99 protein-coding genes, 2 tRNA genes, 4 pseudogenes and 1 riboswitch are annotated in these 112154 nt (G+C 73.3%); of the genes and pseudogenes, 39 read left to right on the top strand and 66 right to left on the bottom strand.

Translation table 11 applies throughout. The features are described 5' to 3' along the window. Positions 1-13 precede the first annotated feature (13 nt). Positions 14-499, bottom strand: a complete 486-nt coding sequence (locus ACGF5U_RS21760) for a hypothetical protein (RefSeq protein ID WP_392711613.1) — start codon at positions 497-499, stop codon at positions 14-16. 310 nt (positions 500-809) lie between these two features. On the opposite strand from ACGF5U_RS21760, the gene ACGF5U_RS21755 reads away from it, so the two are divergent. Further along, complete coding sequence (locus ACGF5U_RS21755) at positions 810-1469, top strand: class F sortase (RefSeq protein ID WP_392711612.1); 660 nt, start codon at positions 810-812, stop codon at positions 1467-1469. Positions 1470-1485: 16 nt separating this feature from the next. On the opposite strand, the gene ACGF5U_RS21750 is transcribed toward ACGF5U_RS21755, so the two are convergent. From ACGF5U_RS21750 to ACGF5U_RS21740, 3 genes are all read right to left on the bottom strand, one after another. Next, entirely contained in the window at positions 1486-2400 is a 915-nt protein-coding gene (locus ACGF5U_RS21750) for a polysaccharide deacetylase family protein (RefSeq protein ID WP_392711611.1), read from the bottom strand. Between the two features lie 139 nt (positions 2401-2539). Beyond that, positions 2540-5854, bottom strand: a complete 3315-nt coding sequence (lysX, locus tag ACGF5U_RS21745) for a bifunctional lysylphosphatidylglycerol synthetase/lysine--tRNA ligase LysX (RefSeq protein ID WP_392711609.1) — start codon at positions 5852-5854, stop codon at positions 2540-2542. A gap of 232 nt (positions 5855-6086) precedes the next feature. Further along, positions 6087-7319: a CapA family protein gene (locus tag ACGF5U_RS21740; RefSeq protein ID WP_392711607.1), complete on the bottom strand. Its 1233-nt coding sequence runs from the start codon at positions 7317-7319 to the stop codon at positions 6087-6089. 259 nt (positions 7320-7578) lie between these two features. On the opposite strand from ACGF5U_RS21740, the gene ACGF5U_RS21735 reads away from it, so the two are divergent. From ACGF5U_RS21735 to ACGF5U_RS21725, 3 genes are all read left to right on the top strand, one after another. Next, positions 7579-8139, top strand: coding sequence for a sigma-70 family RNA polymerase sigma factor (locus ACGF5U_RS21735; protein ID WP_392711605.1), 561 nt, complete (start codon positions 7579-7581; stop codon positions 8137-8139). A 180-nt stretch (positions 8140-8319) separates the two neighbouring features. Continuing rightward, the gene (locus ACGF5U_RS21730) at positions 8320-8814 is read left to right on the top strand and encodes a hypothetical protein (protein ID WP_392711604.1); all 495 of its coding nucleotides are present in this window, start codon (positions 8320-8322) and stop codon (positions 8812-8814) included. A 123-nt stretch (positions 8815-8937) separates the two neighbouring features. After that, the gene (locus ACGF5U_RS21725; RefSeq protein ID WP_392711602.1) at positions 8938-10032 is read left to right on the top strand and encodes a glutamate--cysteine ligase; all 1095 of its coding nucleotides are present in this window, start codon (positions 8938-8940) and stop codon (positions 10030-10032) included. 10 nt (positions 10033-10042) lie between these two features. On the opposite strand, the gene ACGF5U_RS21720 is transcribed toward ACGF5U_RS21725, so the two are convergent. The 4 genes from ACGF5U_RS21720 to ACGF5U_RS21705 form a co-directional block, all read right to left on the bottom strand. Further along, entirely contained in the window at positions 10043-11248 is a 1206-nt protein-coding gene (locus ACGF5U_RS21720; RefSeq protein WP_392711600.1) for a sensor histidine kinase, read from the bottom strand. Further along, positions 11245-12978 (bottom strand): cation acetate symporter, encoded by a 1734-nt coding sequence (locus tag ACGF5U_RS21715; RefSeq protein ID WP_392711598.1) that lies wholly within the window; start codon positions 12976-12978, stop codon positions 11245-11247. Before ACGF5U_RS21715 ends, ACGF5U_RS21720 begins: the two co-directional genes overlap by 4 nt. 9 nt (positions 12979-12987) lie before the next feature. Continuing rightward, complete coding sequence (locus ACGF5U_RS21710) at positions 12988-13398, bottom strand: hypothetical protein (RefSeq protein WP_392711597.1); 411 nt, start codon at positions 13396-13398, stop codon at positions 12988-12990. Positions 13399-13543: 145 nt separating this feature from the next. Continuing rightward, positions 13544-14290, bottom strand: a complete 747-nt coding sequence (locus ACGF5U_RS21705; protein WP_392711595.1) for a LytR/AlgR family response regulator transcription factor — start codon at positions 14288-14290, stop codon at positions 13544-13546. Positions 14291-14333: 43 nt separating this feature from the next. Between ACGF5U_RS21705 and ACGF5U_RS21700 the strand changes: the two genes are divergently transcribed. Further along, positions 14334-15017: a zf-HC2 domain-containing protein gene (locus tag ACGF5U_RS21700; RefSeq protein WP_392711594.1), complete on the top strand. Its 684-nt coding sequence runs from the start codon at positions 14334-14336 to the stop codon at positions 15015-15017. 76 nt (positions 15018-15093) lie between these two features. On the opposite strand, the gene ACGF5U_RS21695 is transcribed toward ACGF5U_RS21700, so the two are convergent. The 4 genes from ACGF5U_RS21695 to ACGF5U_RS21680 all read right to left on the bottom strand — a co-directional run bounded on the left by ACGF5U_RS21695 (position 15094) and on the right by ACGF5U_RS21680 (position 21021). Next, positions 15094-15954: an Fpg/Nei family DNA glycosylase gene (locus ACGF5U_RS21695; RefSeq protein WP_392711592.1), complete on the bottom strand. Its 861-nt coding sequence runs from the start codon at positions 15952-15954 to the stop codon at positions 15094-15096. Between the two features lie 34 nt (positions 15955-15988). Next, complete coding sequence (locus ACGF5U_RS21690; RefSeq protein ID WP_392711590.1) at positions 15989-17425, bottom strand: wax ester/triacylglycerol synthase family O-acyltransferase; 1437 nt, start codon at positions 17423-17425, stop codon at positions 15989-15991. Between the two features lie 115 nt (positions 17426-17540). Next, positions 17541-19622, bottom strand: a complete 2082-nt coding sequence (locus ACGF5U_RS21685; RefSeq protein ID WP_392711589.1) for a SpoIIE family protein phosphatase — start codon at positions 19620-19622, stop codon at positions 17541-17543. A gap of 79 nt (positions 19623-19701) precedes the next feature. Next, a complete protein-coding gene (locus tag ACGF5U_RS21680; protein ID WP_392711587.1) occupies positions 19702-21021 on the bottom strand; it encodes a DUF6777 domain-containing protein in 1320 nt (439 codons plus the stop codon). 214 nt (positions 21022-21235) lie between these two features. Between ACGF5U_RS21680 and ACGF5U_RS21675 the strand changes: the two genes are divergently transcribed. The 3 genes from ACGF5U_RS21675 to ACGF5U_RS21665 are packed head-to-tail and all read left to right on the top strand — an operon-like array spanning position 21236 to position 24116. Then, complete coding sequence (locus ACGF5U_RS21675; protein ID WP_392711586.1) at positions 21236-22123, top strand: YndJ family protein; 888 nt, start codon at positions 21236-21238, stop codon at positions 22121-22123. Beyond that, positions 22120-22680 (top strand): DUF1990 family protein, encoded by a 561-nt coding sequence (locus tag ACGF5U_RS21670; RefSeq protein ID WP_392711585.1) that lies wholly within the window; start codon positions 22120-22122, stop codon positions 22678-22680. The genes ACGF5U_RS21675 and ACGF5U_RS21670 overlap by 4 nt, the downstream gene beginning before the upstream one ends. Next, positions 22680-24116 (top strand): lipase maturation factor family protein, encoded by a 1437-nt coding sequence (locus tag ACGF5U_RS21665; RefSeq protein ID WP_392711584.1) that lies wholly within the window; start codon positions 22680-22682, stop codon positions 24114-24116. Before ACGF5U_RS21670 ends, ACGF5U_RS21665 begins: the two co-directional genes overlap by 1 nt. Positions 24117-24371: 255 nt before the next feature. On the opposite strand, the gene ACGF5U_RS21660 is transcribed toward ACGF5U_RS21665, so the two are convergent. From ACGF5U_RS21660 to ACGF5U_RS21650, 3 genes are all read right to left on the bottom strand, one after another. Beyond that, positions 24372-24542, bottom strand: coding sequence for a hypothetical protein (locus tag ACGF5U_RS21660; protein WP_392711583.1), 171 nt, complete (start codon positions 24540-24542; stop codon positions 24372-24374). A gap of 430 nt (positions 24543-24972) precedes the next feature. Next, the gene (locus tag ACGF5U_RS21655) at positions 24973-26439 is read right to left on the bottom strand and encodes an SDR family NAD(P)-dependent oxidoreductase (RefSeq protein ID WP_392711582.1); all 1467 of its coding nucleotides are present in this window, start codon (positions 26437-26439) and stop codon (positions 24973-24975) included. A gap of 51 nt (positions 26440-26490) precedes the next feature. Continuing rightward, positions 26491-27246 (bottom strand): (2Fe-2S)-binding protein, encoded by a 756-nt coding sequence (locus ACGF5U_RS21650; protein ID WP_392711580.1) that lies wholly within the window; start codon positions 27244-27246, stop codon positions 26491-26493. A 163-nt stretch (positions 27247-27409) separates the two neighbouring features. Here ACGF5U_RS21650 and ACGF5U_RS21645 point away from each other — a divergent pair, with 163 nt between their 5' ends. Continuing rightward, complete coding sequence (locus ACGF5U_RS21645; protein ID WP_392711579.1) at positions 27410-28486, top strand: DMT family transporter; 1077 nt, start codon at positions 27410-27412, stop codon at positions 28484-28486. On the opposite strand, the gene ACGF5U_RS21640 is transcribed toward ACGF5U_RS21645, so the two are convergent. From ACGF5U_RS21640 to ACGF5U_RS21625, 4 genes are all read right to left on the bottom strand, one after another. Then, positions 28367-29671 (bottom strand): transglycosylase family protein, encoded by a 1305-nt coding sequence (locus ACGF5U_RS21640; RefSeq protein WP_392711577.1) that lies wholly within the window; start codon positions 29669-29671, stop codon positions 28367-28369. The genes ACGF5U_RS21645 and ACGF5U_RS21640 overlap by 120 nt on opposite strands. Positions 29672-30306: 635 nt before the next feature. Further along, positions 30307-31008 (bottom strand): arylsulfatase, encoded by a 702-nt coding sequence (locus ACGF5U_RS21635; RefSeq protein WP_392711575.1) that lies wholly within the window; start codon positions 31006-31008, stop codon positions 30307-30309. Between the two features lie 204 nt (positions 31009-31212). Then, positions 31213-31641, bottom strand: a complete 429-nt coding sequence (gene panD / locus ACGF5U_RS21630; RefSeq protein WP_392711573.1) for an aspartate 1-decarboxylase — start codon at positions 31639-31641, stop codon at positions 31213-31215. Positions 31642-32101: 460 nt separating this feature from the next. Then, positions 32102-32656, bottom strand: coding sequence for a hypothetical protein (locus tag ACGF5U_RS21625; RefSeq protein ID WP_392711572.1), 555 nt, complete (start codon positions 32654-32656; stop codon positions 32102-32104). Between the two features lie 298 nt (positions 32657-32954). Between ACGF5U_RS21625 and ACGF5U_RS21620 the strand changes: the two genes are divergently transcribed. After that, positions 32955-33584, top strand: coding sequence for a hypothetical protein (locus tag ACGF5U_RS21620; protein WP_392711570.1), 630 nt, complete (start codon positions 32955-32957; stop codon positions 33582-33584). A 253-nt stretch (positions 33585-33837) separates the two neighbouring features. After that, entirely contained in the window at positions 33838-33981 is a 144-nt protein-coding gene (locus tag ACGF5U_RS21615; RefSeq protein ID WP_392711569.1) for a hypothetical protein, read from the top strand. 383 nt (positions 33982-34364) lie between these two features. Here the strand turns inward: ACGF5U_RS21615 and ACGF5U_RS21610 are convergent, their stop codons facing one another. From ACGF5U_RS21610 to ACGF5U_RS21600, 3 genes are all read right to left on the bottom strand, one after another. Further along, entirely contained in the window at positions 34365-35024 is a 660-nt protein-coding gene (locus tag ACGF5U_RS21610) for a nucleotidyl transferase AbiEii/AbiGii toxin family protein (protein ID WP_392711568.1), read from the bottom strand. Then, on the bottom strand, positions 35021-35383 hold the full coding sequence (locus ACGF5U_RS21605; protein WP_392711566.1) for a hypothetical protein: 363 nt from the start codon (positions 35381-35383) through the stop codon (positions 35021-35023). Before ACGF5U_RS21605 ends, ACGF5U_RS21610 begins: the two co-directional genes overlap by 4 nt. Before the next feature lie 417 nt (positions 35384-35800). Continuing rightward, on the bottom strand, positions 35801-36331 hold the full coding sequence (locus tag ACGF5U_RS21600) for a GNAT family N-acetyltransferase (protein WP_392711565.1): 531 nt from the start codon (positions 36329-36331) through the stop codon (positions 35801-35803). 988 nt (positions 36332-37319) lie between these two features. Here ACGF5U_RS21600 and ACGF5U_RS21595 point away from each other — a divergent pair. The 5 genes from ACGF5U_RS21595 (at position 37320) to ACGF5U_RS21575 (ending at position 41578) form a co-directional block, all read left to right on the top strand. Continuing rightward, positions 37320-38699 (top strand): ATP-binding protein, encoded by a 1380-nt coding sequence (locus ACGF5U_RS21595; RefSeq protein ID WP_392711564.1) that lies wholly within the window; start codon positions 37320-37322, stop codon positions 38697-38699. 54 nt (positions 38700-38753) lie between these two features. Continuing rightward, positions 38754-39140, top strand: a complete 387-nt coding sequence (locus ACGF5U_RS21590) for a roadblock/LC7 domain-containing protein (RefSeq protein ID WP_392711915.1) — start codon at positions 38754-38756, stop codon at positions 39138-39140. Beyond that, positions 39137-39508, top strand: coding sequence for a DUF742 domain-containing protein (locus ACGF5U_RS21585; protein WP_392711562.1), 372 nt, complete (start codon positions 39137-39139; stop codon positions 39506-39508). Before ACGF5U_RS21590 ends, ACGF5U_RS21585 begins: the two co-directional genes overlap by 4 nt. Beyond that, positions 39489-40112 carry an ATP/GTP-binding protein gene (locus ACGF5U_RS21580; protein ID WP_392711561.1) on the top strand — a complete coding sequence of 208 codons (624 nt, stop codon included), beginning with the start codon at positions 39489-39491 and terminating at the stop codon, positions 40110-40112. The genes ACGF5U_RS21585 and ACGF5U_RS21580 overlap by 20 nt, the downstream gene beginning before the upstream one ends. 92 nt (positions 40113-40204) lie before the next feature. Then, positions 40205-41578 carry a cytochrome P450 gene (locus tag ACGF5U_RS21575; protein ID WP_392711560.1) on the top strand — a complete coding sequence of 458 codons (1374 nt, stop codon included), beginning with the start codon at positions 40205-40207 and terminating at the stop codon, positions 41576-41578. Positions 41579-41687: 109 nt separating this feature from the next. Here the strand turns inward: ACGF5U_RS21575 and ACGF5U_RS21570 are convergent, their stop codons facing one another. Then, a complete protein-coding gene (locus ACGF5U_RS21570; RefSeq protein WP_392818875.1) occupies positions 41688-42896 on the bottom strand; it encodes a pyridoxal phosphate-dependent aminotransferase in 1209 nt (402 codons plus the stop codon). 5 nt (positions 42897-42901) lie between these two features. Continuing rightward, positions 42902-44008, bottom strand: coding sequence for a tryptophan dimethylallyltransferase family protein (locus ACGF5U_RS21565; protein ID WP_392711558.1), 1107 nt, complete (start codon positions 44006-44008; stop codon positions 42902-42904). Between the two features lie 514 nt (positions 44009-44522). Here ACGF5U_RS21565 and ACGF5U_RS21560 point away from each other — a divergent pair. Beyond that, positions 44523-44702 (top strand): hypothetical protein, encoded by a 180-nt coding sequence (locus ACGF5U_RS21560; protein WP_392818873.1) that lies wholly within the window; start codon positions 44523-44525, stop codon positions 44700-44702. 161 nt (positions 44703-44863) lie between these two features. Beyond that, positions 44864-46156 (top strand): vanadium-dependent haloperoxidase, encoded by a 1293-nt coding sequence (locus tag ACGF5U_RS21555; protein ID WP_392711555.1) that lies wholly within the window; start codon positions 44864-44866, stop codon positions 46154-46156. A 31-nt stretch (positions 46157-46187) separates the two neighbouring features. On the opposite strand, the gene ACGF5U_RS21550 is transcribed toward ACGF5U_RS21555, so the two are convergent. The 5 genes and pseudogenes from ACGF5U_RS21550 to ACGF5U_RS21530 form a co-directional block, all read right to left on the bottom strand. After that, positions 46188-46469 (bottom strand): LuxR C-terminal-related transcriptional regulator, encoded by a 282-nt coding sequence (locus ACGF5U_RS21550; RefSeq protein ID WP_392818884.1) that lies wholly within the window; start codon positions 46467-46469, stop codon positions 46188-46190. A 2131-nt stretch (positions 46470-48600) separates the two neighbouring features. Further along, positions 48601-49116 (bottom strand): annotated as a pseudogene (locus tag ACGF5U_RS21545) (AAA family ATPase); the annotation flags it as partial. A 191-nt stretch (positions 49117-49307) separates the two neighbouring features. Beyond that, positions 49308-50660, bottom strand: a complete 1353-nt coding sequence (locus ACGF5U_RS21540) for a cytochrome P450 (protein WP_392711553.1) — start codon at positions 50658-50660, stop codon at positions 49308-49310. A 14-nt stretch (positions 50661-50674) separates the two neighbouring features. Then, complete coding sequence (locus ACGF5U_RS21535; protein WP_392711552.1) at positions 50675-51661, bottom strand: lyase; 987 nt, start codon at positions 51659-51661, stop codon at positions 50675-50677. 384 nt (positions 51662-52045) lie between these two features. Further along, entirely contained in the window at positions 52046-52594 is a 549-nt protein-coding gene (locus ACGF5U_RS21530) for a DoxX family protein (RefSeq protein WP_392711551.1), read from the bottom strand. Between the two features lie 356 nt (positions 52595-52950). Between ACGF5U_RS21530 and ACGF5U_RS21525 the strand changes: the two genes are divergently transcribed. Next, positions 52951-53373, top strand: coding sequence for a DUF350 domain-containing protein (locus tag ACGF5U_RS21525; protein ID WP_392711550.1), 423 nt, complete (start codon positions 52951-52953; stop codon positions 53371-53373). 122 nt (positions 53374-53495) lie between these two features. On the opposite strand, the gene ACGF5U_RS21520 is transcribed toward ACGF5U_RS21525, so the two are convergent. Continuing rightward, on the bottom strand, positions 53496-53927 hold the full coding sequence (locus tag ACGF5U_RS21520) for a hypothetical protein (RefSeq protein WP_392711913.1): 432 nt from the start codon (positions 53925-53927) through the stop codon (positions 53496-53498). 107 nt (positions 53928-54034) lie between these two features. Continuing rightward, positions 54035-55507, bottom strand: coding sequence for a WGR domain-containing protein (locus ACGF5U_RS21515; protein WP_392711549.1), 1473 nt, complete (start codon positions 55505-55507; stop codon positions 54035-54037). A gap of 345 nt (positions 55508-55852) precedes the next feature. On the opposite strand from ACGF5U_RS21515, the gene ACGF5U_RS21510 reads away from it, so the two are divergent. Beyond that, entirely contained in the window at positions 55853-56695 is an 843-nt protein-coding gene (locus tag ACGF5U_RS21510; protein WP_392818871.1) for a peptidoglycan recognition protein, read from the top strand. Here the strand turns inward: ACGF5U_RS21510 and ACGF5U_RS21505 are convergent. Next, positions 56661-57332 (bottom strand): SGNH/GDSL hydrolase family protein, encoded by a 672-nt coding sequence (locus ACGF5U_RS21505; RefSeq protein ID WP_392711545.1) that lies wholly within the window; start codon positions 57330-57332, stop codon positions 56661-56663. The two genes, ACGF5U_RS21510 and ACGF5U_RS21505, sit on opposite strands and share 35 nt — an antisense overlap. 584 nt (positions 57333-57916) lie before the next feature. Here ACGF5U_RS21505 and ACGF5U_RS21500 point away from each other — a divergent pair. After that, entirely contained in the window at positions 57917-59524 is a 1608-nt protein-coding gene (locus tag ACGF5U_RS21500) for a sigma-70 family RNA polymerase sigma factor (protein ID WP_392711544.1), read from the top strand. 147 nt (positions 59525-59671) lie between these two features. On the opposite strand, the gene ACGF5U_RS21495 is transcribed toward ACGF5U_RS21500, so the two are convergent. Both ACGF5U_RS21495 and ACGF5U_RS21490 read right to left on the bottom strand, forming a co-directional pair. Further along, positions 59672-60478, bottom strand: coding sequence for a CAP domain-containing protein (locus tag ACGF5U_RS21495; protein WP_392711542.1), 807 nt, complete (start codon positions 60476-60478; stop codon positions 59672-59674). A gap of 8 nt (positions 60479-60486) precedes the next feature. Continuing rightward, positions 60487-60618, bottom strand: coding sequence for a hypothetical protein (locus tag ACGF5U_RS21490; RefSeq protein WP_392711541.1), 132 nt, complete (start codon positions 60616-60618; stop codon positions 60487-60489). A gap of 348 nt (positions 60619-60966) precedes the next feature. Between ACGF5U_RS21490 and ACGF5U_RS21485 the strand changes: the two genes are divergently transcribed. The 6 genes from ACGF5U_RS21485 to ACGF5U_RS21460 all read left to right on the top strand — a co-directional run bounded on the left by ACGF5U_RS21485 (position 60967) and on the right by ACGF5U_RS21460 (position 65928). Next, positions 60967-61533 carry a hypothetical protein gene (locus ACGF5U_RS21485; protein WP_392711540.1) on the top strand — a complete coding sequence of 189 codons (567 nt, stop codon included), beginning with the start codon at positions 60967-60969 and terminating at the stop codon, positions 61531-61533. A gap of 152 nt (positions 61534-61685) precedes the next feature. Next, positions 61686-62522: a DUF4097 domain-containing protein gene (locus ACGF5U_RS21480; RefSeq protein ID WP_392711539.1), complete on the top strand. Its 837-nt coding sequence runs from the start codon at positions 61686-61688 to the stop codon at positions 62520-62522. Positions 62523-62550: 28 nt separating this feature from the next. After that, positions 62551-63576, top strand: coding sequence for an ATP-binding cassette domain-containing protein (locus ACGF5U_RS21475; protein WP_392711538.1), 1026 nt, complete (start codon positions 62551-62553; stop codon positions 63574-63576). Continuing rightward, positions 63573-64364, top strand: coding sequence for an ABC transporter permease (locus tag ACGF5U_RS21470; protein ID WP_392711537.1), 792 nt, complete (start codon positions 63573-63575; stop codon positions 64362-64364). Before ACGF5U_RS21475 ends, ACGF5U_RS21470 begins: the two co-directional genes overlap by 4 nt. A 102-nt stretch (positions 64365-64466) precedes the next feature. Further along, on the top strand, positions 64467-65702 hold the full coding sequence (locus ACGF5U_RS21465) for a cytochrome P450 (protein ID WP_392711536.1): 1236 nt from the start codon (positions 64467-64469) through the stop codon (positions 65700-65702). Between the two features lie 4 nt (positions 65703-65706). Next, positions 65707-65928 (top strand): ferredoxin, encoded by a 222-nt coding sequence (locus tag ACGF5U_RS21460; RefSeq protein ID WP_392711535.1) that lies wholly within the window; start codon positions 65707-65709, stop codon positions 65926-65928. Here the strand turns inward: ACGF5U_RS21460 and ACGF5U_RS21455 are convergent. The 4 genes from ACGF5U_RS21455 to ACGF5U_RS21440 all read right to left on the bottom strand — a co-directional run bounded on the left by ACGF5U_RS21455 (position 65898) and on the right by ACGF5U_RS21440 (position 70648). Further along, positions 65898-66572, bottom strand: coding sequence for an SDR family NAD(P)-dependent oxidoreductase (locus ACGF5U_RS21455; protein ID WP_392711534.1), 675 nt, complete (start codon positions 66570-66572; stop codon positions 65898-65900). The genes ACGF5U_RS21460 and ACGF5U_RS21455 overlap by 31 nt on opposite strands. Positions 66573-67045: 473 nt before the next feature. Then, complete coding sequence (locus tag ACGF5U_RS21450) at positions 67046-68599, bottom strand: FAD-dependent oxidoreductase (protein ID WP_392711911.1); 1554 nt, start codon at positions 68597-68599, stop codon at positions 67046-67048. Then, the gene (locus ACGF5U_RS21445) at positions 68599-69318 is read right to left on the bottom strand and encodes a methyltransferase domain-containing protein (RefSeq protein WP_392711533.1); all 720 of its coding nucleotides are present in this window, start codon (positions 69316-69318) and stop codon (positions 68599-68601) included. Before ACGF5U_RS21445 ends, ACGF5U_RS21450 begins: the two co-directional genes overlap by 1 nt. Before the next feature lie 142 nt (positions 69319-69460). Then, positions 69461-70648 carry a lycopene cyclase family protein gene (locus ACGF5U_RS21440; protein WP_392711531.1) on the bottom strand — a complete coding sequence of 396 codons (1188 nt, stop codon included), beginning with the start codon at positions 70646-70648 and terminating at the stop codon, positions 69461-69463. Positions 70649-70964: 316 nt separating this feature from the next. Between ACGF5U_RS21440 and ACGF5U_RS21435 the strand changes: the two genes are divergently transcribed. From ACGF5U_RS21435 to ACGF5U_RS21420, 4 genes are read left to right on the top strand one after another with little or no spacing between them, the layout of a single operon-like run. Further along, positions 70965-72716: a polyprenyl synthetase family protein gene (locus tag ACGF5U_RS21435; protein ID WP_392818870.1), complete on the top strand. Its 1752-nt coding sequence runs from the start codon at positions 70965-70967 to the stop codon at positions 72714-72716. Beyond that, positions 72713-74248: a phytoene desaturase gene (locus ACGF5U_RS21430; protein WP_392711529.1), complete on the top strand. Its 1536-nt coding sequence runs from the start codon at positions 72713-72715 to the stop codon at positions 74246-74248. The genes ACGF5U_RS21435 and ACGF5U_RS21430 overlap by 4 nt, the downstream gene beginning before the upstream one ends. Beyond that, positions 74245-75261: a phytoene/squalene synthase family protein gene (locus ACGF5U_RS21425; protein ID WP_392711527.1), complete on the top strand. Its 1017-nt coding sequence runs from the start codon at positions 74245-74247 to the stop codon at positions 75259-75261. Before ACGF5U_RS21430 ends, ACGF5U_RS21425 begins: the two co-directional genes overlap by 4 nt. After that, the gene (locus tag ACGF5U_RS21420; protein ID WP_392711526.1) at positions 75258-76253 is read left to right on the top strand and encodes a DUF5914 domain-containing protein; all 996 of its coding nucleotides are present in this window, start codon (positions 75258-75260) and stop codon (positions 76251-76253) included. The genes ACGF5U_RS21425 and ACGF5U_RS21420 overlap by 4 nt, the downstream gene beginning before the upstream one ends. Positions 76254-76338: 85 nt before the next feature. Here ACGF5U_RS21420 and ACGF5U_RS21415 read toward each other — a convergent pair whose 3' ends face one another. The 3 genes and pseudogenes from ACGF5U_RS21415 to ACGF5U_RS21405 form a co-directional block, all read right to left on the bottom strand. Then, the gene (locus ACGF5U_RS21415) at positions 76339-77523 is read right to left on the bottom strand and encodes a spore photoproduct lyase family protein (RefSeq protein ID WP_392711525.1); all 1185 of its coding nucleotides are present in this window, start codon (positions 77521-77523) and stop codon (positions 76339-76341) included. A 699-nt stretch (positions 77524-78222) separates the two neighbouring features. After that, positions 78223-78471: pseudogene (locus ACGF5U_RS21410) on the bottom strand (transposase family protein); the annotation flags it as partial. 276 nt (positions 78472-78747) lie between these two features. After that, positions 78748-78972: a hypothetical protein gene (locus ACGF5U_RS21405; RefSeq protein ID WP_392711524.1), complete on the bottom strand. Its 225-nt coding sequence runs from the start codon at positions 78970-78972 to the stop codon at positions 78748-78750. On the opposite strand from ACGF5U_RS21405, the pseudogene ACGF5U_RS21400 reads away from it, so the two are divergent. Then, positions 78906-79187 (top strand): annotated as a pseudogene (locus tag ACGF5U_RS21400) (IS5/IS1182 family transposase); the annotation flags it as partial. The gene ACGF5U_RS21405 and the pseudogene ACGF5U_RS21400 sit on opposite strands and share 67 nt — an antisense overlap. A gap of 344 nt (positions 79188-79531) precedes the next feature. On the opposite strand, the gene ACGF5U_RS21395 reads toward ACGF5U_RS21400, so the two are convergent. After that, positions 79532-79605 (bottom strand) — tRNA-Pro (locus tag ACGF5U_RS21395). 50 nt (positions 79606-79655) lie between these two features. Further along, positions 79656-82328 (bottom strand): ATP-binding protein, encoded by a 2673-nt coding sequence (locus ACGF5U_RS21390; RefSeq protein WP_392711521.1) that lies wholly within the window; start codon positions 82326-82328, stop codon positions 79656-79658. 182 nt (positions 82329-82510) lie between these two features. Between ACGF5U_RS21390 and ACGF5U_RS21385 the strand changes: the two are divergent. After that, positions 82511-82990, top strand: a pseudogene (locus tag ACGF5U_RS21385) (DUF309 domain-containing protein); the annotation flags it as partial. 195 nt (positions 82991-83185) lie between these two features. Here ACGF5U_RS21385 and ACGF5U_RS21380 read toward each other — a convergent pair. Beyond that, a complete protein-coding gene (locus ACGF5U_RS21380) occupies positions 83186-83815 on the bottom strand; it encodes a TetR/AcrR family transcriptional regulator (protein ID WP_392711520.1) in 630 nt (209 codons plus the stop codon). A 206-nt stretch (positions 83816-84021) separates the two neighbouring features. Between ACGF5U_RS21380 and ACGF5U_RS21375 the strand changes: the two genes are divergently transcribed. Beyond that, on the top strand, positions 84022-84939 hold the full coding sequence (locus ACGF5U_RS21375; RefSeq protein ID WP_392711519.1) for a phosphatase PAP2 family protein: 918 nt from the start codon (positions 84022-84024) through the stop codon (positions 84937-84939). Next, positions 84936-85889 (top strand): DMT family transporter, encoded by a 954-nt coding sequence (locus ACGF5U_RS21370; RefSeq protein ID WP_392711518.1) that lies wholly within the window; start codon positions 84936-84938, stop codon positions 85887-85889. The genes ACGF5U_RS21375 and ACGF5U_RS21370 overlap by 4 nt, the downstream gene beginning before the upstream one ends. Here ACGF5U_RS21370 and ACGF5U_RS21365 read toward each other — a convergent pair. The 4 genes from ACGF5U_RS21365 to ACGF5U_RS21350 form a co-directional block, all read right to left on the bottom strand. Then, the gene (locus ACGF5U_RS21365) at positions 85879-86283 is read right to left on the bottom strand and encodes a DUF488 domain-containing protein (protein WP_392711517.1); all 405 of its coding nucleotides are present in this window, start codon (positions 86281-86283) and stop codon (positions 85879-85881) included. The genes ACGF5U_RS21370 and ACGF5U_RS21365 overlap by 11 nt on opposite strands. Before the next feature lie 364 nt (positions 86284-86647). Next, complete coding sequence (locus tag ACGF5U_RS21360; protein WP_392711516.1) at positions 86648-88015, bottom strand: alpha-lytic protease prodomain-containing protein; 1368 nt, start codon at positions 88013-88015, stop codon at positions 86648-86650. 59 nt (positions 88016-88074) lie between these two features. Then, positions 88075-89049, bottom strand: coding sequence for a LysR substrate-binding domain-containing protein (locus ACGF5U_RS21355; protein WP_392711514.1), 975 nt, complete (start codon positions 89047-89049; stop codon positions 88075-88077). Between the two features lie 380 nt (positions 89050-89429). Continuing rightward, complete coding sequence (locus ACGF5U_RS21350) at positions 89430-90017, bottom strand: L,D-transpeptidase family protein (protein WP_392711513.1); 588 nt, start codon at positions 90015-90017, stop codon at positions 89430-89432. 291 nt (positions 90018-90308) lie between these two features. On the opposite strand from ACGF5U_RS21350, the gene ACGF5U_RS21345 reads away from it, so the two are divergent. Continuing rightward, the gene (locus ACGF5U_RS21345; RefSeq protein ID WP_392711511.1) at positions 90309-91505 is read left to right on the top strand and encodes a sensor histidine kinase; all 1197 of its coding nucleotides are present in this window, start codon (positions 90309-90311) and stop codon (positions 91503-91505) included. Further along, positions 91498-92817, top strand: a complete 1320-nt coding sequence (locus tag ACGF5U_RS21340; RefSeq protein WP_392711510.1) for a hypothetical protein — start codon at positions 91498-91500, stop codon at positions 92815-92817. Before ACGF5U_RS21345 ends, ACGF5U_RS21340 begins: the two co-directional genes overlap by 8 nt. Here the strand turns inward: ACGF5U_RS21340 and ACGF5U_RS21335 are convergent. Then, on the bottom strand, positions 92784-93440 hold the full coding sequence (locus ACGF5U_RS21335) for a response regulator (RefSeq protein ID WP_392711508.1): 657 nt from the start codon (positions 93438-93440) through the stop codon (positions 92784-92786). The two genes, ACGF5U_RS21340 and ACGF5U_RS21335, sit on opposite strands and share 34 nt — an antisense overlap. A 129-nt stretch (positions 93441-93569) precedes the next feature. On the opposite strand from ACGF5U_RS21335, the gene ACGF5U_RS21330 reads away from it, so the two are divergent. Continuing rightward, the gene (locus tag ACGF5U_RS21330) at positions 93570-94172 is read left to right on the top strand and encodes a helix-turn-helix domain-containing protein (RefSeq protein WP_392711507.1); all 603 of its coding nucleotides are present in this window, start codon (positions 93570-93572) and stop codon (positions 94170-94172) included. Positions 94173-94214: 42 nt separating this feature from the next. Here the strand turns inward: ACGF5U_RS21330 and ACGF5U_RS21325 are convergent, their stop codons facing one another. The 11 genes from ACGF5U_RS21325 to ACGF5U_RS21275 form a co-directional block, all read right to left on the bottom strand. Further along, entirely contained in the window at positions 94215-95021 is an 807-nt protein-coding gene (locus ACGF5U_RS21325) for an SDR family oxidoreductase (RefSeq protein ID WP_392711505.1), read from the bottom strand. Between the two features lie 246 nt (positions 95022-95267). Next, a tRNA-Pro gene (locus ACGF5U_RS21320) sits at positions 95268-95341 on the bottom strand. Positions 95342-95421: 80 nt separating this feature from the next. Then, positions 95422-95808, bottom strand: a complete 387-nt coding sequence (locus ACGF5U_RS21315; protein ID WP_392711503.1) for an MmcQ/YjbR family DNA-binding protein — start codon at positions 95806-95808, stop codon at positions 95422-95424. A gap of 68 nt (positions 95809-95876) precedes the next feature. Further along, positions 95877-96449, bottom strand: coding sequence for a GAF domain-containing protein (locus ACGF5U_RS21310; RefSeq protein WP_392711502.1), 573 nt, complete (start codon positions 96447-96449; stop codon positions 95877-95879). Then, on the bottom strand, positions 96446-97072 hold the full coding sequence (locus ACGF5U_RS21305; RefSeq protein ID WP_392711500.1) for an ATP/GTP-binding protein: 627 nt from the start codon (positions 97070-97072) through the stop codon (positions 96446-96448). The genes ACGF5U_RS21310 and ACGF5U_RS21305 overlap by 4 nt, the downstream gene beginning before the upstream one ends. Then, the gene (locus ACGF5U_RS21300; RefSeq protein ID WP_392711499.1) at positions 97050-97421 is read right to left on the bottom strand and encodes a DUF742 domain-containing protein; all 372 of its coding nucleotides are present in this window, start codon (positions 97419-97421) and stop codon (positions 97050-97052) included. Before ACGF5U_RS21300 ends, ACGF5U_RS21305 begins: the two co-directional genes overlap by 23 nt. Before the next feature lie 2 nt (positions 97422-97423). Continuing rightward, entirely contained in the window at positions 97424-97861 is a 438-nt protein-coding gene (locus tag ACGF5U_RS21295; protein ID WP_392711498.1) for a roadblock/LC7 domain-containing protein, read from the bottom strand. Positions 97862-97867: 6 nt separating this feature from the next. Continuing rightward, positions 97868-99685, bottom strand: a complete 1818-nt coding sequence (locus tag ACGF5U_RS21290) for a sensor histidine kinase (RefSeq protein ID WP_392711497.1) — start codon at positions 99683-99685, stop codon at positions 97868-97870. An 883-nt stretch (positions 99686-100568) separates the two neighbouring features. Continuing rightward, a complete protein-coding gene (locus ACGF5U_RS21285) occupies positions 100569-101822 on the bottom strand; it encodes an MBL fold metallo-hydrolase (RefSeq protein ID WP_392711496.1) in 1254 nt (417 codons plus the stop codon). A 292-nt stretch (positions 101823-102114) separates the two neighbouring features. Further along, the gene (locus ACGF5U_RS21280; RefSeq protein WP_392711495.1) at positions 102115-102909 is read right to left on the bottom strand and encodes an SGNH/GDSL hydrolase family protein; all 795 of its coding nucleotides are present in this window, start codon (positions 102907-102909) and stop codon (positions 102115-102117) included. A 194-nt stretch (positions 102910-103103) separates the two neighbouring features. Beyond that, the gene (locus ACGF5U_RS21275; protein ID WP_392711494.1) at positions 103104-104084 is read right to left on the bottom strand and encodes a peptidoglycan DD-metalloendopeptidase family protein; all 981 of its coding nucleotides are present in this window, start codon (positions 104082-104084) and stop codon (positions 103104-103106) included. 4 nt (positions 104085-104088) lie between these two features. After that, a riboswitch (cyclic di-AMP (ydaO/yuaA leader) is annotated at positions 104089-104243 on the bottom strand. A gap of 669 nt (positions 104244-104912) precedes the next feature. Between ACGF5U_RS21275 and ACGF5U_RS21270 the strand changes: the two genes are divergently transcribed. Beyond that, positions 104913-105728: a tyrosine-protein phosphatase gene (locus ACGF5U_RS21270; RefSeq protein WP_392711493.1), complete on the top strand. Its 816-nt coding sequence runs from the start codon at positions 104913-104915 to the stop codon at positions 105726-105728. Positions 105729-105804: 76 nt separating this feature from the next. On the opposite strand, the gene ACGF5U_RS21265 is transcribed toward ACGF5U_RS21270, so the two are convergent. From ACGF5U_RS21265 to shc, 6 genes are all read right to left on the bottom strand, one after another. Further along, positions 105805-105957 (bottom strand): DUF6126 family protein, encoded by a 153-nt coding sequence (locus ACGF5U_RS21265; protein ID WP_392711492.1) that lies wholly within the window; start codon positions 105955-105957, stop codon positions 105805-105807. A gap of 60 nt (positions 105958-106017) precedes the next feature. Continuing rightward, a complete protein-coding gene (locus tag ACGF5U_RS21260; RefSeq protein ID WP_392711491.1) occupies positions 106018-106635 on the bottom strand; it encodes a helix-turn-helix domain-containing protein in 618 nt (205 codons plus the stop codon). Between the two features lie 79 nt (positions 106636-106714). Next, on the bottom strand, positions 106715-108097 hold the full coding sequence (locus ACGF5U_RS21255) for an aspartate aminotransferase family protein (RefSeq protein ID WP_392711910.1): 1383 nt from the start codon (positions 108095-108097) through the stop codon (positions 106715-106717). 196 nt (positions 108098-108293) lie between these two features. After that, positions 108294-109316 carry an adenosyl-hopene transferase HpnH gene (gene hpnH, locus ACGF5U_RS21250; protein WP_392711490.1) on the bottom strand — a complete coding sequence of 341 codons (1023 nt, stop codon included), beginning with the start codon at positions 109314-109316 and terminating at the stop codon, positions 108294-108296. A 5-nt stretch (positions 109317-109321) separates the two neighbouring features. Further along, positions 109322-109990, bottom strand: a complete 669-nt coding sequence (locus ACGF5U_RS21245) for a 1-hydroxy-2-methyl-2-butenyl 4-diphosphate reductase (protein ID WP_392711489.1) — start codon at positions 109988-109990, stop codon at positions 109322-109324. Continuing rightward, a complete protein-coding gene (gene shc / locus ACGF5U_RS21240) occupies positions 109990-111981 on the bottom strand; it encodes a squalene--hopene cyclase (protein WP_392711488.1) in 1992 nt (663 codons plus the stop codon). Before shc ends, ACGF5U_RS21245 begins: the two co-directional genes overlap by 1 nt. Positions 111982-112154: the final 173 nt, after the last annotated feature.

Raw genomic sequence — 112154 nt, 5'->3', positions numbered from 1 at the left:
GAGGTTCTGCCGGTCAGGCCTTCCCGCCGCTCAGGCGACGGCGGCGGGCCAGGAACAGGCCGCCGCCGACGGCCGCGGTGCCTACCAGCGCCGCGCCGACGGCCATCTCGGTGGAGCTCGGCGCCATGGAACCGCCGAGTCCGCCCTGGGCGCCGCGCCCCTTGATGACGGTGAAGGACCGGGTGACCACTCTCGCGTTGTCGCTGCACTTGACGGCGAGGTTGTACTGCCCCGGGGTGGCGTGGTCGTAGATCCGGGGCGTGGCGGCGGAGTGGCCCGAGGCGTTCACCGTGAGGGCCGTCTTGGGGAAGGCGTTGGACGTGACGGTGCCGCCGTGGCCGCAGCCCATGGCGCTGACCGCGAGCTGGCCGCCCTGGTGTACCTGGGTCGGGGAGACCGTGACGTTGGTCGGGCCGTTGGTGGCGGCGGCGAAGGGGGCTGAGAGCCCCACGGCCGCGCATGCGGCGGCGGCGACCGCGAAAGCGCGTGAAGCACGCATCGTTGAACCTCCAGTGGAAGACGCACCGAAGCGGCGCTCCGGGAACTCGACGAATGCGTCCTCCATGACGAACCCTCACAAACTCATGTGATCGTCGCATTTCGGCACTGGTCCACCCCGGTGAGCCGACACGCCGGGGCGGGCCCTTCCCGCCTGATGGAGTCGCAGGTCACGGACCGTCAGCGTGCCGGTGCCCGCGATGACTCGGATGGGTCATCACCCGTCCGCCCCGCCACCCGTTCGCCCCGCACTGATCGCCGACCGGGTGCGGCGCGCTTACCGTGCCCACAGACGCCGTGAAGGGAGAAGCATGGGCCTGGACCACAGCGACTGGGAGCCGAGGAGACGCTCACCGTGGGGCGCGCTGGCTCTCGTCATGCTCACTGGTCTCGCGATGATGCGGAACGGTGTCGATGTCGAGCTGGGGCCGCCGCAGCCGGCCGCCGCGGCGTCGCCCGACGTCCGGCGGGTCGTCGGCGCCGCCCCGACACCGGCGGCGGGGCTGGAGCCGCTGGCGTACGCACCGGCCTCCCGGATCCGGATCGACTCCCTGAAGGTGGACGCGCCGATCATGGACGTGGGTCTGGACCAGGAGGGCTGGATCAGCGCTCCCCCGCCGCAGGACCGGAACCTGGCCGGCTGGTACCAGAACGGCATCTCGCCGGGCCAGCGCGGTACGTCGATCATCGTGGGCCATGTCGACAACGCGTCGGGGCCCGCGGTGTTCTACAGCCTCGGCGCGGTCCGGCAGGGCCAGCACGTCGAGGTCACCCGGTACGACGGGCGGGTCGCGGTGTTCCAGGTGTACGGGGTCGAGGTGTTCTCCAAGGACGACTTCCCCGGTGTCCGGGTCTACGGCGACACCGGCTACCCCGAGCTGCGGGTGATCACCTGCGGCGGTGGCTACTCCAGGGCGGGCGGCTACGACGGCAACGTCGTCGTCTTCGCCCGGATGGTCGCGACCCGCTGAGCAGCCACCGCGGCCGTCACCGCCGGGGCACCGTCAGGTGGTACCCGGCGTCCAGCAGTCCGGGCAGGTAGACGCGGAGCGCGGCCACGCTCTGCGACCGGTCGCCGCCCGCGTCGTGCGACAGGACCACGACCCCGGGCCCGGCCCCGTCCAGGACGCGGCGCACGATCGTGCGGGTGCCCGGCTCCTTCCAGTCCAGGGTGTCCACGGTCCAGGCGAGCGGTTCCATGCCGAACTCGGCGCCGATCTCGAACGAGTGCCGGTTCCACGCCCCGAACGGGGCCCGGTACCACAGGGGCGCGCTGCCGGTCGTCTGCTCGATCACCTCGCTGGTGCCGCCCAGTTCGGCCCGGATGCGGGACGGGGGCAGCCTGGGGATGAGCGGGTGCGACCAGGAGTGGTTGCCCACGACGTGTCCGTCGTCCGCCATCTCGCGCAGCAGGTCGGGGTGGCGCGCGGCCATCTCCCCGCAGACGAAGAACATGGCGCGGACGCCGTGGTGGCGCAGGGTCGCCAGGATGTGCGGGGTGTACCGGGGGTCGGGGCCGTCGTCGAACGTGAGGACCATCGTGTTGCCGGCGCCCGAGACCCTCAGGAAGGGCCGCTGGCGGACGGGCGGCAGGGCACGCCTGAAGCGGGGCGGGGCGTACGCGGTCATCGGCTGGAGCCGGTACGGGGAGGCCGGCGGACGGCCGCCCGCCGGCGCGCCCCCGGCCGGTGCCGGCACCGGAGGGGCGGCGGACGGCGAGGGAGGGACGGCCGACGGCGTGGGAGGGACAGCGGACGGCGTGGGTACGGGGGCGGTCGCGCCGGCCTCGCCGGGCCCTGCGGACCGGTCCACGGCGAACAGGCCGACGGTGGTGGTGGCGCCGAGCGCGGCGGCGATGCGCAGCACCGCCCGCCGCCCCGAAGCCATCTGATCCTTTTTCATGACCAATGGCTTGCACGGGGGCGGCCCTTCGCCGCAGCCCCACACCGGCCACGCCGCCGAATGCACCCGATGGGACCAGTGGAGCGCGGAGCGCGGCGCCCGGACCGTGGATCCCGGAGCGGACCGCGGCCCCCGGTCGTCAGTGGCGGCGGACGAGCGGGAACGGCAGCGTCTCGCGGATGGTCAGCCCGGTGAGGAACATGACGAGCCGGTCGACGCCGATGCCGAGTCCGCCGGTCGGCGGCATCGCGTACTCCAGGGCGTCGAGGAAGTCCTCGTCCAGCTCCATCGCCTCCGGGTCGCCGCCTGCCGCGAGGAGGGACTGCTCGGTGAGCCGCCGCCGCTGCTCCACCGGGTCGGTGAGTTCGGAGTAGGCGGTGCCCAGCTCCGTACCGAAGGCGACGAGGTCCCAGCGCTCCGCGAGGCGGGGATCGCGCCGGTGCTGGCGGGTGAGCGGGGAGACGTCGGTCGGGAAGTCCTTGTAGAAGGTGGGCAGCCGGGTCGGCTCCTCCACGAGCCGTTCGTACATCTCCAGGACCACGTCACCCCGTGTGCCGTCGGGCGCGTGCGGCACGCCCGCGCGGTCGCAGAGCCGCCGCAGCGCCTCCTCGTCCGTGTCCGCGTCGACCTCTTCGCCGAGCGCGTCGGAGATCGCCCCGTACACCGTCCTGACCGGCCAGGGCCCGGAGATGTCGTGTTCGACGAGGCGGCCGTCCGCGTCCGCCGCGCGGGCGACGGGCGCGCCGAAGGCGGCGGTGGCGGCGCCTTGGACGAGCTCGCGGGTGAGGTCGAGCATCACGTCGTAGTCGGCGAACGCCTGGTAGGCCTCCAGCATCGTGAACTCGGGGTTGTGCTTGTAGGACACGCCCTCGTTGCGGAAGGTGCGGCCCAGCTCGAAGACCTTCTCCAGGCCGCCGACGCACAGCCGCTTGAGGTACAGCTCGGGTGCGATGCGCAAGTACAGGTCGAGGTCGTAGGCGTTGATGTGGGTGGTGAACGGGCGGGCGTTGGCGCCGCCGTGGACCTGCTGGAGCATCGGCGTCTCGACCTCCAGGTAGCCGCGGTCCAGGAGACCCTGCCGCAGCGCCTGGACGGCCGCCGACCGGGCGCGGACGACCTCGCGGGCGGCGGGGCTCGCGACGAGGTGCAGGTAGCGCCGGCGCACCCGGGCCTCGGGGTCGGCGAGCCCGCGCCGCTTGTCGGGCAGGGGGCGCAGGCACTTGCCGGTCAGCTGCCAGTCGGTGACGAAGACGGACAGTTCGCCCTTGTCGCTCGCGCCGATCTCGCCGGTGGCGGTCAGCTGGTCGCCGAGGTCGATGTCGGCGGTGAACCTGTCCAGTACGGCGGCTCCCGAGCCGTCGCGGGTCAGGACGAGCTGGAGGTCGCCGGACCAGTCGCGCAGGACGGCGAAGACAACGCCGCCGAAGTCGCGTACGAGCATCACGCGGCCGGCGACCGTGGCCGGCCGCCCGGTGCGGGTGCCCGGAGCGAGGGAGAGGTGGGCGGCGCGGATCGCGGCCAGGGTGTCGGTGGGGCGGGGGGTGCCGACGGGGTACGGGTCGGTGCCGTCGGCCCGTAGCCGCTCCAGCTTCCGCCGGCGGACGCGGAGCTGTTCGGGCGTGCGCCGCTCGGGCGGCTCGTGGCCCGTGCCGGGCCCGGTGAGGCCGAGGGCGTCGATCGGGGGCAGGCCCTCGGTGGTGACCGGTGCGGTGACGGCGCCGGGACGACGGCCCCGGCCCCACAGCGACCGCAGGCTGGGGACGGAGACGAACCCCTCGGCGATTCCGGAGGCGAGGGCGACGCGGGCGAGGGAACCGGCGTCGGCGTAGCAGAGGAACCGGGGGTACCACTCGGGCTGGTACTTGACGTTGGAGCGGTACAGCGCCTCCAGTTGCCACCACCGCGAGAGGAACAGCAGCAGTCGGCGCCAGACCCGCAGGACGGGTCCGGCGCCGATGCGCGCGCCTTCCTCGAACGCCGCGCGGAACACGGCGAAGTTGAGGGAGATCCGCCGGATGCCGAGCTTGGGGGCGTACGCGCAGAGCTCGGCGACCATGAACTCCATGACGCCGTTGGGCGCGTTGCGGTCGCGGCGCATCAGGTCCAGCGAGATGCCGTCGCGGCCCCAGGGCACGAAGGAGAGCAGCGCGATGAGCTCGCCGTCGCCGTCGAGGGCCTCCACCATCAGGCAGTCGCCGTCGGCCGGGTCCCCGAGCCGGTCGAGCGCCATGGAGAAGCCGCGCTCGGTCTCGGTGTCGCGCCATGCGTCGGCCCGTTCGACGATGCGCCGGGTCTCGTCGTCGCCGAGGGCCGCGTGGCGGCGGATCCTGGTGGTGGCGCCCGTCCGCCGTACCCGGTTCACGGCCTGGCGGGTCACCCGCATGTCACGGCCGTCCAGGTCGAACCGGGCGACCTGCAGGATCGCCTCGTCGCCGAGCTGGATGGCGGCGAGCCCGGAGCGGGCGTAGGCGTGGGCGCCGTCCTCGGACGCGCCCATGACGGCCGGCGCCCACGCGTAGCGGCGGGCCACGTCCAGCCAGGCGTCGACGGCCGCCGTCCAGGCTGCGGGGTCGCCCACGGGGTCGCCGCTGGCGAGGCAGACGCCCGCCTCGACGCGGTAGGTGACGGCGGCGCGGCCGCTCGGCGAGAAGACGACCGCCTTGTCGCGGCGCGTGGCGAAGTACCCGAGCGAGTCGCGTGCGCCGTACGCGCCGAGCAGGGCCCTGATGCGGGGCTCCTCGTCGCCGTGGAGGGCGGCCACCATGCGCTGGGAGCGGAACAGCGTGGCGGCGGCGCCGAGCAGCGCCAGCGCGCCGAACAGGCCGAGCAGGAAGAACAGCGGGCGCGGCGGCGCCCCGTCGAAGCTGTCGCCCGAGACGAGGCCGCCGAGCACGCGGTTGGCGGCCCACAGCAGCCGCTGGCCGCGCGGGACGGTGCCGGGGAACGCCTCGACGAGGCCCCAGCCCGCGAGCACGCCCGCGCCGAGCCCGACGAGCAGCACCCGCAGCGCCCGCCACCAGGCGCCGCGCCGGGTCTGGGCGGAGAACTCGTCGCGGGCCAGGACGAGCAGGGTGAGCGCGGCCAGGCACAGGACGAGGTTCGCGGTCCATGACCAGTCGGCGGCGAACACCAGCAGCAGGACGTCCGCGAGGAGCAGCAGGGTCACATAGGCGACGACGAGCCACCACGCGACCCTCTTGCGGGCGCCGACGGCCGCCGCGAGCAGCAGCAGGAACACCGCGTAGGCGAGGTTCGCGCTGACCGGGACGGTGACGCGGTCGAGGAACCAGGCGAGGGGCCGCAGCAGCCGCCGCAGTGCGGGGAGCAGGGCGAGGACCGCGCAGAACAGGCCGATCGCGCCGAAGAACGCGGCGAACGCGTCCGGCACGCGGCCGAGCCCGCGGTGACGGGTGGTGGGACGGGTGGTGGAGGTCCGCTCCGCGCCGGCACTCATGATCCGACTCTAAGGACGGGCCGGACGGGCTGCCTGTCGAACCCCTCCCGCGCGCGGGTGGCCCGGGCGCGGGGCGCTGCGGGAACCGTCGGCGGTACGGAACCTCCCCCGCGCCCGGTCGCCCTAGGGCTTGGCGACCGACGGCGTCGGCCGCGGACGTGCGTGCCACGGCGGGCGGCCGCGGACGTGCGTGCCACGGCGGGCGGCCCGAGTATGATCCGCCGGACCCGGCCTACCCGCCCATCACGAGTCCGTCGGCGGCGGCGCCCCGGCTCAGGGTGACCTGACGGATCCGGTCGCGTACGTCGGTGAGGCCGGTCTCGCCGGCGTCGATGGCGGCGTTCAGGTCGACGACCCGGTTGGTCTGCGTGTTGAACCACTGCGGGAGGAACTCGGCCTTGGCGACCTCCCACCGCCGTCCCGGCTTCTCCGGCGGGACGAAGGTGAACCGGCCGATGGTGCCCTCGTTGCCGCGCGGGTCGAAGGCGCCGGAGTGGTTGACCATCGCTCCGGCGATCTGGTCGCCCATGCCGTAGATGATCCAGGTGCCGTTGACCTTCTCGTACGCCTGGGGGACATGGGCGTGGGTGCCGAGGATGAGGTCGATGTCGGGGCGCCCGTCGGTGGTGGACGCGGTCAGGGCGCGGCCCAGCGTGAGCTGACGGGTGTCGGGGGCGGTCTGCCACTCGCTGCCCCAGTGCAGGCTGACCACGACGACGTCGGCCCCGGCCGCGCGGGCGGCGCGGGCGTCGGTGACGATCCTGCCCTCGTCGATGAGGTTGACGATCCAGGGCTTGTCGACGGGGACCGGGATGCCGTTGGTGCCGTAGGTGTACGCGAGGTGGGCGACCTTGGCTCCGGCCGCGTTGAGCATGGTCGGGGTGTTCGCCTCGTCGGCGCTCCGGGCTGACCCGGCGTGTCGGACCCCCGCCTTGTCGAGGTGGTCGAGGGTGCGGCGCACCCCGTCCGCGCCGTCGTCCAGGGTGTGGTTGGAGGCGGTGGAGCAGGAGTCGTAGCCGGTGGCGCGCAGGGCGGTGGCGACCTGGGGCGGCGACTTGAAGGAGGGGTATCCGGTGAAGGGCCCGCCGTCGCGTCCGTACACCGTCTCCATGTGGCAGACGGCCAGGTCGGCGCGTGAGACGACCGGCTTGACGCCGGCGAGCATCGGGCCGAAGTCATAGCCTTCGCCGCCCGCGTCGGCCTGGGCCTGCCGGATGATCGAGGCGTGCGGCAGGACGTCTCCGGTGGCCACGAGGGTGAAGCCGCGCGCGGTGCGGGCGGGGCCGCCGCCCGGCGAGCGGTCGGGCCCGGCGCTCGCCTCGCGCGGTGGGGCGGAGCCGCTGTGCGGTGAGGGCCCGGCGCAGCCCGCGGCGGTGGCGGCGGCGGTGAGGAGGCATACCGCCATGGCGGCGCGCGTGGCGGCTCCGGCGCTTCGGGGGCGGGTGCGGGTGGTGCGGGTGTTCATGGGGAGCTCCCTGAGGGCTGCGGGCATGTGGTGGCTCCCTGAATGCACACCGGACATACAACCCAGTCAATCATCAAAGCATGTAAGTAAGACTATTTAGCTGAAACGGAGCCAACCGTTCTACCCGACCGTTCGCCGCACCACTCGCCGCTCGGTGCGACCGCTCGCCGCACACCGCGGTGCGGCGCCTGTCCCTGGACGCCCGGATGCGTTCGTATACGGGCCGAGGCCCGAAGTACGGCGGGAAAGGGTGTGAACGATGACGACGGCGACGGTGACCACCGACGAGCGAGCCCTGGAGGAGCTCCAGCGGGAACACGGGCCCGCACTGCTCAGCTTTCTCCTCGGCCTCACCTACGGGGACCAGCAGCGGGCCGAGGACCTGCTCCAGGAGACGCTGGTACGGGCCTGGCAGCACCCGGAGGCCTTCGAGGCCCCGTACGAGTCGATGCGGCCCTGGCTGTTCACGGTCGGCCGGCGGCTCGCGATCGACGCCCGCCGCTCCCGGATGGCCAGGCCCACCGAGATCGGCGACAGCGTCCTCGACACCACGCCCGACCCGGCGGACGTCACCGAGTCGGCGGTGGCCGCCCTCGACGTCAGGGCGGCGGTACGGGAGCTGAGCCCCGAACACCGGGCGGTGCTGGTGCGGCTCTACTTCCACGGGCTGACCGTGAACGAGGCGGCGGCGGAGCTCGGTATACCGGCGGGAACGGTCAAGTCCCGTTCGCACTACGCGCTGCGCGCGCTCGGCAGGTGCCTGCCGGGCTACAGCCGACCGCTCCCCGGAGCTCTGGCCACGGATCCCGCACGCCCCTGAAAACCCTCGCGACACGTTCCTTCCCGCAGGTCACGGACCGAAGAGGAACGTATTCGAAACCACAGCCTCAAGTTGAGCAAAGAACGGCCGTCGGCCATGCCTCTCGGTGGAGGCTCGTCGTCAGACATACGCCGCCCGAGAGAGACGCGCGGAAGAACCGTCCGGGAGAAGGTGGGAACGTTGCGGCCCGAGAGCACGAACGGCACCGGCGGGGGCGGCCTCGCCGTCCCGATGGACTGGCTGTGTGCCGAGTATCTGGCCGATGAACTACTACGGGCGGGCGGTCTCGCCGACCCCGGCTCACTGGAGTATCTGGCGGGCCGCCGGACGCTCGCGCTGACGATCTACCTCTGCGAAGGACCGGGGCCGGGCCCCGACGAGCGGCTGGAGGAGTGGCTGGACCGCACCGCCTACGACCACCCCTGGCAGGACTGGGTCCGCGAGCGGCTGGCCGCCCGGCGACAGGCCGGGGGCGGCGCCGGCGAACCCGGGCTGGCGCTGGCGCTGGGCGCCTGGCGGCGACTGGAGGAGACCGAACTGCTCGCCGCCGACCTCGGCGCGCTGCCGCCCGCCCCCGCGGCGGCCGGGATCGTCGTCGACGAATCGGCCCAGGTGTGGCTGCCCTCCTGGCAACTGGGGCTGCCTCTCGGCCACTTGGCCCTGCACCTGTACTGAGCGGCCGACGACGCCCTGTTGCCGCCGCCGGGGCCTGACGGTCATCCTGAGGTGCGCCGCCGCCTGACGCCCGGCGCCGCGCCGAGCGCGTGTCAGGACCGGTGGGTGCGGGGAGTGGTCGCGATGGTCGCAGGGCCCTTACGGCGCGTGGTGACCATGGGCGTGGAGGAAGAGTTCATCCTGCTCGACGCCCACAGCGGGCTACCGGCGGCACGGAGCACCGACGTGCTCGACGCCGACCGCCGGCTGCACCGCCCGGAGCACGGGCCGGGCCCGCAGCGGGAGCTGCTGACCACCATGGTGGAGACGGCCACCGCCGTGTGCACAGGCCTCGCGCAGGTGCGCGGCGAGCTCACCGCCGCGCGCGCCCGGCTGGTCCAGGCGGCCCGCAAGGCCGGGGTGCGGCCGCTCGCCAGCGGCACCGCGCCGATGGCGGCGCCCGCCCGCGAGGTGAGCCCGACACCCCACTACCGCCAGATGGCCCGGCTGTACGGGAGCCTCACGGACGAGACGGAGACCTGCGGCTGCCACGTCCACGTGGGCGTGCCCGACCGGGGCACCGCCGTCGCCGTGCTCAACCATCTGCGGCCCTGGTTACCGGTCCTGCTCGCGCTGTCCGCCAACTCGCCCTACCACCAGGGCGTGGACACCGGGCACGCGAGCTGGCGCACGCTCGTCCTGTCCCGCTGGCCCACCCACCAGATCCCGCCGTACTTCGAGTCGGCCGACGACTACGAGACGACGCTCGGCGCGCTGCGGCGCAGCGGTGTCCTGCCCGCCCGCGCCGCCAACGCCTACTGGCTCGCCCGCCCGTCCAGCCATCTGCCGACCGTGGAGGTGCGGGTCGCCGACGTCACGCCCAGCGTGGACGAGGCGGTCCTGCAGGCCGGACTCACCCGGGCGCTGGTCACCACCGCCCTGGACGCGGTGGCCCTCGGGCGGCGGGCGCCGCGTCTGCCGGACCATGTCGTGCGGGGCGCGCTGTGGACGGCGGCCCGCCACGGGCTGCGGGGCCCCGCCGTCCACCCGGTCACGGGACTGCCGGTGCCGGCCCGTGACGCGGTGCGCGATCTGCTGGCCCTGGTGCGCCCGGCCCTGGAGGCGGCCGGGGACGAGGCGGAGGTCCAGGACCTCGTGGCACGGGTGCTGACCCGGGGCAACGGCGCGGACCGCCGGCGCCGCGGAGGGGATGCGGCGACCCCGTGGACGGCGCTGTAGGCCGACGCGTTCAGGGCGTGGCGCGGTGGACGCCCGCGTGGAACTTGGGGATCCGCACCGTGACCTTCATACCCGCGCCGACGCCGGTCTCCACGACCAGGCCGTGGTCGTCGCCGTACACCTGGCGCAGCCGCTCGTCCACGTTGGACAGGCCGATCCCGGACGTCTGGGGGCGTTCCCCGGCGAGGATGGCGCGCAGCACGCCGGGTTCCATGCCGACCCCGTCGTCCTCGATGGTGACGACGGCCTCGGCGCCCGCGTCCTGGGCGGCGATGGTCACCCGGCAGGTGTGCCGGGAGTCCTCCAGGCCGTGCTTGACGGCGTTCTCGACGAGCGGCTGGAGGCACAGGAACGGCAGCGTCACCGGCAGCACCTCGGGCGCCACCTGGAGGGTCACCTGGAGCCGGTCGCCGAAGCGGGCGCCGGCCAGCGCGAGGTACTGCTCGATCGACCGCAGTTCGTCGGCGAGCTGGGTGAAGTCGCCGTGCCTGCGGAACGAGTAGCGGGTGAAGTCGGCGAACTCCAGGAGGAGTTCCCTGGCCCGTTCGGGGTCGGTGCGGACGAACGAGGCGATGGCGGCGAGCGAGTTGTAGATGAAGTGCGGGGAGATCTGGGCGCGCAGGGCGCGGATCTCGGCCTCGATGAGCCGCGTCCGCGACCGGTCGAGTTCGGCCAGCTCCAGCTGGACGGAGACCCAGCGGGCCACCTCGGTGGCGGCCCTGACGAGGACGGCCGACTCCTGCGAACCGTAGGCGACGAGCGCGCCGAGCACGCCCTCCTCGCCGGTCAGCGGGGCGACGACGGCCCAGCGCAGCGGGCAGTCGAGGTCGTCGCACTCACTGCGGACGCTCTGGCTGCGCCCGGAGTCCAGGAGTTCGGCGACCCGTTCCATGACCTGGTCGCGGTGGTGGTCCGCGCCGGGCCCGTCCCAGGCGAGGACGGCCGTGCGGTCGGTGAGGCAGAGCGCCTCGGTGCCGAGCAGGGGCCGCAGCCGACCGGCGGCCTTGCGGGCGGTGTCCTCGGTGAGCCCGGCGCGCAGGGGCGGGGCGGCGAGCGACGCGGTGTGCAGGGTGTGGAAGGTGGCGCGTTCGACGGGGGTCCCCAGGTCGAGGACGTCGCGGTCGGCGCGGTGCGCGGCCAGCCGGCCGAGCGCGAACCCGGCCGCGAGGAGGAGGGCCCCCGCGGCGGCGAGGGCGGCGAGAAGGGTCCCGGTCATCGCTCGGCTCCTTCGGTGGGGGGCCGGCCGACGAGGCCCTCGGGCAGGTGCAGCCGCGCGAGGATCGCGGGCGTGCCGGCGGGAATGTGGCGGGGCGTCGCCAGCGACACGGCCACCATGGTCAGGAAGCCCAGGGGTACGGACCACACGGCGGGCCAGGCCATCAGGGTGTGCGGCCAGCCCTCGGGGGCGAGCCCCGCCCGGGTGGCCATCACGGCCGTGAGCGCGCCGCCGCCGCCGGCGACCAGGCCGGCCATGGCGCCGGGCGGGGTGAGCCGCCGCCACCAGATGCCCAGCACGAGGAGCGGGCAGAACGAGGACGCCGACACCGCGAACGCCAGCCCGACCGCGTCGGCCACCGGCACCTGGGTGGCGACGACGCCGACCGCGAGCGGCAGGGCCATGGCGAGCGGTGTCGCGAGCCGGAAGTGGCGTACGCCGCGCGACGGCAGGACGTCCTGGGTGAGGACACCGGCGACGGACATGGTCAGGCCGGACGCCGTCGACAGGAACGCGGCGAACGCGCCGCCCGCGAGGAGCGCGCCCAGCAGGTCTCCGGCGAGTCCGCCGATGACCCGGTCCGGCAGGACGAGCACGGCGGCGTCGGCGGCGCCGGTGAGGGCGAGCTCGGGCGCGTAGATCCGGCCGAGTGCGCCGTAGACGGGCGGCAGCAGGTAGAACGCGCCGACGAGCCCGAGCACGACGAGGGTGGTGCGACGGGCCGCGCGGCCGTTGGGGCTGGTGTAGAAGCGGACGGCGACGTGCGGCAGGCCCATGGTGCCGAGGAACGTGGCCAGGATCAGCCCGTACGTGGCGTACAGCTGGTGGCCGTCGCGGCCGCCGGCCAGCGGCTGCGACCAGCCGAGGGGGTCGGTGCCGTCGGCGGCGCGTTCGGGGACGGCCGCGCCCGGCGGGAAGGCCAGGACGGTGCCCGCCTCGACACGGTGGGTGCCCTCGGCGAGCGTGACCTGCCGCTCCTCGTACCGGGTCGCGTCGATCCGCCCGGAGACGGTGAGGGTGAGCGGGGCGTCGATGTCGACGCGTACGGTGTCGTCGAACGTCACGGTGGTGTGGTCGCGGAAAACGGCCGGGGCGTCGAACCGGGCGCGGGGCGTGCCGTCGCCGACCCAGGCGGTGACCAGGAACAGCGCGGGCACCAGCAGGGCGGTCAGCTTGAGCCAGTACTGGAACGCCTGGACGAAGGTGATGCTGCGCATGCCCCCGGCGGCGACGGCCCCGGTGACGACGACGGCGACGAGGACCGCGCCGACCCATTGGGGCGCGCCGGTGAGGATCTCCAGGGTGAGTCCGGCGCCCTGGAGCTGGGGCAGCAGATAGAGCCAGCCGATACCCACGACGAAGAGGCTGGCGAGCCGGCGGGCCCGCGGGGATTCGAGCCGGGCCTCGGCGAAGTCGGAGAGCGTGTACGCGCCGGAGCGGCGCAGCGGGGCGGCGACGAGGACCAGCAGGACCAGGTATCCGGCGGTGTAGCCGACCGGGTACCAGAGCATGTCCGGGCCCTGCAGGAGGACGAGCCCGGCGATCCCGAGGAACGACGCGGCGGAGAGGTACTCGCCGCTGATGGCGGCGGCGTTGAGACCGGGTTTGACGGTCCGGGAGGCGACGTAGAAGTCGGAGGTGGTGCGGGAGATGCGCAGGCCGAGGGCGCCGATGAGGACCGTGGCGATGACGACGGCGGTGACGGCCGCCACCGCGTAGGTCTGGTTCACCGAGCCGGTTCACCGGCCTTCGACGAGGCCGGTGAAGTCGCGTTCGTTGCGCTCGGCGCGGCGGACGTACCAGCGGGCGATCAGCCATATGACGGGGTGGACGGCGACGCCGAGCGCGGCCCACACGAACGGCTCGGGCGACAGGTCCGGGCCGTCGGGGCTCATGGCTGCGGGCAGCGCGAACAGCAGGGGCAGGGAGCCGACGAGCACGGCGAGCGTGGCGAGGGCGGACAGCGCCGCGCGCAGCTGGCTGCGCATCAGGGAGCGCACATAGGTGTGGCCGAGGGTGGTCTGCTCGCTGATCTCGGAGCGGGCCGGGGCGTGGCCCGCGGGGCGGCGGGCGGCGCGCGGCACTCCGGTGACGGTCTCCCGCCGGGGGCGCGCGTCGGGGCCGCGCGCGGGCTCGTGCTGTGCAGACATCGGCGTCCGGGGGTCGGGTGGCTCAGCGGTGAGTGGAGTGTACGCAGATGCCCCGACCGGCGGTAGGCCGATTTTCCTACCGGCGGTAGGCCGATTCTCCGACCGGCGGGGGGGGGTGGGGCGGCCGGGCGCGCGCCGTGGGCTGTCAGCCGCGCGGGTGCCGCATCAGCAGGTCGCGGAGCTGGCGGGCGTGCCGGCGGCTGACGGCGAGCTCGGCGCTGCCGATCCGTACGGTCGTGGCTCCCGCGTCCAGCCGCAGTTCGTCGATGCGGCCGATGGCCACCAGGTGGCTGCGGTGGATCCGGACGAATCCGCGCGCCGCCCAGCGCTCCTCCAGCGTGGACAGCGGGATGCGGACGAGGTGGCTGCCCCCGTCGGTGTGCAGGCGCGCGTAGTCGCCCTGCGCCTCGACGTAGGCGATGGCGTCGACCGGCACGAAGCGGGTGACGCCGCCCAGCTCGACCGGGATGTGCTCGGCGGTCGTCGCCCCCGGCAGGGCGGGCTCGCACAGGTCGCTGACCCTGCGCACGGCCTCCGCGAGGCGCTCCCCGCGGACCGGCTTGAGGACGTAGTCCACCGCCTTCAGGTCGAAGGCCTGCACGGCGAAGCCCTCATGGGCGGTGACGAAGACGATGAGCGGCGGCCTGGCGAACCCGGCCAGCAGCCGGGCGACGTCGAGGCCGGTGAGCCCGGCCATGTGGATGTCGAGGAAGACGACGTCGATGGCGTCGTCGCCGTCGGGCCCCGCCTCCAGGGCGCGGCCGATGCGGCGCAGCGCCTCGGTCGCGTCGGTGGCGCCCTCGGCGCTGCGCACCCGCGGGTCGGAGCGCAGCAGGTAGAGCAGTTCCCCCAGGGCGGGCTCTTCGTCGTCGACGGCCAGTACGCGCAGCATGCTGCGGAGTTTAGGCGGGGCCCGATTGAGCGAGAAGCGGCCCGTGCCCGTACTCATCGGAGGCAGGGACGACAGGTACGGCGCGGTCCGGAATCGAGGCACACCCATGGGTCAGCGGGAGCGGCACGACGCGGTCGCCGCCTACGCGCTGGGCGTCCTGGAACCGGCCGACGCGCTGTGCTGCGAGCGGCACCTCACCGCCTGCGGGCCCTGCGCGGCACGGCTGGGCGAGTTCGCCGGTGCGGCGGCGGCGCTCGCCCAGCTGGCCGGCCGCGAGCCGCTGGAGCCCCGGCCTGTGCGGCCCGTGCCGTGGCCCGGGCGCCGGGCGCCGCGCAGGCGCGGGCGGCTGGTCGCGGTGGCAGCGGCGCTGGCGGTGGCGCTGCCGGGCGGTGCGCTGGTCCTGGCCCGGGACGGCGGCGATCCGGCGGTGTGGCGCGTGACGGCCGCCGACCCGGCGACCGGCGCGGACGCGGCGCTGGAGACGCGGGACCGGGAGTGGGGCACGGAGGTGGCGGTGCGGGTGGCGGGAGTGCGCGCGCCCCGGGTGTGCGAGCTGGTCGTGGTGGGCACCGACGGGTCGGCGTGGCGGGTGCTGGGCTGGGCGGTGACGCCCGGCGACGACCCGGTGGTCCGCGGGGCCACGGCGCTGCGGCGCGACGAGATCGCACGGTTCGAGGTGCGCGCGGCCGACGGCAGGCGGCTGGTCTCGCTGGCACCCCGCCCCTGACCGGGCGCGGCGGCCGTACCCCGGGAGGGCCGGACGACGCCGCCTCCGCCCGGGGCGGGCGGCGCGCCGGGCGTGGTCACTTCAGCAGTCGGGACATCCTGCGGTCGGCGAGCGGCTTGCCGCCGGTCTGGCAGTGCGGGCAGTACTGGAGCGAGGAGTCGCTGAACGACACGTCGCGGATGGTGTCGCCGCAGACCGGGCAGGGTTCGCCGGTGCGTCCGTGGACGCGCAGCCCGCTCTTCTTCTCCGCCTTGAGCCGTCCCGCCTCCATCCCGTGCGAGCGGGCGACCGCGCCGCCGAGTGTGGTGCGCAGGGCCTCGTACAGGGTCGTGACGTCGTCGTCGGTGAGGTTCTGCACGGGTTTGAACGGGGACATCCGGGCCGCGTGCAGGATCTCGTCGCTGTAGGCGTTGCCGATTCCGGCGATGAGGCTCTGGTCGCGCAGCGCGCCCTTGATCTGGCGCCGCTCCCCCGCGAGGAGGGCGGCGAAGGCGTCCCGGTCGAAGGTGTCGGCGAGCGGGTCGGGGCCGAGGCGTGCCACGCCGGGCACGTCGGCGGGGTCGCGGACCAGGTGCACGGCGAGCCGTTTGGTGGTGCCCGCCTCGGTGAGGTCGAACCCGTCGCCGCCGGTGAGGGCGACGCGCAGCGCGAGCGGCCCCTTGCCGGGGCGCGGCGGCCCGGACGGCAGGACGTCCCGCCACTGGAGCCAGCCGGCCCGCGCCAGGTGGACGAGGAGATGGAGCCCGCCCGCGGTGATGTCGAGGAACTTGCCGTGCCGGTCGACCGCCGTGACGGCGGCCCCCTGGAGGGCGTCCGGTGGCGGGTCGTACGTCTTGAGGACGCTGATCGTGACGGGCAGGACGCGCGCGATCTCCTTGCCGACGAGATGGACGTCGAGGAACTCTCGCAGCGCTTCGACCTCGGGCAGCTCGGGCATGGTTCCAGCCTGCCGCAGGACGCCCGGGACCGCCTCACACGGCGCGCAGCAGCTCCGCCAGTTCGGCTCGCGCGGCGTCGGCGAGGCCGTCCACGTCCGGCAGCGCCCTGCCGTCGGCGACCAGGCCGATGTGCACCCGGTCCCCGTACGGCGACATGGCCACGGCCAGCGCCTGTCCGCGCGCAAGCGGCGCCATGGGGTACAGCGCGCGCAGCGGGCGGCCGCCGAGCGACAGCGCCGAGCGCGGCAGCGGGACGTTGGTGACCAGGACGTCGAACAGCACGCGGGCCGCTCCCCCGGCGAGCGGGGCCCCGAACCGGTGCGCCAGCGGCGGGAGCTGCCCGGCCAGCAGGGCCACGGCTCCGGCGCCGCGCGCGGGCCCCGCCGCCTTGTTGCGGTCCATGGCGCGGCGCACCGCGGCGAGCCTGCCCAGCGGGTCGTCGTCGCGGAGCGGCAGGTCCAGGAGGTACGCGGAGAACTCGTTGCCGCCGCCGGGCGGGGCGCCGGGCCGGCGGCGCGACACGGGGACGAGGGCGCGGGGGTCGGCGTCCGGCAGGCGGTCGCCGCGCTCCAGCATCCAGCGGCGCAGCGCCCCCGCGACCACCGTGAGCAGGACGTCGTTGGCGGTGCCGCCCGCGGCCCTGCGCACCCGCCGTACCTCGTCGAGGTCCAGGGCGGTGACGGCCAGGCGCCGTGTTCCGCTGGGGTCGGCGGTGAGCGCGGGCGCGCCGGGCGCGTCCAGACGGCCGGCCCGGACGACGGAGGCGCCGATACCGAACGCCCGGCCGATTTCGGCGACCCTCCCGCGCGCGGCGCCCGCGATGTCCCAGGGGCCGGGCAGCCGGGTGCGGGGCGGTGCGGCGCGCGGGCGGCGCCGGCCGGCGGCCCGTGCCGTCCGTGCTCCGGCGATCTCGTCGAAGATCCCGGCACCGATGGCGACGGCCCGCATGCCGTCGGCGAGCGCGTGGTGCAGTTTGACGAGTACGGCGAACGGGCGCGCGACCGGGGCCTCGTCCCCTGGACGTGCGCCGGGACCCGTACGGGTGCCGGGGCCGGGGCCGCCGTCTCCTTCGCCTTCGCTGTCGCCGTCCCTGTCGGCGGCGCCGGTGAGCAGGTACATCTCCCAGGGCGGGAGCCCGCGTTCGAGCGGCCGTTCCATCAGTTCGCCGGCGAGGGCGACCGCTCCGGCGGTGAAGTCGCCGCCCGGCACCCGCAGCCGGCGCACATGGCGGCGGACGTCGAAGGAGTCGTGCACGCGCCAGGCGGCGCCGCCGACCGGCAGCAGCACGTCCCGGACCCGTACCCGGAGGCGCGGAATGGCGGCCGCCCGTTCGGCGAGCAGCTCGAGGACGCCGTCGCAGCCGTCGGGCCCGCCGTCGAAGAAGGCGAGGGCACCCAGGTGCATGGGGTGATCGGTGGTCTCGAGATGCCAGAAGGCCAGGTCGAGGGGGGCCAACAGCTCGCTGCTCACGGAATCCTCGTGTCCTCGGTGCTGGAGGTGCGGACCGGGCGGAGGGGGTGGTGTGCAGTCAACCGCCTCCGGTCGCTCACGGTCAAGCACCGACCGTTCACGGACAGTGAACAACTCATGTCGATGAGATGTCGGGGCGCTCCGGAATGGCGAACTCGCACCAGACGCACTTCCCGCTGCCGCGCGACTCGACGCCCCACACCTCCGCGAGCCGGTCCACCAGCACCAGTCCCCGGCCGGAGACCCCGTCCGTCCCGGCGTCCCTGCGGCGCGGGAGCACGCTGGAGCGGTCCTCGACCTCCACCCGGAGGCGCCGCTCGTGACCGGTGAGCATCCGCAGGGTGACGATCGCCCCGCCGTCGGTGTGCAGCAGCGCGTTGGTGATCAGTTCGTCGGCCACGAGCTCGATCTCGTCGGCCCGCTCGCGTGCGCCCCAGGCCCGTACCGCCGCCCTGATCATGTGCCGGGCCGCCCGCAGCGCCTCGGGGTCGCTCTGCGCCACGTGCTGCTGGAGTCGCCCGCCGGCCTGCGGCGCGAAGCCGCCCCTGCGGCGCAGCAGCAGGATCGCGACGTCGTCGTCGCCGCCGCGCTCGTCCACCACGTCGCAGAGCTGGTCGGCGAGCAGGTGGAGGTCCCGTGGCCCGTTGCGGACGAGCGCGGTCAGCCACTGCATGCCCTCGTCCAGGTCCGACCCCGGCTGCTCGACCAGTCCGTCGGTGTACAGGAGCAGGGTCTGGCCGGGGTCCAGCTCCAGGACGGTGACGGGGTAGTCGAGGGAGCCGAACTCGGCGGACAGGCCGAGCGGCAGCGCCCCCGGCACGGGGAGCCGGCGGCAGTCCCCGTCGGCGTCCCTGAGCAGCGGGTCGACGTGCCCGGCGCGCACCACCTGGACGACGCCCGTCGCGAGGTCGGCCTCCAGGTAGGTGCAGGTGGCGAAGCGGTCGGTGTCGAGCTCGTGCAGGAAGACCGATGCCCGCGCCATCACGGTCGCCGGGGTGTGGCCCTCGGCCGCGTACGCGCGCAGGACGATGCGCAGCTGGCCCATGACGGCCGCCGCGTGCGTGTCGTGGCCCTGTACGTCGCCGATGACGGCGCCGACCCGGCCGCCGGGCAGCGGGATGATGTCGTACCAGTCGCCGCCGATGTCCCGGCCGAGCCGGGCCGACCGGTAGCGGACGGCGATCTGCGCGCCGGGGACCTCGGGGATCCGGCGGGGCAGCATCGCCTGCTGGAGCCCTTCGGCGAGGTCGTGCTCCTGCTCGAAGAGCATGGCGCGCTGGAGGCTCTGGCCGATGCTGCTGCCGAGCGCGACGAGGACGTTGCGGTCGTCGGGCGTGAAGCCGTTCTTGTCGCTGTAGAGCAGGCCGAGCGCGCCGATCGGCCGGGCCTGGGCGATCAGCGGCAGATACGCCGCCGAGGTGATGCCGAGACCGCTGATATGGGGCCACAGGACGGGGTACGAGCCGGCGAAGTCCTCCGGCGACTCGATGAAGCGCGGTGAGAGGGTGCGCACCACCTCGCTCATCGGGTACTCCTCGTCCACCCGGGTGTAGCGGGTGCCGGGCACGAAGGAGCCCTCGGGTCCGTCGGCGACGAGATGGATGCGGCCGGCCTCCAGCAGTCCCATGACCACGCTGGTGGCACCGAGGTGCTCCAGGCCGTGCGAGTCCTTCAGCACGTCGATGACGTCCTGGACGGTACGGGCGTGGGCCAGGGCGGCGGTGGTGGACTCCACGACGCTGGTCTGGCGGCGGCGCTCCTCGTCCACCTCCATCCGGGCGGTGGACTCGGCCAGCTCCTGGGTGGCGTCGCGGACGATGCCGATGATGCGCCGGGGGCGCCCGGTCTCGTCGCGGCGGATGAAGCCCTGTGTATGGGTCCAGCGCAGCCCGCCTTCGCGGGTGCGGATACGGAAGTACGCCCCGTAGTGCGAGCTGCCGTTCTTCAGGGCCTGGGCCACCATGCCGTCGAGACGCACGGACTCGCTGGGCGGGACGCGCGAGGCAAGGCTCTCCGGCCTCCCGTCGTACTCGGCCGCGTCCACCTGGAACACGTCGAGCGCGACCTCGTCCATGTGCATCAGCCCGGCGTCGAGGTCCCAGTCGAAGCTGCCCATGCGGTTGAGGGACAGCCTCAGATCCGGGTGGGCGGGCCAGTCCTCGGGGAGCGACAGGGCATCCGCTGCCGGATCAACCATGGGGCCACTCTGCCATCATTTGTCTGGTTTATCGACTTTTTGTCATGATTCAAGCCGCCGGTCCGGCCACCGTGAACGGTCATCCGCCGAGGGAGCCGGAGGAGCCGGAACATCCGTCCGCCCCGCCTTCCGTCCCGCCGTCGGGCACCCCCGGGTCGTCCCCGGGCATGGAGCACCCCTGCGTGCCGGACCCGTCCGGCGCATCGGGTACGGCGGGCTCGTCCGGTACGGCCGGCGCATCGGGTACGGAGGGCTCGTCCGGCACGGCGGGCACGTCCGGGGCGACCGGAGCCGGCGGCGCGACCGGGGGCCCGTCGGCCTCCGGAGCAGACGTGTCCGGTACGGACGCGCCGCCCGCGTCCTGCGGCCGCGGCAGGGCGCCGCTCCCCCGGGGTCCGGGCGGGGCCGCCGTCGGGGCGGTGGGCCCCGCGGACCCGGCCGGCCCCGTCGGGACGCCGTCCGGCACCGGGGTGTCGGCGACATCGCGGTCGCCCGGGTCGTACGGCGGGGGCGCGTCGGGCCGCTTGTCCTGCTCCCCGCGCGTCCCGGTCTTCCGCTCGATCCAGGTGTCGTCGGCGACGTTCACGATGATCAGGCTGCCGAGGACCTGCTGCGTGGGGGCCACGGCCACGACTCGGCCGGCCCGGAAGCCGTCCCAGCGGTCGCCCTGGTAGACCGCGGCCCCCTGGATGTCGGCGGGCGAGCGCAGCGGGTTTCCACAGGCGCAGCGCACGCGCGGCGCGCCGTACCGGTCGACGAGGACGGCGCTGCCCGACTGGAGCACCGCCTGGAAGGGCGTGGCCGTGCCGTCCCGGTAGCCGTGACCGGTCACCCGGGTGTCGGCCCGCAGCACCACCGGGGTGAGGTCCCGCAGCCAGCCGCGGATGTCGGCCGGGTTGATCCCGGCCGCCTGGGCGAAGGCGCCCGCCTTGGCCGTGTCGCCGGTGAGGAGGCGCGCCTGCCGTTCCACGTCGCAGTCGGCCATGAGCCGCGTACCGCCGTACAGCCCGGGGGTGGCGCCGTCGACCGTCCGTACCCCGCGCGGGCTCGCGCTGGGCGGAGGCACCGCCGGGGACGATGTCGGCGACACGGGTGAAGTGGGTGACGCGGGTGACGCCGGCCGGGTCGAGGACCGGGGGACGGCGACGACCGTGGACGCGGTGAACGGATCGGGGCCGGGGGCGGCCGCGGGCTGCAGGAGCACCTCTCCGGAGTCCGCCGGCGTGCCCTGCGCGCCGCCCGTACCGTCGCCGCCCGCGCATCCGGCGAGCAGCAGCCCGGCGGCGGCGGTCGCGGTGAGGGCTCCGCGCCTGGCACGGCGCACCGCCGGTGACCGGCCCGCCGATCGTGTGGGTGGACGCACGCCGGGTCCCGCCTCTCTGCCGCGCTGAGCCTTCATGTCCGGGCCTCCTGCCCGCGCCTTCATATCTGCCGGATGCCCCGCTCCCCCGCAACCGGAGAAGCGGACGGCCCCCACCAGGCCGCACCCGGCCGACACCCGGCCCGCTCCCCGCCCCCACCCGGCCCCCACCCCGACTTGAACACGTTCAAGTCCACCCTCTAGGCTCACCGCAAGAGAGTTTGAACGCGTTCAATAAGGGTGGGGGCGGACCATGTCGACGCTGGTCGATCTGATCGTGGTGCTCGGCATGCTGGTGATCGTGCCGTTGGGCCTCGGCCTGCTGGACTCCCCGGAAACGGTGACCGTACGCAGGCTCTGGCCGCTCTTCGCCGTACCGGGCGCCGTGTCCCTGTGGCTGCCGCGCGGCGCGGCCGCCACCGCGCTCGCCGGGTGCTACGCGGCCGGGGCCGTGCTGCTGGCGGCGACCGCCGCCCGCCGGCTCGCCCGTACGCGGTCCCTGGCGCCTGCCGAGATCGCGGCGCTGACCGCGCTGGTGAGCCCGTCGGTCGCGGCCCTCGCCCTGGTGGCCGAGCGGTGGGGGCACCGGCTCTTCGGCTTCGGCCTGGACATCCTGGAGCTGACCGTTCCGCACTTCCACTTCGCCGGGTTCGCCGCCGCCCTCGTGGCGGGACTGGTCTGCCGTACGACACGGCGCCCGGCGGGGACCTTCGCCGCGCTGAGCGTCCCGCTCGGCACGCTGCTGGTGCTCGTCGGCTACTTCGTGGACGACTGGGCGGAACTCGCCGGGGCCGTCGTCCTCACCGCGGGCATGTGGGCCGTGGCCCTCCTCACCTGGCGGGACGCCAGGGCGGCGGCACGCGACCGGCTCACCGGCGGCCTGCTCGCCGTCTCGGCGGCGGTCCTCGTGGCGTCCATGCTGCTGGCGCTCAGCTGGGCGGTCGGCGAGGCGACCGGCCTGCCCCACCCGGACCTGACCTGGATGGCCGCCACGCACGGCCTGGCCAACGCGCTTGGCTTCGCACTCTGCGCGGTGCTCGCGTGGCGCCGTATCGAGCACACCCGCAGCGGCGCCACCCGTACCGAGCCCGTTCGCACCCGACACCTCCACACCGAGCGAACCGAGGGGAACCCGGCATGAGCCGACCGATCCGCGACCTCCGCCCCACCGCCGAGCGGCGTCCGCGCCGGCTGACCTACCCGGAGGTGGGAGCCACCGCGGCGCGCCTGCCGCACGGCTACCACCACCTGCGCCACCGCACCCGGATCGGCCGGGGCCGTGACGCCTTCGTGGCCGCGGGCGCCGCCGTCACCACCTGGCGGATGCACCGCGAGTCCGGCGCCAGGGTCCTCGCGGACGCGGTCCGCGCGGCGCCCGGCACGCGCCTGGAGGTCGGCGTGGGGATAGGCCCCGTGGGCTACGCCGTCCCGTGCGAGGTCATCTGGACCGTGTACGACGAGGACCGTACGGGCTTCGCGTACGGCACCCTCACCGGGCACCCCGAGTGCGGGGAGGAGTCGTTCGTCGTGGAGCTGGACCCGGACGGTGCCGTCTGGTTCACGGTGACGGCGTTCAGCAGGCCCGCGCGCTGGTACTCCCGGGCGGCCGGGCCGCTCGTACCCGTGCTGCAGCGCTGGTACGCGCGCCGCCTCGGGCGGACGCTGCGCGCACTCGCCGACGGCCGATACTGGAGGTGATGGAGTGGTTCGCATGGTTCGCCTCGTCCGACTACTGGCTGGGCCGCCTGGTCTTCCAGCGGACGCTGGCCGGTGTGTACCTGGTCGCGTTCCTGGCGGCCGCCCTCCAGTTCCGCGCGCTGATCGGCGAACGCGGCATGCTGCCGGTCCCCGCGTATCTGCGGCGGGTACCGGCGCGCCAGGCGCCCAGCCTCTTCCACCTGCACTACTCCGACCGGTTCTTCGCGTCCTGTGCGTGGTCCGGTGCGGCGCTGGCCCTCGCCCTGGTCGCGGGCGCCGGGGACGCGGTGCCGCTCGCCGTCTGCATGCTGATGTGGGCCGTGCTGTGGGGCCTGTACCTGTCGATCGTCAACGTCGGGCAGACCTGGTACGGCTTCGGCTGGGAGTCGCTGCTGCTGGAGGCGGGCTTCCTCGCGGTCTTCCTGGGCAATGAGCGCACCGCCCCGCCCGTCCTCGTGCTGTGGCTGCTGCGCTGGCTGCTGTTCCGGGTGGAGTTCGGGGCCGGCCTGATCAAGATGCGCGGCGACCGGTGCTGGCGGGATCTGACCTGCCTGTACTACCACCACGAGACCCAGCCGATGCCCGGCCCGCTGAGCTGGTTCTTCCACCACCTGCCGCGCCCCCTGCACCGGGTCGAGGTGGCGGCCAACCATGTGACGCAGCTCGTGGTCCCGGTACTCCTGTTCACCCCGCAGCCGGTGGCGAGCGTGGCGGCGGCGCTGGTCATCCTCACCCAGCTGTGGCTGATCCTGTCCGGCAACTTCGCCTGGCTGAACTGGCTGACCGTCGTCCTCGCCCTGTCGGCCCTGGACGGCACCCTGGTCGCGGACGCGCCGTCGCTGCCCGAGCCGCCGCTGTGGTTCGGCATCCTGGTGATCGCCCTGACCGTGCTCGTGCTGGCCCTCAGCGTGCGCCCGGCCCGCAATCTGCTCTCCCGCCACCAGGCGATGAACCGGTCGTTCGACCCGCTGCACCTGGTGAACACCTATGGCGCGTTCGGCTCGATCGGCCGGGTCCGGCACGAGATCGTCATCGAGGGCACGAGCGACCCCGTGGTACACGAGGGAACGGTGTGGCGGGAGTATGAGTTCAAGGGCAAACCGGGCGATGTGCGCAGGCTGCCGCGCCAGTTCGCCCCGTACCACCTGCGGCTCGACTGGATGATGTGGTTCGCGGCGCTCTCCCCCGCCTACGCGGGCTCCTGGTTCGGGCCGTTCGTGGAACGGCTCCTGGAGGGCGACCGGGACACGCTGCGGCTGCTGCGCCACAACCCCTTCCCGGACGCGCCGCCGGTAAGGATCCGCGCCCGGCTGTACCGCTACCGGTACACGACCTGGCGGGAGTTGCGGTCCACGGGCGCCTGGTGGCACCGCACCTACGTACGGGAGTTCATGCCGCCGACCCGCCTCGCCGCCACCGACGGGGCGGACCGGTGAAGCCTTGGGGAGAGGTGGTGGCGGCGGTCGCGCCTCCGATACCGTGCGGCGGCGGTGAGGTGGGCCGAGCGGATGCCGATGACGTTCGGCCCTCACCACCGCTCGTTTCCCGGTACTCCGGGCTCCTCCCGTGCCCGGACAACCGTGTGCCCCCACCCGGGCGGGGCGGGGGCACACGGCGAAGGCGGAGCGCACGGACAACGGCCCTGGCCGACCGACCGGACGGCCGTGCCGACGGGCGGAGCGGCGGAACGCTCAGTCCACGCTGGGCAGAATGTGCGGTTCGGCGAGGTCGTCCTCGTAGCCCGCGAGCCGGATGGGGGCCGAGCGCGCCCACACCTCCAGGCTGCCGAGCTCGTCGGACCTGTGGGACCTGTCGCCGGGTTCCGCCGGTCGCTGTTCCTGCTGCGTCGATTCGGGTGTCACCGCGCACTCCTTCGTGTCGCGAACCAATGAGGACATGCTGCCGTTCGGTCGCGGTGGCGCCGGTAATCGGGCGGGACCGCGGCCTTGGTGACAGGCCAGTCCCTGGGCCGGCCCGAGGGAGTTCGTGGGTCCCGTCAGCCGACCGTTCGCCTAAGACTAACCAAATGAGCACGACCCCGCTCGATGGAACGCGTCACACCATCGGGTTCCGGCCAGTCTGATCCGGCCGGAAGCCGGACGGGAGGCCCGGCGGACGGTCCGCACGGGAGGCACGGCGGCTGGAGCGGCGCGCGGTACGGACGGGAGACACGGCGGCTGGAGCGGCGCGTGGTAGGGACGGGAGACACGACGGCTGGAGCGGCGCGCGGTACGGACGGGAGGTACGACGGGCTCGGCCACCGGACCGCTCCGGTAGCCGAGCCCTCGCCAGCTACCACTTGCCGGGCGCGTAGTCCTTCAGGAAGCAGCCGTACAGGTCCTCGCCACTCTCGCCGCGCACGATCGGGTCGTACACCCGGGCAGCGCCGTCGACCAGGTCGAGGGGCGCGTGGAAGCCGGCCTCCGCGAGCCGCATCTTGTCCGGGTGGGGGCGCTCGTCGGTGATCCACCCGGTGTCGACGGCCGTCATCAGGATGCCGTCGCTCTCGAACAGCTCCTGCGCGCTGGTGCGCGTCAGCATGTTCAGCGCGGCCTTGGCCATGTTGGTGTGCGGGTGCCCCGCCCCCTTGTAGCCCCGGCTGAAGACACCCTCCATCGCGGAGACGTTGACCACGTACTTCCGGCGGGCCGCAGCTGCGGCCATCGCCGGGCGCAGCCGGCTGATCAGGATGAACGGCGCGGTCGAGTTGCAGAGCTGGACCTCCAGCAGCTCGACCGGGTCGACCTCGGAAACGGTCTGGATCCAGCTGTTGGTGTCGTGCAGATCGGGTACGAGACCGCCCGCGTCGATCGCGGTGCCCGCCGCGATCCGCTCCAGCGACGCCGAACCGCTGACGAGCGCGAGCTCGGTGACGTCCTGCGCGGTGAGCGCGTCACCGCCACGGGCCGACGGCAGGGCGGCCATCGTCTCCACGGCGCCGCTGTTGAACGCGCCGATGACCTGGGCGGGCGGCAGTTCGCCCTTCGGCAGCGGCGCCGACTCGGCGGCGACCAGTTCCCGGTAGGCCTGCGGGGAGCGGCGCACGGTCTGCGCCGCGTTGTTGATCAGGATGTCCAGCGGGCCTTCGGCGGCGACCGAGTCGGCGAGTGCCACGACCTGGGCCGGGTCACGCAGATCGATACCGACGATCTTCAGCCGGTGGATCCACTCGTCGCTGTCCGGCATCGCCTTGAAACGGCGGATCGCGTCGTTCGGGAACCGGGTCGTGATGGTGGTGTGGGCGCCGTCGCGCAGCAGGCGCAGCGCGATGTACATGCCGATCTTGGCGCGGCCGCCGGTGAGCAGCGCCCGCCGGCCGGTGAGGTCCGTGCGGGCGTCCCGCCGGGACCGGTTCTCGGTGGCGCAGTCCCGGCACAGCTGGTGGTAGAAGGCGTCGACCTCGACGTACCTGCTCTTGCAGATGTAGCAGGACCGGGGGCGCTGGAGTATGCCCGCGATCTCTCCGGCGGCGGAGGAGCTGGGCAGCAGCCCCTGCGTCTCGTCGTCGATCCGCTCGGCCGAGCCGGTCGCGGTCGCCTCCGTGACCGCCCGGTCGTGGGCGGTCTTGGCGGCCCGGCGCTCCTGGCGGCGGCGCTGCTTGACCGTCCGGTAGATCCCCGCGGTGGCGCGCCGCACGGCGATCGCGTCCGGGTGGTCGACGTCCAGCTTGTCGAGCTCCTCGAGGACGCTCAGGCAGACGGCCAGGCGCTCGGGGTCGATTCCCGGCCCGTACGCCTGGTTCTCTTCTGTCACCGTCATGGCCGCTGCCGTTCCTCGATCACTCGTATGCCACGTGTCAAAGGGTGAACTTTACGGAGCGGAGTACTCGGCCGCCAAACCGGACCGGCCGCCGGGCGGGCTCGGCGGCCGGTCGAAGACGCAGTCGCCGCACAGGCCGCCGCCCGGACAGCGGTAGTACAGGCAGCAGGTGCGGCGGCGCAGCGCCCGGCCGTGGACGGTCCCGGCGAGGTCCGGGTGCGCGAACAGGGCGGTGGTGAGCTCGGCCGCCCGCTCGGCCACCTGGGGGCGCCCCTCGCGGCGGGCCCACCGCGTGAGTTCCCGAAGGGCGCCGGCGAGCGCGGAGCCCGCGTTGCCCCACAGCAGCCGGGGCGAGACCGGCCCGGCCGCGCGCAGCGCCTCGGCGAGCGGGACGAGGTGGCCGTACTGCACGGTCTCGCGGATCGCGTCGGCGGTACCGGGCCGGGTCCGGGCGCCCGTCCACCACAGGTCGTCGGGCGAGGTGCGGGCGCCGTCCCAGCGCAGCGTGCCGGGGGTGACGTCCGGGAACTCGCCGTACAGCGCGGCGGGCCCGAGCGCGACCGACCAGAGCCGGGCGGCCAGCCCGAGGTGGGCGATGGACGCGGCCACCCGGAACTCGTCGGTGCGCAGCCGGGCGCCGACCCGGGCGACGCGGTCCGCCAGGGGCGCGTGGTCGCCGGCGTACACCTCGGCGAGCGGCCGGTGGGTCGCGCTCGCGGACGCGGACGTATCTGCGGACGTGTCCGCGGGCGCGGCCGCGCGCAGCGCGAAGAAGCCCCCGATCGACGCGGCCTCGTCCAGATCCACCGGCTGTCCTCCTCGCCTCACGACGGGTTCACGGTACCGGCGGGTCGCCGTCGGCACGGCCACGCACCCCCGTGACGCCGTACTCCCGTACTACGACCGCAGTACCGACGAGTGCCTGCTCAGGGACGATGTCGTGCACGATCCCAGGGGCCATCGTGGAGACATGAGCCCGCTCGCGACGTCCGTGCTGCTGTCCGTGGTCTCCGCGATCGCGTACGCGGCCGGGGCGATCGTGCAGGAACGCGTCGCCGTGTCGGCGTCCGGCACCGCGCGCCCCTACGCGCCGCTGAGCGACCGGGCCTGGTGGGTGGCCGTGCTGCTCAACAGCCTCGGGGCGCTGCTGCACGTGGCCGCGCTGGCGTACGGGCCGCTCAGTCTGGTGCAGCCGCTCGGGGCCCTGACGATCGTGTTCGCCCTGCCGATGGCGGCAATGTTCGTGGGGCGGCGGGCGGGCGCGACCGCGTGGCGGGGCGCGGTCATGGCGACGGCGGGCCTCGCCGGGCTGCTGGCGCTCGTCGGCCCGCCGGGCGCGCGGTCGCTGGGCGGCGGCGTAGGGCCGCTGCTCGCCGCGGTCTCCCTCGGCGCGATGGCGGCGCTCTTCGTGTCGGCGCGGGGCGTACGGCGGAGGGCGGCGGCCGACGGGCGGCGGCGGGTGGCGGGAGGCGCGCGGCGATCGGTGGCGGCCGGTGCGCGGCGTACGGTGACCGGGAGCGTGCTCCTGGCCGCCGCCGGCGGGGTCGCTTTCGGGACCGCGTCGGTGTTCACCAAGGTCGTCGCGGTGGAGTGGGCCCCGGACGCCCCGCTGCGGGCCTGGCCGGCCCTGCCGGCGATCGCCGTCTTCGCCGTCGCCGGGCTGCTGCTGTCGCAGGCGTCCTACCGGGGCGCGGGCCTCGCCGCGCCCCTGGCGACGGTCACCGTCGTGAACCCGGTGGTGGCCGCGGCCGCCGGGCTCGCGCTCTTCGGTGAACAGCTCCGGTACGGCGTGACCGGCACGGTCCTGGCGGTCGGCTGCGGCGTACTGGCGGCGGGCGGACTCATCGTCCTCACGACGGCGTCGTCCGCCCGCCCCGCCGTGCCGGAACCCGCCGTGGCGGAGCCGACCACGGCACGGCCCGCCGTGTCACAGTCGGACGCCACCCGACCGCAGGTAGGCGAGCGGGTCGATGTCGGAGCCGTACCCCGGCCCGGTGCGCACCTCGAAGTGAAGGTGCGGTCCGGTGCTGTTGCCGGTGGACCCTGAACGGGCGATCCGCTGGCCCGCGCCCACCCGCTGGCCCTCGCGCACCGTGAGGGCCGACAGATGCGCGTACTGGCTGTACTTGCCGTCGTCGTGCCGGATGACGACCTGGTAGCCGTAGGCGCCGGCCCAGCCCGCCGAGACGACCCGCCCGGATCCGACGGCCTTCACCGACGTGCCGGTGGGCACCGGGAAGTCGACGCCCGTGTGGTAACCGGCGGACCAGCCCGAGCCGGCCGTGCGGTAGGCGGTGCCGGGGCTCGCGTCGACCGGGGCGCTCAGCTCGGCGCTGCGCCGGGCGGACACCTGCCGGGGCTGCGCGGTGACCGGCTTGACCGCCGGCTTCTGCCCGGGCTTGGGCGTGACGCCGGTCGCGGGCTTCGGCGGGGTGGCCGGCTTCGGCCGGGCGGCGGCCGGGGGCTTGGCCTTGGCGGCCGGCTTCGGCTGCGCCGCGGGCTTGGCGACCGGCTTCTTGCCCGGCTTCACGGCCGGCTTCGTTCCCGGCGTGCCCGGTGACGTACGGAAGGTCAGTTTCTGGCCGGGCAGGATGAGGTCCGGGTCGGTGCCGATCACGCCCCGGTTCTCGGCGTACAGCCGCTGCCAGCCGCCCCGGACGCGTTCGGCCTCGGCGATGCCGGACAGCGAGTCGCCGCGCGCCACCGTGTAGCTCTCACGGCGCTGGTTCGGCACCGTGGTGGGCGTGGTGGGCTTGGAGCTCGTACCGGAAGGCCGCGTCGTGTCCGACGACCCGTCCCGGCCGGACTTCCGGTCCTTGCGGGAGGTCCCGGGCGCGATGTCGGGCGCGTCGCCGCCCCGCGAGAGACCGGCCCTCACCGAACAGGTGGGCCAGGCCCGCGGCCCCTGCCCCTTGAGCACCTTCTCGGCGATGGCTATCTGCTGGTCCCGGGTGGCGAGGTCGGCGCGCGGCGCGTAGCGCGTGCCGCCGTACGCCTGCCATGTCGACTGGCTGAACTGGAGCCCGCCGTAATAGCCGTTGCCGGTGTTGGTCTTCCACTTGTTACTGGACTCGCAGGCGGCCACCTTCTCCCAGACGTCCACCGACGCCGCGTGGGCGCTGCCCGCGCCCATGAGAGGCAGCACCATGCCGGCACCGCTCACGGTGACGGTGAGCGATGCCCGGTTGATACGGCTCGGCTGGTACCGGCGGTGTCGTCCCCGTACGGCCATGGGTGGTCCCCCCTTGCACACGGTCAGCAGCCGCCCAAGCTAGAGGGGTGCGACAGGCCGTGACAAGGGGGCGCGCAAGGCGCAAGGGGCGCGTGCGGCACGGCAGTTGAAGGGGCCGGGGGCGTCCCGCCCGCGTCCGGTCTATCCCATGGACGAGGGCGGGTCACAGGGCGCAGGGAATCGCACGGGCGCACGCGGCGCCGCGCCCGCCCGGACGCCCCCGCGCGGCGCCGCTCAGCCCAGGAACGCGGTCGGGTGGCGGGGGCTGCGGCTCAGGGCGGGGCGGAAGCGTGGACCTACGGCTCAGGGCGGGAGCGGGGGCTACGGCTCAGGGGCGTGGGCCGGCACCGCGGCTCAGGGGCGTGGGCGGAGGCTGCGGCTCGGGCACGGGGTCGGGCCCCGGCGGCTTGGGCACCGGATCCGGCGGCGGAGGCGGGACGGGCGGCGTCGGAGGCGGCGGGGTGGGGGGAGGCGTGGGGGGCGTGGGCGCCGGGGGCGGTGGCGTCGGTACGGGGCCGGGGGCCGGGCCCGGTTCGGGTCCGGGAGCGGGTGACGGCTCCGGGCCGGGCGTCGGCGGGGGCGGTACGGGGTGAGGGTGCGGCTCGGTCATGACGGTCCCCTCGGTGGGGTCGGCCCTAGGGTGCGTCCGGCGGATCCCGCCGGGCTCGGGGTCTCCCGCTGCGCGTTCCCCTGTGCGCCGGGTTCATTCCCGCCGCCCGCGCGGCGGCCGCGAGGCCCGGCCGGGGGCTGGAGAGCACCGGGACGGCGGTCCGTGCGAGACCGGCGGCGTCCGCCATGGACGCCTGCGCCAGCACGATCACGTCGGCGTCGTGGACCCCGTCGACGGCCGCCGCGACCGTCGCGAGGTAGCGCTCCCGCTCCCCCGCCTCGAACAGCGCCCAGGCGTCCTCCACGAGAAGGGCGCGGACCTCGGGTACGCGGGGCGCCGCCTCCTCGCGGATGAGCCGGACCGTGGGGCCCACGGTGCTCTCCACCGAGGCGACGACCACGACACGCTGCCACGTGGCGGCCGCCGAGGCCATCGGGCGGTCCACCCGGAGGACGGGGACGCCCTGGGCGGTGAGCTCGGCGAGGGCGCCGATGGTCGAGCAGGTGCACAGGACGGCGTTCGCGCCGGCGGCGACCTGCGCGGCCACCGCCGCTTCCACGGCCCCCGCGACGGACTCGGGGCCGTGCGCGCGTGCCCGGTCGAGGAGCGACTCGTCCACGGCGTGCCGCAGGACGAGCCCCGGGTGGTCTTCGTCACGCAGCGCGTCGAAGACCGGGACGTGCACGGGCGAGGTGTGCAGGAGGGCCAGGACCGGATCCGGCGCCATCGGGCGGGTCACCACCGCTCGGGTGAGGCAGGGAGCCGCTCCCGGGCGGCGGCGAGGGACCCGGCCGGTGCCGACGGGGAACAGACGGTCACTCCGGCGCACCGGCCGCCCCGGTACGCCTCCGGCCGGTCCGCCGACCGGTCGCCCGGAGAGGCGAGCCCCGTCGCCATACGCCCCTCGTTCCCTGGCCCCTCGCCCGCCCGGTCAGGCTCGCGGCGACGGCACGGCGTGCGGGCCGCGCGCGGTGTCGCTGCCCGGCACCGGCGCGGAGGCGTCCGATCCGAGCTCCACGATCCGGTTCGCGGCGTCGACGTGGACGACCTTCGGGACGAATGCACGCGCCTCGGCGTCATCGACCTGGGCGTAGCTGATCAGGATGACCAGGTCACCGGGGTGCACGAGGTGGGCGGCGGCGCCGTTGATGCCGATGACGCCGGAGCCCCGCTCGCCCTCGATGACATAGGTCTCCAGGCGGGCGCCGTTGTCGATGTCGACGATGTGCACGAGCTCGCCCGGCAGGAGGTCGGCCGCCTCCATGAGGTCGGCGTCGACGGTGACCGAACCCACGTAGTGCAGATCGGCCTGGGTGACCGTAGCCCGGTGGATCTTGGACTTGAACAGAGTACGCAGCACTTTGGACTCCTGTTTGACGGCTCCCTGCCTGCTTTGTGCAGGTCAAGGGCGGTCTCGACTGTACACCGGGACACGCCGGCCGAGGATTGTGAGGAACATCGCTCCGCTCGGGCGAGACGGCTTCACGCCTGGGCTTTCGCACCGCACCGGCGCCTGTTCAGGCAATCCTCCGGGAAGCCCGGCGACTCATGCTGGCCGGATGCCGACTCTCCTGATGAGCCGTGAGATATGCGGGAGATCACTCTGCACACGGACGACGTGCCTCCCCGCACCGACCTGCGGGCAACGACATCGCTCTGGTTCGTGGAACACGGTCCCTTCGGCCATCGGCGGTCGGCGCTCGACCGCCCCGGAAGCCGACTCGCTGCCTGCCGCCCGCCCAAGGCCCCTCGGAGCACGGAACTCGCGAGCGAGGTGCGGCCAAGGCGCCGACACCGGCCCGCCCGGGCCGAAGGCCAGGTCACGCGCCCCTGCGCACTTGCGTGCACCGCTCCTTCCTTTCGTACGGTCCAGCCGATGGCGAACCGCCCTCGCGCACCGTGAAGGAGAGCTGTTGAAGCCGACCGAGGAAGTGCTCCAGGACCTGACCCAGCCCTCGAACGTCTCCGTCCACTCCGACGACGCGCTCGTCGGGAAGGTGAAGGCCGCCATCGCGGCGGACGACGAGAAGCGCAAGGAGAATGAGGACGAGCCGCTCCGTCGGAAGCCCGCCCTCGTCCCGATCCTGCCGACGGAGCTGCCCCGGCAGTTCGAAGTGACCCTCTGGGACGTGCTCCACACCCTCGCCCGGGGCACTGCCCTGTCGTGGCGTGGTGCTGGCCGGGGGCTGGCAGAACACTGGGGCGCACTCAAGTACACCCAAGCCCTGGCCGGCGGTCGTGACTCCTTCCTCGGCCTCACCGACGAAGGCCACCGCATCGCGGACCACTACAAGTCGCTGCAGTCCGGTGAGCTCGGCATCGGCTTCGCGCTCACGCTCACCGAGCACATGCTGCGCAGCCGTTTCCCCGACCATTCGGTGACGATCGTCCCCGCCGACACGGCGTTACGCGCGGGCTGGGCCCTCACCAGCAGGGACAAGGGCGATAAGGTGAAGTATCGCTGTCGTCCCCAGTACTTCGCCGAGGTCTGGCGGCCGGGCGAGCCGTCCCTTGCCATCCCCCTCGCCTGCAAGGGCAACCACAGCGACTCCGCCACCTCCGCCGAGCAACTGGCCTCCGCCTCGGCCCACGCCGAAGCGGTCCACATCGGCGCGTGGAACGAGACCCCCCAGCCTGCTGTTCAGCACCCAGCTCCCGACGGACGGCGGCACGATGACCGTCCACGCCCTCCAGGCACCGGGCAGTGGTGGTCGGCTGTCCCCGGCAGAGGGCCGGGAAGCGAACCGGAACGCCCCGCCGTTCCAGGCGAACGTGATGCCGGACATCCACCCGCCCGCCGAGGGCCTGGTGGCACCGGAGCCCGTACGGGGCTGCCACGTGCAGCCGAAGGACTACGCCTGGTTCCAGGAGTCTCTGGCCCATACCACCGCGGCGGGCCTCATGGCCTTCACCGGCTCCGGCCACGCCACCGCCCGCCACCTGACCGATCGGCAGGGCCGGAAACGCTTCACCGGCCTCGAACACGCGGCCAGCATGAGCATCCAGGACGCTGCCCACACCCTATTCGGCAACGAGTACGTCGGCACCGACCACGTCTTCCGCCTCAACGGCCCCCGCGTCGAGGCGTTCTCCGGCGTAGACAAGGAAGTCTTCCGACATCTCGCCAGAGGCGACGTCGAGGAGTACCGCGTCCTTGTCCACGCGAGCCGCGGCGTCCGTCCCCGCCTCACCTTCGACAACAACTGGGGCGGCCCCGTCTCCGTCCACGCCGACGGCTCCGTCTTCGCCCTGCGACTGCTGCCCGGGCAGAACGAGGAACCCTTCGCATACTCGTCTCGCTGACGCGCCTCTGAGACGACAGGTCCGTCCGGACGGCCTCTGGGCGGACGACCAAACCACCTGACGGCCAGAAGCGTGGGCCTCGACTCTCAGTGACGGTGGAGGCGCGGGCGATGCAGCGCATGGCCTCGCTCACCCTCCCCGAAGGACGGCAGAGTCACCCACGGCAGTGACCGAGCGGCGTACGAGGGGGCAGTGGCCGGCGAGTCCACGGTGTACGCCGTATGGCCCGGGGAGTGAGCCAGCCGCCTTTCTCATGATCGACGATCTGGACGAATACGCCAAGGCTCACGGCATCAAGCACGATGTGCAGCGAACAGGACTGACCGAGCATGTGCACTGGTCGGTGGACCGAGTCGGACGACAAGCGGATCCCTGGCAGCCCGTGCATCGGCAATGAGGCGTGCTGGGCTGCGGGTGCAAGATCGATAGTCTCGGTGCGTTCGCCGAGCAGATGTGACACGTCCATCGGGTGGAGCCGCTAGGGCGGACCCGAGGGCACCACGTACTCCTTCCGGGTCCGCCGCGCGAGCCTGGCCGTCTGGGCGGCCTCGGCTGCGGTACTGCCCGCAAGTCAGCGGCGGAACCCGCGGTGGGGGTCCCGCGCTTGGACGTTCAGGAACGGTTCGAACCACGCTGCGGCACGGAGATCCCCGATACCCATGTGCTGATTCCGCGCAGGGCAGCCACCCACCGTGGACGGCTGCGAGTTGGAACCTGCTGGCTACACCGCGTCCTCTTCGTTGCAACGCCGGTAGAGGGGATGGGCGCGATGAGCGCCTGTCAGGCGTTCTCGTCATGGATTCGCGCACCCAGATCCTCCGCCCACTCCAGCGCCCACGCCTTGAGTTCTTCGATCTGCCGGGCGGTGAACCCGTACGCGGTGTAATCCTCGTCCTCGTACCAGTCCGCGCCGATCAGCCGGTCCCGGAGGTCTTCGAGGCTGAACTCGTCGTGGGCGCGACGGCGGCCCAGGGATTCGAGGTCTGCGGTGGAGCGGTGTCGGGAGGCGGCCTGGACGTCGATGAGGTCGCGGACGGTGCCGCGGTCGGCGAGGGCACGGACCTTGGTGCCGATCACGTCGTCGAGGGAAAGAACGGGGCCGTAGGGGGTCTGGGCGGGCGGAGCCCAGAACGCCTCCTTGAGGACATCGACCTCGCACTCCTCGCCGGTGTCCGGATCGGTGACGAGGAACCGGCCGCTGAGCGGATCGGTCTGCACGTGCGCGGTCCGCCATCCGCGCGCGCTGAGACCTGCTGTGAGTGAGGCGACGATCTCCTGCATCGGAGCGGGATTCTCGGTGGCGACGTCGAGGTCCCGGCTGAAGCGTTCGACCAGGCCGTGGGCCTGCACGGCGTATCCCCCGGTGAGGACCAGAGGATAGGGGGAGCCGAGGTCGAGGATGTCGGCAAGGAGACGCTCGTGGAGCGGAGTGAGCTTCACGCGGCGGTCGTGTCGGCGAGAGCGGTGCGGAGCAGCTCTGGGAAGGCGTCCTCCCAGACCTCGCGGATGTAGGGACTGATCAAGCGCCGCAGCACGGGCCACTGCTCGATGAGCAGCCGGTGGTGCAGGAGGGCCACCAGGTCCTCACCCAGTCCCTCGGCGAGGACGGTCCGGTAGAGCGTCATGCGGGACTTCGGACGGTCCAGGCTGTAGCTCGTCCGCCCGGACCAGACGATGTGGAGCGGCAGGTCCACGTTGCCCTCGACAGGGCCGTCCAGCTCGTGCAAGCGCTCGGGCAGTCGGCTGCGGTAGCGATCCCGCAGCACCTCGGCGCGGGCGGCGCTGATCGTCGTGTCCATGCATCCAGTATCGCTGCTGGGTGGCGGCGGCATGGCGGATACGGGGTCCCCTGTGTACGTACGGGTCGGGCGGCCGCCCGCCCCTTCCCCTGACATCTCACCCAGTGCCTACCCACGCAGGACCCCAGCTGGCACGGCGACCGGCGCCCTGCAGACCCGGTACCAGCCCCGCTCGCGGGCGCACGTGATCACGACGCAGCAGGTCACGCGGAGGGCCACCGCGGTGGAGTCCGGCTGCGCGCGCAGCACCGAGGTACTCCCGGATCTCTGCTCCCTGCCTGCGTTTATGCAGGTCAAGGGCAGTTCCCATACCCAACGAGTCGCACGCCCGGCCGGCCCCTCCTGCTGTCCTCCAGGATGCGTGCCGTCCACTCGCCGACCCCTGTCACGACGACGAGGCGAGCGTACGCAACAAGGTCAGCCGACCCGTCGCTCGAGCACCTGCCCGGGCCAGGAGTCGGACAGGAAGCGGACGGTGGGCGTGAAGCCGTTGCGCTCGTAGTACGCGACGAGTTCGCCACCGCCGCCCGCCCAGCAGTCGACCCGCAAGAGGTTCACGCCGGCCCGCCGGGTCTCGTCGGCGGCGTGGGCCAGCAGCGCCGCCCCGACGCCCTGACCGGCGTACCGCCGGTGGGACACCAGCAGCCGGACGTACCGCTCGGGTTCACCGGCCGGCGGGATCGGCATCCGCGGGCTGGGCCCGGAGTCCAGCACCAGGGCCCCGACGGGTGTTCCGTGCGACTCCGCGATGTACGGGGCGTTCTCGGTCGTGTACTTCTCGACTCGCGCGACCCCGCCGGGCTGCCGCGAGTACGGGGTCGTTCCCCACTGCTCGGTGTTGCCTCGGTCGTTCATCCAGGCCACCGCGGAGTCGAGCATGTCCAGGATCGCCGGTACGTCGGCCGGGCCGCCCGGTCTGATCCGTATGCGCTGTGTCGTGTCGTTCACGGTGGAAGCCTAGGCGCCGCCGACCGGCGCACGGGGGTGCCGCACGCCCCCGGAACGGAGCTGGTGGGGCGGAGCCCGTCACCTGTTCGGCCCAACATCGTTGACGCCATGACGGCTTGTGGCGCCTGGAGGGGGCGGAGCGTGATCCCGGTGGACCGGACGGCGGGCATTCGACCGTCGCTCTTACCGGACCGCCGGGACGAGGGCCGGGCATTCTTCACCATTGATCCGGAGAACGCGGCCGCTTAACCGATTCTGATCAATCTCGCGGGTATTCCGTCATTCAAGGCGGCGACATACCCCGAGGATGATTGCCGCACCTTCCCGTATTCAGGGATTCCGGCGCGGATCCCTGCGGGACGCGCGCGGGCACCGCCCCGTCGACCGGTCACCGCGCCCCACATCGCCACGCGGCCGACACAGACAGTCGACCCCGCACCGGCCTGCGACCGCGCACGTCTCCGCAGGTCAGCCGCGTTTTCCGCCGCCTGCGGAGCGGATCACCGCATGAGCGAATTTGACCGAGTAGACAGATTTAACGTTCCTTCTTTTTCGCACATGAGTACATTCATGTGTTATATGCACTCGGGCCACAGAACGTTTCCGACCCCGCTATGCTCGCTGTCGCACAGCGAGTTGCGACGATTACACCAGGTCGCCGCTGGCTTTCGTGGTGCCGCCCGGCGCACAACGGCTCGGGCGTACTGAAACCCAGCCGCGTGCGTGTGGAACGCCGACTCGGAATGCGCTGCGGCCAGGCGTTGGCGAGCGTGACCCGACGGTCGTCGACCGTGATGACGCTGCCTTTCGCCGGCGCCGTACATGCCGTATATGACGCCCTATTCCTTCCAAGAGTGCTCTGAGGATGCCGATGGTTCGTGCTGGTTCGTCACCCGGAAGGCCGGGGCCCGTCTCCAGCCCCCTGTGGCTGTTGCCACCCCTACTACTGGCCGTCTGCACGGCGGCGGCCCTGTGGTTGACGCCCCCGATGGCCCGTGCCCACGTCGCCTGGATCGGCGTCATCGCGACGGCGGCGGTGGCCGTCGCAGCCCGGGAGGCGGCGCGCCGGGCACACACGATCGAAGAACTGCGCGGGCAGTACACCGAGAGAGAGGCGGCCCTGCACCGGCAGCTGGCCGAGCAGGAGACCGAAACCGTACGCATGGCCAAGGAGCTCCTGCCTACGGCCATGGCCCGGCTGCAGCAGGGCGCCCCGGCGGAGGAGGTGCTGCGCAGCATCGTCCACGTGTCCCGCGTCAGCCCCCGGTTCGAAGCCGCGCACCAGGCGGTGCTGCGCTACGTCCTCCAGGCCGTGGAGGCCGAGGAAGACCTGCGTGACTCCGCCCAGCGGGCCTTCGTCAACATCGCCCGACGGGTCCAGGCCATCGTTCACCAACAGGCCCAGGAAATCCGGGAGATGGAGGACCGCCACGGTCAGGACCCCGAGGTGTTCGGGGATCTGCTGCACCTCGATCACCGCACCGCGCTGATCGGCCGGCTCGCCGACAGCATCGCCGTACTCGGTGGGGCACGGCCCGGCCGTCAGTGGCAGAAGAACATCCCGCTCTTCAACGTGCTGCGCGGCGCCATGTCACGGATCACCGACTACCAGCGCGTCGATCTCCACTCCGTCGCCGAGGTCGGCGTTCTGGGACGCGCGGTCGAACCGCTGATCCACGCCGTGTCGGAGCTGCTGGACAACGCCACCCGCTACTCACCGCCCCAGACGCGGGTCCATCTGACCGCGACCGAGGTCCAGTCCGGTGTGGCCGTCGAGATCGAGGACGCCGGGTTCGGCCTGACCGACGAGGCCCGCATTCGCGCCGAACGGTCCCTGGCGCAGCACGCCTCCAGCGGGCTGGACCTCGACGACCTGGGTGAGTCACCACGACTCGGCCTCGCGGTGGTCGGCCGACTGGCCCACACGCACAACTTCAAGGTCTCGCTGCGTGTCTCCGCCTACGGCGGCGTACGCGTCGTCCTGATCGTCCCGCCGGACCTGCTCACCGCGACCCCGGCTCCCGGTGGCGCCCTGGCCAAGGCCGCCAGCCTCCCGCCGCCCCGGCACGCCATGAGCCCGGGCCCCCGCCCCCCGCTTCCCATCGAGGAGCCGGTGTCCGCCGCCGTTTCGCGCGGCGCCAACGGGCTGCCGCAGCGCAGGCGCCGTACGCGCGCCGTGACTCCGACCATGCGGTCGAAGCCCACTCCCTCCACCGCCGCCGACTCCAGGTCCCGGGCGTCGGCGGACGCACCCCCACAGGCCGGTATGTGGCTTGCCGCCTTCCACGAGGGCATCTCCGGCGAGCCGCGAGCCGAGTCCCCGGCCCATCGTCCCCATGGCCTGACTGATGAAGAGTCCGAGCAGTAACTGAGCCATTAGGTAAGGATGAGTAAGTAAGTGGTAACACAGCAGCGGCTCAATATGGACTGGATGCTCGAGGGCTTGGCATCCAGTGTTCCGCAGACCCGGAATGTCGTGGTGCTGTCCTCAGACGGTTTGTGTATGGCGCAGTACGGTACGGACGAGGACACCGCTGATCGCCTCGCCGCCGCCTGTGCCGGGCTGCAGAGCCTGTCCGGGGCCATCGCCGCCGAGTTCCCGCACGGCGACGGGCGGATGAAGCTCGTGGTCATCGAGATCAACGGCGGCTTCTTCTATCTGATGGCGGCCGGCGCGGGAGCGTATCTGGCGGTGCTGGCCGATGACGACGTGGACGCCGGGCTCATGGGACAGCGCATGCGGGACCTGGTCGCCAGGATCGGTCAGCACCTGACCAGCCCGCCGCGGTCCGACCGGCAGGTTTCATGAGCAACCCCAAACAGGGACAGCACCGGTCCTGGGAAGAGGGCGGTCCCGAACGGCTCTACGTCATCACATCCGGCCGGAGCCACCCCGCCGAGCAAGCCCCCCTGGACATGGTCACGCTCATCGTGACCCGGAGGGAGCCCAGTTCGAACCTGCAGCCCGAACACGCCGCCATCATCCGCATATGCGACTACCCGCTGTCCGTGGCCGAGATCTCCGCATATCTCCACCTGCCGGTCAGTGTGATCACGGTACTGCTCGCCGATCTGCTGGGGAGCGGCCACGTCGAGGCGCGGGCACCGATCCCGACCGCTTCGTTGCCCGATGTCGAACTTTTGGAGGCGGTGATGCATGGACTGCAAAATCTCTGAACCCGTCGTCGGTCCGCGGAGCGAAGACACCCTGCCCACCTCGGTGACCACCGCGGTCAAGGTGGTGATCGTCGGAGGCTTCGGGGTCGGGAAGACGACCCTTGTCGGATCTGTCAGCGAGATCCGGCCGCTGACCACCGAAGAGACCATGACGCAGGCCAGTGCCGGGGTGGACGATGTCGCCGGGGTCGAACGCAAGACCGAGACCACCGTCGCGATGGACTTCGGCCGGATCACCCTCAGTGCCGAACTGGTGCTGTATCTGTTCGGCACCCCGGGACAACAGCGCTTCTGGTTCCTGTGGAACGGCCTCTTCGAAGGCGCGCTCGGCGCGGTGGTCCTGATCGACACCCGGCGGCTGGAGGACAGCTTCGACGTGATGGGCCGGCTCGAGGAACGCGGGGTGCCGTTCGTCGTCGCCATCAACGCCTTCCCGGACGCCCCCGCGTACCCCGTGTCCGACCTCCGAGCGGCCATGGACATCCCCGATGCCGTACCCGTGATCGATTGCGACGCCCGCGACCGCGCCTCCAGTCGCGACACCCTTCTCACGCTCATGCGCTATCTGCACACCCTCACCACGACGACCCCGGAGCACCGGTGACCGCCTCTTCGTCCCACCAGCCCCGCACCACGTCCGCGTCCGAGCCGCCTCCGGAGTGTCCGGCGCACGCCAGATTCGGGAACACCGACGGGTTGGCACGGCTGCTCGGGCCCGAGGCGGCCGCGGACCCCATGGGCCTGTACGAGCGGCTGCGGGCCAAACACGGCCCTGTGGCGCCCGTCCTGCTGGACGGCGACCTTCCGGCCTGGCTCGTCCTCGGCTACCGCGAGATCCTCGAAGTCGCCGGTACGCCCTCCCGGTTCAGCCGCGACTCGCGCACGTGGCGCTGGTTCAGGGAGGGCAAGGTCCCGCTGGACTCCCCCCTGCTCCCGATGATCGCCTGGCAGCCGGTCTGTCTGTTCCTGGACGGCGCGGAACGCGACCGGCTCCGCCTGGCGGTCACCGACAGTCTGGAACGCTTCAACCGGCGTGGCATTCGACGCCACATCACCCGCTTCACCCACCAGCTGATCGACGGCTTCGCCGAACGGGGCCAGACGGACCTGGTCACCGAGTTCTCGGAACATCTGCCCATGCTCGTCATGACCCAGCTGCTGGGCATGCCCGACGAGTACGGTCCGCGCCTGGTCGAAGCCAGCCGGGACATGGTGGCGGGCACCGAGACGTCGGTGGCCAGCAACGAGTTCATCGTGGAGACGCTGCAGCAGCTCGTGCGGCGCAAGCGGGGAAACCCCGGCCACGACATCACGTCCTGGCTGATCGAACACTCCTCCTCGCTGACCGACGAGGAGGTGTGGAACCACCTGCGGGTCATCCTCATCGCCGCCAACGAGACCACGGTCAACCTGCTGAAGAGCACACTGCGGATGGTGCTGACCGATCCCCGCTGCCACGCCTCCCTGGCAGGCGGTCAGATGACCCTGCCCGACGTGGTGGAGCAGGTGCTGTGGAACGAGCCGCCCCTCATGACCATCCCCGGTCGCTGGGCCGCCGTGGACACGGAGGTCGGCGGTCAGAAGGTCGAGGCGGGGGACATGCTGCTGCTCGGTCTGGCGGCGGGGAACCACGACCCGGCCGTACGGCCCGACCCCACGGTCTCCCTGCACGGAAACCGTTCCCATCTCGCCTTCAGCAGCGGCCCGCAGGAGTGCCCCGGTCAGGACATCGGCCGTGCCATCGCCGACACCGCGATCGACACGCTGCTGACGAGGCTGCCTGATCTGAGTCTGGCCGTGCCGGAGGAGGAGCTGCGCTGGAAGTCGGGCTGGATGACGCGCCATCTGGCCAGCCTCCCGGTGACGTTCAGCCCGCGCCGGGCCGAGGCTCCGGCTCCGCCCGCCGATCCGGTGGACATGGACACGGAGGCTGAGCGTCTCCTCCAGGACGTCACGGACAGCGGATCGAGCGCCGGTGCCGAGCCGCCCGCTCCATCGCCGGCGGCCCAGGTTCCCGGGGCGCGCACACCGTGGTGGGACTCGCTGAAGGCATGGATGCGAGGGCGATAATCCGGTCGCACCCGGATCCGGTGGCGCAGGAATCCGGTCGCACCGGAATTCGGCGCACCGGATCGGTCGCAGCGGGCGTCGGCACCTTTCCCGAGGTGTCGGCGCCCGTTCAGCCGTGCAGGGTCGCAAGGGTTTCGACGGCCCTTTCGATGCGATCCAGTGCCTCCTTCATCATCCCCCGGGAAGTGGCGTAGCTGATGCGGATACCGCCTTCGGCCCCCGGGCCGAACCATTCGTTCGTACCCGCCACAACTGCCACGCGGGCTTCCTTCAGAAGGAGGTCGGTCATCGCTTGACTGCCGAGGCCGGTGGCCGTCACGTCGGGGAACAGGACGTAGGTTCCGTCCGGACGGCCGCAGGATATTCCCGGCATCGCGTTCAGCCGTTCCACCGTGTAGTCCCGCATCTCCCGCAGGTGTTCCAGGAAAGCGTCTCGCCAGGGCCAGCCGTCACGCAGCGCGGCCAGAGCACCGATCTGAGCGAAAGGTGTCAGGCTGTATGCCGCACCGAGACGCTCGAACGTGAGCTGGAGATCGATCGCCTCCCGTGTGCTGGGGGCGATCACACAGCCGATTCTCAGACCGGGCAAGGCGAACGTCTTGGAGAGACCGTTCACCGTGTAGATCCTCGCCCTGTTCGCGGTCTCCATGCCCGCCATGGCGACATGTACGGCGGGCGGGTACACGATCTCGTTCCAGACCTCGTCGGAGAGGATCGGTATACCTCGCGCAGCCGCCATCTCCGCCACTGTGCGCAGTGTCTCCTCGGTGAAGACCGTGCCCAGAGGGTTGTGCGGATTGCACAGACAGATCAGGGCTGTGCGGGGCGATATCAGAGAGGCGAGTCGATCCGGGTCGAGCTGTCCCGTGGTCTTGTCCATCGGGCAATACACCCGCCGGGCCCCCGCGGCATCGATGGCTTGACCGAACAACAGATCAACGGGGTCCAGCAGTACGCATTCGTCGCCTTCCCGGCAGAGCATACGCACCACGCCCCAGAGCGCTGCCGAGGTGCCGGAGGTCAACACGACACGATCGGGGCTCGCGTCGATCCCATAACGGTCCTTCGCCACTTCCGAGAACGTTTCCCGGAGTTCGCCGAAGCCCTCGGGCGGCGCATAGGTGAAGTAGCCGTCGGCGAGGAACGCCGTCATGGCGTCCGTGACCGCCTGGGGCCCGGGGAAGTCCGGCTCGGCCGCCGTCAGCGGGATGACGCCGGGCGGGTAGGCACCCCATCGGACGGGTGACCGGCCACGCAGAAGGGCTGGCCGGATCCGCGAGTCGGCGAACAGCGATCCGGTCACGTCAGGGAGCGACATGGTGATCAGCCCCTCTGATAGCGGGCCGGCGGGTATCGGTCGTACAGTTCCGAGGACCAGTACGTGGTCATACGGGGACGGCCGCGCTGCACACGCACGGATGCGTACGTGTGAATCCCCCGCCCGTCCGACAGCGGGCGTCTGGCCGTATGGTTCAGCAGTGACCGATAGCAGTCACTGGGCAGTCCGATATCGGCCATGACCGAACTGATGCGGTCCCGTATTGTTGTGTCGCTCTCCGCATACAGCCACAGCGGAACGTACGCCGTGGCGGATACGGGTGCCTGCCCGCCGGAATCCGTGAACGTCAGATTGCTGACCAACGGCTGGTCGGTTATCTCACCGGCTTTTCCAGTCAGTTGACGGCAGACCCGGCCAAGGAGACCGGGCTCGTGATGGGCGGATATCTCCATACCGGCGTCGAGCTCCTCCGGGGTGATGTCGTAGTGCCGGAAGTAGACCTTCACGCGCGAGTCCGGCCGGTCACTCAAGTCGAGGCCGAAATAGACGATCCTGTCGAGGTCGAATCCCCGGCGGGCGTATGCGGTCACCGCGTCCCACGCGCCACCGAACCCCAGGCGGTCCATCGCCTCGCGCGTCCGCTCGGAGCGGGTCATACCGTCATTGGCGTTCGGGTTCAGATAGACCTTGAATTCAGGCTCGCCGGTCGGGCTGAAGACGACGGCATGCATCATGGCGAACCCGGTCGGGTCTTCGTTCGGCAGGAACAGATCCGATATCGCCGCCAGCCGGCTGCCGACGGCACCGAAATCCTCGATCAGCCCCTGCGTCAGCTCCAGTGCCGCCTTCTGTGCGGCCAATGTGCTCGGCTCGTCCGGAAGGGCCTCCACCAGTACGCGAACATGGACGCTGCCATCCGAGAAGGCCGCGGAGAACTCGATGGGCGAACCGTCGGCGCACACATCCGAGTGCCACTCCGGATGATTCGCGATCTGCCTCTCCCCCCATGGTGAGAGCATCCTCCGCAGAACCGCCACGCCCTGTCGGGCATCGATGCCCGCGTCGTCGAGGAGACGTGTGGCGGTGGCGACTCCATAGTCCAGGAAGGTCGCACCCGCAGAAATCCGTGCATCAGAACGCAGAGACGACATGGACATTCCTCCCCCATCTCTCACCGGGTCTCGCCGTACCGTGCGCTTGCTTCGCCAGCCGATCGGCCATTACCGACAGGTCCGGAGGGTCCTGTCCGCCACTTCCCCGGGGTCGGCCACAGGATCGTTCTCCCGCCGCGCCCCGGCCCTGCGACAGCTGGTGGGTTACCCAACTACTGACCTGTACATTCCTCAACGGGTGCCGCGGCTCCCGGATTCCGGGTCCACTTCACAAGTAACGAAGAATCCTCGGGGTCGACAGCGGCGCGCGGGGGGCTCGGGAACGCATTCCCTCTGACCGAGATGCACCCACGCCTGTTTGCTGTGCAGCCCGTCACCCAGAGAGACAGGAATAGGTGGTCCAGGGGCAGACGGACGCGGCCGGCGAGCCCCTTCACCGGGTCCGGACGGGGCCGGTTCCCCCGGACGGCCGATCAACGGGGGCGGGCCGGCCGTCCGCAGTGATGACGTGGGGGTAACTGCTGTCCACGCCGGGAGAGGTGCGATGTACGAGATGCGGGTAGGCGCGACGGCCACCGGCTCGGACCCGGTCTGGCATGTCGTGGCGCAGGACGACTCCGCCACTCTGTGCGGCCAGCCGCTCGGAGCCGACGATGCCGCGGAGACGGACCGGCACTGTGTGTCCTGCATGGCGGCGTTCCAGGATCGCATGCGGAACGTCACGGACGCGTGAGCGACCGCCCCGCCCCCTCGTGGCGGCGGGCGGCGGGCGGCGTGAGCCGTACGGGTGACTCGGCTCCACGGACAGCGCTGGGTGCGCCGGGGAGCGGTTGCCGGACCCCACCCGGCGGCCGAGGGTGTGGACGCGATGTCGGCGACGAGGAGGAGTGGGCTGTGCGCGACGGATCCGGCTGGTCTACGCCCCGCGCGGTGCTGGTGACCGCGGCGCCCCTGCTGGCGCTCTCCCTCGTGGTCCCCCAGACCGCTACCGGGGCGGCGAGCGGCGCCACGCCGCCGGTCTCGCGCTCCGTCATCGGCGAATGGATGGTCACGGCGGGCAAGGCCATCGAGGCCGAGAAGGGCTCGACCGGTCCGGACGAGTCCATCTGGCTGGCCTTCGTCGCCGCCGGGATGTACAACGCGGTCGTCGGCATCGAGGGACGCTACGAGCCCTACAAGTGGCCGGTACGGGGGCCTCGTACGGCGTCGTCGGAGGCCGCCGCCGCGACCGCCGCCCACCGGCTGCTGCGCTTCTGGTTCCCGAAGTCGGCCGACGCGTCGGACGCCGCGTACGCCGCCTCGCTGGCGAAGGTGCCAGACGGTCCGGCCGAGGACGAGGGCGTCGCGTTCGGCGTGCGCGCCGCCGAGCGGATCATCGCGCTGCGTGCCGGGGACGGGCAGGGCGTGTCGGTTCCCGTCGCGTCGACGCCTCGGCCGGGGACCTGGCGCCCGACCCCGCCCGCGTACGAGCCGTTCGCGAGCGCGTGGCTGGGGCGGCTGCGGCCCCTGCTGCTGGACTCCCCCGGCCAGTTCCGTCCCGGTCCTCCGCCCGCGCTCGCCTCCGCCCGGTACGCGGCGGAGATCCGCGAGGTGCGGGTCTACGGCGCCAAAAAGGGTTCACGCCGCAGTCAGGCACAGACGGACACCGCACTCTTCTTCACCGACCTGGACGTGCAGAAGGCGCTCCAGGACTACGCGGACCGGTACCGGTACGACATCGTGGACACCGCCAGGCTGTACGCGGCCGTGAACACCGTACGCGCGGACACCGTCATCACGGCCTGGGAGGCCAAGGTGCACTACGGCACCTGGCGGCCCATCGACGCCATCCGGGAGGCGGACAGCGACGGCAATCCCGCCACGCTGCCCGACCCCGACTGGGAGCCGCTGCTGCCGACGCCCGCGCACCCGGACCATCTCAGCGGGCACGCCGCGATCGCCGGCGCTCTGACGGGCACCCTGACGGAACTGTTCGGCACCTCCCGCATCGAGCTGACCATCACGTCCACGACGGCGCGCAGGACGCGGCACTACCGGGACGCGCACACGTACGACCGGGACGCCGTCGACGCCCGCGTCTGGGCGGGCGTCCACACCCGGACCGCCGACCAGGCCGGCAACGACACCGGTCGACGTGTCGCCGCGTGGGCGATGCGGCGGTACTTCCGTCCGGTGGCGCCCGAGTAGCGGTTCCACCGGCCGTGCACCGCCCCGGCCTTCACATCCCGAGGGCGCGGCGGAGGCCGAGCCGGTCCGTACCCAGCTTGGTGAAGACGGCGGACAGCAGCTCGGACACGGTCTGCGTGTCGATGCTCATCTCGGCGGCGATCGCCCGGTTGTCGAGGCCGAGCGCGGCGTGCCTGGCCACCGCGCTCTCGGCGACGGTCAGTGTGTCCTGTTCGCTGACGTGGAGCCGACGGGGGCGCCGTCCCGCGGCGGCGAGCTGATGACGCGCCTCGCTCGCGAGGGTGTCCGCTCCACAGGCGACGGCGGTCTCCATGCCCCGGTAGAGCTGCCGGGCCGCGTGCTCCAGGTTGCCGACGGTGTGCAGGGCCGTGCCGTGGTCGACCAGGGCGTGGGCGAGTTCGTACGCGGCCGGCGACTGTTCGAGGTGGTCGACGGCCTCCTGCAGCAGGGCGACCGCCTGGACGGCGTCGGTGGTCGCGGCCTGTACGCGCAGGGCGTGGCCGATGATGCTCGACGTGCCGAACGCACGGGCGCGTTCCACGGCTTCGGCCGCCGTGGCGGCCGCCTGCTCGGGCTGGTGCCTGGCCTGGACGAGAGCGAGGTCGAGCTGCCAGGGACTCCACGAGGGGTTGCGGGTGCCGCGCAGGTCGAGGCGGTCCCCTGCTGCCTTGAGGTGGTGCTCGGCCTCCTCCAGCTTGCCACGGGCCAGGAGGAGTTTGCCCCCACACGGCCTGCGGGTCGGGGTAGACGACGGCCTTGGGGAAGACCGAGCCGAGGCCGTACTCGGCGGCGACCTCCTGCGCCTGGTCGACGTGGCCTCGGGCGAGCAGCGTTTCGATGAGGGTGCCGACCGCGTACCACTGCGCGGGGATGTCGTGTCCGACGCGGTCGGCGATCTGCAGCCCGTTGCGTACGAAGTCCTCGGCTTCCGCGAGGCGCCCGCGCCGGTAGCGGATGTAGCCGAGCAGGGTGTAGGCGAACGACAGATGGGCGCCGCGCCAGCCCCGCTCCTCGAAGGCGGTGATCCCGGCGTTGAACTGTTCCTCGGCGCGGCCGGGCTGGTCGCAGTACATGAGCGTGACCGCGACGACGGCCGGTACCTCGAAGCCGAAGTCCTGGTCGGTCCAGCTCAGGCCGCCGCGCAGGGCTTCCTCGGCGTACTGCAGGGCCTTGGCGGCGGGTTCGCCGCGCGTCGCCGCGTCCCATGCGCGCAGACCGAGGATGTGCCGCTCGGGCAGCCCGAGGGTGTCGCGCTCGGGCAGGTCGCGGCTGGTGAGCCGCTTGGCGAACTGGGAGAGCAGCCGGGAGCGGGCCGGGGAGTCCTCCTCGTCGAGGCGGACCGAGTTCCATTTGAACTGCTCGGCCGTCATCCGCAGCCGGGTGCGGGGGCTGGTGGTGGTGCGGGCCTCCTCGGCGAGGAGTCCGGCCGCCTGCCCCAACTGGCCGGTGTGGGCCAGCGCCTGGGCGAGGCGGTAGGTGATCGCCTCCCGCAGCTCCTGTTCGATCTTGGGCTCCTCCAGGGCGGCCCGGAGGTGGTTGATGGTGGTCGAGGGGTCGTGCAGGAGGTTGGCGGAGCCGAGTTCGAACAGCACTTCCGCCCGGTCCTCCACGTCCGGCGGTTCACGCAGCGCGCGGGCCAGATAGCGGCGTGCGGCGTCGGGTGCGCCGGCGGAGAAGCTGTCGCGGGCGGCCTGGCGCAGCTGCTGTACGACCCACGGGTCGCCCTCGGGGTGCATCTCCAGCATGTGCCGGGCGGCCGCGGCGGCGCCACGGCCGTCGTCCACCAGTGCCTGGGCGGCCATGCCGTGCATGGCGACGCGTACGCCCAGCGGGATCGACCGGTAGACGGCGGTGGCGATGAGCGGGTGGTAGAACTCCACCACCTTCTCGCGCTTCACGTTCGGCAGGACGGTCAGGATGCGTGCGGCGTCGAGCTGCTCGATGGCGTCGGCGGTCTGCTCCTCGCCGAGCGCGGCGACGCTTCCGACGACCTGGGTGGGAATCTGGGTGCCCAGGACCGCCGCGGCCCAGGCGAGCCGGACCGTGGACGTGCCGAGCTGTTCGAGGCGGTCGATGAGGCCGCTGCCCTTGATGGCGGAGGCGAGGTCGCGGAGCCGGGGGATGTTCTCCTCCAGCGGCTTCAGCCCGCGGTCGCGGCCCTTCATGGCCAGCTCGACGACTTCGAAGGGGTTGCCGCCGGTGATGGCCCAGCACTCGCGGCAGAAGACGTCGTCGGCGCTCTCGCCGAGGGCGGTGCGCACGATGCTGGCGACGGCGGTGGTGGTGAGGGGTGCCAGCTCGTGCGGGCGGGTGCCCTGGCGGCCCATCAGCGCACGCAGGGCGGCGGCGTCGGCGGGGAGTTCGTCGGGTCGGCAGGCGACCATGATGAGCATCGACAGCTCTTCGGCCCGTGCGGCGAAGGCGGTCAGCCAGGCCAGGGACTCCGCGTCGGCCCAGTGCGCGTCGTCCAGGACGAGGACGACGGGTGCGTTGCGTACGGTCAGATAGGTGACGACCCAGTCCAGACCGTCGCGTACGCCCTGCGGGTCGGGTACCGAGCCGCCCTCCGGGGCGGCGGCCAGACCGAGGGCGGGTGCCACGATGCCGTACCAACTGCCGAGCACCTTGCGGCGTTCGTCCTCGTCCATGGCGGCGAAGACGGGCTGGATGAGCTGGCGCATCACATGGAACGGCACCTGCTTCTCCTGCTCGCCTCCACGGGCGAACAGGACGGTGCAGCCGCGGTCGGCCGCATGCCGCCGGGCCTTCTTGAGCAGGGTGGTCTTGCCGATTCCCGCCGATCCGGCGAAGGCGAGCACACCGCCTCGGCGAACGCCGGAGCTGTCGTCCGAGGCACCGCAGAGATCGTCCACCGCACGGCGGATGGAGCGCAGTTCGGATTCCCGTTCGAGCAGGAGATGCGAAGCCCATTCTTCTTGCGGTTCCACGACGTGTGACATCCTTGCCCCCTCCAGCGCGTGTCGCCGAGTGTACGGCCCAGCCCACAGGATGTTGCTGGTTATGACCATTCTTTCGGCAACATCGCCACTCATACGAGGGGAACCGTGTATCCTCCGCTGACGCAGCCGCGACCGGGGGCCGTGAGATCGCTGGAAAAGCGCCCTCGACAGCCCCGTTCGGTCACATTCGGTCAGTGTCGTGCCAGCGGAATCATGGGCAGGGCATCCGGCTGCGGAATACCGGCGGGAAGCTCACGCACCGTGGTTCCCGGAACATGGGCCAATCGCCACCGGGAGGCCACACTCGCCACGGCGGTCAGGATTTCCGCCACCGCGAAGTTGTCCCCGATGCATTTGTGCTGACCCGCCCCGAAAGGGATGAAACCGCTGAGACGGGGACGCTCCGCCGAATCGCCGTGCCAGCGCTCCGGATCGAATCGCGTCGGCTCCGGAAACAGCGCGGGATCCCGGTGCAACGCGTACGGGCTGTAGGCCAGTTCCGCTCCGGCCGGGATCGCGACACCGCCGAGAGTGACGGGTGCCAGGGCCTTCCTGGTGAACAGCAGGGGCGAATGCAGCCGCAGCGCCTCCTGGAAGACACTGTTCGTGTAAGGAAGCGCGGCGATGTCGGACGGCCGCACGGGACGGGTACCGACGACCTCGTCCACCTCGGCGTGCAGACGCTTCTCCGCCTCGGGGTGACGGCCGAGCTCGTGGAAGATCCAGGACAGCGTGGTGGCCGAGGTCTCCGTCCCGGCGAACAGGATGGCGATCACCTCGTCCCGCACCTGCTCGGCGCTCATGGTCGCGCCCGTCTCGGCGTCCTCGACGTCCATCAGCAGCGACAGCAGATCGTGGCCGCGCTCCCCGTCCGACTCGTACTGCGCGATCACCTGGTCGATGATCCGGCGCAGCCGCGTCGCGGCCCCGTCGAAGCGCCGGTTGAGCGGGATCGGGAGCCGGTCGAGCGCCTTCGGCATGACGGCTCGGACGAGCATGCCCTCCAGGACGATCGGCAGCGAGCGGTGCACCTCGGCGACGGCGGGCCTGCCGAGTTCACCCGAGAAGATCATTTCGGCGACCGACGACAGCGCGAACCGGCGCATCTCCATGACCACGGAGATCTCCCGGCCCGCCGTCCAGGAGGCCGACATCGCGTCCGCCTGGCGGCACATCCGCTCCGCGTACTCCGTGATGTGGTTCCGGTGGAACGCCGGCTGGATCAGCCGTCGCTGTTTACGGTGGAAGTCGCCGTCCGTCGTCACGATGCCGTTGCCGAACAGCGGGCGCAGCCTCTCGAAGACCCGGCCGCGCCCGAACCGCTGTGCCTCGCCGACCAGTACGGTGTGGACCAGGTCCGTGCTGGTGAGCACGTGGACGGGCCAGGTGCCGATGTCGAGCCGTACGACGTCGCCGTGTTCCCGCAGCGATTCGAGGAACGCGATCGGCCGCCGCCACAGTTGCAGCGCGTGTCCGAGGCCGGGTAACCCGCCGGGGGCCACGGGCGCTTCGGGGGCTGTGCCGGTGTGCTCCGCGTGTGCCATGGGCCGCCCCCTCGTCATGCCGCCGAGAACAGGTCGGGGTTGGTGTACGCCCCCTCCAGCCCGGCCGCGAACCGTTCGTCGCTGTACCGCGTGCACTCGTAACGCTGCCACAGGTCGGCGCCGATCATCCAGTCCTCATAGCTGCGCACGCACCGGGCCACCGCCTCCCGCTCCGAAGGGCCGGTCAGGGCGAGCACGTCCAGGAGTTGGGGCAGGCGCCGGGCCCCGGTGCGGAAGTCCTCGACCCGGGAGCGGATGCGCTCCTCGACGGCCTCCACGGACTTGCGCAGCGTCCACCCGTTCCAGGAGGACAGGAGGGAGACGAGGTTGTTGTTGTCGCCGCAGGAGTACTCCTTGGGCAGCGAGAAGACGTCGTTGCCCCAGGAGATGACGTCCACGGCGCTGTGCACGAGCCGCTGGAACTGGGGGCTGTCATGGACTTCCTGAGGCACCTCGATGCCCAGCCCCGCCTCCACCATGTCCATCATCGGCAGCAGTTGGGAGCTGTGCCGGCGCATCAGGATGTAGTCGTCGATCTCCGGCCGGCCCCCCGCGCGACGGTTGACCGCCTCCTGGTCCAGGGAGCGGAGCATGAGCGGCACATGGGCGCGGTAGCGGGCGCGGATCCCCTCGGGCATCCGGGCCAGGATGCGATCGCACAGGTCGATGAACCCGTCGACCAGCGGATGGGGGCGCGACATGGGCCGGCCGCCGGTACCGTCGGTGGCCAGATGGCCGGTGATGGCGTCCGCTACGGGCCGCCAGGCCCGTAGCCCGCCCGACCTGATGAGATGGTCGTGCTGATCGTCCAGCACGAACGACCAGGCCATCCACTGGGCGAGCAGAACGATGTCCTCGTACGAGGCGTCTCCGCTGACACGTGCCGCCAGGTGCCCGAAGCCGATGCCGGCGAACTCCTCGGCGGCATCGGTGACCAGCCCATGGCTGAGCACCCACTCGGTCGCGTCGGCGTTGGCCTCGGCCGCCCGCGGATGCTTCACATTCCCGAAGGGAAGGTGAAAATCTGGGACAGCGAAAGAGTCGAGATGGGTCATTGGTCCCCCCACAGGAAATCCGGATTCACCAGTCCCCGCTCAATTACCTGTCTTTCGACCAGAATCAGGCCTCTGCCGCAGTGTCGTCACACCGCTGTTTCTGGGGTCACTCCGGTCACAGAGCGACTGGATTTACTCGATCTGCGCGCACATCCGGCCACCCGTGGGAGCCATTAACTCGCAGTGCGCAGCACACTGTCAATATAGGACAGTGTGAAGACGCTGTATGCGGATGGCTGTATGCATGGTGAAATTGCCGTTCGATTATTCGTGGAGAATATGCGCACACCATGTTCCGGCGGCGGCGCGGGGAGGTTCGCCGCGGCCGCCTCAGTCGTCCGACGCGTCGCTCTCGGTGTCGGCGGCGGCGGCCGCCGCCTGGTCCAGGGCCCGCTTTCCGACCACGGCCGCCGCTGCGAGCGCGCTGCCGAGAAACGCCACGGCGAGGGTCCAGGGCTGGTCGAAGCGGTGCCTCGTCGCGTGGTCGAGGGACAGCCGGCCGGCCCCGGCGAGCCCGACGGTCGCGGCGGTGAAGCCGAGGAACGCGGGGTATTCGAAGCCGCCGGACTGGTTGAAGAACCCGGCCGGCGCGTGCACCGCGACCGCCCCGGCCATGGCTCCCGCCGAGATCGCCCCTGCGGCGGGGGTGGCGAGGCCGAGGGCGAGGAGGGTGCCGCCGCAGGTCTCGCCGAGCCCGGCGGCGACGGCGCTCCGCCTGCCCGGCCGGAAGCCCATCGCCTCCATCGCCCGGGACGTCCCTTCCAGGCCGCCGCCGCCGAACCAGCCGAACAGTTTCTGGGTTCCGTGCGCGGCCAGGACCGCTCCCGTGCCGACGCGCAGGATGAACAGGCCGAGGTCCCGTCGGTTCATCGGTGTCATGGTTCCCACTGTGCGCGCCGGACGCTCGGGACGGCCGCGCCGGGTGGGCCATCCGGGTCATGGACGGACCGCATGCCCCGCCGGCCCCGGGGAGGCTGAGGAGGCGTGCGGGGTGGGTGCGGGTCCGATGCGGGCGGTGGGGTGCTGTGTCAGGGCGGCGCGGGAGCGGTGCGCGGGCGGCGCCGGGGCCGGGGTCGGTGCGCGGGCGATACGAGGTCGGTGCAGGAGCGGTGCCGGGTCGGTGCGGGAGCGGTGTGCGGGCGGCGCGGGAGCGGTGCGGGAGCGGTGCGCTAGATTTTCCGTCGCCTTGACCGCGATCATTCATGATCACTTTCGATACGGGGGACCGGTTTCACATGATCGACATCGTCAACGGACTGGGACGCGCGGCCGCTTACGGCGGTCTCGGCCTGGTCCTGCTGATCCTCGGCATAGTCCTGGTCGACGTCCTCACTCCGGGCAACCTCCGCCGGCTGATCTGGGAACAGCGCAACCGCAACGGGGCGATCCTGCTGAGCTCGGCGCTGCTGGGCATCGGCGGCATCGTCTTCACCTCCATCTGGTCGACGTACGACGACTTCGCCAAGGGCCTGGCGTCCACGGCCGCGTTCGGCGTGCTTGGCCTGGTGATGATGGCCGTCGCGTTCCTCGTCGTGGACGTCATCACCCCGGGCAGGCTGGGCGCCCACCTGGTGGAGCCCGAGCCGCACCCCGCCGTCTGGGTCACCGCGTCCTGCAACATCGCGGTCGCGGCCATCGTGTCGGCCGCGATCGCCTGACGGAAGCCGCCGGGGCGCCGCGCGACGGCTCCGGGCGACGGCGGGTGCGACGGATGACCGCCGGGCCGGGGCCGGGCGGCCGCGCCCCGCGGGCGCCGACCTGGTGGCCGGGCCGTGGAGAGTCAGCGCTCGGGGGGTATCGGCTCTACTTCCAGGTGGCGGCGTTTGCGGGGGCCTCGGTAGAGGAGGGCTTCCCAGCCGAGGCCGTCCAGGACACGGACGCATGCGGCCAGGGCCGTGTCCTCCTCCTGTGCGGCGCCTGCGCCGGGCGGGCCCAGCCATTCGACGCGTGCCGTGCCGGACCGCTCCCCCGGCGCCACCCGGTAACCGGTCGCGACGCGGCGGCCTTCGGCGTCCAGGGCGGACGGGGCGATCCCGGCCGCCTCCAGGGCCAGTGCGACCGCTCTGACCGGCTGCGCGCGCTCCCAGGCGGCGGGTACGGCACGGGGGTCGCCGCCACCCGTGTTGGTCAGCCGCCGGATCTGCAGCAGCCCGTCGAAGGCCACCCGGACCTCGGCGGCCCGCCGCTCGGCCGCCGCGCCCGGCGGGGTCACGGCGCCGTCGCCGGTGGCCGCATCGAAGGTGCCGCCGCCCGCTCCCCCCGCACCTCGCGGGCCGGGCGGGCCCGGCGCGTCCGGGGCGCCGGGCGGAGCCGGTGGTGTCACTGGAGCCTCCTGATGTCACCCCGTACCCGGTAGAAGCCGCCCGACGCGGCGTGCAGGGCATCGACGACATAGCGCGCGCCCGGCTGCCGTATCGCACGCGGGAACTGGACGTTCCAGGCCGGGTCGTAGCCGTCCGAGACGACGCGGACCCTCACCCGCCCGCCGTCCTGGAAGCATTCCACGACGACGGCCCCCGCGGGCGCGGCCGTCACCGTCGTCACCGCGGCGACCGCCGTGGCCGGTGCGTACGTGGGGAGCGCCGCGGCCAGCTTGACGTCCCGGGCGACCGGTACCGTGCCCCGCTGCGCCGCCGCGATCGCCGTCTCGCTCGCGTCCACGCAGACCAGCGAGCCGTCCGTGGTCACCAGGTACAGCCGCTCGTCGCGGTACTGCATCGACAGGGCCGAACCGCCGCCCGTGCCGAGCTTCCACAGCCGCGTACCGTCCTGGTCGAAGCAGTACACCGAGGACGACGAGTCTCCCGCGAAGACGTACCGGCCGCCGGACGAGGTGGCGCACGAGTACACCGCGCTGTCGCAGGCGTACGTGGCCTCCAGGGCGCCGTCGGCCTTGGACAGCCGCTGGACCACCCGGTGGGCCGTGCCCGCGTACACCGCCCGGTCCTCCTGCCAGCCGAAGAGCACCCCGCCCTGAGTGGGTGTGTGCCACAACTCGCCGCCCCCGTCCGGCGCGTAGGCCGTCACGCCGCTCTGGTGGCCGTGGTACACGGCCCGGTCGTCGGCGCGCACCATCCAGGCGTGCTCACCGCGGCTGCGACGCGCCCACTGGTGCTCGTCCTCGTGGTCGATGACGGTCAGCCGGCCGGCCCGGTCGGCGACGTTGAGCACGCCCTCGTGGATGTCGAGCCAGAAGATGTCGACGTCCGCGGCGATGTCGTACGCGGCGAACGGCAGCTTGGACGACAGGTCGTACACACTGCCGTCGTCACAGCCCGCGTAGATCCAGAAGTCGTCGGCGACCAGGCACTTGACGCCGTCCGGCAGGCTGTAACGGGCCAGCACATCGCCGGAGTGGTCGAGGGTGTAGACGTCACCCGCCTGGTTGCCCACCCAGCAGCGCTCGTCGTCCACGTGGATGCCGAACGCCGAGGAGCCCGTACGGAACCGCCACAGCACCGGCGCCACGGCACGCGCGGTGGACGGAGCCGACGCCACCTGACGACGGGTCACCGCGCGTGGCGCCCGGGCGCCACGCACCGCCGGGGCGTACCCCTTGCGGACCTTCTCGCCGATCTTCTTGGCGGCCGCGGCGCGGGCCTTCTCCCCCGTCGGGAACGTGGACGTCTGCGTCTGGCCGGCGGCGCCGATCCGCCCGTACCGGACGGAGACGACCTGTCCTTCGACCGTCACCTCGTAGAACTTGTGCGCACCGCCGCCGTCCTGCGACAGCTCCAGATACGTCGTCGACGCGGCCGATACCGCGGCCGATGCGGCAGACGTGGCAGACATGGCAAACCCCTCCCCAGGGCAGACCCGGCGGCCTGATCCGCGAGTCCCACTGCTCCGAACAGTAGGCCGAGGCACTGACAATCGACCGTGGCCGTCCCCCGAACGGAGCAGGCCGACGGGCGGCGCCGGCGGACCGGTGGCGACCATGACGGGACCGGCGACGACGGCGGAGCCGGTCGGTGACGGCAGTGACGGAGACCGAGGCGGAGACAGCGGCAGAACCAGAACCAGAACCAGAACCAGAAGCAGAAGCAGAAGCAGGTGCGGACGCGGACGCAGCAGAGACAGCGGCAGCGACCGGGTCGGGCAGGCGGGACGTACCGCGTCCCGCGTGACGGAGAGGTGATGGCGGCGACCGGAGAGGGTGAGCGTGGCGCGAGGAGGCGCGCGGGCGAGGGGCCGGCGCAGGGCCTGGGGCTGCCGCGCCTGCCGCGCACACGGCGCTCCCGCACGGCCGCCGCTCTGGCCGTGCTCGTCCTGCTCGTCGCCACGTCCGTGTGGCTCTCCCCCGGCGGCTCCGGCCCCCCGCGCGACAGCGCGCGGGGCCGGACGGACACGCTCCCGCGCGACGGTCGCCGACAGGCCGCCCGGCCCGCCATCGTGCCACGTTCCGCCTGGCACGCCGAGGCGGTGTCCAGCGCGCCGGCCGCGCGGTACGCGGCACGCGTGAAGGCCGCGGTGATCCACCACACCAGCACGCCCAACGGCTACGACTGCGCCACCGTGCCCGTCACGCTGCGCGAACTGTACGCCGGGCACGCGCACGGACGGCACTGGGACGACATCGGCTACAACTTCCTCGTGGACGCCTGCGGCACCATCTACGAGGGCCGGGCGGGCGGAGTCGACCGCCCCGTCATCGGCGCGCACGCCAAGGGGTTCAACGAGGGAACGGTCGGTATCGCCGCCATCGGTACGTTCACGGAGGGCACGACCGTCCCGGAGCCGATGCTGGACGCGATCGCCCGGCTGGTCGCCTGGAAGCTGGGCTCCAGGGGACCGGATCCGCGCGGCGAGGTCGCCCTGGTGTCCACGAACGACGAGTCCCGCTACCCGAAGGGCACCAAGGCGCTGCTCCCGGTCGTCGGGGGCCACACGGACGGCTATCCGACCCGCTGCCCGGGGGCCGCCCTGTACGCGAAACTGCCGGACGTCAGCGCGCGGGCCGCCCGTCTGCAACGGCGCTGATCCATGCCTCGGCCATCAGCTGATGACCGGCAGGCGTCGGGTGGACGCCGTCGAAGATCCAGTGGGTGGCCGGGGCGCGGCGCGCGGCCTCGTCGAACACGGGCTGGAACCGTACGAGTTCGGCCCCGTGGACTCCGGCGAGCTCGGTGACGATCTTCTGGCGCAGCTGCACCTGGGCGGCCAGCGCCGCTTCGAAGTCCCGGCCGGGGCCGCAGGGCAGGCAGAACGGTTCGCACAGGATGAGCCGCGTCGCGGGCAGCGCCTCGCGCGTCCGGGTCAGCAGCGCGTCATACGTCTTGCGGAAACGTTCCGCCGCGAGGTCGTCCGACTCTCCGTCGACCACGCGCCAGGCATCGTTGACGCCGACCAGCACCGACAGCACGTCGGGCGCCTGATCGAGCGTGTCGGTGCCCCAGCGGGCGGCCAGGTCGGTGACCTTGTCACCGCTCACGCCCCGGTTGGTGAACCGCCACCGGTGGCCCGGGCAGCGGGCGGCCGCGCGTGCCACGACGAGGTAGGCGTAGCCGTGCCCGAGCAGTCCGTTCGGGTCCCCCTCGGGTTCGCGCGAACGCCCGGCGTCGGTGATCGAGTCACCTTGGAACAGGACGTGGGACCCAGGGGGGAAGTGCAGCGGCATGGCGCCTCCGGAGCCGGGAAGAGCGGGCGGGAACGGGCCGGCGGACGGCAAGGCCGGGCCGTGAACAGCCGGAACGTGAACAGGCCGGGGCCTGAACAGACCGGGGCCTGAACAGACCGGGCCCGGGCCGTCGTCCAGCCGCCGTCCGGGCCGCCGTCCGGGACAGGACCTCTGCAACCTAGGCGCCGCCCGTCGGCGTCGGCAAGGGCCTCAGGGGCCGGTCGGTGCAGCGAAACTTTCGCTCACGCGCGTGCGGCCGAAATGGTCCGGCGTGGGCGCGCCGGGTTCCAGGCCGGGCGGCTGCTCCGGGCGGCTTCTCCGGGGCCTCGTCCGGGGCGACCGGCGGCTGACGGCTGACGGCTGACGGATGTCGACCGGCGACCGGCGACCGGCGACCGGTCACGGTGGCGCGCCCCGCACCGGCGGCGTCCTGCCCGGGACACGGGTATGAGGTGACGCGGACGTGCGGGGACACGGGTGTGATGGGGTGTGGCGGTGAAACGGGGCGCGAGTTTCTGTTGTCGGCGGCCGGCCCAGGGGTCTCCCGACGACAGGACCGTACGGGAATCGGGGCGAGGCAGGGCATGCACAGGGACAGCGAGCGCGTACCGGAGCTGGTGAGCGCGGCACGCGCGGGCGACGGACAGGCCAGGGAACGGCTGGTCGCCGACTATCTGCCGCTGGTCTACAACATCGTCGGGCGGGCGCTGGACGGCCACGCGGACGTGGACGACGTCGTACAGGACACCATGTTCCGCGCGCTGGACAACCTGGGCGGGCTCCGCGAACCGACCCGGTTCCGGTCCTGGCTGATCGCCATCGCGATGAACCAGATACGGCGGCGCTGGTCGGACCGCCGGCAGGCGGCGACGACCTCCCTGGAGCGGGTGGTGGAACGGGAGGACCCGGCGGGCGACTTCGTGGAGCTGACTATCCTGCGGCTCGGGCTGTCCGGGCAGCGCCGGGAGGTCGCCGAGGCGACCAGGTGGCTGGACGAGACCGACCGGGCGCTGCTCGCCCTGTGGTGGCAGGAGGCCGCCGGAGAGCTGTCCCGTGCCGAGCTCGCCGACGCGCTGGACGTCCCGGCGCGGCACGCCGCGGTGCGCGTGCAGCGGATGAAGAGCCAGTTGGAGACGGGGCGGGTGGTGGTACGCGCGCTCGCCGCCGCGCCTCGCTGCGGTGAGCTGGCGGCGCTCACGGGTACGTGGGACGGCCGGCCGTCGCCGGTGTGGCGCAAGCGGATCGCCCGCCACGCCCGGGGCTGCCGCGCCTGCTCGGGCCACTGGTCCGACCTCGTACCGGCCGAGGGCCTCCTCGTCGGCCTCGGCCTGGTCGTCCCGCTGGCGGGCTACCCGGCGCTGTCGGCACCGGCCCCCGACACGGTCCCGGTCGCACTGGCCGCGGAGCCGGTGAGTGCGCCCGGTCCGGTGACGGCGGCGGACGCCACGGGACCGGCCGATCCGGTGACGGCGGCGGGCGCCACGGGACCGGCCGATCCGACCGATCCGGCCGCGCTCGCCGAGCCGGGGGCGGCGGCGCCCATGGCGGGCGGCGCGGGCGGCCCCGCCTGGCGCGTCCCGGCGGCCATCGGCGGCACCCTCGCCACCGGGCTCCTGGTGGCGCTGGTGTGGCCCTGGGCGGACGGCACGCAGGACCGCACACCCGGGGCGGCCCGCCCGGTGGCCGCGCCGCCGACCGCCTCGTCCGCGCCCCTGGTGACCCGGGCGCCCGCGCCGACCGCGAGCCCGACGCCCCGGCCGTCCGCACCGGCGTCCAGCGCCCCGGCAACGGCCGCGCCGACCGCCACGCCCCGTGTCGAGGAGCGGCTGGCCGAGCTGGTCAACGCCCGGCGCGCCGCCGTCGGCTGCGCCCCGCTGCGCGACGACGCCCGGCTCGGCGACGCGGCCCGCGCGCATGCCCGCGACATGGTGGCGCGGGGCTACTTCGACCACGCGAGCCCCGAGGGGCGGCACGCCGACACCCGGATGTCCGAGGCCGGGTACGGCACGGGCGCCTGGGCGGAGAACCTGCACCGGGGGCCGCGCGATCCGGCGGCGGTGGTGGCGGACTGGATGGCGAGCCCAATCCACCGGGACAACCTGCTGGGCTGCCAGTACCGAGACGGCGGCGTGGGCGCGGTCCCGGGGCCGGAGGGCATGGTGTGGGTGCTGAACCTGGCGTCGCCCGCCTGACCGGCGTACCCACCACCCACCACGACCGCCCACCCCCCACCACCCACACCAGCCACCCCGACCACCCACCACGCATCACCCACCACCCACCACGCACCACCCACCACGCACCGCACACCACCCGGATGGCGACGGGGGCTCAGACGGTCACCCGGTGGCACCGAAGTTCTGAACCCACCAGGGGCCGTTGGAGCGGAGGTTCACCCCCACGCCGATGTCCTTGAACGCACAGTTCAGGATGTTCTTGCGGTGCCCCGGGCTGTTCATCCAGTCGCGCATCGCGGTCGCGGGGTCCTTGGGCCCCCGGTGGATGTTCTCGGCCCAGGTACGCCAGTTGTAGCCGGCGGCCTCGATGCGGTCGCCCGCGTCACGGCCCTCCGGGGTGTCGTGCTCGTAGTAGTCGCGGGCGGACATGTCGTCGGCATGGCCCTGGGCGGCTGCCTGGAGACGGCCGTTGACGCGGAGGGAAGGGCAACCCGCCTTCGCGCGCTCGGCGTTGGCGAGGGCGACGACCCGCTCGGCGTACACCGCCGCCGTGCCGCCGCCGCTGCCGCCCTGCGGGGCGGTGCGCGGTGTCGCCTCCGGCGCTCCCTGCTCCGGTACGGCGGGGGCGGGCGCCGCGGTCGTACGGCGCGCGCCGGGGGTCGGCGTCCCGGCGCCCGCGCGCATGGTCGACGCGGTCGACGCGGTCGGGGTGGGCGTCGCCTTCCCCGCAGCGCCCGCAGGCGAACCGGAGGGCCGCGCCGACGGGCCGGACGGCGCGGTCGACGACGTACCGTTCCCTTCGCCGGGGCTGCCGGTCGAGGTCACCGGGCCGCGCTCCTGGCCGCCGCCCGGGCGGTGCTCGGTGGAACCGCCGGGTGCGGCGACGTCCGCCGCACCCGGGTCACCGCCCGTACCGCCGATGACGTAGGTGCCCGCGGCCACGGCGGCGATCGCGACCGTACCGGCCACCAGGGTGCCTATGCCCTGGTAGCTCCACCCGCGTCGGGCGTGCCGCCGCGCGGACCCGCGTCGGGCGGCCCGGCGTCCGGCGCGGTGCCGGTGGCGGCCGTCCCGGGGGACAGGGCTGTCGCGAGAGGCATCGTGGTCACGATGGTCAGGGTGGACGTGGTGGTCGTCGTGGGCGTGGGTCACGGGAACTCCGCTCTCTTCCGAAAGGCTGCCGGACGGTCCGGCACCTGGGAGATCAGGCGAAGCGGCGGCGACAACACTTTTGTGCGAAGGCGGTGAAAGAAGACTTCCGTGGCGGGCCGTTCTGGAAACCGTCCTTGCTCCGAAACGGCCCGGTGCCCGCCGGTTCTCCGTCGGGCGACCTCGACAAGGGCGCGTGCGGGCGGGCAGGCAGCCCGCCCGGAGCGACACCGCTGTGATGCCACGCGGCACATTGTGGCGCCACATCCACTTGCAAGTGATGCCAACATGATGCCACTATGGTTCGTATGGACCTGACCCCCTACGTCGATCACCTCCGCCATGAGCTCGCGGTCGCCGCGAACTCCGGTGGGGACGAAGCACGCGCCCTGGCCGAGCGACTCACGGCACCGTTGGAGTCGGCCGCCCGGCTGACCCTGCTGAACGCGCTCTCCGCCGCCTCCGACGAGATCACCCGCGAGCTGGCCCCCGGCTCGGTGGATGTGCGCCTCCGGGGGCTCGATCCCGAGTTCGTCGTGACGGCCCCGCCCGCCCCCGAGCCCCTCGGCGATGAGGCGTCCACCATGGCACCACCTGTGGCGCCTTCTGTGGCACCTCCCGTGGCACCGCCAGCGGCACCGTTGGCACCATCTCTCGCCGACAGCGAGGAGGGGGCGATGGCCCGGATCAACCTCCGGCTCCCGGCACCGCTGAAGGCCCGGGCCGAGGAGGCGGCCGGCCGGGAGGGCCTCTCCGTCAACGCCTGGCTCGTACGGGCCGTGGCCGGCGCCCTGGAGCCGGGCGGCGCCCCGGTCCGGCCGACCGCCCCGCGCACCCCGGGCCGAGGCCAGAGCTACCGGGGATGGGTCCGCTAGGCGTCCTTTCCCGGGCCCTTCGGGTCCCACGTCCCAACACTCCCGCGCACCCGCGCACCCGCGCACCCGCGGCCACCCACTCCCGCCCGCCCGCGGCCACCCACTCCCCCATCTGCGGAAACACACGTCAGAGTCACGAGGACGGAACAGCCATGCCTTCTTACGAAACCCCCCAACCCATCACGGCCAGCCTTGAGTTCGAGGTCGGCAATGTGCGACTCAGCGCCAGCACGCGCCAGAACACGGTGGTCGAGGTGCTCCCGAGCAACAGTGCCGACGACGCCGACGTACGGGCCGCACAGCAGACCGAGGTCACCTATGCGAACGGCACCCTGGCCCTCAAGGGGCCCAGGAAGCGCGGCCTGTTCGGCAAGATCGGTTCGATCGACGTGGCCGTCGGCCTCCCCGCCGGATCACATGTCCGAGGCGCCTCCCCCATGGGTGACTACATCGGCGAGGGACCTCTCGGCGAGTGCCGCATCAAGACCTCGTTCGGTGACATCCGGCTCGACGAGGCTGCCACGGTGAACCTGCGGACCGGTCATGGCGACATCCGCGTCGACCGGGCGGCGGGCGACGCCGAGATCCACGGTGCGGGCCGGGTCGACGTCGGCGAGATCGTCGGAGCGGCGATCGTCGGCAACGGCAACGGCGAGACCGTGGTCGGTGAGGTCACCGGCGATCTGAAGGCCAAGTCCGCCAACGGCCGCATCGCGGTGGGCATCGCGCACGCCTCGGTCGAGGCCAGGTCCGCCAACGGTGCGATCGGCGTACGGCAGGTGGCGCGCGGCGTGATCGACCTCCGTACCGGCGTCGGCGACGTGGAGGTCGGCATCCCGGAGTCCACCGCGGCCTGGCTCGACGTCCACTCCAAGTACGGCACGGTCCGCAACGCGCTCGGCGCCGCGGAAGGCCCCAGCACCTCCGACGAGACCGTCGAGATCCATGCCCGTACCGGCGTCGGCGACATCGTGATCCGTCGCGCCTGACCTCTCCACGGAAGGAAGAGCGGAACCCATGACCGACACATCCCCCGGCGCGGCCACGTCCACCGCCACGGCCACGACCCCGTCCACCGCACCGTCCACCGCCACGGCCGCCATCTCCGCCCTCGGGCTGCGCAAGTCGTACGGCGACAAGGTCGTCCTGAACGGCGTCGACCTGACCATCCCCGAGGGCACGGTCTTCGCCCTCCTGGGCCCCAACGGAGCCGGCAAGACCACCACCGTCGAGATCCTGTCGACGCTCATCGCACCCGACGCCGGGCGGGCGTGGGTCGCCGGCCACGACCTCGCCGAACGGCCCGACGGCGTCCGTGCCGCCATCGGCGTCACCGGCCAGTTCGCCGCCGTCGACAGTCTCCTCACCGCCGAGGAGAACCTGCTCCTGATGGCGGACCTCCGGCACCTGCCCCGGCGCGAGGGCCGCCGCAGGGCGACAAGGCTGCTGGAGCGCTTCGAACTCTCCGAGGCCGCCCGCAAGCCGGTCTCCACCTTGTCCGGCGGTATGCGCCGCAAGCTCGACCTGGCGATGACCCTGGTCGGCGACCCGAGGATCATCTTCCTCGACGAGCCGACCACGGGCCTCGATCCCCGGAGCCGCCGCACCATGTGGGAGATCATCCGAAGGCTCGTCGCCGACGACGGCGTCACCGTCTTCCTGACCACGCAGTACCTGGAGGAAGCCGACCAGCTCGCCGACCGCATCGCCGTCCTCGACAAGGGCAGGCTGGTCGCCGAGGGCACCGCGGACGAGCTGAAGCGCCTCATCCCCGGCGGCCACATCCGGCTGCGCTTCGCCGAGCCCGCCGAACTCGACGCGGCGGCACGCCACTTCGGCGCCGGCGTCCGCGACCCCGAGGAGCTCACGCTCCGCGTCCCCAGCGACGGCGGCATCCCCGCCCTGCGGGCCGTACTCGACGTCCTGGACGGGGCGGCACTGCGGGCGGAGTCGCTGACCGTGCACACACCCGACCTCGACGACGTCTTCCTGACCCTCACCGGTCACGGCACGACCGACACCACCACGGAGATGGCCCGATGAGCACCCTGACGTACGCCGTCAGCGACTCCATGACGATGCTGCGGCGGAACCTCAAGCACGCGCTGCGCTATCCCGCGATGACGATCTCCGTCGTCGCCATGCCGGTGATGATGCTGCTGCTGTTCAACTACGCCTTCGGCGGCGCTATCGGCGCCGGGATCTCCGGCGCTCCCACCGGTGGCGGCGAGTACATCGACTACGTCGCGCCCGGCATCATCCTGATGGCCGCGACCGCCGGGGCGGTGGCCACGGCCGTCAGCGTCTGCGTCGACATGACCGAGGGCATCGTCAACCGCTTCCGTACGATGTCGATCTCCCGCGCCGCGTTCCTGACCGGGCACGTCGTCGGCAGCGTCATCCAGACCCTGGTCGCCGTCGCCCTGGTGATCGGCGTCGCGCTCGCCATCGGGTTCCGCCCCGACGCCTCCCCCGTCGAGTGGATCGCCGCGATCGGTCTGCTGACACTGCTCATCCTCGCGCTGACCTGGCTGTCCGCAGGCGTCGGCCTGGTGGCCAGGAACCCGGAGTCGGCGAGCAACATGCCCTTGCCGCTGACGTTCCTGCCCTTCCTGGGCAGCGCCATCGTCCCGACCGACTCGATGCCGACAGGGCTGCGCTGGTTCGCCGAGTACCAGCCGTTCACCCCGGTCATCGAGACCCTGCGCGGCCTGCTGACGGGCACCGGGATCGGCACCAGCGGATACGTCGCGCTCGCCTGGTGCACCGGCCTCACTCTCGTCGGCTACCTCTGGGCGCGGTCCGCCTTCGGCCGTACCGCCAAGCGGTGAGCGTCGCCCCGCTCAGCCACCGCGTCACCTTCGCGTGGTCAGCGCGTCGCCACCGCGTCGCCACCGCGCACGACACATCGAACAGTTCACGGAGGACACCCCATGCGGAATGAACCGTCGATCCGGCCCGAGGCCGCCGACACCGCCGAGCCCGTCACCCTGCCCACGCGGCGCGCCGCCGGCTGCCCCTTCGACCCGCCCGCCGGACTCGCCGAGCTGCGCCAGCAGCGGCCGCTGGCCCGGATGGCCTACCCCGACGGGCACGTCGGCTGGCTCGCCACCGGATACGACGTGGTCCGCTCGGTCCTGGGCGACCCCCGGTTCAGTTCCCGGTACGAGCTGGTGCACTACCCCTTTCCCGGCGGCCCCGAGGGCCCGCTGCCGCCCGCGCCCGTCGGGGACATGACGGGCATGGACGCCCCCGAGCACACCCGCTTCCGGCGGCTCCTGATGGGCAGGTTCACCGTCCGCCGGATGCGCCGGCTCACCGAGCGGTTAGAGGAGATCACCGCCGAGCACCTGGACGCGATGGAGCGCCGGGGGCCCGGCGCCGACCTGGTCGAGGTGTTCGCCCGGCCCATCCCCGCGCTGATGATCTGCGAGCTGCTCGGCGTACCGTACGCCGACCGCGACCGCTTCCAGGAGCACGCCCACACGATCATGACCATGGACGTGACGCCCGATGACCGGTCCGCAGCCTTCGCCGGACTCCAGGAGTACATGGCCGGGTTGGTCGCCGCCAAGCGCGCCGCACCCTCCGACGACCTGCTCGGCGACCTGGCCCGCGACTCGGACCTCACCGACGAGGAGCTGGTCGGCGTCGGCGGCTTCCTGCTCGCCGCCGGGCTCGACACGACCGCCAACATGATCGCCCACGGCACGTTCGCGCTGCTCACCCACCCGGCCCAGGCGGAGGCCCTGCGCACCGACCCCGACCTCGCGTCGCCGGCCGTCGAAGAGCTGATGCGCTATCTGACGGTCGCCCACACCAGCGTGAAGTCCGCGCTGGAGGACGTCGAACTGGAGGGCCGGCTCATCGCGGCGGGCGAGAGCGTCACCATCTCGTTCGAGGCCGCCAACCGGGACCCGGGCCGGTTTCCCGACCCCGACGTCCTCGACCTGCGCCGCAAGGCCACGGGCCACCTGGGCTTCGGGCACGGCGTCCACCAGTGCCTGGGCCAGCAACTGGCCCGCGTCGAACTGACGGTGGCCCTGCCCGCGCTGCTCAGGCGGTTCCCCACGCTGCGCCTCGACGTACCGGCCGAAGAGGTGCCGCTGCGCACCGACATGAACATCTACGGCGTGCACCGGCTGCCGGTCACCTGGGACGAGGGCTGACCCCGTGAACGTCCGTGTCGACCGCGCCCGCTGCCTCGGGGCAGGCATGTGCGCCCTGACCGCCCCCTCGGTCTTCGACCAGGACGAGGACGAGGGCCTCGTCGTCCTCCTCGACCCCCGGCCGCCCGGAGACCGGCACGCGGCCGTCCGCACTGCCGCCGGGGTGTGCCCCGGAGCCGTCATCACCTTCACGGATCAGGGATCCCCCGCCGCATCGATGCCGTGAGTGAGGGCGCCGACGATCATGTCCACGGCCTCGTCGACCGTACGCCCCCGGGGCAGGGCGGGTGGGGTGCCGGCCACGGCACGCTCCGCGAAGCCCGACTCCACGTGCGGCAGCCTGATGTCCAGGACGGTTCCGCCGGTGCGCCGCCGCTCCCGGCGCACCCCGGTCAGCCAGGCCGCCAGCGCGGCCTTGGAAGCCGCGTAGTCCGCCATGCCCGCCGGCGCGGCGTCCACCACGACCCCGGTCACGGCGGCAAGGGTGCCGCCCGGCGGTACGGCGGTCAGGGCGGCGCGGAGTACGGCCATGGGGGCCAGCGCGTTGACCGTCAGCAGGTGCTCGGCGACCGTGTCGCCGACCGACTCGGCCGGGCCGAAGCCGGCGACTCCGACGCAGACCACCACCGCGTCCAGACGGCCGAGCTCGTCCACCGCCCAGGGGACCGTGCGGGCACAGCCGTCCAGGTCGTAGGCGTCGAAGCGGCGGGCCGGGGCGCCACCGCAGGCGGCGGCGACCCGGGCGAGCGAGGCCGGGTCGCGGCCCGCCACGGCGACCCGCGCTCCGTGCCCGTGCAGCCGCCGCGCCAGGACGCCGCCGATGGCGCCGGTGGCGCCGGGTACGAGGACACGCGCACCTTTCACGTCCACGGTCCGCCTCCTGTCTCGTGGTGCTGGTCGTCGGGTGCGTGCCGACCGGGTGGGCCGGGCGCGGCACGGGTCGGTCCCGGCCGGGGGCGACCGCCGGGGCGGCGGCGTCCCGCGCCGGGCGGGACAGGGCGTCCGGTCCCTGGGCGAGGGACGCCCTGCGGGCCCGGCGCCGCGCGGCAAAGGCCTCGCGCGCCGCCTCGCGGGGGTGCCGGCGCCGCCAGTGGTGTCCCCTCCGCCGCTCGGAAGCGCCCCCGCGACGAAGCCGGTACTCCGTCCGCTCTCATCCCGTCTTCCCCGCGGACGCGGTGAACGGTTGCGGTGTCGTCCGGGGGCTCCGCAGACGCGTCCGAGGCGTGTCCGGGGGGCGAGGCTCCTCGTGTACGCGGCATCCGGAGCGGACCGGGAGCATCCCGGGGCGGGCCCGCCCCGGAATGCGGGGGGTTGCGGCGGGTTGCGGCGGGTCGTGGCGGGTTTCAGCGCCCCGCCCACGCGGCCAGCTTCGGCAGCACGGTGCCCCGCCCACGGTCCGGTACGGTCCACAGCGTCTGCCCGCGTACGCCCCACCGCTCCAGCAGGGCGTTCGCGGCGAGGAACCCGGTCGTGGCCGCCCGTTCCATCAGCGCCACGGGCAGGTCGGTGCGTACCGCGTCCCCGGCCACGACGAGAGCGGGATCCGGGGTGCGGACGGCCGGCCGGTCGGCGTAGCCGCCCACCGGGAACAGCGGGCAGTCCTCGCGCCACTCGTGCCGGACGTCGACGAGCGCCGCCGTGCGGGTCTCCGGGTACACCTGGTGGAGCCGCGCCACGAGGCGCCGCTGCTCGACGGCGCGGTCCGCGCCCGGGTCCACCGCGTAGGCGTGGAGCTCGACGACGGAACCTCCTGTGCGTGCCGCCCAGCGGGCCGCCTCGTCCTCCCAGCGGTTCAGCACGCTGACGTTGTCGAGGCCGCCGAAGCCGCTGGTGCCCAGGAAGCCCGGCCGGTCGGCGGCGACGGGCCGGTCCAGCCACAGCCGGGTGACCAGGAACGGCGGGGCGGTGCGCAGCCGGGAGACCCGCTCCCGCCACCGGGCGTCGCCCAGCCTCTCCGAGCGGGCGACGAGAGACCGCAGCCCTGCGGGGTCGAGGGCGAGCACCACGCCGTCGTACCGGCGCTCGCCGCCGCCCGCGGCGACGTCGTGGCCGCCGCCACGGACGGGCGCGACGTGTTCGACGGCGGTGCCGGTGTGCAGTTCGGCGTCGTGCCGCTCCAGGTATCCGACGAGGGGGGCCCACAGGGCCTGCGGGAAGGGCGAGCGCGGCACGTCGAACAACAGGCCCTCGGCGGAGCCGAGGAAGTAGATGTGGAACATCAGCGCCATCTCGGCCGCTGACAGCTGCCGAGGGTCGGCGAAGAAACTCCGGGAGAACACCTCGAACGCCAGGTGGCGGGCGCTTTCCGGGAAGCGGACGGCGTCCAGGAAGTCATGGGCGGAGGTGCCGTCGAGGCGGTCGTACACGTCGGGGACGTGGACGTCGAGCAGCGGCAGGGCCGCGACCGGGTCCATGGCTCGCAGGTCCCGCAGCCGGAAGGAGGGGCTGAGCGCGACAAAGCCCAGCGCGCTCCACGGCGGGGTGCGCGGGACGTGCCGGAAGCCGTCCCGCATGCCGTCGGCGCGCAGCAGCGGGTAGTCGGGCAGACCGGTCAGCCGCTCCAGCCCCGGGTCGGTGCGGCGCAGCAGGCCCCGCAGGTTGTAGTACTGCCGGAAGAAGGCGTGGAAGCCCCGGCTCATGGTGGCGGTGGTGCCGTCGCGCAGGCGGGTCGGCCAACCGCCGACCCGCCCGCCGACGTGGGACTCCCGCTCGTACAGCGTCACCGCGACGCCCCGTTCGGCCAGTGCGGTGGCCGCGGCCAGTCCGGCGATCCCGGCGCCGACCACGGCGACCGACGGCCGGCCCCGTACGCGCTCGGCGCCATGGGGGGCGGGCAGGACACGGGCCCGCCGGTCACGGCCCCGGCGTGCCGCTCCCGCGCGGGGCGCGGGGCGGATCACCGGCGGTCCTCCCGTCGGCAGGCCACGAAGGTGTGCGTGATGCCGGTCTGCCAGCCCGGCAGGGGCAGCGCGCGGACCTGGTCGAAGCCGGCGTCCCGGACGCGGTCGGCGAACCGCCCGGCGGTGTCGAAGCCGACGACGCTGCGCCACAGGTGCCGGTACAGCGGCCCGTCCCCCAGGAGGGTGGCCGCGGGCTGGACGACGCCGCGGCACACCAGGGTCCACACCGCCCGGTCGGCACGGCGGCCGCTGAGGGTGTACTCATGGACGCCGAGCCGTCCGCCGGGCCGCAGGAGATCCCGGACCGCGGTGAGGACGGCGTCGGGATCGGAGACGTTCCGGAAGAGGTAGGCGGCGAACACCGCGTCGAAGGGCCCCCGCACCCCGGCGGCGGCCAGGCGCTCGACCGGCGCGTGCACGAACCGCACCCCGCCCGCCCAGGGCTTGGCGGCGGCCCGCGCCAGCATGCCGGCGGAGGCGTCGACGGCCGTGAGGTCGGCGGCCGGGAGGGCGGAGCGGAGCGCGGCCGTCGAGGCCCCGGTGCCGCAGCCGAGGTCCAGGACGCGCAGCCCCCGCCCGGGTCCGGGCAGGCCGAGGCGGCGCACCGAGCGCCGCAGGTGCGCGTGGTAACCGGGGTTGGCGGCCACCAGCCTGTCGTAACTGCGGGACGCGTGGTCGAACGCGGCGGCGAGGTCTTCGTCGCGCAGCAGGGTCATACGGTCTCCAGGGACGGGAAGGGAAGGGAAGGAACGGGAAGGGAAGGGAAAGGAAGGGAAGGGAAGGAAAGGCAAGGGAAGGGCCGGCAAGAAGCTGCGGGGTGGGGCAGGACGTGGCGTGGCCGGGGCGTGGCCGGACGGGTCAGTCAGAAGGGCGGCGCGGCAGGCGGGGCAGTTCGACGGCGGTGCGGAGCATCGGGCCGATCGGGGTGCGGAACCCCACGGCGATGTCCTCGAAAAGGCCGGTGCGGCCGTCGAGGAAGCGCAGCAGCCGCCCCATGGGCACGTGGGTGAACAGCCGGGCGAACAGCGCGGGGCCGTCGACCCGGCCGCTGTCCAGGGCCCTCAGGAGGACGGCGTCCATGGCGCGGGCACGGGCGGAGTGGGCGGCAGGCGGCACCGGCCGGCGCCCCTCCCGCAGGGCGGCGGCGACCGCCCGCGTCTGGCGCTGGAGGCCCGCGAAGGTGTAGCCGGTGGACGGGCGGGTCGCGCCTCCGACGGCACCGATCCGGAACACCGACGCGCCGACGCGACGCGGCATGGGGGCGTCCGTCATGGGGATCACGCCGGTCTCGGTGGCGACGACCTCCGTGTCGCCGAGGCGCAACACGTCCTCGACGTAGTGCCGTACGGCCGACGCGTAGCCGCTCGCCGTCAGGACGCGCGGGGAGAACTCCGTGTACTCCACGAGGGCTTCGCACGGTCCGGTGGGCAGGACGTAGCCGAAGGACAGCCCGTCGCGGGGCTGCGGCGTACGGAAGTCCATGAGCTCGGCGGTCGCCCGGTCGAAGGCGGGCCGCGCGGTGCGGACGAACCAGCCGTGGAAGTGCTGCAGCAGGAGGGTGCGGGCGGCCGGGAGGCTGCCCAGGGGCCGGGAGTCGAACACCCAGCGGGCGTCCACGAGGCCCTCGCCGCCGTCCGGGCCGGTCGTCCTCACGCGGGCCCCGCCCGGATACTCGTCCACGGTGTCGACGGTCGCCTCCACCCGCCGGACGTTGGGGCTGCCCGCCAGGTCCCGGCCGACGAGGGCCTCGAAGTCGTCTGAGCGGATCATCTTGTAGCGCAGCGGCGCGATGTCGCCATCGATCGGCCGCCCGGTGGGCGGCCGTACCCGCAGGTGCCGCCACTGCGCCCGTACGGCCGCGTCGAAGCGCCCACGGCCGGACTCCCAGAAGCACCAGGTTCGCGGTGGGGGCCGCAGCGGCCCCGGAGGCGCGTCGACCAGCACCACCGACGGCGTCCGGGCCCCCGGCACATGTCCGCTCAGGCGGTGGGCGAGGGACAGCCCGGCGGCTCCCGCTCCCACGACGGCCACATCCACCTCCGGCACCGCGACTCCCTCCGTCCCACGTCCGCGCCCGCTCGCCCGGCGCCGTTCCCGTCCCCCGGTCCGCGCTCGCCCGGCGCCCGTTGTCGTCCCCCGTCCGCGCCCGCTCGCCCGACGCCCGTCGCCGTCCCACGTCCGCGCGCGCTCACCTGAGCCCATTCCCGTCCCACGCCCGCATCGGATGCCGTCACCCGGGCGGACGCGTCCACACGGCGGCTTTCCGCGAGTTCCGGCTACCCGGCACGATCCGCATCCGTATCACGGGGGATGGCCGAAGGACGATGAAGAAGCCATCGACACCACGACGAGAGGAACCGGGATGCGGCCCAGTCAGGCGAAGGACCATCCCGCGGCCGCGCCGCCGCCCGTTCCCCGCCTGGTGGCTCCGGACGAGCACCTCCGGCACGAGCGGCCCGGCCGGGCGGCCACCGGCCCGGCGCACGGCCACGGGGACCCTGGGGCCGCCCCGCCCTCGCGTACCGCGCCGCACCACGCCGCGCCCGCGCGCACCGCGCCTCCGCACACCGGGGAGCAGGGCACAGCGGACCCGGACGCCGTCGACGCGGACGCCATCGCCCCAGACACCGGCGGCCCGGACGCCGTCGACGCGGACGCCGACAGCCCGGACGCCATCGCCCCAGACACCGACAGCCCGGACGCCATCGCCCCAGACACCGACGGCCCGGACGCCGTCGACGCGGACGCCGACAGCCCGGACGCCATCGCCCCAGACACCGACAGCCCGGACGCCATCGCCCCAGACACCGACAGCCCGGACGCCATCGCCCCAGACACCGACAGCCCGGACGCCGACGGCCCGGACGCCGTCGACGCGGACGCCGTCGACGCGGACGCCGTCGACGCGGACGCCGTCGACGCGGACGTACCCGCCGCGGTCGGCCGCGTGCTGGAACTGGTACTCGCCGACCGGCTCGCGCGGGCCCACGCCCTGGACGGCCGGTTCGCGAGCGAACTGGCCGAGCGGGTCGCCCGCTTCACGCTGGACGGCGGCAAGCGCACCCGGTCGCAGCTGGTCTGGTGGTCGATGCGCGCCTGCGGCGGGGCTGACGAGGCATCCGTGGCGGCGGCCCTGCGGATCGGCGCGGCGCTCGAACTGCTGCAGACCTGCGCCCTGGTCCAGGACGACGTGATGGACGGCTCGACGCTGCGGCGCGGCCGTCCGGCGCTGCACGCCGACGTACGCGACCGGTCCGCCGGCGCCGCGTCACCGGCCCGCGTCGCGCGCTTCGGGGAGGCCGCCGCGATCCTGGCCGGGGACCTGGCGCTCGCGTGGGCTGACGACATGGTGGCCGAACTCGCGCTGGATCCGTCGGCGGCGACCGTGGTGCACCGTCTGTGGAGCGACATGCGGACGGAGATGGTGGCCGGTCAGTTCCTCGATCTGCGGGGCCAGCTCACCGGGTCGCGCTCCCGGCCGGGCGCGCTGCGCGCCGCCTGTCTCAAGAGCGCGCTGTACTCGGTGGAGCGGCCCCTCGCCCTGGGCGCCGCCGTGGCCGGCGCGGAGGCCGGCACCATCCAGGCGCTGTCGTCGGCCGGGCGCTGTGTGGGCATGGCCTTCCAGCTCCGCGACGACCTGGACGACGTCTTCGGGGACCCTGGCAGCACCGGCAAGCCGTGCGGCGGGGACATCCGCGAGGGTAAGCCGACGTACCTGGTCGCCGTGGCGACGGCGCGCGCCACGGCGGCCGGCGACCGGCACGCCCTGGGCGTACTGGAACGGGCGCTCGGCGACGCGGGGATGACGTCTGCGGGGCTGGACGAGGTACGGGAGGTGCTGGTGCGCACCGGCGCGCGGGCCGCGGTCGAGGCCAGGATCGACCATGCGGCGGCGCAGGGGCTCCACCACGTCGACGGCGCCCCGCTCGCCCCGGCCGCGGCGGGCCGCCTGCGGGAGCTGCTGATCGCGGCGACGGCGTCCCGCGCCCCCGACGAGCCACCCGCCCGCCCGCATCCCGGCCCCTCCCCCACCCCCGGTCCCAACCTCGCCACCGGCCCCTCCCTCGCCCCCGTCGGCTCCGTCGGCTCCGGCACGCCGGAGGTACGGCGATGACCCGTACGGTGACCGGCCGTACGGACCACGTGGTGGTCGTCGGCGCGGGGCTCGCCGGCCTCTCGGCCGCCCTCCACCTCCTGGGCTCCGGACGCCGGGTCACCGTCGTGGAGCGGGACCCGCTGCCCGGCGGACGGGCCGGCCGCCTGGATCTCGGCGGCTACCGGATCGACACCGGGCCGACCGTGCTGACCATGCCCGAGCTCGCCGATGAGGCCTTCGCTGCGGTCGGCGACAGCCTGTTCCGGCGGGTGGAGCTCATCCCGCTGCACCCGGCCTACCGGGCGTCCTTCGCGGACGGCAGCACGCTGGACGTGCACACCGAAGGCGACGCGATGGCCGAGGAGGTCGAGCGGTTCGCCGGGGCCGAGGACGCGGCGGGCTACCGGCGGCTGCGCACCTGGCTGGAGCGGCTCTACCGGGCGCAGATGCGCAGCTTCATCGACGCGAACTTCGACTCGCCCCTCGACCTGCTGACCGGCGATCTCGCCCGCCTCGCGGCGCTCGGCGGCTTCGGCCGGCTCGACCGGCGCATCGGCCGTTTCCTCGAGGACGAACGGCTGCGGCGGGTGTTCTCCTTCCAGGCGCTGTACGCGGGCGTCCCCCCGGCCAGGGCCCTGGCCGCCTACGCCGTCATCGCCTACATGGACACGGTCGCCGGCGTGTACTTCCCGCGCGGCGGCATGCACGCCCTGCCGCAGGCGATGGCCGACGCCGCCGCCGACGCGGGCGCCGAACTGCGGTTCGGTCAGGAGGCGGCCCGGCTGGAGCGGTCGGGCGGGCGGATCACCGCCGTCGTCACCGGTGAGGACCGCGTCCCCTGCGACGCGGTCGTGCTCACACCCGACCTGCCCGTCGCGTACCGGCTCCTCGGCCGCGGCCCCCGCAGGCCCGTGCGGCTGCGCCACTCGCCCTCCGCTGTCGTGCTGCACGCGGGCACGGACCGCACCTGGCCGCAGCTCGCCCACCACACCATCTCGTTCGGCGCGGCGTGGCGGACCACGTTCGACGAACTCACCCGCGAGGGGCGGCTGATGAGCGATCCGTCCCTGCTGATCACCCGGCCCACGGCCACCGATCCCGGGCTGGCCCCGCCGGGCCGCCATCTGCACTACATCCTCGCGCCCTGCCCCAACACCGCTCTCGGGCCGGGGCCCGCCGCGTGGGGCGAACTCGGCCCGCGCTACCGGGACGCCCTCCTGCGGGAGCTGGAGCGGCGCGGTTTCGACGGCATCGGGGCGGCCATCGACGAGGAGTGCCTCGTCACCCCGGCCGACTGGCTGGGGCAGGGGCACGCTGCGGGCACCCCGTTCTCGGTGGCCCACACCTTCCTGCAGACGGGTCCCTTCCGGCCCCGCAACCGGGTACGCGGCACGGAGAACGCCGTGCTCGCCGGGTGCGGCACCACCCCGGGCGTCGGGGTGCCGACCGCGCTGGTGTCGGGGAAGCTGGCGGCGGCCCGCATCACCGGCGGCGGCGTGCGCTCCGCCGTCCGTCCGGCAGCCGCCCGAGCCGAGGAGACCCCCGCATGACCGGCCGTGAACTCGACGCCGCGGGCATCACCGACCCGGTGCTGCGGGCCGCCTACCGCCGGTGCCGCGGGCTCAACGCGGCGCACGGCAGGACGTACTTCCTCGCGACCCGGCTGCTGCCGGTGGAGCGCAGACCCGCCGTGCACGCGCTGTACGGGTTCGCCCGGTGGGCCGACGACATCGTCGACTCGTTCGGCTCCGGGGCGGACGACACGGTGCGGGAGGCGCGGTTGGCGGTGCTCCAGCGGCGGCTGGACAGCGGGCTCCGGCAGGGCGGAGGCGACGAGCCGGTGGTGCTGGCCGTCGCCGACACCGCGCGCCGCTATGCCATCGAGCACAGCCACTTCCGGGACTTCATGGCGGCGATGCGGTCCGATCTGGTGGTGACGGACTACCCCACCTACGCCGACCTGCGCGGCTACATGCACGGCTCGGCCGCCGTCATCGGGCTGCAGATGCTGCCGGTGCTGGGCACGGTGGCGCCGCGCGATGAGGCCGCGCCGCACGCGGCGGCCCTCGGTGTGGCCTTCCAGCTGACCAACTTCCTGCGGGACGTGGGCGAGGACCTCGACCGGGGCCGGGTGTACGTGCCGGCCGACCTGCTCGCCGCACACGGAGCCGACCGGGAGCTGCTGCGCCGGTGCCGGGACACGGGACGTGACGACCGCCGCGTCATCGCCGCGCTGCGGGAGTTCGATGCGCTCACCCGCCGTGTCTACCGGGAGGCGGAACCGGGTCTGCGCATGCTCGATCCGGTGGCACGGCCCTGCGTCCGCACCGCGTTCGTCCTCTACGGCGGCATCCTCGACGCCGTCGCCCGGGACGGTTACGCGGTGCTGCACCGCCGCGCGGCGGTGCGGCGGCGGACGCGAGCGGCGGTCGCGGCCGACGGGCTGGCCCGGGTGGTCGCCGCGCGGCTGCGGCACCGCCGCCTGTCCCGCACCGCGTCCGCCGCCCAGCCTGCCGCCCCGCCTGCCGCCCCGGCCCGACCGGTCTCCGAGGAGGTCGCGTGAACCGCCGGCCCCGCGCACGTCTGCCCCTGTCGCTGCGCCGCCGCCCCGTTCCGTGGGACCGGCAGCGGCCCACCTGGCGCGACGCCAGGCCGGGCGTCATCGCGGACGCGTTGAAACGCGCCCAAGCCCGGCCGTCGGGCAACTGGTTCGTCGTCGGCGCCGCCGACGCGCTGCGCCCCGAACGCCCGCTGGCCGGCACGGTGGCGGGCCGCGAGGTGGTCGTCTGGCGTGGTGCCGGCGGGCGGCTCCACGCCGGTCCGGGCGTCTGCCCCCACTTGGGGGCACCCCTGGCGGACAGTCCCGTCCGGTGCGGCACGCTGGTGTGCCACTGGCACGGACTCGCCCTGGACGGCTCCTCGTTCGCGGGCTGGGACCCGCTGCCCGTCTTCGACGACGGCGTCCTCGTCTGGGTGCGGCTGGATCAGGTCGGCGGGGAGGCGCCGCTGGACGAGCCCGTCGTGCCGGTCCGCCCCGCTCTCCGGCGCGGACTGGCGGCCGTGTACACGGACACCGGGGTGTGCGAACCCGAGGACATCGTGGCCAACCGCCTGGATCCCTGGCACGGGGCGTGGTACCACCCGTACTCGTTCGTCGACCTGACGGTGGTCGGCACGCCCGGTGAGGACGACGGCGGTTTCACCGTCGACGTCTCCTTCAAGGTGGCGGGGCGGCTGGTGGTGCCGGTCAGGGCGGTGTTCACCGCTCCCGAACCGCGGACCGTCGTCATGCGCGTCACCGCCGGGGAGGGCGCGGGCTCCGTGGTGGAGACCCATGCCACTCCGCTGGGGCCGGACGACCGGGGGCGCCCGCGTACGGCGGTGACCGAGGCCGTGGTGGCGGCCTCGGACCGGCCGGGGTTCGCCTTCGTACGCCGGGCCGCCCCGCTGCTGCGGCCGGTGGTGCGCGCGGCGGCGGGGCGGCTCTGGCGGGACGACCTGGCGTATGCCGAGCGCCGCTGGGAGCTGCGGTCGTCCGGCAGGTTCCCGGGCTGACACCGGGCTCGCTCGCGGCCGGGCGCGCCGGCGCCGCCAAGGGGACCCGCCCCCGGCGGGCGGGCCGCACGCGGGGGCCCCGCGGTCAGAAGGCGTACCGGACGTCGAGCCAGGGGGCGTGCAGGCGGATCAGTTCGCGGAGCGCGGCCACCGCCTCCGCCTTGACCCCGTTGCGGTAGCGGACGTTGAGGGCTCCGTTCTGGGAGCGCTTGGCCTGCTGGAGTTCCGGGCGCCACAGCACGTCCTCCGCTCGGGGGTGCCAGCCGAGGTTGACCTCGTGGAGTTCCCGGTTGTGCGTCAGCATGATCACCTCGGCTGCGGCCTGCCGCTTCACCCGCTGCGGGAAGACGTCGTCGAGGTGCCGGAGGAGCTCCGCCCAGGCGTCCTGCCAGCCGGGGCGTACGACCACGGGCGAGAGGTTGAGGTGCACCTCGTAACCGGCGTCCAGGAAGTCCGCGGCGGCGGCGATACGCTCGGATACGGGTGACGTCCGCACGTCGAGCAGCCGTGCGTCGTCCGGCGGCATGAGGGAGAAGCGGATCCGCGTCCGGCCGCGCGGGTCGAGCGCGAGCAGGTCGGGGTTGACGAACTTGGTGGCGAAGGACGCCTTGGCGGTCGGCCACTGCCGGAAGGCGCGCACGAGGTCCGCTGTGTTGTCGCAGACCAGGGCGTCCACCGAGCAGTCGCCGTTCTCGCCGATGTCGTACACCCAGGACCGGGCGTCGCACTGGTTCGGCTCCGGCTTGGGTCCCTGCCGTGCGACGTGGCGGGCGAGGTGGGCGATGATCCGGTCGATGTTGGTGAAGACGGTGATCGGGTTGGCGTACCCCTTGCGCCGGGGCACGTAGCAGTAGGCGCAGGCCATCGCGCAGCCGTTGGAGGCGCCGGGTGCGATCCAGTCGGCGGACCGGCCGTTGGGGCGGGTGGTGAGGGTCTTCTTCTCCCCGAGGACGAGGGTCTCGCCCTTGATCCGGACCCAGCGGTCGACGTTGCCCTCGTTGCCGTGCAGTCCGGGGATGCGCCAGTGGGAGTCCACGGTGACCAGCCGCGCATCGGGGAAGCGGCTCACGATCTGCCTGCCTCGCGGGGACGCCGCCGCGGCGGGTTCCGCGTGGATCTCCCGCACGGGCAGCAGCCGGCGAGCCGCCGCCGAGTCCCGGAAGAGCGGCCGCCCGTCCTGCGGCGCGGCCGGTCGCACCTCCGCGTCGAGGGCGTCCAGCCCGAACAGCGCGCCGGAGTCGTCGTCCGGTCCGGTGGGCGGGTGGTGCATACGCGCTCCGGTACGGGGTGGTGCGGGGTGGTACGGGGAGCCGGAAGGCATCCGGTCCTCCCACCTTACGGGGCTCCCCGCGACCGCGGGCCCTCCTCGCCACGGCCCGCCCACCGGGGCGCGGGCTCGTCCCCGTGCCGGGGCCCGCACCTCTCGCGCCTCGGCGTGCCGTGCGCCCGGTCCCCGTCGAGCCGGGTCACCATCGCGCATACCGTGTGGTCCCCAAACCAGCCGCCACCCTGAGTGGCCACTCGAGGTTCGCGCACATCGAGCGCGCCTCGAACGTCCCAGCCCCAATTCGAGCCGGAGGAACATCACACCCCCATAGTGACGAGCCTCACCCCGAGGAGCGAACTGGCACCACGACGACAGGCGGCGCGCGCGGGCCGACCATTGGCATGCACCGCCGCGTCACTCGATCGGCGAAAGCCACTCCGTATCCCGCGGGCGTGCGGCAGGCTGATGCGGCACAGCTTCGCGATCCCGAGGGAGGAGCTCACGTGCGTGTCCGCGAGCGTTACAGCACATGACGAGGCCCCCTTCCCACAGCACGCGACGTTCCTCTCGGTCCTCTGGCGGGCATGGACGTACCGCTGTGGCAGGGAAGAAGCGGCTCAGTGCTCCACCTGTCCGCGGCGTGTGGGGCGTTTCGGATTCCTCCGCAGCGGGCCGGCCTCAGCCTGCGGGTACCCGAGCGCGACCCGGTGCTCGTTCGGCGAGCAGGTCGATGACCGCGCGGGTGTAGGCGTGGGCGGCGGACGCGCTGATCCCGAAACCGGCGGCGATCTTCGCCAGCGTGGTGTGTTCGCGTAGGTACACCAGTGCCACCATCGCCCGCTGGGACGGACGGAGCTTGCGGCGCCGGTCGCCCTCACGGGTGACGATCAGCATGGTGACCCACTCCACGAGTGCATGCGGCAGGTCGAGTGCGACAGGATGGATGACCAACGAGGCCCCCGAGCAACGTGATGGAGACGTCAGACATCTCGATCAACAACTCGGGGCCTCGTTCGTTGCGCTTCACGGCCCATCACCCGATCGGTGGCCAACTCGAAGAAGCTCAATGACGAATAGCCAGCGCTCATTCTGAAATGATCAGTTATACGCCCGCAGGGCTTCGGCCTAGCTTCCTCGGTCCGGCGCATCATGCGCAGAGCACGCTGCTCGACTCACCACATCAGCCGCATCGGCCGAGCCATGCAAACCCTGCTGACCTGCGACCATTCAGGGCGAAAGAGGTTCGTTGGACCGCTCGTGGCGGCGGCCAACGACACCGGCGAGCACGAGGGCGGCAAAGAGGGTGCCCGCAGCCACGTAGCCCGCGAGGGTGTCGGTGGTGACCAGCACGAACAGGACCGGGATCAGCGTCATGCTCCCGGTCCGGGACGTGGCGAAGGCGTCCACGCGGAGGACGAGGCGCAGGAATCGTGAAGGTGCGGCGTCGGTCATGGGTTCTCCCTATCACACCGAAGATCGCCCGCCGAGACGTTCCACATGGCTCCGGTGTGGGCAAGACGCGAGGGGGTGTCGAGCAGACCTTCACCTGCCTCCATCAGTTCAAACGGCTGCGGATCCGCTACGAGATACATGCCGATCTTCACCTCGGCCTGCTCCAACTCGCTTGCGTCATCATCTGCTTGAGACCACTCCGAACTTCATTCTGAAACGATCAGTAAGTCTCCGAACACCTCCGTACCGCGGATGGGTGGCACATCACGCTCACTGCCGGCACCGGGTCAATGTCCCAAGCGTCCGTCGGCCGAAGCCGCCTTGGATCGCTCATCACCACGCAGCGGTACCTGCACCCCGACGTCCGCCAGATCACCGCCGCAGGCGCCGCCCTCACCGCCCACCTCAGCGTGCTCCGCGCTCCCCGGACCCTGCCGAGCCCGATCGTGGTCGCGCGCTGACACGGTCAAGCTGCGTTGGTCCCAAGTGGTCCCCAAAAACGATCAAGGGGCCGTTTCAGATTGCTCTGAAACGGCCCCTGACCTGCGACTTCGCAAAGTCGGGACGACAGGATTTGAACCTGCGACCCCTTGACCCCCAGTCAAGTGCGCTACCAAGCTGCGCCACGTCCCGTCGCGCTTCGCCCGGCTTCCGCCGTGGTGAGCGCGCAAGAGAACATTACCTCACTCGCGGGCCAGGTCCGATGCCAGGGCCTGTCGGGCGCGGGTGGCGAGGGTGACGGCGCCGCAGGCGGTGGCCAGGTCGGCCGCCCGGGACAGTTCCCGGGGCGAGCCCAGGGCCATGCCGTAGTCGTACCTGGCGAGCGCGTGTTCGTACGCGGACGGGGATGCCGCCAGGTGGTGCACGGCCTGGGCGAGGAGCGGGACGGCGTCGTCGGGGCGGGCGAACAGGGCCGCGCAGCGCAGGGCTTCCCCGATCGCGGTGGGGGTGCCGAAGCGCTCCGCCCGCGTTCGTGCCCGGGCGGCGAGGCGGGAGGCCCGGTCGGGGTCGTCGGCGGCGAGGGCGCGGGCGAGGTCGACCGCCCAGGGCGCCCAGATCCCGTTGTGCCGGCCCCTGCGCTCCAAGGCGCTGCCCGCCTCGGTCAGTTCGGTGACGGCTTCCGCCGTGCGGCCTTCCGCGAGGAGGAGGCGGCCGAGTACGCAGGGCCCGTCCGGGAGGACCATCGCGCTCGGCCAGGGCGGCCCGAAGGCGTACCGGTCGGCCACCGACCTGGCCTCTTCCGTCCGGCCCCGGGCGAGGAGGGTGTCGATGAGGAGGCAGGCGGCGTCCCAGTGGACGGCGAGGCCCTGCCCGACCCGGTCCGCGAGGCGCAGCCCTTCGCGGAGGAATCCCTCGGCCCGGACCAGGTCGCCGCGGCGGCGGTGGACCATGCCGAGCAGGGTGTGGGAGAAGGCGAGGTGGGCGCCGCTCCAGCCGGAGATCTCATAGGCGCGGACGGACTCCTCGAAGAGCTCGCGGGCGCGGTCGGGCCGGTCGGTGAAGGCGTACGCGATGCCGATCATGGCAGGTGTCTCGAAGCCCCATTCGGTGTCCGTCCAGCCCTGGCCGCGGGCGGGGGCGCCGTCGACGAGCGCCCGGTCGCACAGGTCGTGGACGAGGTGGGCGTCCTCGCCGCGCAGCATCGCGTCGAACGCGCGCAGGGACAGCAGGGCCCGTTCGGCGTTGTCGGCGCCCGCGAGGTGGTCGGTGAGGCCCGCGAGGCGGCGGGAGCGGCCGGCCGGGTCGTCCTCGGTGGCCTGGAACGCCTCGTACATGAACCGGGCCGCCTCCAGACGGCTTCTGTCGTCGCCCTGCGGGGCCCTGGCGGCCTCGGCCGCGACGGTCGCGGCGGCCTCGCGGAGCTGGTTGTTGTGGGCGAGCGCCTGGGCGAGGCGGCAGGTGGCGTCGGTGCGCAGTGTGTCGGCGAGGCCCGGCAGGTCGAGGGCGGAGCGCAGGTAGCGCACGGTGGCGGGCGGTGACGTGAGGAGGGTGGCGCAGCCCAGCTCGTACAGGACCTCCGCGTACGCGCGGGGCGGCGGCGGTTCCTGGAGGGCCCGCTCAAGGCAGCGGCGGGCCGCCTCGGGGGCGCCGACGGCGAGGTGTTCGCGGGCGGCGAGGCGCAGTTGGCCGACGACCTCCTCGTCGTCGTCCGGGTGGACTTCGAGCAGATGGCGGGAGGCGGCCGCCGGGCCGAGGCCCGCCTGGCCGATCGCCCAGGCGGCCCGGCCGTGCATGGCGGTACGGGTCGCGGGCGGGATGGAGCGGTATATGGCTGTGGCGATGAGCGGGTGGACGAACTCCAGCGGGTCCGAGCCGGTCACGACGCGGGCCTCCCGCAGCCGCTTCGCGCACTCCTCGGCCTCCTCCGCGCCCATTCCGGCGAGGGTGGCGGCCAGGCCCCGCGAGATGTCGGTGCCGAGGACGGCGGCCGCCCACGCGAACCGGGTCGGTCCCGTGCCGAGCCGCTCCAGCCGGGCTACGAGGCCGCTGCCGCGCGTGGAGGCGCCGAGGTCCCGCAGGAGGCCCGCCGGGGCGGCGGCCGGGTCGATCATCCGGTCCCGGACGCCGGCCAGGAGCTCCACCGTCTCGTACGGGTTGCCGCCGGTCACGGCCCAGACCTCGGCGCAGAACGCGGCGTCCGCGCGGTCGCCGAGCGCGGTGCGGGCGAGGTCGGCGGTGGCCTCGGGGGTGAGGGCGCTCAGGGTCACCCTGAGCCTGGCCTCCTCCCCCAGCCGGTCCAGCAGCGAGGCGGCGGGTTGTGTCCGTACGCCGGGGCGGTGGGCGACGACGAGGAGCAGCGGCGGCCGGGGCGGCTCGGTGGCGAGGGAGGCGAGGGAGGCGAGGGAGGCGAGCCAGGTCAGCGACTCGGTGTCGGCCCAGTGGGCGTCGTCCACGAGCAGGACGAGGGGCCGGTCGCGGCAGCGTGTGGCGAGCCGGGTCACCACCCGGTCGAGTGCGTCGCGGACGCCCTGCGGGTCGGCGAGCGGCCCGTTCGGCGCGGCGAGGCCGAGCGCCGGCGCGGCGATGTCGTACCGGTCGCCGAACAGGCCGCGCAGGGTGGCGCCGGGCAGCGGCTGGAGCGCGGGCAGCAGCAGTTGCCGTACGACGTGGAACGGCACCGACGTGAGGGTCTGGCCGCCGCGCGCCGCGGCGACGGTGCAGCGGTCGGCGGCGAGCGCGCGCACCCCGGCGAGCAGCGCGGTCTTCCCGATGCCGGCCTCGCCCCGGTAGACCAGCAGGCCGCCGCTTCTCCCCGGGCCGTGCAGCGCCTCGATGGCGCGAGCGGCGGCGGCGAGCTCCGGTTCCCGCTCCAACAGCGGTGACGGGAGCTGGTGTTCCGGCCGGGACGGCGGCATCGTCTGCCCTTTCGCGTGTGCCTGTCGGGTCCCCACAGGACGCCGGGTACGAGGCCGTGGCGAGCGGTGTGCGAGTGGGTGCGGCGCTCGGCGGGGCGGTCCTGAATGATCGAGCCTAGTGCGGTGACCAGGGCGGGGGACACGGTTCCGGCCGCCGACGCCGGACGGGTGACAATCGAGGCGTGGACAGGACACGGAGGGACCGGGACATGGAGGGGCGTGCCCGCAGCGCGCGCCCCCGGGACGGTCTGGGGCGCCCCCTGCCGTACGGCGCGCCGGGCGTGGCACGGGCGCCGGAGGGTGTGGTGCGGACGCCGGACGAGACGCTGCGGGAAGCGCAGTTCCTGCTGGACGGGGGGCTGCCGTTCCATGCGCACGAGGTGCTGGAGGATGCCTGGAAGTCGTGCCCGCGCGAGGCGGAGCGCGAGCTGTGGCGTGGCCTGGCGCAGCTGGCGGTCGGCCTGACGCACGCGGCGCGTGGCAACGCGGTCGGCGGGGCGCGACTGCTGCTGCGGGGCGCGGACCGGATCGCGTCGTACGCCGGTCAGGAGCCGCACGGTATCGACGTGCGCGGGCTGGTGGCGTGGGCGACCCGGCTCGCCGACCGGATCACGGCGGGACCGGAGGCCGACGGGGCGGCGGACACGGCGGATGCGGCGGGCACGGCGGATACGGCGGGCACGGCGGACACGGCAGATGCGGCGGGCACGGCAGATGCGGCGGATACGGCGGACGCGAGGAGAGCAGGGCGGGCGGCGGACGTACGGCGCGGGCGGGAGGGAGACCCGGATCGGAGCGTCGACGCGGCGGCCGATGCACCGCGGCTGAGGCACGAGGGCTGAAACGGCCCGGCGATGTCAGGGGGCGGCGGGTCCGGCCTGGGCGGGCGGCGCCAGTCCGAGGGCGGGCAGGATCACCGCTTCCACGAAGGCGGGCAGGGCGTCGCCGTCCGCGAACCTGTCGTCGAAGAGCCGCTCGACGCGCAGGACGCCGAAGAGACAGGGGGCGACGAATCCGAGCGCGGGATGGTCCGCGTCGACGTCACCGCGCTCGACACCACGGGCCAGCATGGCCTCCAGCGCGGCCACCTCCGGGTCGATGACCGTCTCGCGCAGCGCCCGGCGCAGATCGGGGTGCTGGAGGTACGCCTGCCCGACGGCTTCCATCAGCTCGGTGTCCCGGCCGGGGCGGGCGGCGACGGCCCGCGCCGCCGCGCGCAGGTCCCCGGCGAGCGAGCCGGTGTCGATGCCGGTGAAGAAGGCCGGGCGGCTCTTCGCGAGCGCGGCCGTGACCAGGTGCGGCTTGGTCTTCCACTGCCGGTACAGGGTCGCCTTGCCGCACTTGGTGCGGGCGGCGACGCCCTCCATGGTGACGGCGTCGTAGCCGCCCTCCCTGAGCAGGTCGAGCACCGCTCCGTAGAGCTCGTGCTCGCGCTCCGGGGTGATCTTGCTGCGGCGCGCGGCGGCGGTCGCGGCCTGCGTGGACATCGGTTCCTCCCCTGCGCGTACGGCGCCCGTACCCGTGCCGGCGGTGCGGGGTGCGGCGGCGCGGCGGTAGCGCCACCAGGTTAGGCCCGCAAGCACCGAGACGCAAGCGTATCGAGACGTCTACGTATCGAGACGCTTGCGTCTCGATCGATTCGCCTCTACGCTTCCTCCGTTTGCTACCGATCTCATCCGCAAAGGGGCCGGGGATGCCTGTCGGGATACGTCCTGCCGCACCGGAGGCGACCGGCACCCCGCCACGACCTCCCCTGGTGCGTGAACTGCTGCTGGTGACGGCGCTCTTCCTCGTCTACAAACTCGGTCGGCTCTTCGCGAACGGACATGAGGCGAGGGCCTTCGGCAACGCCGACCGCGTCTGGCATCTGGAGAGGACGCTCCATGTGCCCGGTGAGGGAGCGGTGCAGCGGCTGCTGCTGCACGACGGCACGACGGTCCACCTCGCCAACACCTACTACGCGGCCGTCCACTTCCCCGCCACGGTCGCCTTCCTCGGCTGGCTGTACTGGCGCCGCCCCGCGCACTACCTCTGGGCGCGCCGCGTGCTCGCCCTGCTCACCGCCGCCGCGCTGGCCCTGCACCTGCTGGTGCCGCTGGCACCGCCCCGGCTGCTGACCGCCTCGGGCCTGGTCGACACCGCCCGGGTCTACGGCCCTTCGGTGTACGGCGCGGTGCCGATGAGCGACGCGATGGCGAACCAGTTCGCCGCGATGCCGTCCCTCCACTTCGGCTGGGCGCTGATGATCGCGATCGGGCTGATCGCGGCCGCGGGCCGGCCTGGGGACGAACGGGGGCGCGCACAGAATCAGGGACGGGGGCGCGGACGGGGGCGCGGACGCATGCGTGGGAGGGTGCGCGGACGGGTGCGGTATCTGTGGCTGCTGCACCCGCTCGTCACCCTGCTGGTGATCGTCGGCACGGCGAACCACTACTGGCTGGACGCGCTGGTGGCGGCAGTGCTGCTCGGCTGCGCGCTGCTGCTCGTACGGCGGCCTCGCCCACGGGCAGGCGACGCGCCGCTCGCGGCCGGGCCGCCGGGCGGGACCGCGACCGCGCTCCCGGGCGGGGTCATCGCGGCGCGGGTGCCGGCCGGCGGGGTCCGGCGATGAGGGGCACGCTGCTCGCCGTCCTGCTGTCCCTGGGGTCGGCCGCCGGATACGCGCTCGCCGCCGTCGTCCAGTCCCGGCTGGCCGCCACGGGCCCTCCGGGGTCCGGCGCGCTGCGGGCGCTGCTGGCCAGGCCGCTGTGGTGGTGGGCCGTCGGCCTGAACGGCGCCGGCGCGCTCACCCATGTCGCGGCGCTGCACTACGGCCCGCTCACCCTCGTACAGCCGCTCGGCGCGCTCACGCTCGTCCTGGCCCTGCCGATAGGCGCGGCCTGGGCGGGACGGCGGGTGACCCGTGCGGAGTGGCGTGGCGCGCTGTGGACGCTGGCCGGGCTGACCGGTCTGGTCACGGTGGTCGGCCCGGCGGATCCCGGTGACGCGCTCACCCTGCCGGAGGCCCTGTCGGTCGCCGCCGCGACGGCCCTGCTGATCGCCGTACTCGTCCGTCGAGGCGGCGGCGCGTCGGCCACACCGGGCCGGGGACACGGACGGGGACCGGGCCGGGGGCTCGGGCACGCCACGGCATCGGGCGTCGCGTCGGGCGTCGCCTCCGCGCTGACCCAGACGCTCACCGCGTCCCTCGCGCGGGAGCTGCCCGGAGGCGCGGCGGCCTGGTGGCAGACGGCGGCGCTGGCCGTGCTGGTCTCCGCGTTCGCGACCGGGGGGCTGCTGCTGTCGCAGGCGGCGTACCGGGGCGGGCTCGCGGCGCCGCTCGCCGTGGTGAACCTGGCCAACCCGGCGGCCGCCGCCGTCATCGGGGTGGCCCTCCTCGGCGAGACGTTCCGGGCGGGTTCCGCGGGCTGGCTGATCGCGGCGGCCGCCGCCGCCACGGCGGCCCATGGCGTCCTGCTCCTGACGGCCGGCCGGCAGGACCCGCACCGCCGCGCGCCCGGCGGCGGGCCGGAGCCCGGACCCGAGTCCGCCGCGCTGCCCGCACCCCGGGTCAGCGCGTGAGCAGGTCCCGCAGTACGGCGGCGTGGCTGCGGTCCGGGGCCTTCGCGGCCGTCAGCAGTGTCAGCGGACCCGTACGGGCGAGGTCACGCAACCGGTCGAGGGCGTCGGCCGCCTCCGGGGCGGCGAGTTCCGCCTCGTAGCGCCGCCGGAACTCCGCGAACACGTCGTCGGCCGTGCCCTGGCGGTCGTCCGTCTCCGCCCCGTCGGCGGCGCCGTGGAACCACCGGCGCAACTCCGTCGACGGCGTGACCGACTTGGGCCACTCGTCGACGGCCGCGTCGGCCTTGGCCAGCCCGCGCGGCCACAGCCGGTCGACCAGGACGCGTACGCCGTCGTCGGCACGGGCCGGGTCGTAGATCCGGCGCAGCTTGGGGTCCGGGGCCGAGCGCGTCATGGATCCAGCCTGTCCGCACCGCCCCCGCCCGGCAACCGCGCCCGAGCCGCCGCCGGACCACGCCCGGCCCGCCGTCCAGGCGCCCGACCGCGACCGAGCCCGCCGCCCGCCGCCCGGCGCCGCCGCCCGACGCCCGACACCCGCCGCCCGACGCCAGACACCCGACGCCCGACGTGCGTACCGCACAGCCCGTACCGCGTACCGCGTACCGCTGTTGCCCGACCGGGGGGTGCGGATCCGCCGGCGGGCTCGACCCGCGCCGCCGGCGCGGGTACGGCGCGGGACGGGTACGAGGCCCGGTCGGGTGACCGGACCTCGTACCGTGACACGCCCCCTCACATGTGGCGTGACGTTTCCGCCGTGCTCACAGCCGCTGCCAGAGCGCCGGGACGTTCGGCGGCTCCCAGCCCCGCTGCGCCTGGTGGCCCTGGAGGCAGCGGTAGGTCGCGCCGCCGTAGGTGACCTGGTCGCCCGCGCCGTAGACGGTGCCCGCCGCCCAGGTGCCGCCCGGCTCGCCCGGCTCACCGGGTTCGCCCGGCTCTCCGGGGGTCGTCGTGGTCTTCAGGGTCAGCCCGTAGGCCTGGAGCAGCGGGTTGACGGGCTGGTGGAACGTGGTGCCGCCGGTGCGGCAGTCGCCGGAACCGCCGGAGGTCACGCCCTGCGCCTGGCTGCCGGAGATGTACGAACCACCCGAGTCGCCGGGCTCGGCGCACACGGTGGTCCGGGTCACGCCGCTGACGGTGCCCTGCGGGTAGGTGACGCTGGTGTTGTGCTGCTGGATCGTGCCGCAGTGCCACCCGGTGGTGGAACCGGAGCGGCAGATCGACGCGCCGACGACGGCCTGCGTGGACCCCATGACCCGTACGTTCTGTCCGGCCTGGCCCTTCACGTACGGCGTGGCGGTCCAGTTGCTGTTGGTGGCCACCCAGGCCATGTCGCGGCTCGGGAAGGTGGACGCCTGGAAGCTGCCCTGGGCGACCTGGTTGTAGCCGGTGGTCGCGGTTCCGGCGCGGCCGCAGTGGCCCGCCGTGGCGAAGCCCTGCTGGGTGCCCTTGGTGACGGGGAAGCCGACGGAGCAGCGCCCGCCGCCCATGTGGTAGGCGTCGCCGCCGCGGAGGTCGTACAGGGGCCGGGGCCGCTCGGTCGTCGACTCGACGCGCACGAGGGACGTGTCGACCCCGGCGGTCGTGAGGAACGTCTGTGCTGCCGAGCGCTTGACCGCCTGGACGGTCACGGAGTTCGTCACGACGTCGACATACCAGACCGGCATGTCGATGGTCTTCGCGCGGGTGGCGGCGCGGTCGAGCGCGGCCTTGGCGGCGTCCAGGTCGGCGAGGGAGTGCGGGACGACCTTGGCCTGGGCGCCGGCCGCCTTGATGGCGGGGACGTCGGCCGCGTTGGTGGTGGCGACCGTCAGGGTCGCGGAGACGGCGCCCCGCACCCAGGCGCCGGCGAAGTCCCGGCCCAGCGTGGAGCGGAGGTGTCCGGCGACCGCTCCCGCCTCCGCCTCGTTCACGAGCCGTGACTCGGCCTGGGCGCGGGTGAGGCCCAGGTCCTGCTGCATGGCCCCGAGCAGCGCGGGGTCCGGCCTGTCGGCGCCGAGGGTGGCCGCCGCCGACGGGGTGGTCGGCGGGGAGGGCTCGGCGGCGGCGACGCCGGGCAGTGCCGTCAGCACGAGTGCGCCGGCTGCGGCCAGTGCGGCACACGCGACCGTGGCGTGTCTGTGGAGCATCAGGGTGTCTCCTCGGTGTCGGTGGGGGTTCCGAAACCGTAGGTGTTGCCGAAAGCTCCTCAGAAGATGTCGTTTTTCCCTCTGATCGACGTTATGGAAGACGCCGACGCCCGCCATGCGGCGTAACTGGCGCTGCGGCTCGCGGCCTCGGCGTGCGCCGAACGCGTCCTGGCGAGGACGTCCGGGGCCACGTCGGCCGCGGGCGCCGCCGGGTGCCAGCCGAGCAGGTGGCGCCACAGCAGTGGCGTTCCGGCGAGGGGTCTGGTGACGAGCCCGGCGGTGTCGGGGAACGTCGCGCGGCACAGGCCGACGGCGCGGCCGACCTGGACCAAATGGACACAGGACGCGGTGTCCGTCTCGTACACGCGGGCCGGGGTGAAGCCGGCGCGGGCGCAGGCCGCGGTGAAGCAGTCGCCGAAGCAGCCGTCGCCGGGTACGTCGGTCCATGCCTCGTCCACGAGGTCGGCCAGCGCGACCCGGTCGCGGCCGGCGAGCGGATGGCCGGTGGCCAGCATGACGAAGACGGGGTCGACCGCGATCTCCCGCCAGACGAGGCGCTCGCTCTCGGGCGGCGCGCTGGGTCCGCACGTACCGATCAGGGCGAAGTCCAGCCGCCCGTCCACGACGGACGCGGCGATGTCCCGTTCGGACCAGGAGGTGTACGTGGTGACGGGCCGGCCCGGGTGCGAGGCGGCGAGCCGGTCCACCAGCGCGCCCAGCAGCGGGCCGTGCGTTCCGCCGAGCCGGAACCGGCCGGGGCCCGCTCCGGTGGCGAACCGCACGGCGTCCCGCTGGAGTTCGCTGACGGCGGGCAGGACCACCCGGGCGCGCTCCAGGACGAGTTCGCCGAGCGCCGTGGCCTTCACACCGTGGCGGCCGCGCTCGAACAGCGGGCCGCCGAGGGCCCGTTCGATGCGCTTGAGCTGGGCGCTCAGCGCGGGCTGCGCGAGACCGAGGGAGGAGGCGGCCCTGGTGAGGCTGCCCGCGTCGGCGATGGCCCGCAGGGTCTTCAAGTGCCGCAACTCGAGATCCATGCCCCGAGCTTCGCGGCCCGTACCGGTGAGGGCAATACTCCGGTACGACTCTGGTCCAGACCTGAGCCGAGAGGGCCTCGGGATGGGCCCCGGCGGGCGGGCCGACGCACGAGGAAAGGCCGTGCCGGATGTCTCCGGCACGGCCCTTCGGCCCGTACGACCCGTCGTGCTCCCCCGTGGGTCGTCCGAGCCCGCCCTCTGGTCCGCCCTGGGTCTGCCGGGTCCGTGCCCGGTCCGTACCCGTCCTCGGTCAGACCTCGAGCAGACCTCGGGTCAGACCTCGATCCGTCCTCGGTCAGACCTCGGGTCAGATTTCGATCCGTCCTCGGGTCAGACCTCGATCAGACCTCCGTCAGACCTCGATCAGTCTCGCCTGATCGTCAGCTGACGACCTTGAGAGTCTTCGGCCAGCCCGTGGAGCCGAGCTTGGCGAACAGGGCCTTGATGTCGGCGGGCTTGAGCTTGATGCAGCCGAGGGACTTGTAGTCCCCCGCCCCGTCCCAGCGCCAGGGGGAGTCGGCCCCGTTCTTCTGCCCCTGGCTGCCGTCCTTCCACATCTCGCTGTGAATGAAGAGGTCGTCGCGCTTGGCCTTCTTGTCGGCGCACCACTTGTCGGCGAGCTTGATCACATAGCCCTTGATCGCGCTGCCGTCGTACGTCTTCGAGTGGAAACCGATGTCGTAGTTGCCGTTGGGCAGCCAGCCGGCGCTCTTGGCGCACGCGTCCTTGCTGCCGTTGCCGGACCCGGCGCGCCAACTGGCGACGCTCGTGTCCGTCTTGCCCTTCTTCATGAGGTGCAGCCGCGAATTGGTCGGGTCGTTCTGGTTCTTGTCGAACTTGAGGTAGTACGCCGGTGACTTGGCCTTCGCCGCCTCGGCGGGCTGTGCGGTGGTGATGGCGAGACCGCCGAGCATCGCCGTGGTCAGGGCGAGCGGCGCGAGGCGGGTCCGGAAGGCGTGCGTGGTCATGTGTGTTCCCCGTTTCTCTCAGATGCTCCCGGGGGTGTCCCTGTGCGCACAGGGGGTCCACCGGACGCACGTGCCCACCCCCGTGCAGACAAGTGCGTCCGGGCAACGCCGGGAGCGCGGACCGACTCCCGTCGGTCGTTCAGCCGTGCGGCGTTGCGTGACGAACGCTACCGGCCGGACGTGCGGCGTGGTGTCGGTCGTTCGACCCACACGTTGGGTGGAAACCGCCTTACGCGCGCGAGGGTCGGTCGACGATGATGCGGTGACGAACGGGTGGGCGGACAGGGGTCGATGGGGCCTACGGAGCAGGAGTTCACGGGGTTCATGCGGCGGCAGGTGCCCCGGTTCCGGGCGGTGGTGGTGTGCTCCTGCGCGCTGCTCGCGATGCCCGCGCTGCCGCTGGCGTCCATGTCCGCGGCGGAGACGGCCGCCGCCTCCCTGATCGTGGCCGTGGCCTTCGTCTGGGGCCTGCTGCACCTGGCCCTGGTCCGCAGGGTCGTCCGCCCCGGGGCGCTCCTGGCTGTCGACCTGGCGGTGCTGACGGGTCTGTGCCTCGGCCAGGCACTGACGGTTCCGGCCACGCAGACGTCGCACGGCAGCACCTGGATCCTGGTGGTGGTCAGCTTCGTCGCGGTCGGCTACCAGCTGACCCACCCGCCGCTCACCGGGGCCCTTGTGGCCGTCTTCCTGGCCGGTGCGGACCTCGCGGGGGTCGTCATCGACCGGCCGGACGGGTGGGCGGCCGCGCTGCCCAACGTCGGCTGGCTGCTGGTCCAGTCAGCGCTGTCGCGCGTGCTGTACGTGGTCGTGCGCCGGCGCGGCCGAACGGCGGACTGCGCGGCCGCCGAGGCGGCCGGGGCCCGGCAGGCGCTGCGGGTGGCCGAGGCGCGGCGGGCGGCGGAGCGCACGCATCTGGCCACACTGCACGACACGGCCTGTGCGACGCTGCTGATGGCGTCCGCGTCCGGGGCGGCGATCCGGCCGGACGTGGTGCGGACCCAGGCGGGGCGGGATCTGCGGCGGCTGATGGTCGAGGAGGAGCCGACCGGACAGGCCGATCTGGTGGCGGAGTTGTCGCTGGAGCTGTTGCGCCATCCGGTACGGACGGAGCTGCGCCACGAGGGCGGTGGCGGTACCGGTGACCGCGCCGCCGGTGCCGGTGGCGGCGCCGGGGACCGTGACGGTCGCGTGTCGCTGTGGCGTCCGGCGGTGGTGGCGCTGCGGGACAGCTGCGGGGAGGCGCTGCGCAATGTGGCGCGGCACGCGGGCGTGGACGAGGCGTGGGTCACGGTGGGGCGCGAGGGGGACGTGACGGTGGTGACGATCGACGACCGGGGCCGGGGCTTCGACCCGGCGTCGGTGCCCGGGCACAAGCAGGGGCTGGCGCGATCGGTCATCGGCCGGATGCGTGCGGTCGGCGGCCGCGCCGAGGTCCACTCCGGGCCGGGTCACGGTACGCGCGTACGGCTGGAGTGGCCCCGTGCGTGAACCCCTGGCCGAGCAGATCTCGGACCGGCTCCAGGGCGGTGCGCGGTTCGCGGCGCTGGGCATCCTCGCCGCCATCCATGTCGGACTGGCCCTGCCCGCGTTGCTGAGCCGGCTCTCCGGCTACCGGCGGCCCTGGCTGCAGCTGGCGGCGTTCGGCCTGCTGACCCTGGTGCTGGTGGTGCTGGCGGTGAGTACGGTGCTGGGGATGCGGCGCGTCGCCCGTCGGAGCCGGGGTCCGTCGGCGGTGTGGCCGTTCGTGGGGCTCGGGTGCACCGTCGTCGCGTCGGCCGCCGCGACCAGCGATCTGCCGGGCGCCTTCTTCCTCGGCACCTGGCACTGGTCGTTCCTGGAGGCCGGCTGGTTCGGGGTCGTGCTGCTGATGGACCGGCCCCTCGGCCTGACCTGGGCGTTCATCGGCGGTCACCTCGCCGTCACGTTCGCGCAGCTGCTGCTGAACGGGGTGCCGGGGCGGCAGGAGGCGGCGGGGATGGCGGTCAGCGCGCTGGCCGTGTGCGGGTTCCAGGTGGCGATGGCCGTCGGGGCACGGTTGCTGCGGGACTGCGCGCGGTCGGCGAGCGCGGCGCTGCGCGAACAGGAGCGCCTGCACACGGAGGCGGCGGTCGCCGAGCATCTGCACCACGACCAGCGGGACCGTTACCGGGCGCTGAACGCGACCGTGTTCCCGCTGCTCGCGGGGCTCGCCGAGGGGACGCTCGACCCGCGGGACGAGGAGGTACGGCGCCGCTGCGCGCTGGAGGCGGCGAAGCTGCGGCGGCTGTTCGCGGAGAACGACTACGCCGCCGATCCGCTCGTCCACGAGCTGCGCGCCGGGATCGACGTGGCCGAGCGCAACGGGGTCGGTGTACAGCTCGCCGTGCGGGGCGACCCCGCCGAACTGCCGCGCGGACTGCGCCGGGCGCTGATCGAACCGGTGCTGGCCGCGCTGGCCGCGGCGGACCGTACGGCGCGGGCCACCGTGGTGCGCGGCGGCGGACGCGTACGGGTCGGGGTCGTCATCGACGAGCCGACGGCGCCCATTCCGGCAGCGGCCATGGACGAGGTCCGGGTGCGGACGGTGAGCGGTGAGGGGCGGCTGTGGGTGGAGGCGGTGTGCGCCACCGCACCGGCGGGGCGCGGCGGAGAACCGGCGGGGCGGGGCGGCGGACCGGCGGGGCGCGGCGGCGGACCGGCGGGGCACGGGGCGGAACCCGAGGGGCCCGGCGGCGGGCGGACCGGGCAGGGCGGCGGGCCCGGGGGCGTGCCCGTCGGGCGCCCGGCTCAGAGCTCGTCCAGGGAGACCAGGCCGTCCTGAACGGCCCGCGCGACGAGGTTGGCCTTGGTGGTCGCGGGGCGCCCTGCGTTGGCGTACTTGACGCGGACCCGGTCCAGATAGGTGTTCACGGTCCGTACGGACAGGCCGAGGCTCTCCGCGACCATCGTCTTCGACTCCGACTGGAACCACTCCAGCAGCACGTCCACCTCGCGCGGTGAGAGCACCGGTCGGCCCCGTCGGGTGTCGCTGCCGAACGCGCCCGCGAGGGCGGGCGGCGTGTACGGGACGCCCTCGGCGGCCGCGAGCGTCGCGGCGACGAGATGGCGTTCGCCCTCCGCCTTGGTGAGGTAGGTGAACGCGCCGAGGTCGAGGCAGGTGAGCGCCGCCTCCTGGCTGTCCTTCATCGTGTAGACGATGACCTGGCGCTGCTGGGCGACGAGCCGCTTCAGCTCCGGGTACGCCGGTGTCCCCTCGGACAACTGGAGGTCGAGGACGACGACGTCCGCCGCGCTGCCCGGCCCGGTCAGCGCGGCGGACACGTCATCCCCCTTGGCCAGGACGGTGATCGGATGGTCGGAGGCGGTGTACCAGTACTCGATCCCGGCGAGGACGACCGGGTGGTCGTCCACGAGCACCACTCCGACCGGCCGGTCGCTCCGCATACCGCTTCTCCCCTCCGCGTCGGAGAACCAGGATGCACCCGGGCGGGTGACGCGCGGACCGGTTTCGGCCGTCCCGGAACCGGCAACACATGTTGCCGCCACGGGGATGTCCACCGTGCAATGGACGGCATGGACCGCTCACCCGACATCACCCGGACCCTGACCGAGGTAGGCCCCCGCCTCAAGCGCCTGCGCACGGGACGGGGCATGACCCTGGCCACGCTGTCGGAGGCCACCGGCATCTCCAGGAGCACCCTGTCCCGGCTGGAGTCCGGGCAGCGCCGCCCCAGCCTGGAGCTGCTGCTGCCGATCTCCCAGGCCCACCAGGTGCCCCTGGACGAACTCGTCGGCGCGCCGGAGGTCGGCGACCCGAGGGTCAGGCTCACACCGAAGCAGGGGCGCGGCGGCGCCACCGTGGTGCCGCTGACCCGGCAGCCCGGCCCCCTCCAGACGTACAAGATGGTGCTCCCCGCCGATCGCCGCACCCCCGACCCGTGCACGCACGAGGGGTACGAGTGGCTCTACGTCCTGTCCGGGCGCCTGCGCCTCGTCCTGGCCGATCACGACCTGGTGCTCGGCCCGGGTGAGGCGGCCGAGTTCGACACCCGGCTGCCGCACTGGTTCGGGACCAGCGGCGACGGGCCGGTGGAGGTCCTCAGCCTGTTCGGTCGCCAGGGTGAGCGGATGCACGTCCGCGCCCGGCCTCGCGCGGCCGCCACGGCCAAGCCCTGATCCGCGCGGTCGGGCGCTTGCCTTCGATGCGCCGGCGACGCGTCACTCGGGCCGGTGACCGCTCAGCCACGCGGCCCAGGTGACGCCGCCGCGCCGGCCGGCCGGGCAGATGAGGTCGCGGGCCGCCCGCCGCGCTCGGGCGGGCACCGGCAGCCGTACGACCCGGCGGGGCCGGCCGGGGCGCCGGATCCGCTGCCACTGCGCGAAGAGGTCGCCGAGCGCGAGCACCTCCGGCCCGCCGAAGTCCTCGCACCGCCCGCCGGGGCCGTCGGCGACGCGCCGGGCCACGTACGCGGCGAAGTCACCGGAGTCGACGGGCTGGGTCTCGATGTCCGCGGGCAGCGGCAGCACGGGCATCCGGGCGGCCCTGCCCAGCATGCGGTCGGTCAGCCAGTGGAACTGCGTGGCCCGCAGCACGGACCAGGGCACGTCACCGGCGGCCACCAGCTCCTCCGCCTCGTGTTTCATCCGCAGGTACGGCAGGCGCGCCCGGTCGACGCCGACGATCGACACGTACGCGAAGTGGCCGACCCCGGCCCTGGCGGCCTCCTCGAGCAGTCGGCGCGTGCCGTGGATGTCGACGTCCGGCGGGGTGCGCACGACGTCGGTCGGCAGGAGGTAGCCACGCCGGGCGGCCGGGGACCAGGTCGCCGCGTGCACCACGGTCCCTACCCCCGCCATCGCCTCCCGGATCCCGGCCCCGGAGGCCAGATCGCCGCGTGTCCACTCCACGTCGGGGTCGGCGCCCCGCGAGCGTGCGAGCACCCGCACGTGGTGCTCGGCTTTCAGCAGACCGACCAGGTCCCGCCCCAGATGCCCCGTCCCGCCCGTGACCAGCACGGTGTCCATGGCTCACCTCCGGGTCTCCCAGTAGCCACTGGTACCCCCTGGTGCGACTGTCCCACCGCGCCACCGTCCCGGCACGCCCGTCCGCCCGTCCACGCCCTGCGGGGGTGAATCCCGTCCGCGAGCCATGGGGCCGGTGACCGGGGCATTCCCAGAGAAAATGATCGAGGGCCTTCAGAAAATGATCGAGGGCCTTGTCTCACCGAAGTGATCCAAGGCCCTGACCTGGGTGAAAAACCCGACTCTCTGTCGGGACGACAGGATTTGAACCTGCGACCCCTTGACCCCCAGTCAAGTGCGCTACCAAGCTGCGCCACGTCCCGTTGCCCGTCTGACCTGGGGTTTCCCCTGGCCGAGCGCGCACGAGAACAATACCGCACTCCGGCCGGTGATCACGAACCGCTTACCGATGCCCGCGTCGGGGCGCCGGCGGGGAGCCGCCCAGGTCCGGGTGGGCGGCGAGGAGCCCGCGCGGGGCGGCCTGGCGCCAGGAGTCGATGAGGATGGCGCGAAGCTCGGCCTCGTCGTCCAGCGCGGCGAGACGGACCCGGAGCCAGGCGTAGCGGTCGTCGTGGCCCTCACGCAGGAAGTACTTCTCCGGCTCGGAGGCGATCAGCTCCTCGCGGTCCTCCTTCGGGCACTTCACGCCCAAGGTCCGGTCGTCGTCGCCCAGCGCGGCGAAGACCCTGCCGCCGGGGCCCGCCCGGAAGGTGGGCATGCCCCAGGAGAGCCTCTCCTCCGCCCCGGGCAGGGACAGCGCGATTCTGCGTACGTCGTCGGCGGTGGCCATGGGACCGACCGTACGTCCCGCCACCGGCACCGTGCCGCGGCTCGCCGGGGTCGCCGGGGTCGCGCGGGTCAGAGCCCGGCGTCCTCGCGGCGGTGGATCTGCTCGACCAGTTCCGCCGCGTGCGACTTGATGGTCTCCAGGCCGGCCCGTCCCCACGGCCGGGGTTCCGTGTCGACCACGCAGATCGTGCCGAGCGTCGTGCCCGTACGGTCGATCAGCGGAGCTCCGAGGTAGGAGCGGATTCCGATCTCGTCCACGACCGGGTTGCCGGCGAACCGCGGGTAGTCGCAGACGTCCTCCAGCACCAGCGCCTTGCGGCGGACCACGACATGGGGGCAGTAGCCGTGGTCGCGGTCCATGAAGCGGCCGACGCCACCGGACGCGGCGGCGGCAGCTCCGAGGTCGCCGCCGCCGTGCGTGCCCGCCGGGGTGTGCAGGCCGGCGAAGAACTGGCGGTTCTCGTCGATGAAGTTGACCATCGCGTACGGTGCGCCGGTCACCTCGGCGAGCTTCGCGGCGAAGGCGTCGAAGGCCGGGTCCGGGCCCTCCCCAAGGCCCAGTTGGCGCAGTCGCCGGACCCGCGCCGGGGCCTCCTGGTCGACGGGGGTGAGCAGCAGGTGTCCGGTCGGGTCGTACGTCATGACGGTGCTCCATAGCTCGGCGCCGGTGCCGGGGCCGGATCGGTGGTCAGCAGGTACTGGACGAGGGTGACCAGGGTCTGGATCCCCGAGCCGGCGGTCCTGGCGTCGCAGAGCACGACCGGGACCTCCGGCTTCAGGTCGATCGCGGCCCGTACCTCGTCGGGTTCGTAGCGGTACGAGCCGTCGAACTCGTTGACGGCGACGACGAACCGGATGCCGCGCCGTTCGAAGAAGTCCACCGCCGAGAAGGAGTCCTGGAGGCGCCGGGTGTCGGCGAGGACGACGGCTCCCAGCGCCCCTTCCGACAGTTCGTCCCACATGAACCAGAAGCGCTCCTGGCCGGGTGTGCCGAAGAGGTAGAGCACGTGCCGGTCGTCGAGGCTGATCCGGCCGAAGTCCATGGCGACCGTGGTGGTCGTCTTGGACTCCACGCCCTCGAGGCTGTCGGTGCCCACACCGGCCTGGGTGAGGAGTTCCTCCGTGGACAGCGGTTCGATCTCGCTGACCGCTCCGACGAAGGTGGTCTTGCCGACTCCGAAGCCGCCCGCGACCAGCACCTTCAGGGCCGTGGGGAAGACGTCGCGAGTCTCCTCCCGGCTTTCAGAGCCGTCGTCGTAGACCATCGAGCACTGCCTCCAGCAGGGAACGGTCGGTGGGGTTGTCGTGGTAACGGGGCGCTCGCGCGGTCACCGCCCCGCACTCCACGAGGTCGGAGAGCAGCACCTTGGTGACGACCGCGGGGAGTCGTAGGTGCGCCGCGATCTCGGCGACCGAGGTCGGCCCGTCGCACAGCCCCAGGGCGAGGCTGTGCTCAGGGCCGAGGGGTGCCGGCGGTACCGTCCCGGTGGCCATCACCAGGGAGAGCAGGTCCAGCGCCGCTGTGGGGCGGGTGCGGCCGCCGCTCACCGTGTAGGGACGGATGAGACGGCCGGCCGCGTCGTCCAGCCAGGGTCCGTCCTGTCGGGACGGCACGGTCAGCACCCCAGGGCGCCCGGGGCGACGGCCGCGGCTCGTCTGGCCGGCGTCACCAGGTACGGCCGCACGCTCTTGACCAGCATCGCCATCTCGTATCCCAGGACCGCGGCGTCGGTCTCCCGGCCCGCGATCACGGCGAGGCAGGTGCCCGACCCGGCGGTGGAGACGAACAGCAGGGTGGAGTCCAGCTCGACGACGACCTGGCGCACTTCGCCGCCGTCGCCGAACCGGGCACCGGCGCTGCGACCGAGCGAGTACAGCCCGGAGGCCAGGGCCGCCATGTGGTCGGCGCTGTCGGCGTCGAGGCCGTGCACCGATTTCACCAGTCCGTCCGACGAGAGCAGAACCGCGCTGCGGGTGTACGGGACCCGCTGGACCAGGCCGGTCAGCAGCCAGTCGAGATCCGAGGAATGGCCGGTCGGCGCATCGCTCGTCATGTGCATCTACTCCTTGTTGGCTTCGTCTTGACGCTGCGGTTCATGGGGCTGGGGTGCGAGGGGCGGCATGGACTCGGCCAGTCCGATCCCCCGCTGGAAGGCCGCCATCAGTCCGGGATCGTGCAGGACGTGCTCCTCGCGCCTGCGGCGCACGGGTTCGTCGCGCAGCTGCGGAACGAGGTGCTCCTGCGCGCGGCGCTTGGGCAGCCGGGGGCGGTTCCCCTCACCTGAAAGCCCCTCGCCCGGCAGCCCCTCACCGGGGAGCCCGTCGCTCAGGGCGCCGTCGTTCAAGGCCCCCTCGCTCGGGGCCCCGTCGCTCAGGGCCTCACCACTGGCGAAGGAGGCCGTGCCGGTGCCCGACGTGACGGCGCCCCGGGCGTGGGTGCCGGGAGCGTGCGGCGGCCGGGCCGGTATGGCGGGCGGACCGCTCGCCGCGTGGAGGGGGCGCCGGCGTACGGGCTGGGGCGGGACGACCCCGGCGGGCGCCGGGCTCGGCGTCGCGGGCGGGACACCGACGGTGGCCGTCCCCGTCCCCCGTCCCGTCCCCGCGCCCACGCTCGCCGGCTGCCCGCCGAGCCCGGAGCCGGTCGAGTCGGAGCCGAGCAGGCTCTGCGGCACGACGAGGACGGCCTGGACCCCGCCGTAGATGTTGGACTGCAGCCGTACGGCGATGCCGTGCCTGCGGGCCAGTGCGGCGACCACGTACAGGCCGATCCGGCCGTCCTGGAGCAGGTGCGCCACATTCACCTGGTCGGGGTCGGAGAGCAGGGCGTTCATCTTGGTCTGCTCGCTGACCGGCATGCCCAGGCCGCGGTCCTCCACCTCGACGGCGAGGCCCGCCGTGACGTGCTGGGCGCGCAGCAGGACCGTGGTGTGCGGTGCGGAGAACAGGGTGGCGTTCTCGACGAGTTCGGCGAGGAGGTGGATGACGTCGGCGACGGCGTGGCCGCGCAGGGTGCCGTCGATGGGCGGCACCAGCTTCACCCGGGGGTACTGCTCGACCTCGGCGATGGACGAGCGCAGCACCTCCGTCATGGAGACCGGGTGGGACCACTGCCGGCGGGAGATGGCGCCGCCGAGGACGGCGAGGTTCTCGGCATGGCGGCGGATGCGGGTGGCGAGGTGGTCGACATGGAACAGGCCCTTGAGCAGCTCCGGGTCCTCGACCTCGTTCTCGAGCTCGTCCAGGAGCTGGATCTCGCGGTGCACCAGCGACTGGAGGCGGCGGGCGAGGTTGACGAAGACCTCGACCTTCTGCTCGTTGCCGACGCTGCTGGACAGCTGGGACGCCTGGACGACGGCCGCGACGGCCGCGTCCCGGGACCGCAGCAGTTCATCGGCCAGCAGTTCGAACTCGTCGGCGCCGGGCGGAGGTGGCGGTGGCGCCCCGCGCGCGACCGGGCGCTCTCCCCCGCGGAGCCGCTCGACCACGGCACGGAGTTCGCTCTGGGCGCGGACGCTGTCGCGGCGCAGGGCGCCGCACCGGTCGAGTACGGCCCTGGCCGCGCGGTCCGCGCCGAGCACGGCGGCGGCGACGGCTGCCACCGAGAGCGCCGCCGAGCCGAGCAGCGCGGCCCACAGCGCGGGGGACGGCCGGGCGCCGGTGGAGCGGATCGTGAAGAGGACGGCGCCGGCGCCGCCCAGCACGGCGACGACGGTCGGCGGGACGGAGGCGCGCAGGAGCTGGGAGCGTATGCGGGTCTCCTGGGACGGTGCCGCGGCGCGCGACCTCCCGTCGTTCGACAGGGAACGGGCGCCTGACCGGCCGTGCCGCCCGCCCTCACGGCGGTCGGACCGCGCGGCGGGTGCGCGAAGTTGAGACATCAGCGTCCTTGGGTACGTGGGGCCCCGGGATACGGCGTTTCATACGGTGTTCAGCTCGTTGTACCGGTGGGCGCGTCATGTGTTCGATGCACCCACCGTTGATCACCGGCAACACACGGTAGTCGCCCACCGTTCCCGGGTGAGGGGCTGTTGCCGAAGTTGCCCGTCGAGCGTCCCGCTCTGGTATGAGGTCTCGCACGCAAGCCCGAAATGACATACGGGCTGCACGGGCCGAAGCGGCGAGGGCGACCCCGCCGCCGCCCCCGCCGGGACGTGGGGCGTGTCCGGCCCACAGGGCGTGCGGCAGCGCGGGGCGCACGAAGGCGCACCTTCACGCGCGCCGAGCGCGCGGGCGCGTGCCCGTAACCGTGCGCCCGCGTCTCTACCCGCGCACCGGGTCCGGGGCCGGGAGTCCGGAGTCCCGGGTCCGCAACCGGGGTCCACAATCCGGGGGTCCACAATCCGGGGGTCCACAATCCGGGGGTCCACAATCCGGGGTCCGCAGTCCGGGGTCCGCAGTCCGGGGTCCGCAGTCTGGGGGCGCGGGCGCGGGCGCGGGCCGCGGACGGTCGTGCCGTCGCACGGGTTCCGTACACGGTGCGGCCGCGTATCAGCCCGCTTCCGGCGCCACGCCCCGCCTCGCGTCCGGCGACGTACGCCGGCCGCCACCCGCAGTCGCCGCCCACCCGGCTCGACTCGCGGCCGCTCGGGACGCGTCCCGCCCCGGGCCAGGACGGGACGCCGCGGGACGGGGCAGGGGGCGCCGAGCCGACCGGCATGGCCGACCGGGACGGCTACCCGGCCACCGCGCGGCGGTCGTGCTCTTCGCTCGGAAGTCGAGCCGGCGGGCACGCGATCCCTCCGACGGCGCCCTCACGGGCCGTCACCGATCACCCGCGAGGTCGAGATCGCGCCGGGGCCCCTCGGCGGGGGCCTGCGTCGGCCGGGGCCCGCGCCACGGGTGGGCGATGTGCTGGGACACCTCACGCCACCACGGATCCGCGGGCAGCTTCCCCGCAGGCTCGAACGGCTCGCCGGGACGGGGGAACGCCGCCGTCTGGCCGGCCTCCTCGGCCGCGTCCTTCGTCCACTCCCCGGGCTCCGCCCAGGCGTGGAGAGCCAGGTTGAAGGTGGCCCAGTGAATCGGGAGCAGCACCCCGCCCGGCCGGCCTCCCTGCAGGTCGAGATGGGCCCGCACTCCCTCAGCCGGCGACATGTGGATATCGGGCCAGGCCCCGGGCAGCGGCGTGCGGTCCAGGTGGTTCTCGGGCCAGAAGTCGCTGTACGCCCCGATCTGGATCATCGTGGCGTCGAACGGCCCGTGGGCGGCGCCGATGTCCTGGAATCCGGGGAAGTAACCGGTGTCGCCGCTGTGGTAGATCCGGTGCTCGGGCCCCGTGACGACCCAGGACGCCCACAGGGTGTGCTGCTGGTTGCGCAGGCCCCGGCCGCAGAAGTGACGGGCGGGGGTCGCGGTGAGCCGCAGGTCGCCCACGTCCGTCGACTCGTTCCAGTCCAGTTCGCGCAGCCGGGACGGGGCCACGCCCCACCGCTCCAGATGGGCGCCGGCTCCGAGCGGCACGGCGAAGAGGGTGTCGGTCGTCGCGAGCGCGCGGATCGTGGGCAGGTCCAGGTGGTCGTAGTGATCGTGCGAGATGACGACGGCGTCCACCGGGCCCAGTGCCGCCAGCGGCAGCGGGACGGGGTGCAGCCGCCGGGGCCCGGCGAACGAGAAGGGCGAGCAGCGCTCGCCCCACACCGGGTCGAACAGGATCCGGCGCCCGTCGATCTCGGCGAGGACGCTGGAATGCCCCATCCAGGTGAGGCGCAGCCCCGAGGACGGTGGCCCGGCCAGGTCGGCGGCGGTCGTGGAGTGCAGGGGTATCGCGTCGGCGGGGGCGCGCCGACGGCGTGACTCCCTGTCGAAGTAGATCTTCGCGAAGTCGACCGCCGAGCCCTTCTGTCCGCGCCGGGGGCCGTCCGGGTTCCGGAACACGCCGTCCGCGAAGTTCGGCGAACGGAGGATCCGCTCCAGGCGCTCTCCCGTGGCGTCCGCGCCGAAGGCGGCGGGCCGCAGGGAGCGCAGGCGGGAACGCAGCCGGTTGCGCACCGGGCGCACAGCGTCAGCGCCGGTCACAGCACCTCCAGGGGCTCGAGTCCTTCCATTATGGGCAGGGGGTGCGACAACGCGGCCGGGGATCTTTCGCGGGGCCGGCCGCGGGCGGACGCGGCCCGGCAGAGGCGGTGGCGGACACGGCCCGGGGGCGGAGGCGGAAGCGGGCGGAGGCGGAAGGCGGGCCCGGAGGCGGAAGCGGGAGGCGCGGTCTGGGCCGTACGCGGCAGCGGCGGCCCGGGGCGACCGGCCGCGCTGGAGCGCGGAACGCCGGCGCGGGACGTCCCGGGCGGGCGGCCCGCGCCGGCGCCGTCCTCTACAACGGCATCAGGTCCGGGCGCTTGGCCGACACGTGGTCGCCGGACGACTCGCCGCGCAGGCGGCGGCCGATCCACGGGACCAGGTACTCGCGGGCCCAGTTGATGTCGTCGCGGCGCTCCTCCAGCGGGCCGCGCGGCGGGAGCGGCGGCCACGGCTGGTCGGGGTCGGCGGGGACCTCCAGGCCGAGGACCTGGCCCGCGCGGAGGGCGACCCGGGTGTGGCCCTCGGCCGACAGGTGCAGCCGGTCGCCGTCCCAGGCACGCCTGTCCTGGACGGACCTGAGCGACCACAGGTCGAGCACCGGGCAGCCGTAGCGGTCGGCGACCGCCCGTACGTGGCCGTTGTAGGTGGCGATCTTGCCGCGCAGATGCCGCAGGACGGGTACGCCGCGCGTGTCGAAGCCGGTGGTCACGACGACCGTGCCGACGACGGCGGCGAGTTCGGCGACGGCCCGTTCGAAGCGTTCGGCGACGTCGTCGGGGTCGCTGCCGGGCCGGATGATGTCGTTGCCGCCCGCGCAGAAGGTCACGAGTTCGGGGGCGAGCTCCTTGGCGCGCGGCACCTGCTCCTCGACGATCTGGTCGAGGAGCCTTCCCCGTACGGCGAGGTTGGCGTACCGGAACGACTCGGGCTCCGGGATGCGGTCGGCGAGCAGGACCGCGAGGCGGTCCGCCCAGCCGACGAACCGCCCGTCGGGGCCGGGGTCGCCCACGCCTTCGGTGAAGCTGTCGCCGATCGCCACGTACGACCCGAATGCGTCACTGTCTCTCAATGTCGAATCGTCTGCCACGGGAGCACATCTTTCCCCGGTGGATGTGACCTACGCGACCGTAAGGAGGGGTTGACGGGAGGTGATCTTTACCACCGGTCGGGATCCGGCCAGGCGGGAAGGGGGCCGTGACGCGGTTCTGCCCGGCACCTCGCAGGTGGTGCCGGGCAGAACCGTGTTCAGGAGTGCGCGCCGGAAGCGCGTCCGGGGGTGCGTCAGATGGCCACGCCGTGCTGGCGGAGGTACGCCAGCGGGTCGATGTCCGAGCCGTAGCTCGGGCTGGTGCGGATCTCGAAGTGCAGGTGCGGGCCGGTGGAGTTGCCGGTCGAGCCGGACAGGCCGATCTGCTGGCCGCCGCTCACGCTCTGACCGGCAGAGACGGACAGCGAGGAGAGGTGGGCGTACTGCGAGTAGGCGCCGTCGGCGTGCTGGATGACGACCTCGTTGCCGTACGCGCCGCTCCAGCCGGCCGAGACGACGGTTCCGGCGCCGACGGCCTTGACGGTGGAGCCGGCGGAGGCCGCGAAGTCCACGCCGGTGTGGTAACCGGAGGACCACATGGAACCGGAGGCACGGTACGGGGTGGTGACGCCGGCGGAGACCGGGGAGGTCCAGCCGGAGGCGGTGCTCTGGGCGGCCTGGGTGGAGCCGGAGTCCTGAGCCGGCGCGGGGGCCGGGGACTTGGCGGCGGACCGCGAGGAGCGGGTGTCGGCCTTCCGGGTGTCGGCGGCCTTCTTCTCGGCCTTCGGCTTGGCGGCCTTCTTCTCGGCGGCCTTGGCCTTGGCGGCCTTCTGCGGGGTCGCCTTGGCGGTGTTCTTCGCGCCGAGGGTGAGCTTGAGCCCCGGGTGGATCAGCGACGGGTCCTCGCCGATGGCCTCGCGGTTGTCCTGGTACAGCTTCTGCCAGCCGCCCTTGACGTTCTTCTTGTGGGCGATCTTGGCGAGGTAGTCGCCGGCGACCACGGTGTACGTCCGGGGCGCGGGCTTCGCGGCATCCAGCGCGGCCGGGGCGGCGGCGGGGGCGACGGTGACGGAGGCGACCGTCTGCGCGGCGGTCGGGGCGCTCTGCGGGGCGGCGTGGGCGCCGGTCGCACCGAGGAGCGGCAGCGCGATGGCGGCGCCGCCCGTGCCGGCGGCGACGAAACCGCGGGTGAGGGAGCTGGACTTGGGACGGCGGTGCTTACCCTTCGCGGGCATGGCGAATTCCTCTCCGGCGCCTGCGAGGTGAGCTGTCGGGTTCGGGCTGGAGATGCCCGGTCGCGCGGTGGCGCGACTTCACCCCGAGCCGTCCGGGAATTCCCGTCCGGCGTACTACCTGGGTCCCCCGCTCCTGCCACACGTGGGTGGGTGCGAATTCCGGGCGGCGGCAGGATTCGGCGTTCCGTCCGGATTGACCGTGACCGTAAACGAGTCAGGACGACGGGAACAAGCGGATGGTTTCAGCCGCCCTTTCCCGTCGATGAATTCGGCTCGGAATTCCGGTCACCCTCCGTCGATTACGGATCATGAATTCCCGCCGTGGGCATGGGATTTCGGCGGGGCGGCCCACCACGGACCGTCACGTTTATGACGCTGCTCACGTGGTCGGACCCATCTCCCTTGCTACCGGGGCACGTTATGCCTTATACGCCAATTCGGACAGAAGGCCCATGAGGCGACGAGATCACATGAACGCGAGCAAGTGGAATCAACGGCTCGGAGTCGGACCACGGCCGCCTCCCGATCGCCGTACGACCCCATGGGCAAATCATGGTGAATAAGGACAGACCGCCGCATCGGGCGTCGCTGTCGACTCGGGGGCCGGTGCGGCGCCCGCTGCGGTCGTCGCGCCCGCCCGAACCGGTGCAACATGGGACAATTGCCTACATGACGGATGTCGAACTCGTCAGCGGCGATACACCGCCATCACCCGGGCCACGGATGTACGAGCCGCACGGAGATGATTGCCCCAGGAACCGATGTCGTATCGTCAGATCCGCGACATCGTCGGCGGCCGTCGCCGACGGCAGACACGGAGGAGCCCCCGTGACGCAGCAGCTCCCGCACGTCCCGTCGTCGACCGAGCCCGAGCTGAGCGGGGTGCGGAACTTCCGCGATGTGGGAGGGCTGCCGACCATGGACGGGCGCCGGGTGCGCCATGGCCGGCTCTACCGCAGCGGGCACCTCGCGCACGCCACCGACGGCGACACCGTGTTCCTGTCCTCGCTGGGGCTCCACACCGTCTTCGACTTCCGCAACGCCGCCGACCAGAAGCTGGAGGGTCCGGACGTCGAGCTGCCCGGCGTACGGAACGTGAACATCCCGCTCACCGACCCGGCCGACGGCGCCGAGTTCTGGACGATGGTGCGCGACGGGGACATCCACCAGCTGCGCGATCTGCTGGCCGACGGCAAGGCGGCGGCGAGAATGACCGACGCGTACCGCGCCATCATCACCACCCGTACCGCCGAGCACAGCCAGGTGCTCCACGCGCTCGCGGAGGACAGCGTCCCCGCGCTGATGCACTGCGCCGCCGGCAAGGACCGGGCCGGCCTGTCCATAGCGGTGGCCCTGCTCGCGGTGGGCGTGGAGCGCGACGCCATCGAGGAGGACTACCTCAAGTCCAACGACCCGCACCGCCGGTACAAGGTGCGGCGCGGCGCCAACGCCCCCGGCGGCATGTCCCCCGAGGTGATGGAGCTGCTGAGCCCCCTGTTCGACGCACGGGCCGAGTACCTCGCCACGGCCTTCACCGCGATCGAGGAGACCTGGGGCACGACCGAGCGCTACCTCACCGACGGCCTGCGCCTGACGCCGGCCACCCGGGAGCGGCTGCGCGACCGTCTCCTCGACGGCGACTGATCGCCCCGGCGCCTGCCGGGCGCGCCTCGCGCACCCGCCCGGAGCGAGCCGCCTCGCCCGGCTGCGGGGCGCCGCCTCACCGGTTCTGGCCGCCGAGCAGGAACAGCAGGTAGAGGAAGGCCGCGAAGAGGTGGCCCGCCACCAGATAGGCGAAGAGCCGGATGATCAGCCCACGGGGGAATCTCCGCTCCTCGTGGGTGGGCGGCAGGGCAGCCGGGTTCTCGGACATGACGCACCTCTCGGGCAGGTCGCCCTCCCGCTGACCGGGGGGCGGGGAAGGGGGAGCGGATCAGCGCCGGTGGGTACCGCCGCCGAGGCACAGGTCGGCTGCCGCGCTCCGCAGCAGGGTGTGGACGAACAGCAGCTCGGCGCCGCCCCGTCCGGCGGCCCTGATGCGGTGCGGGGTCAGCGAGTCGAACTGGGCGCTGTCGCCCGGGTCGAGCACATGCACGGCGTCCCCCAGCGCCAGCCGCACCCTGCCGTGCAGGACGTACAGCCACTCCTCCCCCGGGTGGACGCGGACGGTGTCGTCCCGGCCGTCGGCGGGCGGGGCGGGCAGCTGGACGCGGAGCGCCTGCATGGCGCGGCCGGCCCCGCCCGCCTGGTGGTACGTCCAGCCGTCCGCGACGACCGGCTCGGCGCGCCCCGCGCGAACGATCGGATCACGTTCGGGGGCGGCCTCGCCCAGCAGCTCGGAGACCGTCGTACCGTAGACACGAGCGAGGCCGAGCAGCATCGGCAGGGAAGGCTGGCGACGGCCGGTCTCCAGCCGGGACAGATGCGCCGGGGACAGTCCGGCGCGCTGCGCGGCCGCCTCCAGCGTGAGGCCTCGGCGGCGGCGCAGGCCGCGCAGCCGCGGTGCGACCTCGGGCAGCGCCTCGGCCCCCTCGCCCTGGGGAGTGCTCATGCGTCCATTGGGCCAGGAATTCTCCTGTGGGGCAATTTTCTTGCCCCACAGGCAAAAACCGGCGCTCTGCCCGCCGGCCTCAGCGGTTGGCGACCGCCTGCTTGACGAGGTTCTTGCCGAACTCCCAGATCAGCCCGCCACCGCTGTGGGCGTCGTCCATCACCTCGGTGAACGCGGCCACGAACCGGTTCACCTCGCGCTCCCCGATGGTGAGCGGCGGGATGAGCTTGATCACTTCGAGGTGGTCGCCGGAGACCTGGGTGAGGATGCGGTGCCGTTGCAGCAGCGGCACGACCACCATCTGCGCGAAGAGTCCCTTACGGGCGGCCTGGAGCATGGTCCAGCGGCCACGCAGCCCCAGCGACGACGGCCGGCCGAACTCGATGCCGATCATCAGGCCGCGCCCGCGCACGTCGTGCAGCAGCTCGTAGCGGTCCACGAGCGCAGCCAGCCGTGACTTCAGCAGCTCCCCGGTACGGCGGGCGTTGGCCACGATCTCCTCGTCGTCCATCACCGCCAGCACCGCGAGACCGGCCGCCATGGCCTGGGCGTTGGCGCCGAAGCTGGCCGAGTGCACCAGGACCCGGTCCATGGACGAATAGACCTTCTTGAAGATCCAGTCCTTGCCGAGGGTGGCGCCGACCGGCACGTAGCCGCCGGAGAGCGCCTTGGCGACGCACACCAGGTCGGGTTCCACGCCGTCCTCGTGCTGGTAGGCGTAGAAGTCGCCGGTCCTGCCGAGGCCGGTCTGCACCTCGTCGGCGATCAGCAGCGCCCTGTGCCGGTGCAGCACCTCCTGGGCGGCCCGGAGGAAGCCGGGCGGCGCGCTGTGGACACCCTTGCCCTGGATGGGTTCCACCACGAACGCGGCGACGTCGCCCCGCTTGAGTTCGCGCTCCAGGGCGTCCAGGTCGCCGAGCTCGATCGCGGTGTCGGGCAGGAGCGGGCCGAACCCGTCCCGGAAACCCTTCTCGCCGTTGACCGACAGCGAGCCGGCGGTCAGCCCGTGGAAGGCGTGCGCGCAGTGCACGACCCTGGGTCTGCCGGTCGCGCAGCGGGCGAACTTCAGTGCTGTCTCCACGGCTTCGGTGCCGCTGTTGGAGAAGAACACCCGGTCCAGGTGCGGCGAGTGGGCGAGCAGCCTCTCGGCGAGCAGGCCGGGCAGCGGCGGGCAGTCGAACCGGGTGAGGTCGGCCAGGGAGGCGTCGAGGGCGTCGTGCACCGCCTTGCGGACGACGGGATGGTGCCTGCCGAGCCCCATGACGCCGAACCCGGCGAGCATGTCGAGGTAGTCGTTGCCCTCGGTGTCCCAGAAGTAGGCTCCCTCGGCCCGTTCGTAGACCTTGTCGAAGCCGATGGCGCGCAGCATGCGGGGCAGCTGGGGGTTGAGGTGCCTGGCGTGCAGTTCGTAGCGCTCCGCAGAGCGTTCAGCGAGCAGTCGCGCCAGGTCGAACTCCTTCAGAGGGCCCGTGCCCGGTCCCGCGTCAGGCTTGGCGTCGACGGCGGTGGCCGCTGCCGGCGCCGGGGCCCCGGCCGCGCGCGGCGCCACGCCCCCCGTCACCTCCGGCGCCACGTCCGGTACCACGCTCGGTTGCACGTGCTGTTCCACGTGCCGTTCCACTGCCCTCGCCCCGCGCGGTCCCCTCGCCCGGCGGTCGTCAGTCACGGGTGCCCGAGACGGTCTCGCGGGCGGCGCGCAGCGACTCGCGCAGCGACCCCATGGTGGCCAGGACGGCGGTGGGTTCGTAGCCGCAGTGGGCCATGCAGTTGGCGCAGCGCGGGTCCTTGCCGCGGCCGTACCTGCTCCAGTCGGTGTCCTCGATGAGCTCGCGGTACGTGGAGACGTATCCGTCGCTCATCAGGTAGCAGGGCCGCTGCCAGCCGAAGAGGGAGTAGTTGGGAATCGCCCACGCCGTGCAGGCGAAGTCGGCCTTGCCTTCGAGGAAGTCGAGGAAGAGCGGCGAATGGTTGAGCCTCCAGCGCCGCCTGTTGCCGCCCGCGAACGCCTTCCTGAACAGTTCGCGTGTCTGCTCAACGCCGAGGAAGTGCTCCTGGTCGGGCGCCTTCTCGTACGCGTACGCGGGCGAGATCATCATCTCGTCCACCTTCAGTTCGTCATTGAGGAAGTTGAGCACCTCGATGACCGTCTGCGGGGTGTCGGTGTTGAAGAAGGTGGAATTGGTGGTGACCCGGAATCCGCGCCGCTGGGCCTCCTTGATGGCCTCCACCGCCTCGTCGAACACCCCTTCCTTGGCCACCGACTCGTCGTGCCGTTCCCGCAGGCCGTCGATGTGCACGGCGAACGCGAAGTACGGCGAAGGGGTGAAGTCCTCGATCCTCTTGCGCAGCAGCAGGGCGTTCGTGCAGAGGAAGACGTACTTCTTCTTCGCCACCAACTGGCGGACGATCTCGTCGATCCTCGGGTGCATCAGGGGCTCGCCGCCGGCGATGGACACCATGGGCGCCCCGGACTCCAGCACCGCTCCGACCGCCTGGGCGACCGGCATGCGCTGCTTCAGCACTCCGGCGGGGTGCTGGATCTTGCCGCAGCCCTCGCACTTGAGGTTGCACGCGTAGAGGGGTTCCAGCTCGACGATGAGGGGGAACTTGTCGCGCTTGCGGAGCTTCTGTTCGAGCAGATAGGTCCCGACCCGGAGGGTCTGGCGAAGCGGCATGGCCATCTGGCTCACCTCCTGGGGAGCAGCAAGGAACGGTGCCATTCGAAGAATGCGGGAAGGACGGCACGAAGAACACGGAAAGCCGATATTCCACCGCGTACCGTGCCGATGCGGACCAGTTCGTGCTCCGGGGCGTCCACGACCACTCGTACGGCGGCAACCGGGCGCGGTCCCCGGCCCAGCGCGGTGCGCAGGGTCGCGGCGGACTCCATGTCGACGGCGAGGGCGCCGGTGGCGCGCAGCGCGGCGCGCTCCTGTCCGCGGACGACGTGGTCGGAGCCGGTCAGCGGGCCGGTGTGGACGGTACGGCCCGGTACGGCGCGGGCGACGGCGTCGACCAGCAGCTCCGTACCGGTGCAGACGGTGACCCCGTCGGCGCCGCGCGTCTCGTCGGCGACGACCAGGTCGCCGGGGTGCATGCCGGGGGCCAGCCCGGCGCAGAAGCCGGAGGCGACGACCGCGGCGCCGCGCAGCGGACCGGTCAGGGCGGCGGTCACGGCGCGGCGCGCGTTGACGGGACCCATGCCGGTGCGGACGACCGTCACGGGGCCGAGCGCGCCGCCGCGCAGTGCGAACCGCTCGATGCCGAGCGCGCAGGCGATCACCAGGGGCGGGACCGGCGGGGCGGCGGGGCCGGCGCCGGGGGTGGGCCGGGAGGGTTCCGGTTCTGCCGGCATCAGCCCTCCTCGCGGCGGCCGACGGCGGGTTCGCCGTGCAGGTATCTGCCCAGCGCGGTCAGCGGGAAGACCTGCCGGTACAGGTGGTAGTTGATGGAGAAGTCCCAGGGGAAGCCGGTTCCCGTGAAGTACGGCTCGTCCCAGGAACCGTCGGCGCGCTGTGTCCCGGCGAGCCATGTCACGCCCCGCCGGACCGCGTCGGATTCCCGCTCGCCGGCCGCGAGGAGCGCGATCAGCGCCCACGCGGTCTGCGACGCGGTGGAGGCGCCCCGGCCGATCCACCGGTCCTCTCGGTACGAGCGCAGGTCCTCGCCCCAGCCGCCGTCCTCGTTCTGCACGGACTCCAGCCAGGCGACGGCCCGCCGGATCGCCGGGTGCCCGGTGGGCAGGCCGGCCGCGACGAGCGCCGGCACCACCGAGCCGGTGCCGTACACGTAGTTGACGCCCCACCGTCCGAACCAGGCGCCGGACGCCTCCTGTTCGGCGAGCAGCCACGCGATGCCCCTGCGGGTACGGGGGTGGGCGGCCTTGCCCTCGTAGGCGAGCATCTCCACCACGTGGGCGGTGACGTCGGCGGACGGCGGGTCGATGACCTCGCCGAAGTCGCAGAACGGCAGCCGGTTGGGGAACGGGCTCGTGTTGTCGGCGTCGAAGGCGGCCCAGGCGCCGTCGCGGGACTGCATGCCGAGGGTCCAGCGGCCGCCTCGCGCGACGGCGGCGTCGACCCGCGCCGGGTCGGGATGCCGGACACGGCGCAGCGCCAGGATGACCTCGGCGGTGTCGTCGATGTCGGGGTAGTTGTCGTTGTGGAACTCGAACGCCCAGCCGCCGGGCGGGAGGGAGGGCTTGCGTACGGCCCAGTCGCCGGGGCGGACGATCTCCTCGCCGAGCATCCAGTCGGCGGCCTTGACGAGGGCGGGGTGGTCGGGGCGCAGTCCGGCGTCGGCGAGCGCGATGGTGGCCAGGCAGGTGTCCCAGACGGGTGACTGGCACGCCTCGATCATGCGGGCTCCGTCGTCGCGCCACACGGCGAACCGGTCGAGGGACTCCAGGCCGGCGCGGAGCACGGGGTGCTCCAGGTCGTAGCCGAGGAGGTGCAGCGCGATGATCGAGTACACGGCCGGCGGCTGGATGCCGCCCCAGCAGCCGTCGTTCTCCTGCCGTTCGACGATCCAGCGGGCCGCGGTGTTCATCGCGGCGCGGCGCAGTCGGCGGGGCGCCACCTTGCGGTAGGCGTGCAGGGCCTTGTCGAGGCGCTGGAACAGCCCTTCCCAGCCGGTCGCCGGCGCGAGCGGCCGGGGCGGGTTGGGGCACGCGGGGTCGGTGTGCAGCTCGTCCAGGGCGAAGGGGGCCGGGCGGACCGGGCGTTTCGCGGAGACGACGGTGAGGGGCACGATGGTCTGCCGGGCCCAGCAGCCGAAGTCGTAGATGTTCAGGGGGAACCAGGGCGGCAGGTAGATCAGTTCGGGCGGCAGCTCGGGCAGGTCGTCCCACTTCCACCAGCCGAACAGGGCCAGCCAGATACGGGTGAAGACGCGGGCGGCGGCGATGCCGCCCCTGGACCTGATCCAGGCCGACGCGCGGGCCATGTGCGGCGCGTCGGGCGTGTCCCCGGCGAGGCGGAGCGCGACGTACGCCTCGATGGTGGCGGAGAGCTCGCCGGGCCCGCCGTGAAAGGTGGCCCAGGTGCCGTCGTCGCGCTGGGCGCCCCGGATGTGGAGGGCGGCGGCCCGCGTGGTGTGCTCGTCGCGGATGCCGAGGAACTGGCGCAGCAGCAGGTCCTCGGCGTCCATGGTGACGTTGGTCTCCAGGTCGCCCTTCCACCAGCCCTCGGCGTCCTGGCGGGCGAGGAGGTACGCGGTGGAGCGCTCCGCGGCGCGGGCGGCCGCGGAGCGCACCTGGTCCGCGGTGATGGTGCTTTCGGTCGTTTCGCTGGCCGCTTCGGCCCGGGGCGCGCGGGCCCCGGTGCTTCCGTCGGTCGTCGCTGTCATGGCTTCCCCTCTGTTGCAGTCGGTGTCCTGCTCCTGTGGGTCTGCCGTCGGGGGGGGGGGCCGGGGGGGCCCCCCCCCCCGGGCCCCCCCCCCCGGGGGGGGGGGGTGGGGGGGTGTGGGGGGGTCGAGACAGCCCACGGGCCCGGGCGCGCGGCCCCCCCCCCCCCCCCCCC

The sequence above is a fragment of the Streptomyces sp. NPDC047886 genome, assembly GCF_043204435.1.
Lineage (GTDB): Bacteria > Actinomycetota > Actinomycetes > Streptomycetales > Streptomycetaceae > Streptomyces.
The sequence above is the reverse complement of the archived record's forward strand: the minus strand, read 5'-3'. Positions and strand labels throughout refer to the sequence as shown.

Excerpts from the sequence above, each read along its gene's own strand:
- ACGF5U_RS21680 (WP_392711587.1), bottom strand. The coding sequence starts at position 21,021 with ATGAAGGCTCAGCGCGGCAGAGAGGCGGGACCCGGCGTGCGTCCACCC.
- ACGF5U_RS21560 (WP_392818873.1), top strand. The coding sequence starts at position 44,523 with ATGCGGGTAGGCGCGACGGCCACCGGCTCGGACCCGGTCTGGCATGTC.
- ACGF5U_RS21510 (WP_392818871.1), top strand. The coding sequence starts at position 55,853 with ATGGCGGCGACCGGAGAGGGTGAGCGTGGCGCGAGGAGGCGCGCGGGC.
- ACGF5U_RS21570 (WP_392818875.1), bottom strand. The coding sequence starts at position 42,896 with ATGTCGCTCCCTGACGTGACCGGATCGCTGTTCGCCGACTCGCGGATC.
- ACGF5U_RS21675 (WP_392711586.1), top strand. The coding sequence starts at position 21,236 with ATGTCGACGCTGGTCGATCTGATCGTGGTGCTCGGCATGCTGGTGATC.
- hpnH (WP_392711490.1), bottom strand. The coding sequence starts at position 109,316 with ATGGCCATGCCGCTTCGCCAGACCCTCCGGGTCGGGACCTATCTGCTC.
- ACGF5U_RS21710 (WP_392711597.1), bottom strand. The coding sequence starts at position 13,398 with ATGTCTGCACAGCACGAGCCCGCGCGCGGCCCCGACGCGCGCCCCCGG.
- ACGF5U_RS21530 (WP_392711551.1), bottom strand. The coding sequence starts at position 52,594 with ATGACACCGATGAACCGACGGGACCTCGGCCTGTTCATCCTGCGCGTC.
- ACGF5U_RS21405 (WP_392711524.1), bottom strand. The coding sequence starts at position 78,972 with ATGACCGACGCCGCACCTTCACGATTCCTGCGCCTCGTCCTCCGCGTG.
- ACGF5U_RS21295 (WP_392711498.1), bottom strand. The coding sequence starts at position 97,861 with ATGACGAGCGATGCGCCGACCGGCCATTCCTCGGATCTCGACTGGCTG.
- ACGF5U_RS21755 (WP_392711612.1), top strand. The coding sequence starts at position 810 with ATGGGCCTGGACCACAGCGACTGGGAGCCGAGGAGACGCTCACCGTGG.
- ACGF5U_RS21720 (WP_392711600.1), bottom strand. The coding sequence starts at position 11,248 with ATGACCGGGACCCTTCTCGCCGCCCTCGCCGCCGCGGGGGCCCTCCTC.
- shc (WP_392711488.1), bottom strand. The coding sequence starts at position 111,981 with ATGACAGCGACGACCGACGGAAGCACCGGGGCCCGCGCGCCCCGGGCC.
- ACGF5U_RS21245 (WP_392711489.1), bottom strand. The coding sequence starts at position 109,990 with ATGCCGGCAGAACCGGAACCCTCCCGGCCCACCCCCGGCGCCGGCCCC.
- ACGF5U_RS21345 (WP_392711511.1), top strand. The coding sequence starts at position 90,309 with ATGGGGCCTACGGAGCAGGAGTTCACGGGGTTCATGCGGCGGCAGGTG.
- ACGF5U_RS21425 (WP_392711527.1), top strand. The coding sequence starts at position 74,245 with ATGACCGGCCGTGAACTCGACGCCGCGGGCATCACCGACCCGGTGCTG.
- ACGF5U_RS21355 (WP_392711514.1), bottom strand. The coding sequence starts at position 89,049 with ATGGATCTCGAGTTGCGGCACTTGAAGACCCTGCGGGCCATCGCCGAC.
- ACGF5U_RS21505 (WP_392711545.1), bottom strand. The coding sequence starts at position 57,332 with ATGCCGCTGCACTTCCCCCCTGGGTCCCACGTCCTGTTCCAAGGTGAC.
- ACGF5U_RS21305 (WP_392711500.1), bottom strand. The coding sequence starts at position 97,072 with ATGGTCTACGACGACGGCTCTGAAAGCCGGGAGGAGACTCGCGACGTC.
- ACGF5U_RS21525 (WP_392711550.1), top strand. The coding sequence starts at position 52,951 with ATGATCGACATCGTCAACGGACTGGGACGCGCGGCCGCTTACGGCGGT.
- ACGF5U_RS21705 (WP_392711595.1), bottom strand. The coding sequence starts at position 14,290 with ATGCTGCGCGTACTGGCCGTCGACGACGAAGAGCCCGCCCTGGGGGAA.
- ACGF5U_RS21330 (WP_392711507.1), top strand. The coding sequence starts at position 93,570 with ATGGACCGCTCACCCGACATCACCCGGACCCTGACCGAGGTAGGCCCC.
- ACGF5U_RS21640 (WP_392711577.1), bottom strand. The coding sequence starts at position 29,671 with ATGGCCGTACGGGGACGACACCGCCGGTACCAGCCGAGCCGTATCAAC.
- ACGF5U_RS21445 (WP_392711533.1), bottom strand. The coding sequence starts at position 69,318 with ATGACCCTGCTGCGCGACGAAGACCTCGCCGCCGCGTTCGACCACGCG.
- ACGF5U_RS21605 (WP_392711566.1), bottom strand. The coding sequence starts at position 35,383 with ATGGACACGACGATCAGCGCCGCCCGCGCCGAGGTGCTGCGGGATCGC.
- ACGF5U_RS21275 (WP_392711494.1), bottom strand. The coding sequence starts at position 104,084 with ATGCCCGCGAAGGGTAAGCACCGCCGTCCCAAGTCCAGCTCCCTCACC.
- ACGF5U_RS21620 (WP_392711570.1), top strand. The coding sequence starts at position 32,955 with ATGACCGTCCACGCCCTCCAGGCACCGGGCAGTGGTGGTCGGCTGTCC.
- ACGF5U_RS21265 (WP_392711492.1), bottom strand. The coding sequence starts at position 105,957 with ATGTCCGAGAACCCGGCTGCCCTGCCGCCCACCCACGAGGAGCGGAGA.
- ACGF5U_RS21470 (WP_392711537.1), top strand. The coding sequence starts at position 63,573 with ATGAGCACCCTGACGTACGCCGTCAGCGACTCCATGACGATGCTGCGG.
- ACGF5U_RS21590 (WP_392711915.1), top strand. The coding sequence starts at position 38,754 with ATGGACTGGATGCTCGAGGGCTTGGCATCCAGTGTTCCGCAGACCCGG.
- ACGF5U_RS21310 (WP_392711502.1), bottom strand. The coding sequence starts at position 96,449 with ATGACGTACGACCCGACCGGACACCTGCTGCTCACCCCCGTCGACCAG.
- ACGF5U_RS21335 (WP_392711508.1), bottom strand. The coding sequence starts at position 93,440 with ATGCGGAGCGACCGGCCGGTCGGAGTGGTGCTCGTGGACGACCACCCG.
- ACGF5U_RS21750 (WP_392711611.1), bottom strand. The coding sequence starts at position 2,400 with ATGAAAAAGGATCAGATGGCTTCGGGGCGGCGGGCGGTGCTGCGCATC.
- ACGF5U_RS21625 (WP_392711572.1), bottom strand. The coding sequence starts at position 32,656 with ATGGTCGGGGAAACGGCTGCGCAGCATGTGCTCGGTGAGCGTGAGCGC.
- ACGF5U_RS21375 (WP_392711519.1), top strand. The coding sequence starts at position 84,022 with ATGCCTGTCGGGATACGTCCTGCCGCACCGGAGGCGACCGGCACCCCG.
- lysX (WP_392711609.1), bottom strand. The coding sequence starts at position 5,854 with ATGAGTGCCGGCGCGGAGCGGACCTCCACCACCCGTCCCACCACCCGT.
- ACGF5U_RS21315 (WP_392711503.1), bottom strand. The coding sequence starts at position 95,808 with ATGGCCACCGCCGACGACGTACGCAGAATCGCGCTGTCCCTGCCCGGG.
- ACGF5U_RS21550 (WP_392818884.1), bottom strand. The coding sequence starts at position 46,469 with ATGGAGACCGCCGTCGCCTGTGGAGCGGACACCCTCGCGAGCGAGGCG.
- ACGF5U_RS21540 (WP_392711553.1), bottom strand. The coding sequence starts at position 50,660 with ATGGCACACGCGGAGCACACCGGCACAGCCCCCGAAGCGCCCGTGGCC.
- ACGF5U_RS21695 (WP_392711592.1), bottom strand. The coding sequence starts at position 15,954 with ATGCCCGAGCTGCCCGAGGTCGAAGCGCTGCGAGAGTTCCTCGACGTC.
- ACGF5U_RS21655 (WP_392711582.1), bottom strand. The coding sequence starts at position 26,439 with ATGACGGTGACAGAAGAGAACCAGGCGTACGGGCCGGGAATCGACCCC.
- ACGF5U_RS21760 (WP_392711613.1), bottom strand. The coding sequence starts at position 499 with ATGCGTGCTTCACGCGCTTTCGCGGTCGCCGCCGCCGCATGCGCGGCC.
- ACGF5U_RS21380 (WP_392711520.1), bottom strand. The coding sequence starts at position 83,815 with ATGTCCACGCAGGCCGCGACCGCCGCCGCGCGCCGCAGCAAGATCACC.
- ACGF5U_RS21485 (WP_392711540.1), top strand. The coding sequence starts at position 60,967 with ATGGACCTGACCCCCTACGTCGATCACCTCCGCCATGAGCTCGCGGTC.
- ACGF5U_RS21365 (WP_392711517.1), bottom strand. The coding sequence starts at position 86,283 with ATGACGCGCTCGGCCCCGGACCCCAAGCTGCGCCGGATCTACGACCCG.
- ACGF5U_RS21475 (WP_392711538.1), top strand. The coding sequence starts at position 62,551 with ATGACCGACACATCCCCCGGCGCGGCCACGTCCACCGCCACGGCCACG.
- ACGF5U_RS21725 (WP_392711602.1), top strand. The coding sequence starts at position 8,938 with ATGGTCGCAGGGCCCTTACGGCGCGTGGTGACCATGGGCGTGGAGGAA.
- ACGF5U_RS21665 (WP_392711584.1), top strand. The coding sequence starts at position 22,680 with ATGGAGTGGTTCGCATGGTTCGCCTCGTCCGACTACTGGCTGGGCCGC.
- ACGF5U_RS21430 (WP_392711529.1), top strand. The coding sequence starts at position 72,713 with ATGACCCGTACGGTGACCGGCCGTACGGACCACGTGGTGGTCGTCGGC.
- ACGF5U_RS21290 (WP_392711497.1), bottom strand. The coding sequence starts at position 99,685 with ATGTCTCAACTTCGCGCACCCGCCGCGCGGTCCGACCGCCGTGAGGGC.
- ACGF5U_RS21580 (WP_392711561.1), top strand. The coding sequence starts at position 39,489 with ATGGACTGCAAAATCTCTGAACCCGTCGTCGGTCCGCGGAGCGAAGAC.
- ACGF5U_RS21480 (WP_392711539.1), top strand. The coding sequence starts at position 61,686 with ATGCCTTCTTACGAAACCCCCCAACCCATCACGGCCAGCCTTGAGTTC.
- ACGF5U_RS21415 (WP_392711525.1), bottom strand. The coding sequence starts at position 77,523 with ATGCACCACCCGCCCACCGGACCGGACGACGACTCCGGCGCGCTGTTC.
- ACGF5U_RS21685 (WP_392711589.1), bottom strand. The coding sequence starts at position 19,622 with ATGGTTGATCCGGCAGCGGATGCCCTGTCGCTCCCCGAGGACTGGCCC.
- ACGF5U_RS21635 (WP_392711575.1), bottom strand. The coding sequence starts at position 31,008 with ATGGCGCCGGATCCGGTCCTGGCCCTCCTGCACACCTCGCCCGTGCAC.
- ACGF5U_RS21585 (WP_392711562.1), top strand. The coding sequence starts at position 39,137 with ATGAGCAACCCCAAACAGGGACAGCACCGGTCCTGGGAAGAGGGCGGT.
- ACGF5U_RS21645 (WP_392711579.1), top strand. The coding sequence starts at position 27,410 with ATGAGCCCGCTCGCGACGTCCGTGCTGCTGTCCGTGGTCTCCGCGATC.
- ACGF5U_RS21360 (WP_392711516.1), bottom strand. The coding sequence starts at position 88,015 with ATGCTCCACAGACACGCCACGGTCGCGTGTGCCGCACTGGCCGCAGCC.
- ACGF5U_RS21370 (WP_392711518.1), top strand. The coding sequence starts at position 84,936 with ATGAGGGGCACGCTGCTCGCCGTCCTGCTGTCCCTGGGGTCGGCCGCC.
- ACGF5U_RS21615 (WP_392711569.1), top strand. The coding sequence starts at position 33,838 with ATGATCGACGATCTGGACGAATACGCCAAGGCTCACGGCATCAAGCAC.
- ACGF5U_RS21500 (WP_392711544.1), top strand. The coding sequence starts at position 57,917 with ATGCACAGGGACAGCGAGCGCGTACCGGAGCTGGTGAGCGCGGCACGC.
- ACGF5U_RS21735 (WP_392711605.1), top strand. The coding sequence starts at position 7,579 with ATGACGACGGCGACGGTGACCACCGACGAGCGAGCCCTGGAGGAGCTC.
- ACGF5U_RS21740 (WP_392711607.1), bottom strand. The coding sequence starts at position 7,319 with ATGAACACCCGCACCACCCGCACCCGCCCCCGAAGCGCCGGAGCCGCC.
- ACGF5U_RS21565 (WP_392711558.1), bottom strand. The coding sequence starts at position 44,008 with ATGTCGTCTCTGCGTTCTGATGCACGGATTTCTGCGGGTGCGACCTTC.
- ACGF5U_RS21515 (WP_392711549.1), bottom strand. The coding sequence starts at position 55,507 with ATGTCTGCCACGTCTGCCGCATCGGCCGCGGTATCGGCCGCGTCGACG.
- ACGF5U_RS21350 (WP_392711513.1), bottom strand. The coding sequence starts at position 90,017 with ATGACCACGCACGCCTTCCGGACCCGCCTCGCGCCGCTCGCCCTGACC.
- ACGF5U_RS21670 (WP_392711585.1), top strand. The coding sequence starts at position 22,120 with ATGAGCCGACCGATCCGCGACCTCCGCCCCACCGCCGAGCGGCGTCCG.
- ACGF5U_RS21435 (WP_392818870.1), top strand. The coding sequence starts at position 70,965 with ATGCGGCCCAGTCAGGCGAAGGACCATCCCGCGGCCGCGCCGCCGCCC.
- ACGF5U_RS21595 (WP_392711564.1), top strand. The coding sequence starts at position 37,320 with ATGGCCCGTGCCCACGTCGCCTGGATCGGCGTCATCGCGACGGCGGCG.
- ACGF5U_RS21325 (WP_392711505.1), bottom strand. The coding sequence starts at position 95,021 with ATGGACACCGTGCTGGTCACGGGCGGGACGGGGCATCTGGGGCGGGAC.
- ACGF5U_RS21465 (WP_392711536.1), top strand. The coding sequence starts at position 64,467 with ATGCGGAATGAACCGTCGATCCGGCCCGAGGCCGCCGACACCGCCGAG.
- ACGF5U_RS21260 (WP_392711491.1), bottom strand. The coding sequence starts at position 106,635 with ATGAGCACTCCCCAGGGCGAGGGGGCCGAGGCGCTGCCCGAGGTCGCA.
- ACGF5U_RS21390 (WP_392711521.1), bottom strand. The coding sequence starts at position 82,328 with ATGCCGCCGTCCCGGCCGGAACACCAGCTCCCGTCACCGCTGTTGGAG.